Annotated in this window: 86 protein-coding genes and 4 tRNA genes (2 of these 90 only partly in view); 63 read left to right on the top strand and 27 right to left on the bottom strand. The window is 68.2% G+C overall.

Annotated elements, in window-relative coordinates:
• Positions 1-1,803 carry the 5' portion of a phosphoenolpyruvate carboxylase gene (gene ppc, locus M0L44_RS06725; RefSeq protein ID WP_435526391.1) on the bottom strand. The gene continues 1,119 nt to the left of window position 1, outside the view, so only the first 1,803 of its 2,922 coding nucleotides appear in the window; it begins with the start codon at positions 1,801-1,803; the stop codon falls past the left edge of the window.
• On the opposite strand from ppc, the gene hemC reads away from it, so the two are divergent.
• The 15 genes from hemC to M0L44_RS06650 all read left to right on the top strand — a co-directional run bounded on the left by hemC (position 1,784) and on the right by M0L44_RS06650 (position 29,428).
• A complete protein-coding gene (hemC, locus tag M0L44_RS06720) occupies positions 1,784-2,740 on the top strand; it encodes a hydroxymethylbilane synthase (RefSeq protein WP_252768873.1) in 957 nt (318 codons plus the stop codon). The two genes, ppc and hemC, sit on opposite strands and share 20 nt — an antisense overlap.
• A gap of 9 nt (positions 2,741-2,749) precedes the next feature.
• A complete protein-coding gene (locus M0L44_RS06715; RefSeq protein ID WP_252768872.1) occupies positions 2,750-3,502 on the top strand; it encodes a uroporphyrinogen-III synthase in 753 nt (250 codons plus the stop codon).
• Positions 3,503-3,620: 118 nt separating this feature from the next.
• Positions 3,621-4,781 (top strand): uroporphyrinogen-III C-methyltransferase, encoded by a 1,161-nt coding sequence (locus M0L44_RS06710; protein ID WP_252768871.1) that lies wholly within the window; start codon positions 3,621-3,623, stop codon positions 4,779-4,781.
• Between the two features lie 18 nt (positions 4,782-4,799).
• Positions 4,800-6,035: a heme biosynthesis HemY N-terminal domain-containing protein gene (locus tag M0L44_RS06705; protein WP_252768870.1), complete on the top strand. Its 1,236-nt coding sequence runs from the start codon at positions 4,800-4,802 to the stop codon at positions 6,033-6,035.
• Between the two features lie 68 nt (positions 6,036-6,103).
• Positions 6,104-6,180 (top strand) — tRNA-Arg (locus M0L44_RS06700).
• 52 nt (positions 6,181-6,232) lie between these two features.
• Positions 6,233-6,309 (top strand) — tRNA-Arg (locus M0L44_RS06695).
• Positions 6,310-6,767: 458 nt separating this feature from the next.
• Positions 6,768-7,676: a sulfotransferase family protein gene (locus M0L44_RS06690; protein WP_256490095.1), complete on the top strand. Its 909-nt coding sequence runs from the start codon at positions 6,768-6,770 to the stop codon at positions 7,674-7,676.
• Between the two features lie 30 nt (positions 7,677-7,706).
• Entirely contained in the window at positions 7,707-8,135 is a 429-nt protein-coding gene (locus M0L44_RS06685; protein WP_252768868.1) for a hypothetical protein, read from the top strand.
• Positions 8,136-8,173: 38 nt separating this feature from the next.
• Entirely contained in the window at positions 8,174-9,631 is a 1,458-nt protein-coding gene (locus M0L44_RS06680) for an efflux transporter outer membrane subunit (RefSeq protein WP_252768867.1), read from the top strand.
• Positions 9,632-9,649: 18 nt separating this feature from the next.
• Positions 9,650-12,115, top strand: coding sequence for an HlyD family secretion protein (locus M0L44_RS06675; RefSeq protein ID WP_252768866.1), 2,466 nt, complete (start codon positions 9,650-9,652; stop codon positions 12,113-12,115).
• Between the two features lie 459 nt (positions 12,116-12,574).
• The gene (locus M0L44_RS06670) at positions 12,575-20,860 is read left to right on the top strand and encodes a type I polyketide synthase (protein WP_252768865.1); all 8,286 of its coding nucleotides are present in this window, start codon (positions 12,575-12,577) and stop codon (positions 20,858-20,860) included.
• Between the two features lie 37 nt (positions 20,861-20,897).
• A complete protein-coding gene (locus M0L44_RS06665) occupies positions 20,898-25,721 on the top strand; it encodes a type I polyketide synthase (protein ID WP_252768864.1) in 4,824 nt (1,607 codons plus the stop codon).
• A 154-nt stretch (positions 25,722-25,875) separates the two neighbouring features.
• Entirely contained in the window at positions 25,876-26,958 is a 1,083-nt protein-coding gene (locus tag M0L44_RS06660) for an alpha/beta fold hydrolase (protein WP_252768863.1), read from the top strand.
• A gap of 94 nt (positions 26,959-27,052) precedes the next feature.
• On the top strand, positions 27,053-28,399 hold the full coding sequence (locus M0L44_RS06655) for a hypothetical protein (RefSeq protein WP_252768862.1): 1,347 nt from the start codon (positions 27,053-27,055) through the stop codon (positions 28,397-28,399).
• Positions 28,400-28,528: 129 nt separating this feature from the next.
• Positions 28,529-29,428, top strand: coding sequence for an alpha/beta hydrolase (locus M0L44_RS06650; RefSeq protein ID WP_252768861.1), 900 nt, complete (start codon positions 28,529-28,531; stop codon positions 29,426-29,428).
• Here the strand turns inward: M0L44_RS06650 and M0L44_RS06645 are convergent.
• Positions 29,380-30,495 (bottom strand): hypothetical protein, encoded by a 1,116-nt coding sequence (locus M0L44_RS06645; protein ID WP_252768860.1) that lies wholly within the window; start codon positions 30,493-30,495, stop codon positions 29,380-29,382. The two genes, M0L44_RS06650 and M0L44_RS06645, sit on opposite strands and share 49 nt — an antisense overlap.
• Positions 30,496-30,689: 194 nt before the next feature.
• Here M0L44_RS06645 and M0L44_RS06640 point away from each other — a divergent pair, with 194 nt between their 5' ends.
• Genes M0L44_RS06640 through greB form a run of 3 tightly spaced genes read left to right on the top strand, consistent with a single transcriptional unit; the run spans position 30,690 to position 33,207 of the window.
• Complete coding sequence (locus M0L44_RS06640) at positions 30,690-31,682, top strand: helix-turn-helix transcriptional regulator (protein ID WP_252768859.1); 993 nt, start codon at positions 30,690-30,692, stop codon at positions 31,680-31,682.
• On the top strand, positions 31,679-32,605 hold the full coding sequence (locus M0L44_RS06635; protein WP_252768858.1) for a bestrophin family protein: 927 nt from the start codon (positions 31,679-31,681) through the stop codon (positions 32,603-32,605). The genes M0L44_RS06640 and M0L44_RS06635 overlap by 4 nt, the downstream gene beginning before the upstream one ends.
• A gap of 35 nt (positions 32,606-32,640) precedes the next feature.
• On the top strand, positions 32,641-33,207 hold the full coding sequence (greB, locus tag M0L44_RS06630; protein ID WP_252768857.1) for a transcription elongation factor GreB: 567 nt from the start codon (positions 32,641-32,643) through the stop codon (positions 33,205-33,207).
• Between the two features lie 30 nt (positions 33,208-33,237).
• Here greB and M0L44_RS06625 read toward each other — a convergent pair whose 3' ends face one another.
• The 4 genes from M0L44_RS06625 to M0L44_RS06610 all read right to left on the bottom strand — a co-directional run bounded on the left by M0L44_RS06625 (position 33,238) and on the right by M0L44_RS06610 (position 37,451).
• Positions 33,238-35,529, bottom strand: a complete 2,292-nt coding sequence (locus M0L44_RS06625; RefSeq protein ID WP_435526390.1) for a RelA/SpoT family protein — start codon at positions 35,527-35,529, stop codon at positions 33,238-33,240.
• Between the two features lie 125 nt (positions 35,530-35,654).
• On the bottom strand, positions 35,655-35,858 hold the full coding sequence (gene rpoZ, locus M0L44_RS06620; RefSeq protein WP_252768855.1) for a DNA-directed RNA polymerase subunit omega: 204 nt from the start codon (positions 35,856-35,858) through the stop codon (positions 35,655-35,657).
• A gap of 46 nt (positions 35,859-35,904) precedes the next feature.
• Positions 35,905-36,525, bottom strand: a complete 621-nt coding sequence (gmk, locus tag M0L44_RS06615; protein ID WP_252768918.1) for a guanylate kinase — start codon at positions 36,523-36,525, stop codon at positions 35,905-35,907.
• Between the two features lie 11 nt (positions 36,526-36,536).
• Complete coding sequence (locus M0L44_RS06610) at positions 36,537-37,451, bottom strand: YicC/YloC family endoribonuclease (RefSeq protein WP_252768854.1); 915 nt, start codon at positions 37,449-37,451, stop codon at positions 36,537-36,539.
• Between the two features lie 30 nt (positions 37,452-37,481).
• On the opposite strand from M0L44_RS06610, the gene M0L44_RS06605 reads away from it, so the two are divergent.
• From M0L44_RS06605 to M0L44_RS06575, 7 genes are all read left to right on the top strand, one after another.
• Entirely contained in the window at positions 37,482-38,450 is a 969-nt protein-coding gene (locus tag M0L44_RS06605) for a serine/threonine protein kinase (RefSeq protein WP_151124021.1), read from the top strand.
• Positions 38,451-38,481: 31 nt separating this feature from the next.
• Positions 38,482-39,396, top strand: a complete 915-nt coding sequence (locus tag M0L44_RS06600) for a PP2C family protein-serine/threonine phosphatase (RefSeq protein WP_252768853.1) — start codon at positions 38,482-38,484, stop codon at positions 39,394-39,396.
• A 72-nt stretch (positions 39,397-39,468) separates the two neighbouring features.
• Positions 39,469-40,212, top strand: coding sequence for a ribonuclease PH (rph, locus tag M0L44_RS06595; RefSeq protein ID WP_252768852.1), 744 nt, complete (start codon positions 39,469-39,471; stop codon positions 40,210-40,212).
• 10 nt (positions 40,213-40,222) lie between these two features.
• Positions 40,223-40,867 carry a non-canonical purine NTP pyrophosphatase gene (locus M0L44_RS06590; protein WP_252768851.1) on the top strand — a complete coding sequence of 215 codons (645 nt, stop codon included), beginning with the start codon at positions 40,223-40,225 and terminating at the stop codon, positions 40,865-40,867.
• Between the two features lie 14 nt (positions 40,868-40,881).
• Entirely contained in the window at positions 40,882-42,120 is a 1,239-nt protein-coding gene (gene hemW, locus M0L44_RS06585; protein WP_252768850.1) for a radical SAM family heme chaperone HemW, read from the top strand.
• 20 nt (positions 42,121-42,140) lie between these two features.
• Positions 42,141-43,487, top strand: coding sequence for a glutamine synthetase family protein (locus M0L44_RS06580; RefSeq protein ID WP_252768849.1), 1,347 nt, complete (start codon positions 42,141-42,143; stop codon positions 43,485-43,487).
• Between the two features lie 69 nt (positions 43,488-43,556).
• The gene (locus tag M0L44_RS06575; protein ID WP_252768848.1) at positions 43,557-44,324 is read left to right on the top strand and encodes a hypothetical protein; all 768 of its coding nucleotides are present in this window, start codon (positions 43,557-43,559) and stop codon (positions 44,322-44,324) included.
• 26 nt (positions 44,325-44,350) lie between these two features.
• Here the strand turns inward: M0L44_RS06575 and M0L44_RS06570 are convergent, their stop codons facing one another.
• From M0L44_RS06570 to M0L44_RS06560, 3 genes are read right to left on the bottom strand one after another with little or no spacing between them, the layout of a single operon-like run.
• Complete coding sequence (locus tag M0L44_RS06570) at positions 44,351-45,490, bottom strand: protein-glutamate methylesterase/protein-glutamine glutaminase (protein WP_252768847.1); 1,140 nt, start codon at positions 45,488-45,490, stop codon at positions 44,351-44,353.
• 35 nt (positions 45,491-45,525) lie between these two features.
• Entirely contained in the window at positions 45,526-46,212 is a 687-nt protein-coding gene (gene cheD, locus M0L44_RS06565) for a chemoreceptor glutamine deamidase CheD (RefSeq protein WP_435526389.1), read from the bottom strand.
• An 11-nt stretch (positions 46,213-46,223) separates the two neighbouring features.
• Complete coding sequence (locus M0L44_RS06560; protein WP_252768846.1) at positions 46,224-47,096, bottom strand: CheR family methyltransferase; 873 nt, start codon at positions 47,094-47,096, stop codon at positions 46,224-46,226.
• 302 nt (positions 47,097-47,398) lie between these two features.
• On the opposite strand from M0L44_RS06560, the gene M0L44_RS06555 reads away from it, so the two are divergent.
• From M0L44_RS06555 to M0L44_RS06545, 3 genes are read left to right on the top strand one after another with little or no spacing between them, the layout of a single operon-like run.
• Positions 47,399-48,067 (top strand): GGDEF domain-containing protein, encoded by a 669-nt coding sequence (locus M0L44_RS06555; protein WP_252768916.1) that lies wholly within the window; start codon positions 47,399-47,401, stop codon positions 48,065-48,067.
• Positions 48,064-48,864, top strand: coding sequence for a MinD/ParA family protein (locus M0L44_RS06550; protein WP_252768845.1), 801 nt, complete (start codon positions 48,064-48,066; stop codon positions 48,862-48,864). The genes M0L44_RS06555 and M0L44_RS06550 overlap by 4 nt, the downstream gene beginning before the upstream one ends.
• The gene (locus M0L44_RS06545; protein WP_252768844.1) at positions 48,864-49,283 is read left to right on the top strand and encodes a group II truncated hemoglobin; all 420 of its coding nucleotides are present in this window, start codon (positions 48,864-48,866) and stop codon (positions 49,281-49,283) included. The genes M0L44_RS06550 and M0L44_RS06545 overlap by 1 nt, the downstream gene beginning before the upstream one ends.
• A gap of 3 nt (positions 49,284-49,286) precedes the next feature.
• Here the strand turns inward: M0L44_RS06545 and M0L44_RS06540 are convergent, their stop codons facing one another.
• Together M0L44_RS06540 and radC are read right to left on the bottom strand one after the other, a co-directional pair.
• The gene (locus M0L44_RS06540; protein ID WP_252768843.1) at positions 49,287-49,952 is read right to left on the bottom strand and encodes a Smr/MutS family protein; all 666 of its coding nucleotides are present in this window, start codon (positions 49,950-49,952) and stop codon (positions 49,287-49,289) included.
• A gap of 75 nt (positions 49,953-50,027) precedes the next feature.
• Positions 50,028-50,702 (bottom strand): RadC family protein, encoded by a 675-nt coding sequence (gene radC / locus M0L44_RS06535; RefSeq protein WP_151124031.1) that lies wholly within the window; start codon positions 50,700-50,702, stop codon positions 50,028-50,030.
• 102 nt (positions 50,703-50,804) lie between these two features.
• Between radC and M0L44_RS06530 the strand changes: the two genes are divergently transcribed.
• From M0L44_RS06530 to M0L44_RS06510, 5 genes are all read left to right on the top strand, one after another.
• Positions 50,805-51,248 carry an FKBP-type peptidyl-prolyl cis-trans isomerase gene (locus tag M0L44_RS06530; protein ID WP_252768842.1) on the top strand — a complete coding sequence of 148 codons (444 nt, stop codon included), beginning with the start codon at positions 50,805-50,807 and terminating at the stop codon, positions 51,246-51,248.
• 1 nt (position 51,249) lies between these two features.
• The gene (gene ispH, locus M0L44_RS06525) at positions 51,250-52,227 is read left to right on the top strand and encodes a 4-hydroxy-3-methylbut-2-enyl diphosphate reductase (RefSeq protein WP_252768841.1); all 978 of its coding nucleotides are present in this window, start codon (positions 51,250-51,252) and stop codon (positions 52,225-52,227) included.
• A gap of 90 nt (positions 52,228-52,317) precedes the next feature.
• The gene (gene serS / locus M0L44_RS06520; protein WP_252768840.1) at positions 52,318-53,637 is read left to right on the top strand and encodes a serine--tRNA ligase; all 1,320 of its coding nucleotides are present in this window, start codon (positions 52,318-52,320) and stop codon (positions 53,635-53,637) included.
• 28 nt (positions 53,638-53,665) lie between these two features.
• On the top strand, positions 53,666-57,949 hold the full coding sequence (locus M0L44_RS22170; protein ID WP_252768839.1) for an SNF2-related protein: 4,284 nt from the start codon (positions 53,666-53,668) through the stop codon (positions 57,947-57,949).
• Positions 57,950-58,093: 144 nt separating this feature from the next.
• Positions 58,094-58,184: transfer RNA gene (locus tag M0L44_RS06510), tRNA-Ser, on the top strand.
• A 63-nt stretch (positions 58,185-58,247) separates the two neighbouring features.
• On the opposite strand, the gene M0L44_RS06505 is transcribed toward M0L44_RS06510, so the two are convergent.
• Positions 58,248-60,797: a PAS domain S-box protein gene (locus tag M0L44_RS06505; protein ID WP_252768838.1), complete on the bottom strand. Its 2,550-nt coding sequence runs from the start codon at positions 60,795-60,797 to the stop codon at positions 58,248-58,250.
• Between the two features lie 305 nt (positions 60,798-61,102).
• Here M0L44_RS06505 and M0L44_RS06500 point away from each other — a divergent pair, with 305 nt between their 5' ends.
• From M0L44_RS06500 to M0L44_RS06485, 4 genes are all read left to right on the top strand, one after another.
• Positions 61,103-61,693, top strand: a complete 591-nt coding sequence (locus M0L44_RS06500; protein ID WP_252768837.1) for a TetR/AcrR family transcriptional regulator — start codon at positions 61,103-61,105, stop codon at positions 61,691-61,693.
• A 95-nt stretch (positions 61,694-61,788) separates the two neighbouring features.
• Positions 61,789-62,358, top strand: a complete 570-nt coding sequence (locus M0L44_RS06495; RefSeq protein WP_252768836.1) for a Spy/CpxP family protein refolding chaperone — start codon at positions 61,789-61,791, stop codon at positions 62,356-62,358.
• An 84-nt stretch (positions 62,359-62,442) separates the two neighbouring features.
• Positions 62,443-63,150, top strand: a complete 708-nt coding sequence (locus M0L44_RS06490) for a response regulator (protein ID WP_252768915.1) — start codon at positions 62,443-62,445, stop codon at positions 63,148-63,150.
• Positions 63,147-64,607, top strand: coding sequence for a sensor histidine kinase (locus M0L44_RS06485; RefSeq protein WP_252768835.1), 1,461 nt, complete (start codon positions 63,147-63,149; stop codon positions 64,605-64,607). Before M0L44_RS06490 ends, M0L44_RS06485 begins: the two co-directional genes overlap by 4 nt.
• On the opposite strand, the gene M0L44_RS06480 is transcribed toward M0L44_RS06485, so the two are convergent.
• From M0L44_RS06480 to M0L44_RS06465, 4 genes are all read right to left on the bottom strand, one after another.
• The gene (locus M0L44_RS06480; protein ID WP_252768834.1) at positions 64,589-65,971 is read right to left on the bottom strand and encodes an MATE family efflux transporter; all 1,383 of its coding nucleotides are present in this window, start codon (positions 65,969-65,971) and stop codon (positions 64,589-64,591) included. The two genes, M0L44_RS06485 and M0L44_RS06480, sit on opposite strands and share 19 nt — an antisense overlap.
• A complete protein-coding gene (locus M0L44_RS06475) occupies positions 65,968-66,393 on the bottom strand; it encodes a DUF3717 domain-containing protein (protein WP_252768833.1) in 426 nt (141 codons plus the stop codon). Before M0L44_RS06475 ends, M0L44_RS06480 begins: the two co-directional genes overlap by 4 nt.
• A gap of 340 nt (positions 66,394-66,733) precedes the next feature.
• Positions 66,734-69,478 (bottom strand): bifunctional acetate--CoA ligase family protein/GNAT family N-acetyltransferase, encoded by a 2,745-nt coding sequence (locus tag M0L44_RS06470; protein WP_252768832.1) that lies wholly within the window; start codon positions 69,476-69,478, stop codon positions 66,734-66,736.
• A 151-nt stretch (positions 69,479-69,629) separates the two neighbouring features.
• Entirely contained in the window at positions 69,630-70,751 is a 1,122-nt protein-coding gene (locus tag M0L44_RS06465) for an aromatic ring-hydroxylating oxygenase subunit alpha (protein ID WP_252768831.1), read from the bottom strand.
• Positions 70,752-71,023: 272 nt separating this feature from the next.
• Here M0L44_RS06465 and xseB point away from each other — a divergent pair, with 272 nt between their 5' ends.
• The 4 genes from xseB to folE2 all read left to right on the top strand — a co-directional run bounded on the left by xseB (position 71,024) and on the right by folE2 (position 75,012).
• The gene (gene xseB, locus M0L44_RS06460) at positions 71,024-71,263 is read left to right on the top strand and encodes an exodeoxyribonuclease VII small subunit (protein WP_252768830.1); all 240 of its coding nucleotides are present in this window, start codon (positions 71,024-71,026) and stop codon (positions 71,261-71,263) included.
• Complete coding sequence (locus tag M0L44_RS06455; protein WP_252768829.1) at positions 71,260-72,144, top strand: polyprenyl synthetase family protein; 885 nt, start codon at positions 71,260-71,262, stop codon at positions 72,142-72,144. Before xseB ends, M0L44_RS06455 begins: the two co-directional genes overlap by 4 nt.
• A 52-nt stretch (positions 72,145-72,196) precedes the next feature.
• Positions 72,197-74,092 (top strand): 1-deoxy-D-xylulose-5-phosphate synthase, encoded by a 1,896-nt coding sequence (gene dxs, locus M0L44_RS06450; protein WP_252768828.1) that lies wholly within the window; start codon positions 72,197-72,199, stop codon positions 74,090-74,092.
• A 119-nt stretch (positions 74,093-74,211) separates the two neighbouring features.
• Complete coding sequence (gene folE2, locus M0L44_RS06445) at positions 74,212-75,012, top strand: GTP cyclohydrolase FolE2 (protein ID WP_252768827.1); 801 nt, start codon at positions 74,212-74,214, stop codon at positions 75,010-75,012.
• 18 nt (positions 75,013-75,030) lie between these two features.
• Here folE2 and M0L44_RS06440 read toward each other — a convergent pair whose 3' ends face one another.
• The 4 genes from M0L44_RS06440 to M0L44_RS06425 are packed head-to-tail and all read right to left on the bottom strand — an operon-like array spanning position 75,031 to position 79,451.
• Positions 75,031-75,966 carry a glutaminase gene (locus M0L44_RS06440; protein WP_252768826.1) on the bottom strand — a complete coding sequence of 312 codons (936 nt, stop codon included), beginning with the start codon at positions 75,964-75,966 and terminating at the stop codon, positions 75,031-75,033.
• Between the two features lie 13 nt (positions 75,967-75,979).
• On the bottom strand, positions 75,980-76,675 hold the full coding sequence (locus tag M0L44_RS06435; RefSeq protein WP_252768825.1) for a GntR family transcriptional regulator: 696 nt from the start codon (positions 76,673-76,675) through the stop codon (positions 75,980-75,982).
• Between the two features lie 36 nt (positions 76,676-76,711).
• Complete coding sequence (locus tag M0L44_RS06430) at positions 76,712-78,088, bottom strand: aspartate aminotransferase family protein (RefSeq protein ID WP_252768824.1); 1,377 nt, start codon at positions 78,086-78,088, stop codon at positions 76,712-76,714.
• 28 nt (positions 78,089-78,116) lie between these two features.
• Positions 78,117-79,451 (bottom strand): glutamine synthetase family protein, encoded by a 1,335-nt coding sequence (locus tag M0L44_RS06425; RefSeq protein ID WP_252768823.1) that lies wholly within the window; start codon positions 79,449-79,451, stop codon positions 78,117-78,119.
• A gap of 192 nt (positions 79,452-79,643) precedes the next feature.
• On the opposite strand from M0L44_RS06425, the gene aroQ reads away from it, so the two are divergent.
• The 8 genes from aroQ (at position 79,644) to M0L44_RS06385 (ending at position 90,516) form a co-directional block, all read left to right on the top strand.
• A complete protein-coding gene (gene aroQ / locus M0L44_RS06420; protein ID WP_252768822.1) occupies positions 79,644-80,099 on the top strand; it encodes a type II 3-dehydroquinate dehydratase in 456 nt (151 codons plus the stop codon).
• A 102-nt stretch (positions 80,100-80,201) separates the two neighbouring features.
• A complete protein-coding gene (gene nosR / locus M0L44_RS06415) occupies positions 80,202-81,605 on the top strand; it encodes a response regulator c-di-GMP phosphodiesterase, NosR family (protein ID WP_252768821.1) in 1,404 nt (467 codons plus the stop codon).
• Complete coding sequence (locus M0L44_RS06410) at positions 81,598-83,775, top strand: ATP-binding protein (RefSeq protein WP_252768820.1); 2,178 nt, start codon at positions 81,598-81,600, stop codon at positions 83,773-83,775. The genes nosR and M0L44_RS06410 overlap by 8 nt, the downstream gene beginning before the upstream one ends.
• Complete coding sequence (locus tag M0L44_RS06405) at positions 83,772-86,726, top strand: EAL domain-containing protein (RefSeq protein WP_252768819.1); 2,955 nt, start codon at positions 83,772-83,774, stop codon at positions 86,724-86,726. The genes M0L44_RS06410 and M0L44_RS06405 overlap by 4 nt, the downstream gene beginning before the upstream one ends.
• The gene (locus M0L44_RS06400) at positions 86,713-86,892 is read left to right on the top strand and encodes a hypothetical protein (protein ID WP_252768818.1); all 180 of its coding nucleotides are present in this window, start codon (positions 86,713-86,715) and stop codon (positions 86,890-86,892) included. Before M0L44_RS06405 ends, M0L44_RS06400 begins: the two co-directional genes overlap by 14 nt.
• A complete protein-coding gene (locus M0L44_RS06395; RefSeq protein WP_252768817.1) occupies positions 86,889-87,746 on the top strand; it encodes an HDOD domain-containing protein in 858 nt (285 codons plus the stop codon). The genes M0L44_RS06400 and M0L44_RS06395 overlap by 4 nt, the downstream gene beginning before the upstream one ends.
• Positions 87,747-87,783: 37 nt before the next feature.
• Positions 87,784-88,341, top strand: a complete 558-nt coding sequence (locus M0L44_RS06390; RefSeq protein ID WP_252768816.1) for a response regulator — start codon at positions 87,784-87,786, stop codon at positions 88,339-88,341.
• A gap of 201 nt (positions 88,342-88,542) precedes the next feature.
• Entirely contained in the window at positions 88,543-90,516 is a 1,974-nt protein-coding gene (locus M0L44_RS06385) for a GGDEF domain-containing protein (protein WP_252768815.1), read from the top strand.
• Between the two features lie 42 nt (positions 90,517-90,558).
• Here M0L44_RS06385 and M0L44_RS06380 read toward each other — a convergent pair whose 3' ends face one another.
• The 3 genes from M0L44_RS06380 to M0L44_RS06370 are packed head-to-tail and all read right to left on the bottom strand — an operon-like array spanning position 90,559 to position 92,979.
• Complete coding sequence (locus M0L44_RS06380) at positions 90,559-91,293, bottom strand: sulfite exporter TauE/SafE family protein (protein WP_252768814.1); 735 nt, start codon at positions 91,291-91,293, stop codon at positions 90,559-90,561.
• Positions 91,294-91,327: 34 nt separating this feature from the next.
• Positions 91,328-91,660 (bottom strand): high-potential iron-sulfur protein, encoded by a 333-nt coding sequence (locus M0L44_RS06375; protein WP_252768813.1) that lies wholly within the window; start codon positions 91,658-91,660, stop codon positions 91,328-91,330.
• A gap of 32 nt (positions 91,661-91,692) precedes the next feature.
• The gene (locus M0L44_RS06370; RefSeq protein WP_252768812.1) at positions 91,693-92,979 is read right to left on the bottom strand and encodes an MFS transporter; all 1,287 of its coding nucleotides are present in this window, start codon (positions 92,977-92,979) and stop codon (positions 91,693-91,695) included.
• A 138-nt stretch (positions 92,980-93,117) separates the two neighbouring features.
• Here M0L44_RS06370 and M0L44_RS06365 point away from each other — a divergent pair, with 138 nt between their 5' ends.
• The 4 genes from M0L44_RS06365 to M0L44_RS06350 are packed head-to-tail and all read left to right on the top strand — an operon-like array spanning position 93,118 to position 97,600.
• Entirely contained in the window at positions 93,118-93,891 is a 774-nt protein-coding gene (locus M0L44_RS06365; RefSeq protein ID WP_252768811.1) for a DUF3348 family protein, read from the top strand.
• Between the two features lie 19 nt (positions 93,892-93,910).
• Positions 93,911-96,214 carry a DUF802 domain-containing protein gene (locus M0L44_RS06360; RefSeq protein WP_252768810.1) on the top strand — a complete coding sequence of 768 codons (2,304 nt, stop codon included), beginning with the start codon at positions 93,911-93,913 and terminating at the stop codon, positions 96,212-96,214.
• Complete coding sequence (locus M0L44_RS06355; RefSeq protein WP_252768809.1) at positions 96,211-96,975, top strand: OmpA family protein; 765 nt, start codon at positions 96,211-96,213, stop codon at positions 96,973-96,975. Before M0L44_RS06360 ends, M0L44_RS06355 begins: the two co-directional genes overlap by 4 nt.
• Complete coding sequence (locus M0L44_RS06350; protein ID WP_252768808.1) at positions 96,968-97,600, top strand: DUF2894 domain-containing protein; 633 nt, start codon at positions 96,968-96,970, stop codon at positions 97,598-97,600. The genes M0L44_RS06355 and M0L44_RS06350 overlap by 8 nt, the downstream gene beginning before the upstream one ends.
• A 19-nt stretch (positions 97,601-97,619) precedes the next feature.
• Here M0L44_RS06350 and M0L44_RS06345 read toward each other — a convergent pair whose 3' ends face one another.
• Positions 97,620-98,177, bottom strand: coding sequence for a PH domain-containing protein (locus tag M0L44_RS06345; RefSeq protein ID WP_252768807.1), 558 nt, complete (start codon positions 98,175-98,177; stop codon positions 97,620-97,622).
• A 126-nt stretch (positions 98,178-98,303) separates the two neighbouring features.
• On the opposite strand from M0L44_RS06345, the gene M0L44_RS06340 reads away from it, so the two are divergent.
• Positions 98,304-98,558: a hypothetical protein gene (locus tag M0L44_RS06340; protein WP_252768806.1), complete on the top strand. Its 255-nt coding sequence runs from the start codon at positions 98,304-98,306 to the stop codon at positions 98,556-98,558.
• A 34-nt stretch (positions 98,559-98,592) separates the two neighbouring features.
• On the opposite strand, the gene M0L44_RS06335 is transcribed toward M0L44_RS06340, so the two are convergent.
• Entirely contained in the window at positions 98,593-99,411 is an 819-nt protein-coding gene (locus tag M0L44_RS06335) for an alpha/beta fold hydrolase (RefSeq protein WP_252768805.1), read from the bottom strand.
• Positions 99,412-99,488: 77 nt separating this feature from the next.
• Complete coding sequence (locus M0L44_RS06330; RefSeq protein WP_252768804.1) at positions 99,489-101,513, bottom strand: ATP-binding protein; 2,025 nt, start codon at positions 101,511-101,513, stop codon at positions 99,489-99,491.
• A 331-nt stretch (positions 101,514-101,844) separates the two neighbouring features.
• Here M0L44_RS06330 and M0L44_RS06325 point away from each other — a divergent pair, with 331 nt between their 5' ends.
• The 7 genes from M0L44_RS06325 (at position 101,845) to M0L44_RS06295 (ending at position 113,217) form a co-directional block, all read left to right on the top strand.
• Entirely contained in the window at positions 101,845-103,149 is a 1,305-nt protein-coding gene (locus M0L44_RS06325; protein ID WP_252768803.1) for a tyrosine-type recombinase/integrase, read from the top strand.
• 181 nt (positions 103,150-103,330) lie between these two features.
• Complete coding sequence (locus M0L44_RS06320; RefSeq protein ID WP_252768802.1) at positions 103,331-104,554, top strand: hypothetical protein; 1,224 nt, start codon at positions 103,331-103,333, stop codon at positions 104,552-104,554.
• 16 nt (positions 104,555-104,570) lie between these two features.
• The gene (locus M0L44_RS06315; RefSeq protein ID WP_252768801.1) at positions 104,571-104,780 is read left to right on the top strand and encodes a helix-turn-helix domain-containing protein; all 210 of its coding nucleotides are present in this window, start codon (positions 104,571-104,573) and stop codon (positions 104,778-104,780) included.
• Between the two features lies 1 nt (position 104,781).
• Positions 104,782-105,270, top strand: coding sequence for a hypothetical protein (locus tag M0L44_RS06310; protein ID WP_252768800.1), 489 nt, complete (start codon positions 104,782-104,784; stop codon positions 105,268-105,270).
• A gap of 833 nt (positions 105,271-106,103) precedes the next feature.
• Positions 106,104-107,726, top strand: coding sequence for an AAA family ATPase (locus tag M0L44_RS06305; protein ID WP_252768799.1), 1,623 nt, complete (start codon positions 106,104-106,106; stop codon positions 107,724-107,726).
• 116 nt (positions 107,727-107,842) lie between these two features.
• The gene (locus M0L44_RS06300) at positions 107,843-108,016 is read left to right on the top strand and encodes a hypothetical protein (RefSeq protein WP_252768798.1); all 174 of its coding nucleotides are present in this window, start codon (positions 107,843-107,845) and stop codon (positions 108,014-108,016) included.
• A 431-nt stretch (positions 108,017-108,447) separates the two neighbouring features.
• Positions 108,448-113,217 carry a DUF3320 domain-containing protein gene (locus tag M0L44_RS06295; RefSeq protein ID WP_252768797.1) on the top strand — a complete coding sequence of 1,590 codons (4,770 nt, stop codon included), beginning with the start codon at positions 108,448-108,450 and terminating at the stop codon, positions 113,215-113,217.
• A gap of 628 nt (positions 113,218-113,845) precedes the next feature.
• On the opposite strand, the gene M0L44_RS06290 is transcribed toward M0L44_RS06295, so the two are convergent.
• Positions 113,846-113,921, bottom strand: a tRNA-Thr gene (locus M0L44_RS06290).
• 143 nt (positions 113,922-114,064) lie between these two features.
• Between M0L44_RS06290 and M0L44_RS06285 the strand changes: the two genes are divergently transcribed.
• Positions 114,065-115,159, top strand: coding sequence for a CaiB/BaiF CoA transferase family protein (locus tag M0L44_RS06285; protein WP_252768796.1), 1,095 nt, complete (start codon positions 114,065-114,067; stop codon positions 115,157-115,159).
• A 130-nt stretch (positions 115,160-115,289) separates the two neighbouring features.
• Positions 115,290-115,343, top strand: partial view of an SIS domain-containing protein gene (locus tag M0L44_RS06280; RefSeq protein ID WP_252768795.1) — the beginning only. 540 nt of this gene lie beyond the right edge of the window; the window shows 54 of its 594 coding nt (coding positions 1-54); the start codon lies at positions 115,290-115,292; its stop codon lies off the right edge, out of view.

The raw sequence follows: 115,343 nt of genomic DNA, 5'->3' as shown, positions 1-115,343 counted from the left end.
GGGCAGGGCGTAGAACTCGTCCATGATGCGCACGGCATGGCGCAGGTCGGCGATGGTCTCGAACAAGGGCGAGACGATCAGGTCGATCGAGGCGTCTTCCTGCAGCAGGCCGTGCAGCAGCCCGGCCTCCTTCTGCAGCACCAGCACCTCCAGCAGGTCGGAGACATCTTCGGTGTGCGAGATGATGTAGTGGCGGATGGCGTCCCGGCCGTAGCGGCGGCGGCCCTCGGCGGCGGCATCGAAGATGGCCAGCTCCGAGACGGTGCGCTCCGAGTAGTCGGCCCCGCGCACCCGCAGGTTGCGGGCGTCGTTGAGCACCGTCATCAGCAGGGCACGGCGGGCTGGTTCATCCAGCGCGCTGTAGTCGGGCTCGATGCGGGCTGAGCGCAGCAGCTCGGCCACCACGGCTTCGTGCTGGTCGGAGCTCTGGCGCAGGTCCACCGTGGCCAGGTGGAAGCCGAAGACCTGGACCGCGCGCATCAGCGGCGCCAGGCGGGGCTCGGCCAGCACCTCGGCATGGTGGTGGTGCAAGGAGTCGGCGATCACCTGCAGGTCGGCCAGGAAATCTTCGGCCTTCTCGTAGGGTTGCTGCGGTGCCACGGCGTGGCGCAGCGCCTCGGTGCCGGTCAGTTCCTCCAGCGTGGCGGCCAGGCGGGCGTACATGCCGGTCAGGGCGCGGCGGTAAGGCTCGTCTTCACGGTGGGGGTTGTGGTCGGGCGAGCGGTCGGCCAGCGCCTGCATCTGCGGTGAGACCGGGGCCAGCATCTGCGACATCGACAGCTCGCTGCCCAGCGCATGCACCTCGGTCAGGTAGTGGCGCAGGGCGGTCTCGCACTGGCGTGACAGGGCCAGCTGCAGGGTCGGGGCGGTGACGTTGGGGTTGCCGTCGCGGTCGCCGCCAATCCAGTTGCCCATGCGGAAGAAGGTGCCCACGGCATGGCCGGACAGCGCCTGCTCGACCTCCTGGTACAGGCGCGGCACCTCCCGCAGGAAGGTGGCCTGGTAGTAACTGAGCGCGTTCTCGATCTCGTCGGCCACGGTCAGCTTGGTGTAGCGCAGCATGCGGGTCTGCCAGAGCTGGGTCACCCGGGCACGGATCTGGCGCTCGTTGGCGTCGCGGTCGGCGGTGGTGCGCAGGTGGTCGCGCGCACCGATGAGCTCCGCAATGGCGCGCTCGGCGTCCAGGATGCTCTTGCGCTGCACCTCGGTGGGGTGGGCGGTCAGCACCGGCGAGATGTAAGCCTGGGAGAGCGCAGCGGCGATGTCGGCGGCCCGGTGGTCGGCCTGGGCCAGCTTGTCGAAACAGTGCGCCAGCGAACCGGCCTGGTGCTCGCCCAGGGCCTCGTGGTGCTCGCGGCGGCGCAGGTGATGGCGGTCCTCGGCCAGGTTGGCCAGGTGAGAAAAGTAGCTGAACGCACGGATCACGCTGACCGTCTGGTCGGCGGTGAGGTTCTTCAGCAGCCGGTCCAGCGCGCGGCCGGCCTGGGCATCGTTCTTCAGCCGGTAGGCCACCGAGAGCTGGCGCACCCGCTCGACCAGTTCGTAGGCGCCGGTGCCGTCCTGCTCGCGGATCACGTCGCCCAGAATGCGGCCCAGCAGCCGGATGTCCTCCACCAGCGGGCGGTCCTTGTCCGGATCTTCGGCGGGGCGGTTCACCCGCGTCGACCGGGAATTCGGGCGAGCAGGGCGGCGGGCGGGCTGAGCAGCGGGCATGAAAAGTCCTTCCAGGGCGTCCGTGGGCGGACGCGATGCTAGCAGTGCGGCACGGCCATAATCCCGGGCCATGCAATCCAACGCTTCCATCGTCACCCCCGTCGTCATCGCCACCCGGGAGAGCCGCCTGGCGCTGTGGCAGGCCGAGCATGTGCGCGACCGGCTTCAGCAAGAGCTGGGCCTGCCCACCGAGCTGCTGGGCATGACCACCCGGGGCGACCAGATCCTGGACCGCAGCCTGTCCAAGGTTGGCGGCAAGGGTCTGTTCGTCAAGGAACTGGAAGTGGCCATGGAGGCCGGTCAGGCCCAGATGGCGGTGCATTCGCTCAAGGATGTGCCGATGGAGCTGCCCGAAGGCTTTGTCCTGGTGGCCATCCTCGAGCGCGAGGATCCGCGCGATGCCTTCGTCTCGAACCGCTACGCCAGTCTGGCCGAGCTGCCTCAGGGCGCCTGCGTGGGCACTTCCAGCCTGCGCCGCGTGGTGCAGCTCAAGGCCCTGCGGCCGGACCTGCGCATCGAGCCGCTGCGCGGCAATCTGGACACGCGGCTGCGCAAGCTCGACGAAGGCGGCTACGACGCCATCGTGCTGGCGGCCGCGGGCCTCAAGCGCCTGGGCCTGGGGGCGCGCATTCGCGCCACCTTCGACGCCGAGGCCATGATCCCGGCCGCGGGTCAGGGGGCCCTGGGCTTGGAGATCCGGGCTGACGCGCAGACACTGGGCCAGGTGGTGGCCACCCTGTCTCACCAACCCACCTGGCTGGCCACACATGCCGAACGCGCGGTGTCCCGCGCATTGGGTGGCAGCTGCAGCGTGCCGCTGGCAGCCCATGCCGTGTGGCTGGCGGACGGCCGGATGCAACTGGACGTGGCCCTGGGCCATGCGGCGCAGCCGGAGCAGCCGCTGCTCAAGGCGCGCCTGTCGGCCGCCGTGACCACCACCGAGGCGGCCGAGGCGCTGGGGCGTGAGGCGGCCGAACGGCTGGTGGCCGCGGGCGGTGCCGCCTACCTCGCGGCACAGCCGGCCTGAGCCGTGACCATGCCGGCGCGCGTGCTGGTGACCCGGCCGCAGCCGCAGGCCGATGCCTGGGTGCAACAGCTGCGCTCCGCTGGCCTGCCGGCGATGGCCCTGCCCTTGATCGAGATCGGCCCCGCGCCGGATCCGGAGGCGGTTCGCGCCATGGCCGCTGGCCTGCAGCCTGGCATGCTGGTGATGTTCGTCAGCCCGAACGCGGTGAGTCAGTTCGCGGCCTGCCTGCCTCCAGACTGGGCCTGGCCGGACGGCGTGCAGGCTGCCTGCACCGGGCCCGGCACCATGGCCGCCCTGCACGCCCTGGGTGCGCCGCCGGCCGCGGTGGTGGCGCCGGCCCCCGGCGCGGTGCTGGAGTCGGAGTCCCTCTGGGCGCGTTTGCGCGGCGAGGACTGGCGTGGTCGCCGGGTGTGGATCGTTCGGGGTGAGGGCGGGCGGGACTGGCTGGCCTCTACCCTGCGGGAGGCCGGGGCAGATGTGGCTTTCCTGCAGGCCTATCAGCGGCGGGCACCGGCCTGGACGCCCGCGCAGCAGGCGCTGGCCGCCGCGGCGCTGACCGACCCGGCGGGCACTTGCTGGCTGCTGAGCAGCTCAGAAGCCATTGACCATCTGGCGACCTTGCTGCCGCAGGCGCGTTGGGAACTGGCCTGGGCCCTGGCTTCCCATGAACGCATCGCCGCCCGGGCCCGCCAGGCCGGCTTTGGGCGGGTGGAAGACGTGGCGGCCGGTGCCGAGGGTGTCGTCCAGGCGCTGAAGCGCTGACAGACTGAGTGAGGCGCGCGATGGCGCCGCCATTCTGGGGGGATTCGCCGCCAGGGTGTGGCGGGGGCGCCGCAGCGCTGCAGGCGCGAAGGTCCGGTCGATACAATCGACAGCCAACGTGAGCACCACCGACAACACCCCATCCGCAGCCGCTCCGGCCGCTGCCGAGTCCTCCGTGGCGCCGGTTCCGGCCATGGGGCCTTCCCCCGTGCCGCCCGGCCAGGCGCGCAGCAACTGGGTGCCCTGGGCTTTGGGCGGCATGGCCCTCCTGAGCGCGGGTGCCCTGGGCCTGGCCTGGTCCACTCACGCGCGCCTGCAGTCGCTGGAGTCGGAGCTGGTGCGTCGCCAGCAGCTGAGCCAGGACGAATCGGCGGAGGCGCGCATGCTGTCGCGCCAGGCCCACGACGTGGCCACGCAGTCCGAGGCCAAGCTGGCCCTGCTGGAGGCCAAGGTGGCCGAGACGGCGCTGCAGCGCTCGCAGGTGGAGGATCTGATTTCATCGCTCTCCCGCTCGCGGGATGAGAATGTGCTCGCGGATGTCGAGGCCGGTCTTCGGGTGGCCCAGCAGCAGGCCGCGATCACGGGCAGCGTCGAGCCCATGATGGCGGTGCTCAAGCAGACCGACGAACGTCTGGCGCGCTACAACCAGCCGCGCCTGGAGCGTGTGCGGCGTGCGGTCGCCCGCGACATGGATCGCCTGCGCGGCGTGGCCGTGGCCGACGTGCCTGCCTTGTCCATTCGTCTGGATGAGGTGGCGCGTCAGGTGGATGACCTGCCGCTGATGTCCTCGCCGAAACGCAGGGAGGGGGGCACCCAGGCGGCGGCCCGCGTCACGATGCCGGCCTCGGCTGGTTCTGCGGCGGTGGGCGAGGAGTCGGGCAGCCTGCCGGAGATGGCTTGGTGGGCCGTGCTGAGAGATCAGTGGAAGGTGTTTGCCGGCCAGGCCTGGGCGGAGATCCGCGCCCTGGTCCGCGTGACCGCGATCGACCATCCGGAAGCCGCATTGGTGTCGCCCGAGCAGGCCTTCTTCCTGCGGGAGAACCTGAAGCTCCACCTGCTCAACGCCCGTCTGGCACTGCTGTCGCGGCAGTTCGACCAGGCTCAGGGTGACATTGCCCAGGCCGAGCAACTGCTGGGGCGCTACTTTGATGTCAGCTCCCAGCGCGTGAAGGCCGTGCAGGAGCAGCTCAAGCAGGTGTCGGGGCAGAGCCGTCAGGCCACGTTGCCGCGACCGGACGACACCCTGGCGGCGCTGACCGCCGCGGCCGCTGGCCACTGAAGCCAGGAAGCGGACGTCATGCGGTCGGTCATCTGGTTGATTCTTCTCTTCGTTGCGGCGGTGGTCGCGGCTTCCGTGTTCGGGCAGAACGACGCGCTGGTGTCGTTGTTCTACGGGCACTGGCGGCTGGACATGTCGCTCAACCTGTTCCTGCTGGCGCTGCTTGCGTTGGTCATGGTGCTGTTCGGCACCCTGCAGGCGGCGCAGGCCCTGCTGAGCCTGCCCACCCGGGCCAGGGAATGGCGTCAGCTCAAGCGCGAGCGGGCCGCTCAGGCACTGCTGCGCGAAGGCTTTGGCGAGTTTCTTGCGGCCCGGTACGCCCGGGCCCGGCGGGCTGCGCAGAAGGCCCTGGACCTCCAGGCCGAGGCGCTGGAACTGACCCAGGACCGCAACTTCACCGTCCAGGCGCACCTCATCGCTGCTTCGGCCCTGCACCGTCTGCAGGACCGGGGTGCGCGCGACGAGCAGCTGGGGCTGGCTCAGGCCTGCAACGGCAGTGGCAGCACCTCGGAAGGCATTCTGCTGCTGTCGGCCCAGTGGGCGATGGAAGACCGGGATGCCGGACGCTGCATGGCCCTTCTGTCGGAGCTGCCGCCGGGCGTGGCACGGCGGACCCAGGCTTTGCGTCTGAAATTGCAGGCGGCCCGGCAGCTGGGCCGTCCCATGGAGGCGCTGCAGACCGCACGGCTGCTGGCCAAGCACCAGGGCTTCTCGGTGGGTGCTGCGCAGTCCCTGCTGCGCTCCCTGGCCGTCGATGCGCTGGAGCAGGCGCTGGATGAGAGCCAGCTGCTGCGCGTTTGGCAGGGGCTGGACGAGGCCGACCGCCGCGACGCCTGGGTTCTGGCCGGTGCCGCACGGCGTGCCGCGCAATTGGGGCTGTCCCAGCAGGGGCAGGCGTGGCTGTGGCCGGCCTGGGAGCAGTTGCAGCGCCTGGACGGCGAAGGTCGGGAGCAACTGGCGCTGGCCCTCGTGGCCTGCGTCGATGCGGTGGACACCCGGTGGCTGCCCGTGATGGAAGAAGCGCTGTCCCGCTACGGGCGCGAGCCGGCCATTGTGGCGGCGGCGGGGGCGGTCTTTGCCCACCGTCAGCTGTGGGGCAAGGCCCGCCGCCTGCTGGAGCAGACGGCCAGCGCGGAAGGTCTGCCCAGCCGGGTGCGCCGTCAGGCCTTGCGCGTCCTGGCGCGCATTGCGCGGCAGGAGGATGACGAGGCCCAGGCCAGCCATTTCGACCAGCGCGCTGCCGCATTGGATTGATGCTGGCGTTCAAGAAAAAAGCGCTTGCGTTGAAAGCGAATTTCGCTCTATACTGCTAGCTTCCGCATGCGGCTGTAGCTCAGTTGGATAGAGTACTTGGCTACGAACCAAGGGGTCGTGGGTTCGAATCCTGCCAGCCGCACCAAACAAGGAAAGCCAGCACCACTCTGCTGGCTTTTTCACCTGCGGACAAGTCAGCGGCTGTAGCTCAGTTGGATAGAGTACTTGGCTACGAACCAAGGGGTCGTGGGTTCGAATCCTGCCAGCCGCACCAGACAGAAAAGCCAGCACGTGCAAACGTGCTGGCTTTTTTCATTTCTGCCGGGGCGACCTGCTGTGCCGGTGTCGCGCAAGCAGGGGACATGGTCTCTGGATCAGGCTCGGATCGAGCGAGATTGCCTGCAGCTGTCCACAGCCTGTCGGGCGGACGTTCTAGGGGTTGTGTTGTCAGGGGTCGCTGAATCGATGCTGCCGGCCCCGGGAAGGGCGGCATACTGCCCGCCGTCAAGCTCTCGTCATCCCCTACGTTCACAGGGGGCGCCATGCAAGTTCGGGATTGTGCGGAGTCCATCTGGGCGCGACAGTCCGGGAACCGAGATACGGTGCCCCTGAGGGAAACTCGAATCTTGGTCACGTGGTCGCCCGATCACGGTGCTGCACTCCGTCGTGCGGCGCCAAAGCCGGGGGGCTGTTCAATCGTTCTGGCGAATTTACCTGTCCACAGCAGTTCCGATGGCCGCACCGTTGTTTCTTCTGGCGCCACCGAGGTCCTATACATCGCTGATGAACGCGATGATCGGGCAGCACCCGCAAACCTTTGGTTTACCGGAGCTGTGCCTGTTCAATGTGGACCGGCTGATGGATCTCTGGGTACGGCGCAGCGACGAGATCGAAAACTTTTCCAAGACCCGCCAGGGGCTGCTGCGCGCCGTGGCGGAGATCTACGGCGGTGAGCAGACCACGGCCACGGTCCAGATGGCCAATCACTGGTGCGCAGCGCGCCAGAGCCGCAGCACGGCCGAGATCTACCAGGAACTGGTGGGCGACATCGACCCGCTGATCGCGGTCGAAAAAAGCCCGTCCTACACCATCTCCATCAAGCGGATGCAGGCCATGTACCGGGCCTTTCCCGATGCGCGCTTCCTGCACCTGACCCGCCATCCGGTGGCGACCTGCAAGTCCATCATGGCGATGAACGACGGTGCCTTCGCGCTGTACGTGAATTCGATCGATTTTCTGGAGGATCGGGCCTTCGTCGATCCTCAGTTCGCCTGGCACGATCTGAACGCCAACATCCTGAACTTCCTGGATCAGGTGCCGCGCGAGCAGCAGATGCGCGTGCGCGGCGAGGACATCATGCACGACCCGACCCAGTTCCTGGGCGATGTGTGCCGCTGGCTGGGCATCCGTGACGATGCGCAGGCCATCGACGCCATGATGCATCCCGAGCGTTCACCGTTTGCCTGCTTCGGGCCCATCACCGCTTTGTTCGGCAACGACCCCAACTTCCTGCGCGGCCCGGAGTTCCGTCCACACAAGGTGAAGGTGCCCCCGCTGGACAAGCCGCTGGCCTGGCGCCCGGATGGCAAAGGGCTGTACCCGCAGGTGCTGGAACTGGCCGCGGAACTGGGCTACACCTGACAACTGGACCGGCACCCAAAGAGCATTGGCATGACAGACAACCCAGAGAGCAAGCCGGGCACCCGCCCCCGACTCGGTCCCATTGATGGCGACCCGGTGACCAGTCATCCGAACCTCAGCAAGCTGTCCAAGCAACAGCAGGCGCTGCGGCTGGCGGTCATCCAGGAATTCAAGGCCAAGAAGGTCAAGAAGTACGTCGAGAAGCAGGTCCAGTACATCAACGCGAACAGCCGGATTGCCGAAGGCATCAAGTTCCTGTTCGACGAGGAAGGCCGGCCGCCGCCCAACATGCCGATGGAAGACATCGTGGCAGAGCGGCAGCACATCGAGTACGAAATCAAGTGGTTCGAGGCCATCCTCGACGAGTTGCGCAACCGCCTGGTGCGGGTCAAGGAGATCGAGGAACACGCCCTCGATCTGTTGGCTGAGCGCTTTGCACGGGAGCACAAGGACGAATGACGCACTGCCATCCCACGCGCGCCAGGAGCCGGCCTCCCATGCGCCTTCTTTCCCTTCTGGCCCTGTTGACCGGCGCCCTGGCTGGCTGTGCCATGGGCCCCGATTACCAGCGGCCCGAGGTCGTCACGCCGACGACCTGGCGCACGCCCGAGCCGGGTGCGGCGCCGGTGGCCGATCTGGCCAACCTGGCCTGGTGGGAGTCCTTTGGCGACGCTCAGCTGGACGGCCTGGTCAAGCAGGCGCTGCAGAACAACCTGGACATCCGCATCGCGGCCGGCCGGGTCCGCCAGTATGCGGCGCGGGCCGATCTGGCCAAGGCGCAGGAACTGCCCGAGGTGGCCATCCGGGGCAGTTCAACCCGGGACAAGCTCAGCGAGGAGCGGCAGGTGCCGCTGTCGTCCCGCACGCCGGTCAACAGTGCGGCCTACGAGCTTCAGGCTCAGGTCAGCTGGGAGCTGGACCTTTGGGGGCGGGTGCAGCGCACCAATGAGGCCTACCTGGCCGATCTGACGGCGACGGACGAGGATCGGCGCGCGATCACGCTCACCGTCGTGGCCAATGTGGTCAGCGGCTATGTGCAGCTGCTGGCGCTGGACCGGGAGCTGGCCCTGCTCAAGCAGGACGTGGCCAACCGGCAGGAGGTCATCCGTCTGGCGGAGGCTCGCCAGCAAGGGGGCGCCGGGACGATGCTGCAGGTGATGCAGGCGCGCGCGGCGCTGGAGGAGACGGCTGCGGCCGTGCCGCCCAAGGAGCGGGAGATCGCCGCTGCCGAGAACGGCCTGGCCATCCTGCTGGGCACCGATCCCGCAGCCATTCCTCGATCGACCGGGCTGGATGTGCTGAAGCCGCCGCCGGTTCCGCAGGGTCTGCCTTCTTCGGTGTTGGAGCAGCGGCCGGATGTGCGCATGGCCGAGGCGAACCTGCGCGCGGCCAACGCCCGCATCGGCGTGGCCAAGGCAGAGTTTTTTCCGACGATCTCCCTGACGGGCCTGTTCGGCTACGCCAGCACCGACCTGTCGCGTTTCATCACCGAGAAGGCCTTGTTCGGCAGCGTCGGGACGCAGCTGGTGGCCAAGGTGTTCGATGGGGGGCGCAACGATGCGTCGGTGCGGGAGGCTGAGGCGGTGCAAGCCCTGCATGTGGATGCCTACCGGCGTGCAGTGCGAAACGCCTTCATGGAGACCGAGGATGCGCTGGTCTACCACCAGAAGACCTTGCAGCGCGTGGATGTGCTGGGTCGGCAGATGAAGGCCGTGAAATCGGTGGCTGAGCTGGCGCAGAAGCGCTACCAGGGCGGGCAGGGCACCCTGTTCGAGGTGCTGGATGCCGAGCGTCAGGTCACCGCCGCCCAGCGCCTGCAGCTGGATGCGCTGCGCGATGAGCACCTGTCGCTGGTTCTGATTTACAAGGCCCTGGGAGGCGGCTGGAAGGTGGCAGCACCGGACATGCTGCAGAGCGCCGCCGCGGATGACGCCGCATCCAGCCCGAAGAATTAACAGCAGAAAGATCTGGTCATGACTGAGCAAACCAAGAAGGTGGCGCTGCCCGCCTATTTGCCCAAGCGCCTGGAGGCATTCAAGATCGTCAAGAACGATCAGCCCAGCTATCTGCTGCGCGACAAGCTGCTGAACAAGGTCCACGACATGGAGCCTTGGCAGTTCTTCCTGCTGGAGGTATTGCCGGGTTGTGAGAACTATCCCAAGCTGCAGTCGGTGTTCGAGGACCGCTTCGGCCGTCCGATCTCGCAAAAGGAGATCGAGCTGTTCTTCGCCAGTCTGGCCGACCGCCAACTGCTGGACATGGAGAACCCGACCCATGCGCTGCTGGACCCCTTCCGCACCAAGACCTATGAGGTGAAGGACGGTCAGGCTGTGGTCAAGACCCACACGGCCCAGGTCAATGAAGCGGCAGCAGCGGCGCCGGCGGCGGCGCCCGCCAGTGCCGCGGCTGCCAAGCCGGCCGCCGCGGCCGGCCCGGAAGGTGATCTGCCGGCCGGCATGAACGACGCAGTGGGCTTCGATCCACGGGCGACCCGCTGGATGCTCAAGTTGTTCGACCCGCGGCCGGCACTGAAGCTGCTGAGCCCGGTGGTCGCTCCCCTGCACTACATCGTCTATGTCCTGCCCTTGCTGGTGGTGGCGGCGCTGATGCTGTGCTTCGAATACAGCTACCTGATCGTGCAGGACATGGAGAACCTGCACAGCATGACCAGCTTGCTGGAGCATGTGATCTTCAGCATGTTCACGGTGAACCTGGTGGTCACGCTGACCACGGCATTCATTGCCTATGCCTTCCGCTGCACGGTCAGTGCCTTCGGGGCATCGGTGTTCATGGCCTTCCTGCCGCGCTTCGTGGTGACCGTCAGCCATGTTGAGCAACTGTCCCGTCGCGAACGCATGTGGCTGCAGGGCGGGCCGCTGCTGGCCCGTCTGGTGCTGTTCAGCTTGGGTGTGCTCGTCTGGTACAACACCCGTGACGGCGGGAGCCTGGCGCCCAAGATCGGCATGGCCCTGTTCTTCATCGCCGGCATCGATCTGCTGTTTGTCTCGGGCAATCCGCTGGTCAAGGGCAGCGGCTATCACCTGCTTTCGGCCTTTGCCAATGAGCCTCATCTGCGGGGCAAGGCCTACAAGACGCTGCTCAACCGCATGAATGGCCGGGCCTACAAGGATGCCGATGGCAGCCTGCTGTCCGCCTATGCGCTGCTGACCACGGTCTACGCCTTCGTGCTCGTCATCGTGGCCTGCCTGATGGTGGGGGCCTACCTGCAATCGGTCATGCTGGGCGGCACGGCCATCGTGCTGGCCATCGTCATGGGGGTGTACCTGCTCAAGCGGACCTTCAAGCGTCTGCAGATGATCCAGGCCGCCTATGACCGCTCGGTGCAATTCGACCGCTGGCGCAAGCGCACGCTGCCGGATTCGGTGGGCGAGGCCGAGGACGAGCTCAAGCCGCCCAGCAACTGGTCGCGCTACCTCAAGGTGGCTGGCGCCCTGACGGCCCTGCTGATCCTGGTGATGCCTTATCCCTACGAGACGGGCGGGCGCTTCAGCACCTACCCGAACCAGCGTCAGGTGATCACCACCGACTTTGGTGGTGTGGTGCAAACCGTCAACTACGACGGTGGAGAATCGCTCAAGAAGGGGGCGCTGATCGCCACACTGGCCACGCCCGACTACCAGGCCCAGGTCAGCGTCTATGACGCCAAGGTGGCCGAGCAGGCAGCCGTGGTGGCGGACCTGAAGTCCAAGCCGAAGCCCGAGTATGTGGCCCTGGCCCAGCGCGAGCTGGAAGTGGCGATGGAGCACGAGACCTTCACCAAGGCGCGCGTGCCCCGCATGGAGCGCATGTACAAGGACGGCGTTGTCTCCTTTGAGGAGTTCGATGCCGCTCGACGCGAGTATCAGGTCGACGCGATGCAGTCCGCCGAGAAGCGGGCCGCGCTGGCCCTGGCCAAGACCGGTCCGACCAAGGACGAGATTGCGGCGGCAGAGGCCAAGCTGAAGTCTTTGCAGGACGAGCGGGACCTCTATGCCTCCAAGGTGGGGCGCGCTTCGCTGGCCATGCCCTTTGACGGCAATCTGCTGACGCTGCATCTGAAGGACCGGCTGAACAGCTACATCGAGAAGGGGCAGACGTTTGCCACGGTCGAGGACACCTCCAAGGTCTCGGTGGAGATCCAGGTCCCGGAAACCGACATCTCCTTCGTCAAGGTGGGCGCGCCGGTGCGGGTGCGACCCGTGGCCTTCAGTGACCGCATCTACCAAGGCAAGGTCACCGTCATCGATCGCAATGTGACGAGCGAATCGATGGGAACGGTGGTGAAGGTGATTGCCGAAGTTCCCAACCCCCAGCAGGAGTTGCGTACGGGCATGACGGGCTACACCAAGATTGAGGGCACCTCGATGCCCGTCTGGAAGGCCTTCACGCTGGCCATGCAGCGCTTCCTCACGGTCCAGGTGTGGTCTTGGATTCCCTGACGAGCTGAAGCTTCATCGACCCAGCCCCCTGCTTCTGCGGGGGGCTTTTTTTTGTCGTTTGAGGGATGTTGTGGCGTGAAGCGTGAAGGATGTCCCTCTTTTGAGTCTGGCGCTGCACACCAGACTGGTGCCCATAATGTCGTGTCACGATTTGTCGCGATGTGAGGGGAAGTTGTGTGCAAGCGCGAGGATCTTTCGGGCAAGTGCGGGCAATGGCCAGCCATGGGCGGCTTTTCCGTGTGATTTCCCCCACGTCAGCCATCCCTTGGTGTTCCGCGATAGAGGTTAGGGATAGTCGCTAGCCTGATCGGCGGGGGACATTAGAGGCACATCAAGTAATCGGCTACATGATTCGCGCCGGAAACAGGGTTGGTGAAAACCCGTCCGAGCGAGTCGCTGGCCCCCGACCTCCGGCGCGATTGGCCGACGCGACCGTCAGCAGAACTGGCCCGAAGGCATATGTCCAAGCACCTGTTCACCACGTTTGTCTTCACCCCTGCGGGGTCGCCCGATGCAGCCCTGGCCATCGCCGCCTGTCGCGCCGGTGCAGTGGGGGTGGTCAACGCCGAGTTCCAGTCGGACAGCCAGAGCGTGCTGGCCATGCTGGCCTCGGTCGCCCGTTTCTCCGGTCAGGGCTATGGTCTGAAGCTCGACCGCGTGGATCTCACCCTCGAGACGGCCCTGCGCTCGCCGGCCCTGTCGGGGCTGTCCTGGCTGATCGTCGAGCCCACGGTGGTGGCCACCGGCTGGGACTTGTTGGTCCAGCTGCGTGAGCGCGGCGTGCGCATCCTGGTCGAGGTCTGCGCGCCGGTGGTCCCGGCCCTGCCGTCCGAAGGGGTGGTGGAGGGCTGGCTGCTCAAGGGCAACGAGGCCGGTGGCTTCGTCGGTGAGGACGCCAGCTTCATCCTGATCCAGAAGTGGCTCAAGCTCAGCGCGCTGCCGCTGTACCTGCGTGGCGGCGTCACGCCGCACGTTGCCGCCGCCTGCCATGCCATCGGCATGGCCGGTGTGGTGCTGGATTCCCAGGTCCTGCTGCTGGAGGACGCTGGTGCTCCCGACGCTTTGGTGGCCCTGCTGGGCAACCTGTCGGGCAATGAGGCCCAGGCCATCGGCGATGGCGAGCATGGCGAGTACATCCGCGTGTTGGTGCGCCCCGGCCACAACGCCGCGCGCCAGTTGGCCGTGGAAGGCGAGGGCGCCGGCTTTGAGCGCCTGAAGGGGCTGGTGCAGGGCAAGATCGACTGGGTGAATCTCCGCGCCGGCCTGTTGCCGCTGGGGCAGGATGTCTGCTTCGCCGGTATCTGGCGCAAGCAGTACCGCCGCCTGGGTGAAGTGCTCAAGGCCATCGACGCAGCCGTGGCGGACCATCTGCCGGCCGCCGTGGGTTCGCAGGCGCTGGCCAAGAGTTCTCCGTTGGCTGAGGCGCTGGGCATTCCCTATCCCCTGGTGCAAGGGCCCATGACCCGCGTGTCCGACAGCGCCGCCTTCGCCCAGGCCGTGGCCGAAGGCGGGGCGCTGCCGATGCTGGCCTTCGCGCTGCTCAAGGGCGACGCCCTGCGCAAGCTGCTGGAGGAGTCCACCCAGCGTCTGGGCGACAAGCCCTGGGGCATCGGTCTGCTGGGCTTTGCGCCCCAGGCCTTGCTGGACGAGCAGCTGGCCATGGCGGCCGAGCACAAGCCGGCCTACGCCATCATCGCCGGCGGCCGTCCTGACCAGGCCGTCACGCTCGAGAAGGCCGGCATCGCCACCTTCCTGCACGTTCCCTCGGCCAACCTGATCCCGATGTTCGTCGGGGAGGGCGCGCGGCGCTTCATCTTCGAAGGCCGCGAGTGCGGTGGTCACATCGGCCCCTTGAGCAGCTTCGTGCTCTGGAGCACGATGGTCGACAAGTTGCTCGAGGAGCTGGGCAAGGGCAAGGTGCCTCCGAGCGAACTCCAGGTGCTGTTCGCCGGCGGCATCCACGATGCCGTGTCCTCCGCCTTCGTGCAGACCCTGGTGGCTCCGCTGATGGCCAAGGGCGTCAAGGTCGGCATCCTGATGGGCAGTGCCTATCTGTTCACGAAGGAGATCGTCGAGAGCGGCGCCATCGTCGAGCAGTTCCAGAAGGAAGTGATCGAGTGCGACCACACCGTGGCGCTCGAATCGGGCCCCGGCCACGCCAGTCGCTGCGCCTACACCGCCTTCGCCCAGGACTTCTTCCGCCAGCGGGACCAGATGCGCGAGGCCAAGGTGCCGGTGGACGAGGCTCGCAAGGTGCTGGACGACCTGGTGATGGGCCGTTTGCGCATCGCTTCCAAGGGCACCAACCGCAGCGGCCTCAACGGCGCGCTGGAGACCCTCACCCCTGAGCGCCAAAGCGCCGAAGGCATGTACATGCTGGGCCAGGTTGCCACGCTGCGTGCCGAGGTGACCGACATTGCCACCTTGCACCGCCAGGTGACCGATGATGCCGCCGCGCTGCTGAGCGATCGGCTGGCAGGCAGCCAACCCGAGGCACCGTCTGCCGCCACCGTGCCGCCGGCGGACGTCGCCATCGTGGGCATCGCCACCCTGCTGCCCAAGGCTGCCGAGGTGCGTGAGTACTGGGAAAACATCCTGAAGAAGGTCGACGGCATCAGCGAGATTCCGTCGCACCGCTGGGACTGGCGCCTGTACTTCGACAGCGACCGCCACGCCAAGGACAAGATCTACTCCAAGTGGGGTGGCTTCCTTGATGATGTGGCCTTTGATCCGATGAAGTTCGGCATGCCGCCGAAGTCGCTGGAGGCCATCGACCCCATGCAGCTGATGGCGCTGGAGGTGGCCCATCGAGCGCTGACCGACGCCGGCTACGTCGACCGCCCCTTCGACCGCGAACGGGCCTCGGTCATCCTGGGTGCCAGCGGCGGTACCGGTGATGTGGGCACGCAGTACGGCCTGCGTGCCGAGCTGCCGCGCTTTGCCGGCCAGTTGCCCGACGACGTGGCCGACCGCCTGCCGGAGTGGACGGAGGATTCCTTCGCCGGCATCCTGGTCAACGTGATCGCCGGGCGCATTGCCAACCGTTTGAACTTCGGCGGTGCCAACTTCACCACCGACGCAGCCTGCGGCTCCTCGCTGGCAGCGGTCTACCAAGGGGTGAGCGAGCTGACCGCCGGGCGCAGCGACTTCGTGCTGGCCGGGGGCGTGGACACCGTGCAGGGTCCCTTCGGCTTCCTGTGCTTCAGCAAGACCCAGGCGCTGTCGCCGCGCGGGCGCTGCGCCAGCTTCGACCAGGAGGGCGATGGCATCGCCATCTCCGAAGGCATTGCGATGATCGCTCTCAAGCGTCTGGCCGATGCCGAACGGGATGGCGACCGCATTTATGCGGTCATCAAGGGCGTCGGTGCCAGCAGCGATGGCAATGCCAAGGGCATGACCGCACCGTTGCCGGCGGGCCAACTGCGCGCCATGCGCCGTGCCTATGTGCAGGCCGGCTTCGGTCCGGCCGAAGTGGGGCTGTTTGAAGCCCACGGCACCGGCACGGTGGCGGGGGACACAGCTGAACTGGAGAGCACCAGCCTGCTGATGCGCGAGCAGGGCGTGGTGCCGCACGCTGCAGTTGTGGGTTCGGTCAAGACCATGATCGGTCACACCAAGGCCACTGCTGGCGTTGCGGGCCTGATCAAGGCGGCCCTGGCGCTGCAGCACAAGGTGCTGCCACCGCACCTGCACGTCACGAAGCCCAACAAGATCCTGCTGAACGAGGATGCGCCGCTGCACGTGTTGCTGGACGCCCAGCCCTGGCTCACCAGCGATGCCACCCCGCGCCGCGCGGGGGCCAGCGCCTTCGGCTTCGGGGGGACGAACTTCCATGTGGTGATGGAGGAGTACACCCGCGAATACCGCCCCTGGTTGCGCACGGCGCCGATGAACCAGTGGTCGGCCGAGCTGGTGCTGCTGGCCGCCGACGACAAGGCCCAACTCGTGGCCAAGGCGGTTGCACTGGCCGAGGAACTGCCTGCGTTGGGGGCACTGGCTCTGCGCGACCTGGCCGCCACCCTGGCGGCCCAGTGGCAGCCGGGCATGGAGACCCTGGCCGTGGTCGCCAAGGATTTGGCGGACCTGACCGACAAGCTGGGCAAGGCTGCGGCGTTCCTGAATGGCCAGGTGCCGATGCTGCCGCCGGGCGTGCATCATGGTGCGGCCGGCGCCGAGCCGGGCAAGGTGGCCGTCCTGTTCTCCGGCCAGGGCTCGCAATACCCGATGATGGGTCGCGAACTGGCGGTGGCCTTCCCGCAGGTGTCCGACGCCCTGTCCGAGGCCAACGCCGCGCTGAAGGCGCCGTTCGAGACGCGCTTCGGCCGCGGCAGCACGCTGGGTCGCTTCATTTTCCCGCCGGCGGTCTACGACGAAGAGGCGCTGGACGCTGCCCGCAAGGCGCTCACCAGCACCGATGTGGCCCAGCCCGCGCTGGGGGCCCTTGAGGTGGCCTTGCTGCGCCTGCTCCAGGGCATGGGTCTGGCGCCCGACATGGCGGCCGGCCACAGCTATGGCGAGTTCGTCGCCCACCACGCCGCGGGCGCCTATGGCCTGGACACGCTGATGCAGCTGTCGGCGGCGCGTGGCCGCTTCATCGTCGATGCCGCCAAGGCCGATGGCGCCGAGCTGGGCACCATGGCAGCGGTGCAGGCCCCGCGGGCCGATGTGGACCGCCTGCTGGCCGATGTGGCCGACATCGTCGTGGCCAACCACAACGCGCCTCTGCAGACCATCATCTCCGGCACCCGTGCCGGGGTCGAGGCCGCCATGGCCAAGATGACCGCGGCCGGTTTCGATGTCACGCCCATCCCGGTGGCCGCGGCCTTCCATTCCAAGCTGGTGGCGCCGGCCCAGTCCGCGCTGGCCGAGATGATCGAGGCCACCGACTGGCAGCCCGGCCAGATCCCGGTGTATTCCAACGCCACCGGTCGCCCCCACGCGGAAGACGTCGCCACGGTCAAGCGCAGCATGGCTGAGCACCTGGTGCAGTCGGTCGAGTTCGTGGCCGAGATCGAGGCCATGTACGCCGACGGTGCGCGTACCTTCATTGAGGTGGGCCCGAAGTCTGTGCTGACCAAGCTGACGGCCAAGATCCTGGCCGGCCAGCCGCACAAGGCCATCGCCCTGGACGATGGCTCCGGCCTTGGCGGTTTCCTCAATGGTGTCGCGCAGATGCTGTGCGCCGGCCTGGACCTGGATTTGTCGCCCCTGTTCGGTCGCGACTGCCGCGTCGGCGACCCGGCTCAGTTGGGCGCCCTGCAACGCATCGTCAGCGTGCCCAAGCACGCCTGGATGATCAACGGCAGCGGCGTGCGCCGGCTGTCCGACCCGGTGCGCCAGATCGGTGTCACGCTGGAGCAGGCCCAGACCCTGAACCTGGCCGTGGCGCCCGTGGCCAGTGCTGCATCCGCTGCCCTGACGGCCACTCCGGCATCCGCCCACCTTTCCATGCCGGCGGCGGCCACGCCCTCGGTCCCGCAGCCCGCAACCCCCCCTTCACGTTGGAGAAGAGAGCCCCGTATGGATGAACGACGTCCCCTGCCACCGGCAGGATCTTCCGGCGTCATGTCGGAATACTTCGAGACCATGCGCCAGTTCCTGGAAACCCAGGAACGGGTGATGGCCATGTTCGTAGGCGAAGGCGTGGCCACTCCGGCCCGCCCGGCCCGTCTGGCGCGCCCTGCCCAGCCGGTGGCCCTGGCCCGTGTGGCCGAGGTGCCGCCTGCTGCGCCGGCCGTCGTCGTGCCGCCCGCAGTGGTGCCCGCCGCTGTCGCGCCGGTGGCTCCCCCGGTGGTGGTGCCTGCGCCGGTGATGCCGGCTCCGGTGCCCGCCCCCGTGGCAGCCAAGCCTGCCCCTGTGGCAGCTCCGGTGGCCGCCGCCGCACCCGCGGCTGGCGCGGCGCTGAGCCGCGAGCAGATGATTGACATGCTGCTGTCCATCGTCGAGGAGAAGACCGGCTACCCGCGCGACATGGTGGGTCTGGACCAGAACCTCGAGTCGGACCTCGGCATTGATTCGATCAAGCGCATCGAAGTCGTCGGCGCCATGCTGCAGAAGCTGCCCGAAGGCCTGCGCGCTGCGCTGACCGAGAGCCGCAGCAAGCTCAACACCCAGCCCACGCTGAACGGCATGCTGGACATCATGGGTTCGGCCAAGAGCGGGAGCGCTGTCGCCAGCCCTTTTGATGTTGCCGAGACGGGATCAAAGGTTGCTGCCTCCGCCAGCAGCAGCCACCCGCCTCGGCATGTTGTCGTGCCCGTGCACGAAGCCCTGGAAGCCGATGCACTGAAGCAGCTCAAGGCCGGCCTGTTTGTCATCACCGATGACCTGACAGGTCAGGCCAAGGCCCTGGCAGGGGCCCTGCGCGAGCAGGGTCGCGAGTCCGTCCTGGTGGGACGCGACGTGCTGGGCAGTGAATCGGCCCTGATCGAATGGGCGGCCAAGCTGCGCGAAGGCGCGCAGCCCTTGGCCGGCCTGGTTCACCTGGCCGAGCTGGGCAGCGAGATGCTGCCCCCGCAAGGCTCGGTGGCCGAATGGCGCCAGCAACTGCTGGTGAACGAGAAATCGTTGTTCCTGCTGCTGCGCGAACTGTCGACCAGCCTGGGCGAGGGTGCCCATGTGATGTCGGTCAGCGCGCTGGGCGGCTACTTCAACCGTGCCGGTGCCCATGTGCCGGCCGGCCTGACCCTGCAGTCCGGCGCTGCCGGCATGCTCAAGTCCTTCCACGAGGAACGTCCTGAGCTGCGGGTCAAGATTGTGGACCTGGATCCCGGCCAGTCGCCGGCGGCCCAGATCCAGACCGTGATGACCGAGCTGGAGGTCGTGGGTGGCCGCCAGGAGGTGGGCTATCCCGACGGACAGCGCACGGTCTTCAAGACCGAGGCCATGGTGGCGCCGGTGGACCCGGCCCGCATGGCCCGGCTGCAGGGCATCGTGGTGCTGGCCACCGGTGGCGCCCGCGGCATCACCGCCGAGGTGTTGCGCGAACTGGCGCTGCCCGGCAACACCCTGGTGCTGACAGGGCGCGGTGCCTGGCCCGAGGCCGAGCCTGCCGAGCAGGCCGCGCTGGCCACGCCGGAGGCCCTGCGCCAGCACTTCATCGCCGAAGTGCGCGCGGGCAAGAGTTCGCTCAAGCCGGCCGAGATCCAGAAGAAGGTGGCGGCCGTGATGGCCGCCCGCGAAATGCTGGGCAACCGCGCCGACTTCGAGCAGCGCGGGGCCAAGGTCGAGTACCGCTCGGTCGACGTGGGTGACGACGCTGGCATGAAGGGCCTCATCGAGGACCTCTACGCCCAGTTCGGTGCCATCCACGGCGTGCTGCACGGTGCCGGCGTGATCGAGGACAAGTTCCTGGTGGACAAGGCCTCGGACAGCTGGGACCGTGTGGTCAACACCAAGGTCATCGGCTTGCTGCTGCTGCAGAAGTACCTGCGCGCCGAGTCGCTGCGTTTCCTGACCGTGTTCAGCTCGGTGGCCGGCCGGTACGGCAACAGTGGCCAGTCCGACTACGCCACGGCCAACGAGCTGATGAACCGCCTGTGCTGCCAGCTCTACCGTCGCTGGGGTGGCCAGGTCAACGTCAACGCCCTGTGCTGGGGACCGTGGGGGCCGACGATGTTCGGTGCCGGCATGGTCACCGCCGAGACCGAGGCCAAGTTCGCCGAGAAGGGCGTCTACCTGGTGACGGCTGCGGCCGGCCGGCAGCTGCTCAAGGATGAGCTGCTGCGCACGGACGACACCTACATCGAGATCATCTGTGGCGAAGGCCCCTGGGAGCAGCGTGAGGCCGACTTGGGCCAGGTGCAGCTGCAGGCCCCGGCGGCCCCCGGCAAGGTGCTGGGTGCGCTGCTCGGTGCCGCCGAGATGATGACCCTGCCGATGGGCGGCCAGGTGGTGAGCTTCGCCATCGACGCCAACCATGCCTACCTGCAGGAACACCGCATCGATGCGACCCCGGTGCTGCCGGCGGCCGTGGCGCTGGAACTGCTGTCCCAGGCGGGCCACGCGCTGTGGCCGGGCTGGCGTGTGGTGGAGGTCAAGGACTTCCGTCTGATGAAGGGCGTGGAGCTCAAGGAGGCCGTGCGCCGCTTCGACATCGTGATCAACCCGCCGCCCTATGGCAGCGCGGAAGGTTTCGAGGTGGTGGCCACGCTGCAGAGCGAGCAGCAGGGCGGCAAGACGGTCGTGCACTACAAGGCCGTGCTGCGGCTGGAGCAGCGCCTGCCCGAAGGCTTCAGCCACCCGGTGCGCGCGCGCTTCGAGAAGAAGCTGCCGGTGGCCCAGGCCTATGACCAGTTCCTGTTCCACGGCCCTCGCTTCCGGGTGATGACGGCGCTCAAGGGCCTGTCGTCCGATGCTGCCGCCGCCGCCGTGGTGCCCAGCGCGCCCCATGGCTGGCTGCGCGGTGTGCCGGCCGAGCATGACCACTGGGTGTTCGACCCCGCGATCATCGACGCCGGTCCGCAGCTGGCCATCGTCTGGGCACGCGAGTTCCGCAACGAGACCTGCCTGCCGACTCGCTTCGGCCGGGTGGTCCGCTACGTGGACCAACTGCCCGAGCAGATGACGATGGAGCTGGAGGTGGTGCCGCTGGACGATGCCGGTTTGGTGGGTGCCAACGTCTACTACACCAACGCCGCCGGCGAGGTGGTGATGATGATCGAGGACATGCAGTGCATCGCCAGCCAGGCCCTAAACCGGCTGGGCGGCACCGCCGGTCAGCAGCCCAGCAAGTCGTCGGTGTGAGTTTGTTGCAATGACCGATCTTTCCCAAGGAGTCCCCGTGAGCGGGAACGCATCCACCCCGGCGCCTGTCGCCATCATCGGCATGGCCTGCATGTACCCGCAGGCCCCCAATCTGCAGGCGTTCTGGCGCAACATCATCGGCGGGGTGGATGCCATCTCCGAACCGGTGGACTCCTGGGATGCCCAGCGCTATCTGGACAGCGGTCGCATCAAGACGCCCTATGGGGGCTATCTGCGGGACCTGTACCGCTTCGATCCGCGCGAATTCGGCATCATGCCGAGCTCGCTGGACGGTGGCGAGCCCGACCAATTCCTGGCCCTGAAGGTGGCGGCCGAGGCCCTGAAGGACGCGGGCTACCTCGACCTAGCCTACGACCACCGCGACACCGGCATCGTGCTGGGCCACAGCACCTACCTGCACCGCGGGCAGGGCACGCTGATCCAGAACCACATCGTGGTGGACCAGACGGTGGAGATCCTGCAGGCGGCCTGCCCCCACCTGGGGCCGGAACAGCTGGAATCGGTGCGCGCGTTGCTGGCCAAGAAGCTTCCGGCGGCCACGCCGGACATCGCTCCGGGCCTGGTGCCCAACGTGATGACCGGCCGCATCGCCAACCGGCTGAACCTCAAGGGCCCCAACTACCTGGTGGATGCGGCCTGCTCGTCCTCGCTGCTGGCGGTCAACGCGGCCATGGACGAACTGCGCCTGGGGCGCAGCAAACTGATGATCGCGGGTGGCGTGAACGCCTCCCTGCCGGCCGAAGTGGCGGTGATCTTCACCCAGCTCGGGGCCCTCAGCGGCCGCGGCAAGGTGCGGCCCTTCGAGAAGGGCAGCGACGGCACCCTGCTGGGCGAGGGCCTGGGCATGGTGGTGCTGAAGCTGCTGGACGAGGCGTTGGCCGATGGCGACCGGGTCTATGCCGTGCTGCGTGGCGTGGGCCAGTCCAGTGACGGTCGGGGCACCGGTCTGCTGGCTCCCAGCATGGAAGGCGAATCGCTGGCCGTGCAACGGGCCTATGCCGAAAGCCGCGTAGACCCGTCCACGGTGGGGCTGGTGGAAGCCCACGGTACGGGCATCCCGCTGGGTGACAAGACCGAGATCGCCTCGCTCAAGTCGGTGTTCGGCACCCGCACGGCGGCGCAGGGCAGCATTGCCTTGGGTTCGGTCAAGTCCATGATCAGCCACACCATCCCGGCGGCGGGCATGGCGGGGCTGATCAAGGCATCGCTGGCCCTGCACCACAAGGTGCTGCCGCCGATGCTGTGCGGCGAGGTGAACCCCGAGCTGGGCATTGACGACACGACGCTCTACGTCAACAACGAAACCCGCCCGTGGATCACGCCGCAGGGTGCCCCGCGCCGTGCGGGGGTGAATTCCTTCGGCTTCGGCGGCATCAACACCCACGCAGTGCTGGAAGAGGCCCCGGTGGCCGCGGCCAAGCCGGCGCGCTGCCTGCCCTGGCCGTCCGAGCTGTGCGTGCTCGCGGCTGAGAGCACCGAGGCCCTGGTCGAGCGCATCACGCAGGTCCAGGCCTGGCTGACCGCGCGCACCGACCTGTCGATGGGCGACATCGCCGCCTCGCTGGCCGGCCAGGTGGGCGAGGGGGCCTGCCGCCTGGCGGTCGTCGCCAGCGATGCCGTCGGGCTGAACAAGCAGCTGCAGCAGGCGCTCAAGAAGCTGGGCAGCGGTGGCGCCACGTCCTGGGCCACCCGCGGCGGCATGTTCTACAGCGCTCAGCCGCTGGAGGGCAAGCTGGCCTTCATTTTCCCGGGCGAAGGCTCGCAGTACAGCGCCATGCTGTCGGACATGGCCCAGTGCTTTGACGACGTGCGCGACTGGCTGGATTTCTGGTGCGGTCTGTACCCGGACGTGCCGGGCGAGCGTCGCACCGACATCGCCTTCCCGCCGCCCACGGGGCTGAGCGAGGAGCGCCGTGCCGAGCTCGAGCGGCGCATGCACGACATGGACGTCGGCTCCGAGGCCGTGTTCGTGGGCGCGCAGGCGCTCAACGCCCTGCTGGGCACGATGGGCGTGCAGCCTGACGTCATGTTGGGCCACAGCTCGGGTGAGTCATCGGCCCTGGCGGCCTCCGGCGCCATTCCGGCGGCCTCGTCGCAAGAGCTGGCCGAGTTCATCCGCGAGCTCAACCGTGTCTACCGTGAAGAGCTGGCCAATGGCTCGATCCCGACCGGCGCACTGCTGGCTGTCGGTGCCATGGACCGTCCCAGCCTGGACCAGCATCTGGCCGAGAGCGGCCCGGGCGTGGTCGTGGCCATGGACAACTGCGCCAACCAGGTGATCCTCTACGGGGCCGTCGATGTGATGGCCACGCTGCAGCAGCGCCTGACCCAGGCCGGTGCCATCTGCATGCCGCTGCCCTTTGACCGCGGTTACCACACGCCGGCCTTCGACACCGTCACCAAGGCCTTCCTGAAGTACTACAAGGCCATCAAGCTGGGTTCGCCCCGCGTGCCGCTGTATTCCTGTGCCACCACTGGTCTGTTCCCGGACGGTGCCGCGGCCATCCGCCAGACGGCTGCGTCACAGTGGTCCACCACGGTGCGCTTCCGCGAGACGATCCAGAAGATGCACGACGAGGGCGTCCGCTGGTTCATCGAGGTGGGACCGTCCGCCAACCTGACGGCCTTTGTGAACGACATCCTGGCCGGGCGCGAGTACGTGGCCGTGGCCACCAACCAGCGCAAGCGCCCGGGCGTGGACCAGTTCCTGATGGTGCTGGGCCAGCTCTGGGTCAACCGCAAGCCGGTGGCGTTGGGCAAGCTGTTCGAGCAACGTGCGCTCACACAGGTGTCGCTGGGCGACCTGTCCGTGCCCAAGGCCAAGGGCATTCTGCTGGACAACACCATGCCGCAGATGCACCTGACCGAGGCGGAGCGCGCCCAGTTGGGGACGCTGGCCGCGCCCATGGTGGTGCAGGCGGTGTCTGCGCCGGTTCCGCCGGCCCAGGCCACCGCGTCGGTTTCCCAGCTCCCCCCCGTGGCAGCCCCGGCCACCTCGACGGCGCCGGTGCAGGTCACCGAGGACGCCGAGCTGGTGTTGCGCCAGCAGGTGATGGGCGAGTATTTCGACATGATGCGTGGCTTCCTCGCTCAGCAGCAGTCGGTGATGGATCGTCTGCAGCCTGATGCCATGGAGGCCGAAGGCGTCGTGACACTGGATCCGGTGGCCGCAGCCACCGGCTTCCTGGACGAGATCGTCGAGCAGGATGCCGAGCACCTGGTGGCGCGCAGCACCTTGAGCCTGGCCCGGGACAACTTCCTGCGTGACCATGTGCTGTCTGGGCGGGTGGATCCCCAGGACGGAGTTCTGGGTCTGTCCTGCGTGCCGATGATGGTCAGCCTGGAGATCATGGCCCAGGCCTGTGCGGCCTTGGCTGGCAATGTCAACGTGACCGTGGTCGAGCATGTCCGCGCCTTTGACTGGATCGCACTCGACGCGGGTGAGGTGACTCTCACCGTTGAGGCTCGTCTGGTCGATGCGGCCCAGCAGCGCTACGCGGCGGTGCTGTCCGGCCCGTCGGGCAAGCTGGTCAGCGGCGAGTTCCTGTTCCAGCCCGTCTGGCAGTTGCCCGGGCTGGCCTCGCTGGGTGAATGGCGCAGCTCCCTGTGGAACGACGAGGAGCTCTACACCTGCGGCATGTTCCATGGCCCGGTGTTCCAGAGCATCACCCACATCGATGGCTGGGACGATGCCGGCATCGACTGCCAGCTCTCGCCGGTGAGCCTGAACGACTTCTTCGTGTCGGGGCAGCCGACAAAGCTGGTGCTGAACCCGGTGCTGCTGGATGCCATGGGGCAGCTGGCCGCCTACTGGATTGCCCAGTTCGCCGGCACCGACTTCAACTGCTTCCCGTCGACCATCGATCGCATCGAGCTCTACAGCCCTTGCCCGGCCGATCTGTCGCAGCTGCGCCTGCAGGCCCGCCAGCACTCGCTGGATCCGTCGAGCAATGCGGTGTCGGCACCGCGTGCCTGGCAGTTCGAATGCCTGGACGCCCAGGGCCAGCCGCTGGTGCGGGTGCGCAATCTGGTGAACGTGTTCTTCCCGGTGCCCAATCGCTTCTACCAGGTGCGGCGCGATCCGCTCCAAGGCTGGCTGGGGCAGCCCATGGCGGCCGGTGCCGAACGCGGCACGCTGGTCTGGGCGCTGGAGCATCTGCCAGAAGACTTCTGCAGCCAGTCTGCCAACATCTTCCTGCGCATCCTGGCCCACATCTACCTCAGCGCTGGTGAGCGTGAGGATTGGGCCGCGCTGACCGGCAATGCGCGCCACAAGCGCCAATGGCTGCTCGGCCGAGCCTGCATCAAGGAGGCGGTGCGCTATTGGGTCGCTCAGCAGACGGGCGAGTGGCTTTATTCGTCCGAGATCGAGGTGCGCCACGACGCGCTCGGCGCCCCTTGGGTGGATGGCTGGTGGCGTGACCAGTTGATCGCAGCGCCCGAGATCTCGCTGACCCACAACGATTGGGGCAGTGTGGTGGCGGTCAACCCACCGCAGGTGCCGGTGGGGGTGGATGCAGAGCAATGGGGGCGCATTCGCAGTCCAGAGCTGTTTGCCGCATCGTTGAGCGAACAGGAGCGTTCAGCCCTTGGCGCGATTCCTGCTGGTCAGCAGAGCGAACACCTGCTGGCCCTCTGGTGTGCCAAGGAAGCTGCGGCGAAGTGTCTCGGCACCGGACTGCAGGGCCAGCCGGAGAGGTTCGAGGTTCGATTCCTGGATGCGGCAGGGCAAAACGCCCAGGTGGTGCACGACGACATGCAGATGGAGGTCTCCCTGTACCGGGATGCCCAGACCGTGATTGCCCTGGCCGTCGAGCAGGGCGGTGCCGAGGTGTCCTGAGGTGACCTTGACGCTTGCGCAGTGCCCCGAAGTCGTGAAATACGGCAGGGAGCGTGCCCCTTGGGTGTGCCAGGGCGGCGCTACCATGTCCATGGAATCAGAGGATGAGATGCCTGCTCGGTCGAGGACGCCGGGCCACCTGGAGTAAGCCGTCATGCCCGTCGCACAAGTCAATGGTGTCCGTCTGAACTATGTTCAGATGGAACCGCAGAATGCAGAGGGCGAGGTCGAAGACCTCGTGATGGTGCATGGTCTGGCCACCAACCTGGCGTTTTGGTACTTTCACTACGCGCCGGTGTTCTCCCAACGTTTCCGGGTCACGCTGTACGACCTGCGTGGGCATGGCCGTTCGGAGATGACGCCAGGCGGCTACACCCCGCCCCAGCAGGCGCGTGACCTGTTGGGCTTGATGGACCACCTGGGCATTGCCAAGGCTCACTTTCTGTCGCACAGCTACGGTGGCGTGATCACCCTGAATGCAGCGTGCATGGCGCCCGAGCGCTTTCGCAGTCTGGTCCTGGCGGACACGCACATCTCTGCAGCCCGCCACCAGCGCCAATGGGAGGCCGGACAGTTTGGCGAGGAGATGCAGGCGATCCTGCACGCCCACCACATCCACCTGGACACCCGCGACCCGTACTTCGGCTACAAGCTGTTGACCGAGGTGGCGCATCTGCAGTTGCGCAGCGAGGAGGTGCCGCCCGCGCTGGCGGAACTGGTGAGTCCCTTCATCGGCAAGTACGGCAACCGCACGGCCAGCCAGTGGATCCGGTTGATGGATCAGACCGAGGCCGGCAAGGAACTGATGGGCAGCGATGACGGCCTGCGCCTGGAAGAACTGCGCAAGCTGACCTTCCCGATCATGGCGATGTATGGCGACCATTCCCAGGCCCGTCTGACGGGCCGCGAATTGCTCAACGTGTGGAGTCACGCCGTGTTTCGGCGGGTGCCTGACGGTGGACACTTCTTCCCATCCTCGCGTCCCAAGGAGCTGATCCATGGCTGCGAGCGCTTCTGGGGGGGCGAATTCCATGCGCGACATCGCCAGCGTGCGGGCGAGGCGAAGAAGAACTTTTTCCGCAGCGACCGGATCATCCAATCCGGCGATGCGTGGTACTTCATGACACGTGAACAGGCCCGGGTTGGGCCGGCTGCCAGTCGTGAGGAGGCGGAGCAACTGCTGGCCTCCTTCATGGCGGCCATGGCAACGGAAGAACAGAGTGCGGCGGCCGTCTAACAAGCTGGGGACATATCCGGGTTTCAGTCAGCGCGATTTCCGCCTGATCGCACATGGGGGCTTTGGAGATGGTCTGAATGCCTATGCGCATTCGATGGCCTACTACAAGGACCATCTCTATGTCGCCACCACCCGGGGCAACTTCCCGTTCATGAAGGCCCGCCTGCCCATCGGCATGGACGTGTGGCCCGTCGAGTGTCCGGAAAGCCCGTTCGATCTCGACATGCATGCCGAGATCTGGCGCTACACCCCGGCTGAGAACAGCTGGGAGAAGGTCTTCAAGGCGCCGACCATCATCGGCAGCCACGGCAAGCCCATCCCCCGGGAACTGGGCTTTCGCGGCATGGTGGTGTACCAGCCGACGCCTTCGTCCGAGCCGGAGCTGTTTGTCAGCACCTGGTCGCCAGCCCGGGGGCCGGGGCCGAACATCCTGCGCTCCACCGATGGTCACCACTTCGAGCCCACCTGCGAACCGGGTCTGGGTGGACTGCCGGTGACCACCATCCGCACCATGGTGCCGTTCAAGGGCCGCATGTTCACCACCCCGGCGGGCTCGCGCGGGGGCAACCCGAACGTCTCAGCCCACTCGGTCGTGTACGAGAGCACCGATCCCGGCAGCGGGGAATGGGAGCCGGTGTCCGACTTCGGTTTCGGTGACGCAGGCAACAAGACCATCTTCGAGATGGCTGGCTTCGGCGACCACCTCTACGTGGGCACCTTCAATCTGGAAGGCTTCCAGATCTGGCGCAGCACGGTCGAAGGCCCCAAGCCCTACGTCTGGGAGCGGGTGGTCGAGAAGGGGGCCTACCGCGGGCCGCTGAACCAGTGCGTGCTGAGTCTGTACCCGTTCAAGGGCCACCTCTATGTCGGTGGCGGCATCCAGGGTGGCGGTGTGGACACGCAGAACCGCATCGGCCCGGCGCCACCGGAGATGATCCGTATCGCGCCCGACGGTCACTGGGATCTGCTGGTGGGCGAAAGCCGTGACACGCCCATCGGTCGCAAGGAAGCGCTGTCGGGTTGGTTGCCCGGCTTCGACAACTTCTTCAACGGCTACTTCTGGCGCATGTGTGCCCACGAGGGCTGGCTTTACATGGGCACTTTCGAGTGGAGTTCGGTGCTGGGCTACGCCAACCGGCGCCGCTGGCCGCCTGCCTTCACCAACATCGTCAACAAGCTCACCCCCGAATTCCTGCTGGAGCATTCCTGCGGCTTTGACCTCTACCGCAGCTATGACGGCGTGAACTGGGTGCCGGTGACCACCAACGGCATGGGCAACCCGTACAACATGGGGTTGCGTACGCTGGTCTCCACGCCGCACGGCATGTTCATCGGCACGGCCAACCCCTTCGGGCCGAAGATCATGCCGCTGGGCGGGGACCGCTATGTGCCCAACCCGCGGGGCGGCTGCGAGGTCTTCCTGGCCTCTTCGGATGCCTGAGGAACCCGGCGTGTCAACCGCCAGGGGCCCCATCAGCGTTGGACGGTGCACGTGTTGTGCCGTCACAAAGGACCATTCATGCACGATCGAAGCAAGCGTTGGGCATTGGCCGCTCTGGGGGGCCTTCTCGTGACCCCTGTTTTTGGTGGCCCCCTGCGCGATGCGCTCGTCGATCGTGTGCTGTCGCGCCGCATCGAGTCGGCCCAGGAGAGCGGCGAGTTCGGGGAGGGCAAGTCCGAGCCGCTGACCCTGCCGTCCTACGTGAAAGCCCAACTGGACGTGAGCTACGGCGCTGACCCGGCTCAGCGCCTGGACGTCTACATGCCCACGGCCCGCAGCGGCAACGCGCCGATGCCCGTCATCTTCATGGTGCACGGCGGAGCCTGGATGATCGGCGACAAGTCCACGGCCAACGTGGTGATGAACAAGATCACCCGCTGGATCCCGAAGGGCTATGTGGTGGTCTGCCCGAACTACCGCATGTTGCCCAAGACGGATGTGCAGGGCGAAGTGGACGACGTGGCCAAGGCGCTGGCCTACGCCCAGGCCCATGCCGCCGACTGGGGGGGCGACTCCAACCGCTTTGTGCTGATGGGCCACTCGGCCGGGGCCCATCTGGTGTCCCTGATTGCCGCAGCGCCGGAACTGGCGTTGAACCAGGGGGCACGTTCCTGGCTGGGCACCGTGTCGCTGGACAGCGCATCGATGGACGTGGTGCGCACCATGCGGGAGAAGCACTACAGCTTCTACGACAAGGTCTTTGGTTCGGACCAGGGCTTCTGGCAGCAGGTTTCGCCGTATAGCCGGCTGCGCAAGGCACCCGCACCGATGATGCTGGTCTGCTCCTCCAAGCGCGAAGACTCCTGTCCGCAGGCCCGCAGTTTCGCCGACAAGGTGAACTCGCTGGGCGGGCGGGCCACCGTGCTTCCGGTGGATCTCACCCACGCCGACGTGAACAAGAAGCTGGGTGAATCCAGCGCCTACACCGACGCGGTCGAGGGCTTTCTGCGCAGCATCGGCCTGAACTGAACCCGCGCGCGGACGCGCGGCTCGGTCCGTCCCCCCGACTCCAGCGCCCAGCCATCGGTGGCCCCCGCGGCGGCATGCTGCTGCATTCGCCGCCCACTGACACCCAGCGACAGGGCGTTGCAGAGCAGTCGTTCGGTCTGGGCGGCGCTCAGTTGCAGCGCGAAATGCTGCCAGCGGCGCAGCACCCGCGCGTCAGCCCAGGCGTCTTCCAGGCGCTGCTTGAGCGTTTCCGCGTCGACAGGACGGCCGCTTTGCCAGACTCTGGGCAAGAAGCCGCCCACGAAGACCCGGAAGGCCAGGCGGCTGGCTTCGGGGAGCCGCTCGGCCAGGCGATTCAGGCGCTGGCTCCATCCATCGAGCTCCATCTGCAGCGTCAGCCAGACTTGCAACCCCTGGATGGGGTTGAGCACCCGGACCCGGTTGGGTGGCAGGGCCCGCAGGGGCAGTTGAGCAGCGTCCTCGTGCGGCAGCGGCGTGGCCAGCCAGACCAGCCCGGCCAGGCGTGCCCACTCCTCGCTGCTCAACTGACGGAACAGACCGTCTTCAGAGGTGCTTGCCTGCCGGGCGGCCGCCAAGGCGGACGGGCCCGTGATGCCCGGCAACGCCTTGGCCACCCGGTCACAGACCCCGGCCAGATTCCCGGCTGCATAGCCGGCAGCCTGGTTCAGCCGAACGACGTGGGCCTGGCCGTTCAGTGGTTCGCGGCTGACCGGGCAATGGGTCGCGCCGAGCTGCTTCAGGAAGTGCGGTGTCACCAGCAGGTCTTCGAAGACCAGCCCCTGCTCCCAGGCTTCGATGCGCAGTTGCAACCAGGTCTGCACTTCGGCATGGGCAGGCCGGGTGCGTCCGGCAAAGGCGCGGCGGCCAGCCTGCCAGCCTTGGCGCAGGGGGTTGCCAGGCAGCAGATGGCGCTGGGGCGGGAGCAGACCGTGGCGGGCATGGTCCCAGCCAATGCCGTAGCCGGTCTGGAAGTCGGTATCGACCACCCAGTGCCCTGTCGGTGCCCGACAGGGGCTGGCGGGCAGGGGGGCGGACAGATCGTCGAAGGCGAAAGAGGTCTGTGCCATGGTGAAGCGCTCCTCGGTTACGTCGAGTCGGCGGCTGGCCCGCCGGGCAGCTGATGGACCTTTTCCTTCAGCATGGGGTGCAGTTTGGCGGTCGGAAAGCTCATGGCGTGAGCCTGGCGACTTGTCCAGCCGTGGGGTGTTCACGCCTCTGTGACCATGCGTTAAGCTGCAGGCTCATTCCCTGAGCTGTGAACATGAACCGCACCGAACGCTTCTACCGCATCGAACTGCTGATCAAGAGCCGTGGCGGGGTCAATTTCGAGACCCTGATGGACGAACTGGAGGTCTCCCGGGCCACCCTCAAGCGCGACCTGCAGTACCTGCGCGACCGCATGGATGCTCCCATCGTCTATGACCGCTTTGACAACCTGTACAAGTTCGAAGGCGGGGCGAGCGGTACAGCGCCAGCTCACCAACTGCCCGGTGTCTGGTTCAGCGAATCCGAGATCCATGCGTTGCTGACCATGCACCAGCTGATCGACGGACTGGATGCCGGCGGCGTGCTGGGGCGCCATCTGCAACCGCTGCTGGACAAGCTCAACGGCATGCTGGGCACGACCAGCTCCGAATCCCGTGAGCTGATGAAGCGGGTCAAGATCGTCAACCCGGCCCGCCGCCCTGTGCCCAGCCGCTGGTTCGAGGCCGTCGGCAGCGCGCTGCTCAAGCGCAAGCGCCTGGACATCGTCTACTTCACCCGTGCCAAGCAGACCGAGTCGCAGCGCGAGGTCTCGCCCCAGCGCCTCATCCATTACCGGAACACCTGGTACCTCGATGCCTGGTGCCACCAGAGTGACGGGCTGCGCCGCTTTGCGTTGGATGCCGTGCGTTCGGCCAAGGCCCTGGAGAGCCGGGCCAAGGACGTGGCGCTCAAGAACGTCGAGGCCGAGCTTGATGGCGGCTATGGCATCTTCAGCGGCAAGGCCATCCAGTGGGCGACGCTGGTGTTCTCACCGGAAGCCGCCCAATGGGTGGCCCTGGAGGAATGGCATCCCCGCCAGACGCTCAAGACGCTGACCGACGGTAGCCTGGAGATGCGCCTGCCCTACGCGGACGCCACCGAACTGGCGATGGACATCCTGCGCCACGGCCCGCAGGTGCGAGTGGCGTCGCCGGTGGCGCTGGCCCGCCAGGTGGCCCAGCGCCTGCGCGAGGCAGCCGCCCAGTACCCGGAGGGCGGCGGCCGATGATCGTCCGCGACCGTCCCCACGGGCTGGCGCTGTTCTTCGTGATGCGCGGTTCGGTGCTGCCCAGCATCCTGCCCGCGCTGGCGGTGAACGTGCTGTTCGCGGTGGTGGTCACGGTGCTGCACGGTGTGTTCCTGGACCACAAGATCGAGGTCACCACGGCGCCGTTCTCCCTGATTGGCTTGGCCTTGGCCATCTTCCTGGGTTTTCGCAACTCGGCGGCTTACGACCGCTACTGGGAAGGGCGCAAGCTCTGGGGCGAGATGGTGCACGCCAGCCGCAGCTGGGCCCGCGGGGTGATGTGCTACCTGCATTCCGGGGACGCTCCTGATGGGCCGAGGCGCCGGCCGATGGTGATGGCGGTGGCAGCCATGGCCCATGCCTTGCGTCATCAGTTGCGAGGGACCGATGCCCGGGAGGATCTGGTGCGCTGCCTCGGCGAGGAGACGGTTGCGCGCGTGATGGAGCGACGCAATGTGCCGGCGGCGCTGCTGCAGCAGGCCGGGCAGGGGCTCGGCGACTGGCTGCGCTCCGGACGGCTGGACCCTCAGCTGGTGACAACGATGGAGGCGCGTCTGGCCGAACTCACCGCCTGCGCAGCCGGTTGCGAGCGCATTGCCAGCACGCCCATCCCGTTTGCCTATACGCTGTTGCTGCACCGCACCGCCTACATCTACTGCTTTCTGCTGCCCTTCGGGCTGGTGGACACGCTGCACGGCCTGACGCCGCTGGTGGTGGGCCTCGTGGCCTACACCTTCTTCGGTCTCGATGCGCTGGGCGACGAGATCGAGGATCCCTTCGGGACACAGCTGAACCACCTGCCGCTGGACGCGCTGTGCGTCACCATCGAGACCAGCCTGCGCGAGGCGCTGGGCGAGACCGATCTGCCGGCGCCACCCCAGCCCGAGCGCTACGTCCTGACCTGAGCTTTCTGAACACGATTTGCCGGACACGACCCGAGATGAGCAAGGCCTTCACCAAGGAAAGCGATGGTGCCGACGATGACGACGACAGCGGGGGCCTGCCACCGCTGCCTGCCGGCACCAAGAACTACATCACCCCAGCTGGCTACGCCCGCCTGCGGGCCGAACTGCTGGCGTTGATCGATGTCGAGCGCCCCAAGGTGGTGGAGGTGGTGCACTGGGCTGCCCTGAACGGCGACCGCTCAGAAAACGGGGACTATCTCTACGGCAAAAAGCGGTTGCGCGAGATCGACCGCCGCATCCGCTTCCTGACCAAACGCCTGGACATCGCCGAGGTGGCCGACCCCTCGGCCCACCATGGCCATGACCAGATCTTCTTCGGCGCCACGGTGACTTACGCCACCGGCAAGGGCGAGGAGCGCACCATCACGATCAAGGGCGTGGACGAGGTGGATCACCTGGCTGGGGAGGTGAGCTGGGTGTCTCCGATTGCGCGGGCGCTGCTCAAGGCCCGCGAGGGCGATGAAGTCACGCTCAGCACGCCCGGCGGCGTGGAGACGCTGGAGGTGCTGGAGGTGCGCTACCCGTCCCCCGTGGCAGATTGAGGCGCCGCGCTGTCGCGCAAGCCAGGCTTTTCAGCTGGGCTTGACGCGCTGCACCTTCAGCACGGCCGCGCTGCGCTTGAGGGTGCGCAGCACATCGGCCAGGTGCTGGCGGTCGCGCACGCTGACCAGGATGCGCATTTCGGCCGTGGTGCCCACGGCCTCGTCGCCCATGTCGATGTGGGTGATGTCCGCCTCGGCGCTGCTGATGGCCTGAGCCACCTGGGCCAGCGCCCCTTTGCCATTGCGCATGACGACGCTGACGGCGGTCTCGAAGGCGCGGATCGGCTCCTCCGACCATTCGACCTGCATCCAGCGCTCACGGTCGCGCTCGAACAGGCGCTTGCCGACCGAGCAGTCGGCGGTGTGCACCACCAGCCCTTCGCCCCGGCCCAGGTAACCGACGATGGCATCGCCCGGAATGGGGCGACAGCAGGGCGCCAGCGTGATGGAGCCGCCCTCGGAGCCATCGATGACCACCAGGCCCTGGCTCGGGGCGTTGTCATCGTGGCTGTAGCGGCCCAGACTCAGCGTCACGGCATCGGGCACTTGGCCCTGTTCGCGCAGCAATTGGGCGATGCGCTTGGCCACGATGGTGGCAATCTTCTTGCCGGTGCCCACGTCGGTCAGCAGATCGGCCGGGGTGCGGTTGCCGCTCCAGCGCAGCAGCACCGGCCAGATCGACGGGCGCCCCTCCGTCGCTTCCTGTGGGGGCAGGGGCAGCCCCTCGGCACGCAGAGCCTGGGCCAGCATCTTCTGCCCCAGGGCCTGGGTTTCCTCGTTTTCCAGGGTCTTGAGGTAGTGCCGGATCTTGGAGCGGGCGCGGCCGGTCCGCACGAAATTCAGCCAGGCTGGGTTGGGCCGGGCGCCGGGGGCGGTGACCACTTCCACCACGTCGCCGGAGTTCAGCGTGGCCCGCAGCGTGGCCGGTTCGCCGTTGATCTTGGCGGCCACGCAGTGGTCGCCCACGTCGGAGTGGATGGCGTAGGCGAAGTCCACCGGCGTGGCTCCCTTGGGCAGGGCCAGGATCTTGCTCTTGGGCGTGAAGACGTAGACCGCGTCCGGGACCAGGTCGATCTTGACGTGCTCCAGGAACTCGCCAGCGTCGCGGGTCTCGTCCTGGATGTCCAGCAGCGACTTCAGCCACAACGCACCCAGGCGCTGGGCCACATCGCCGGGGTTGGCTTCCTGGCCGACCTTGTAGAGCCAGTGCGCGGCGATGCCTGCCTCCGCCACCGCGTGCATCTCCTCGGTGCGGATCTGGAACTCCACCGAGGTACCCAGCGGGCTCACCAGGGTGGTGTGCAGCGACTTGTAGCCGTTGGGCTTGGGGATGGCGATGTAGTCCTTGAAACGGCCCGGCACCGGCTTGTAGAGCTGGTGCAGCACGCCCAGGGCCAGATAGCACTCCGGCATCGTCTGAACGATGATGCGAAAGCCGAAGATGTCATTGACCTGGGCGAAGCCGGCGTGCTTCTCTTCCATCTTGCGGTAGATGGAGTAGACCGTCTTCTCGCGGCCGCTGACCTCGACCTTCATCTTCGCCTCGTTGAAGGCGGCCACCACGTCGTCGTGCACACGCGAGACGATGTCGCGCCGGTAGCCGCGCGCGCGCAGCACCGCTTTCTGCAGCGCGCCGAAGCGCCAGGGGTGGATGAAGGAGAAGGACAGCTCCTGCAGCTCGCGGTAGGTCTGGTTCAGGCCCAGCCGGTGCGCGATGGGGGCGTAGATGTCCAGCGTCTCGCGGGCGATGCGGGCCCGCTTGTGCGGGGCCATCGCCTCCATCGTGCGCATGTTGTGCAGGCGGTCGCAGAGCTTGATCAGGATGACGCGCACATCGCGCGACATCGCCAGCAGCATCTTGCGGAAGGACTCGGCCTGGCTTTCCTCGCGGGTCGAGAACTGCAGCTTGTCCAGTTTGGTGAGGCCGTCCACCAACTCGGCGGTGGGGGCGCCGAAGCGCTCGATCAGTTCGACCTTGGTGACGCCGCAGTCCTCCATGGCGTCGTGCATCAGCGCGGCCATGATGGCCTGGGCGTCCAGCTTCCAGTCGGCCACCAGACCGGCCACCGCGATGGGGTGGGTGATGTAGGGTTGCCCGCTGGCGCGGAACTGGCCCAGGTGGGCTTCGTCAGCGAACTTGTAGGCGTCGCGCACCTTCTTGAGATCGGCCTTGCCCAGGTAGCCCAGCTTGTCTGCCAGCTCCGCAAAAGAGGCGACCTCGGTCGGTGCGGTGCCCACGGCAGGGGCCATGGCCGGCAGTTGGCGGGGCCGTCCCTGCAAGGCAGCAGGCAGCAAATCGGCGGCGAAGGAACGAATACCCATGGGCTGAATTTAGCCCATAACCCGCACCCACGGCGGTCTGGGTCTACTTGGAAGAGGCGCCTGAAATGGAAACGGGCGCCCTCAGGCGCCCGTTGACTCCGGGTTTCCCCGTGCGATGCCTGCGATCAGGTCGGCACCTTGCGCAGCATCTCCACGCCGACGTCGCCCGAGGCGATTTCGCGCAGCGCGGTGACGCCCGGCTTGTTCTTCGAGTCGATCTTCGGCGCATGGCCTTGGCTCAGCATGCGGGCCCGGTAGGTCGCGGCCAGCACCAGCTGGAAGCGGTTCGGGATCTTCTTCAGGCAGTCTTCAACGGTGATGCGGGCCATGGCGTGAATTCCTGACGGGTGAATTCTTCAAGAGAAATTGCGGCAATCAGGCCAGATCCAAAGCGGTGAAGACGGTGGATTTGGCGCGCCGCTGCGTCACATACTTGAGACGCTGCGAATGGACGACGGTTTTCAGATCGAAAAGCGCTGTCTCGAACAAGCCGTTGATTATAACGTAGTCGAAATGGCGGGCCTGGGCCACCTCGTGGCGGGCATTGCCCATGCGCTGGGCAATCACGTCCGCATGGTCTTCGCCCCGTCGGCGCAGGCGCTGTTCCAACTCCTGCCAACTCGGCGGCAGGATGAAAATCAGGACCGCGTGCGCGAACAACTGCTTGATCTGCAGTGCGCCCTGGTAGTCGATCTCCAACACCACGTCATCACCGGCCATCAGCCGCTGCTCGATGCCCACGCGAGAGGTGCCGTAGCGGTTGCCATGCACCTCGGCCCATTCGAAGAACTCGCCGCGGTGGACCATGGCCTGGAATTCATCTGGGCTGACGAACCAGTATTCACGGCCATGCTGCTCCTGCCCACGCGGGGCCCGCGTGGTGTGCGAGACGGAGACCTGCAGGTGCGAGTCGAGCTCCAGCAGGGCCTTGACCAAGCTGGACTTGCCGGCCCCGCTGGGGGCGGCCACGACGAAGAGATTGCCGGGGGTTTCCATCGGGGGCGTGCTCATTCGATGTTCTGGACCTGTTCGCGCATCTGCTCGATCAAGACCTTCATGTCCACGGAAATGCCGGTCAGCTCCAAGGCCGCCGACTTGGAGCCCAGGGTGTTGGCTTCCCGGTGCAGTTCCTGGATCAGGAAGTCCAGGCGCTTGCCCAACTCGCCGCCGGCCTTGAGCAGGCGCTCGATCTCGTCGAGGTGGGCGCTCAGGCGGGTCAGTTCCTCGGCCACGTCGATGCGGATGGCGAAGGCCGCCGCCTCGCCCAGCGCACGGTCGCGGGCGGCCTCGGCGGAGACGCCGTTGCCGCTGTCGCCGGCGCTGGCCAGGGCCTCCTGCCAGCGTTCCAGGAAGCGCTGCTGCTGCTTCTGGACCACGGCCGGCACCAGGGGCTCGGCCTGAGCCGCCAGCGTGCGCAGCGTCCCGATGCGGTCCAGCAGCATGGCCGCCAGGCGCTTGCCCTCGCGGGCGCGGGCCTGCTTCAGGCTGTCGATGGCGGCTTTGGCGGCCTGGTGCACCAGCTCATCCAGGGCTGCGGGCACCGCGCCGGCGCTGCCACCTCGGCACCATTGCAGCGCCTCGTGCACCGACAAGGGCGGGGCCTTGGGCAACCAGCCCTGAACCGTGCTCTCCAGCCGGGACAGCCGGTTGAGCTGTTCGGGCGTGGGCTGGGGCAGGGCGTCATCGGCAGCGCGCCCCACCGCGGCGCGCAACTCCACCTTGCCGCGGCGCAGGGCGCCGGTCAGCAGCTCGCGCAATGCGGGCTCGGCCTGGCGCAATTCGTCGGGCAGACGGAAGGCGATGTCGAGGAAACGGCTGTTGACCGTGCGGACTTCCACAGTCACGCCAGGCGCGGTGGTGTCGGAGTCTGTAACCGGTGCCGCGCTGGCGCTGGCGAAGCCGGTCATGCTGTAAACTGGCATGAAGCTTTTGCAGGAAGCAAAACCCCAATTATGTCAAAGCCGAAACCCGCCCCGTTGCCCGCGGGCACCGTGGTCGGTGGCTACCAGATCGTCAAGAAACTGGCCGCCGGCGGTTTTGGCGTGGTCTACCTCGCCGAGGACGAGAGCCGCCACCTCGTGGCGCTCAAGGAATACCTCCCGGCTTCGCTGGCTGAACGAGCCCCCGGCGAACTGATCCCCCGCGTCAAGCCAGAGAAGCAGCCGCTGTACCGGCTGGGCCTCAAGAGCTTCTTCGAGGAGGGCCGCTCGCTGGCGCAGATCAGCCACCCCAGCGTCGTCTCGGTGCTGAACTTCTTCCGCGAGAACGAGACCGTCTACATGGTGATGAACTACCTGCAGGGCGACACCCTGCAGGACTTCATCGTCACTGCCCGCGACCTCAAGCGCGACAAGGTTTTCCGCGAATCGACCATCCGTTCGCTGTTCGATGAGATCTTGCGCGGGCTGCGCATCGTCCACCAGCACAAGATGCTGCACTTGGACATCAAGCCGGCCAACATCTTCATCACCAACGACAACAAGGCGGTGCTGCTGGATTTCGGCGCGGCGCGCGAGGTGCTGAGCAAGGAAGGCAACTTCATCCGGCCGATGTACACGCCGGGCTTTGCCGCGCCCGAGATGTACCGGCGTGACGGCTCGCTGGGGCCCTGGACCGACATCTACGCCATCGGCGCCTGCATCTATGCCTGCATGCAGGGCTACCCGCCCAATGACGCGCCACAGCGCATCGAGAAGGACCGCCTGCAACTGTCGCTTTCGCGCATGCGCAACGTCTATTCCGACAACCTGATCGAGGTCACCGAATGGTGCATGTCGCTTGATCCGCTGTCCCGTCCGCAAAGTGTGTTCGCGCTGCAGAAGGAGCTTTCGCGCGAGACCGAGCGGCGCTACACCTCGCTGGGCTTCACCGAACGGTTGAAGCTGCAGATCGAGAACCTCAAGTCCGGCAGCCGCGCCTGAGCGCTGCCATCTTCAGAGCACAGGTCCCGTGATGAGGTTTTCCGTCTACCAGATCAGCCGCAAGGGCGGCCGCGAGAAGAACGAGGACCGGATGGGCTACTGCTACACGCGGGAGTCCGGCCTGTTCGCCCTGGCCGATGGCATGGGCGGTCACCCCGAAGGCGAGGTGGCCTCGCAGCTCGCGCTGCAGACCCTGGCGGCCGCCTTCCAGCGCGAGGCCAAGCCCGCGCTGAAGAATCCGATCCGCTTTCTTCAGGACGCCATCCTGGCCGGCCACCATCAGCTGCTCCGCTACGCGACCGAACGGGCCCTGGTGGACACGCCGCGCACCACCGTCGTGGCCTGCGTGCTGCAGGGCAAGTCGGCCTACTGGGCGCACTGCGGCGATTCGCGCCTGTACCTGGTGCGCAAGGGGCAGCTGCATGCCCGCACACGGGACCACTCCTACATCGAGCTGCAGGAGAGTCTGGCCCATGTCGTGCCCATCGACGCGCGCTTCAACCGCTCGGTGCTCTTCACCTGCATGGGCAGCCCCGGCAAGCCGGTGATTGACACGGTCGGCCCGGTGCCTCTGCTGCCGGGCGATCGCCTCGTCGTCTGCTCCGACGGCCTGTGGAGCAGCGTGTCCGACGAGGTCATCGTCGAGATGCTCAGCGACCGGCCACTGCAGGACGCGGTGCCCGATCTGGTCGAGGAAGCGCTGCGCAACGGCGGTCCGCATTCTGACAACGTGACGCTGCTGGGCGTCGAGTGGGAGGCGGTCGAAGATGCCGACTCCACCGTGGGCATCTCCACCCGTACCCTGGGTGAAGACGTCTTCGCCTCGACCATCCAGGCCTCGATGAGCGACAGCGGGGCGGCTGATCTGGACGAGGCCGAGATCGAACGCTCGATCCGCGAGATCAACGAGGCCATCCGCCGTTCACCGCGCAAGCCTGGCAACTGACCGGCCCTCCCGATTCCTTCACGGCCGCCTCGCCCGCAGGCGGCCGTTGTTCTTGAAAGCAATGCACCTCCGATGAGCTACGAACGAACCCAGGGCCGTGCGGCCCATGCCCTGCGCCCGGTGCGCATCACCCGCGGCTTCACCCGCCACGCAGAGGGCTCGGTGCTGATCGAATTCGGCCAGACCCGTGTGCTGTGCACCGCCTCGGTCGAGGAGAAGGTGCCGCCCCACAAGAAGGGCAGCGGTGAGGGCTGGGTGACGGCCGAGTACGGCATGCTGCCGCGTGCCACCCACACCCGCAGCGCCCGCGAGGCCGCCAAGGGCAAGCAGACGGGCCGCACCCAGGAGATCCAGCGCCTGATCGGCCGCTCGCTGCGCGCGGTGTTCGACCTGGCCGCGCTGGGCGAGCGCACCATCACGCTGGACTGCGATGTACTGCAGGCCGATGGTGGCACCCGCACGGCGGCCATCACCGGCGCCTTCGTGGCGGCGCAGGATGCGGTGCAACGGCTGCTGGACCAGGGCCTGCTGAAGGCTTCGCCCATCCGTGACCATGTGGCAGCCATCTCGGTCGGCATCGTCGAAGGCACGCCGCTGCTGGACCTGGAGTATGTCGAGGACTCGGCCTGCGACACCGACATGAACGTGGTGATGACCGGTGCCGGTGGCTTCGTCGAGATCCAGGGCACCGCCGAAGGCGTGCCCTTCACCCGAGGCGAAATGGACCAACTCATGGCCCTGGCGACCGCCGGCATCACCGAGCTGGTGGGCCTGCAGCAGGTGGCGCTGGCCCAGCCGCTGTCCCAGGCGGATTGAGGGGGTAGGCATGAGCGCGCCGCTGCGTCTGGTGCTGGCCTCCAACAACGCCAAGAAGCTCAAGGAGCTGGGCGCCCTGTTCGGCCCCCTGCCCATCGAACTGGTGACCCAGGGCTCGCTGGGCGTGAGCGAGGCCGAGGAGCCGCACATCACGTTCATCGAGAACGCGCTGGCCAAGGCGCGGCATGCGGCTCAGGCCACGGGTCTCCCGGCGATCGCCGACGATTCCGGTCTGTGCGTGGACGCACTGGGCGGTGCGCCGGGCGTGCAGAGCGCCGTGTTCGCCCCCGTTGAGGCCAACCCCAGTCTGGATCGTGAAGCCTTGCGTCGATGGCAGGACCAGGCCAACAACACCTTGCTGCTGCAGCGTCTGCACAGTGTCAGCGACCGCCGTGCCGCCTTTGTCTGCACGCTGGTGGCGGTGCGTTCGGCGGCCGATCCCGAGCCGCTGATCGCCTTCGGTCGCTGGGGCGGCGAGATCCTCGCGGCCCCGCAAGGGCAGGGCGGCTTTGGCTACGACCCGCTGATGTTCATTCCCGCCTTCGGCTGCACGGTGGCCGAGCTGCCCGCCGAGACCAAGAACGCCCACAGCCACCGCGCCTTGGCCGCGGCGCAGATGGTCGAGCGCCTGCGTGGCGACTGGCACCTGGCCTGATGGTCTCTGGCTGCATGACGGACACCCCGCCCCCCGGCACCCTCGCGGAACGCAGCGTGTTGGCGCTGCCTGACCGCTATTTGCGCCCAGGCACCCTGCAGCTGGGCGCACCGCCCCCCCTGTCGGTCTATGTGCATCTGCCCTGGTGTCTGCAGAAGTGCCCTTACTGCGACTTCAACTCGCATGCGGTCACCCCCGGCGAACTGCCCGAGGCCCGCTACCTGGACGCGCTGCGCGCCGATCTGGAGGCCAGTCTGCCGCTGGTCTGGGGGCGCGGCGTGCACAGCGTGTTCCTGGGCGGCGGCACGCCCAGCCTGTTCTCGCCGGAGGGCATTGCCCGTCTGCTGAGCGAGCTGCGCACCCTGCTGCCGCTGCAACCGGGCTGCGAGGTGACGCTGGAGGCGAATCCGGGCACCTTCGAGGCGGCCCGGTTCCGGGCCTTCCGCGAGGCTGGCGTGACCCGCCTGTCGATCGGCGTGCAAAGCTTCGACGATGCCAAGCTCAAGGCCCTGGGGCGTGTGCACGACCGGCGGCAGGCCCTGGCCGCGGCCGAACTGGCCGCCGAGGTGTTCGACACCTTCAACCTGGACCTGATGTACGCCCTGCCGGGGCAGGACATGGCGGGTCTGGAGACCGACCTGCGGACCGCGCTGTCCTTCGCGCCGCCCCACCTGTCGCTTTACCACCTGACGCTGGAGCCCAACACTGCGTTTGCGCTCAAGCCCCCGGTGCTGCCCGACGAGGACATCAGCGCGGAGATGCTGGACCGTCTGGTCGAACTCACTGCGGCGGCTGGACTGGAGCGCTACGAAGTCTCCGCCTATGCGCGGCCGGGCCACCGTTGCACCCACAACCTGAATTACTGGCAGTTCGGCGACTACCTGGGCCTGGGGGCCGGGGCGCATGGCAAGCTGAGCTTCCCGCACCGGGTGCTGCGTCAGGTGAAGTGGCGCGAGCCGGCGGCCTACATGCGCGAGGCCCTGGCCGGGCAGGCCGTGTCCAATGAGCAGGAGGTGGCCCGCAAGGCGCTGCCCTTCGAGTTCATGCTCAACGCCCTGCGCCTGCGCGAGGGCTTCGAACTCGGTCTGTTCGGTGAGCGGACAGGCCTGCCCCCCTCGGCGCTGACCGCGCCTGTCGATCAGGCTGTGGCACGTGGGCTGCTTGAGCGTCTGGAGACGCCGCAGGGCCCCGTGCTGCGGCCCACCGCCCGGGGCTTCGATTTCCTGAGCGATCTGCAAGAACTCTTTCTCTGAGGCCCGAGCCGGTCATGACGATGAGCCACCTCCCCACCGCCGCCGATCTTCTGCAACGCTTTAGCCAGGAGGGTGTGCGGGACGTGGAGTGCCTGTTTCCCGATGTCTCGGGTTATCCGCGCGGCAAGCTGATGCCGGCGGCGTCCTTTGCTCGGGGACAGGAGCTGCGCATGGCCCAGGCCATCCCGATGCAGTGCGTCACGGGGGAGTACTCCTACGATCCGATCTTCCCGGACGAGGACCCGGACGTGCGCCTGGTGCCCGATCTGGCCACGCTGCGGCGCTCACCTTGGGCCAGCGTGCCGCGCTATCTGGCCGTGCACGACTGCGTGGAACTCGATGGCGAGCTCTGCGCCTTCGCCCCGCGTTCGGTGCTGAAGAACGTGCTGGCGCGCTACGCCGCCCTGGGCCTGTCTCCGGTCGTGGCGCCGGAGATCGAGTTCTATCTGACCGAGGTCTGCACCGATCCTGCCCAGGCCCTGCGGCCACCCAAGGGGCGTGCCGGGCAGGGGGAGGTGGGGCAGTCGGCCTTCAGCATGAACCTGCTCAACGCCCTGGCACCCTTCTGGGACGAATTCCAGGCCGCGCTGGACACGCTGGGCATTGCCGCCGACACCTGGATCCACGAGGTCGGCTGCAGCCAGTACGAGATCAACCTGCTGCACGGCGACGCGTTGCAGCTGGCGGACCAGGCCTTTCTCTTCAAGTACGCGGCCAAGGAGATTGCGCTGCGCCATGGCATGAACGCGGTGTTCATGGCCAAGCCCATCGCGGGCGAGGCGGGCAGCAGCATGCATCTGCACCAGAGCGTGGTGGACGCCCATGGGCGCAACATCTTCAGCGACGAAGCGGGCCAGGCCACGCCGGCCTTTGCGCACTACATCGGCGGACTCCAGACCTATCTGCCCGATCTGGTGCTGGTGTTCGCACCCTTCGTCAATTCCTACCGGCGCTATGTCACCGGCAGCCAGGCGCCCATCAATCTGCAATGGGGCGAGGACAATCGCACCGCCGGCCTGCGTGTACCCCTCAGCGCCCCAGCGGCCCGACGGGTGGAGAACCGCCTGGCCGGAGCGGATGCCAACCCTTATCTGGCCATTGCTGCCTCGCTGGCAGCCGGTCTGGCGGGAATGCAGACGCAGTGCGCGCCGACCGCCGCCCTGGTCGGCGATGGTTACCAGCAGACTCATGAACTGCCCCAGACGTTCATGGCCGCGCACGAACGTCTGGCGGGGAGCCTCCACGCGCAGGAGCTGCTGGGGCCGGATTTCATCCGCGCCTACCTTGCCGTCAAACAGCTTGAGCACGATCACTACCAAGCCGAAATCACCGCCTGGGAGCGTCGTTATCTCGTGGGACAGGCCTGAGGCCATCCCGCTTGTGTAAGCTCAGGTGGTGACAGACCATCACAAATTGACTCAGTTTTGCGAGGCACCATGACTTCGGCAGTAACCGCCCCGGCTCCCAATGCCCCCCTGATCATCTGGACGCTGCAACGCACCGGTGGCACCAACCTCACGGCCCATCTGGTGCAGCGCTCGGGTCTTCCTTCGGTGCCGCATGAGCCTTTCAACGGTGACCGGAACTGGGGCTATGTGGCGCAGAACTGGCAGCGGGACCGTGACGAGGCCGCTCTGGCCACGTCCCTGCGCGAGATCTGTGCCCGGCCGACAGTCATCAAGCACTGTGTGGAAAACGTGCCTTCGGCCGTGAACCTGGCCCTGGCGCGGGCCAGCGTGCAGGCCGGCTTCAAACACTTCTTCCTGTACCGCCGTGATCCGCTGGATCGCCTGCTGTCGCTGCATTTCGCCAAGGTGACCGGGGTCTGGGGGCCGGGGAAGCAGCCTTCGGATGCGGCATTGCAGGCGTCGGTGTTGCCGGTTGACAGCCTAGTGGCGCACGAACGCCGCTGCGCCAGCGAACTCGGCAGCGTCTGGCACCTTCTGAGGGAACTGGGGGCCTCGTCGCAGGCCCTGGCTTTCGAGGACCTGTACCAGGCGCCAAGCCTGGCCGTGGCTGCGGAGCGATTGACGGCGCTGTTTGCCTACCTGGGCTGGCAAGGCGGCGTCGGGGACGCGATGGCCCTGGCCCAGGACGTGGTGGGCAAGGGCAACCAGGGCACGCGGCACAAGTACCAGGAGTTCGCCGGCCGGGCCGAACTGGCCCGGGCCCTGGAAGCTGTGCCCCGCTTCACGCCAGACTGAGTTCCAGGGGGCACCGCCCCCTGGGCTCACACCCGGTGCAGCAGGGCGCCGTGGGTCTGGCGCAGCTTGTCCATCAGGTGCGGGGCGATCTGGGTGAGCGGCAGTACCTCATGGGCCGCACCGGCTTCGATGGCTTCGCGCGGCATGCCGAACACCACACAGCTGGCCTCGTCCTGGCAGTAGTTGTAGGCCCCGGCATCGCGCATCATCCGCATGGCCTTGGCGCCATCCGCACCCATGCCGGTCAGCATGATGCCGAAGGCGTTGGGGCCCGCCACCCGCGCGGCAGATTCGAACAGCACCTCCACTGAAGGCTTGTGTCGGTTCACCGGTTCGCCGTCGCGCACGCGGGCGATGTAGTTGGCCCCCGAGCGTTCCACGCTCAGGTGCAGGCCACCCGGAGCGATGTAGGCATGGCCCGGCAGGATCCGTTCGCCGTCCACGGCCTCCTTGACCCGGATGCGGCACAGGCCATCCAGCCGGGCGGCGTAGCTGCGGGTGAAGCCCGGCGGCATGTGCTGGGTGATGACCACGGCCGGCGCATCGGGTGGCAGGCCCAGCAGCACTTCCTTGGTCGCTTCGGTGCCGCCGGTGGAGGCCCCGATGAAGATGATCTTCTCGGTGGAGATCCGTCCCAGTCCAGAGCTGGGTGCCGGGCGTGCTGCGCCACCTGCCACGGCAGGAGATGCGACCGCCGAGACCGCCGCCACGGCACCGCCTGGCGCGGCGGGCCGGGCAGGTGCCGGCTGGGCCAGTCGCTTGATGTGGGCCTTGGCCGCGATGCGGACCTTGTCGGTGATCTCCTCGCCGAGCTGCTTGAGCCCGTCGGCGATGCCGATCTTGGGCTTGGCCACAAAGTCGATGGCGCCCAGCTCCAGGGCCTTGAGCGTGACTTCGGCGCCCCGCTCGGTCAGGGTGGAGACCATCACCACCGGCATCGGGCGCAGGCGCATCAGCTTGGACAGGAAGTCGATGCCGTCCATGCGCGGCATCTCCACGTCCAGCGTGATCACGTCGGGATTGAGGTTGCGGATCATCTCCCGCGCGGCGAAGGGATCTGCCGCCGCGCCGATGCACTCCATGTCCGGCTGGTGGTTGATGATTTCGCTCAGCAGGCTGCGCACCAGAGCGGAATCGTCCACCACCACCACGCGTGTCTTGGCCATCTTGTCGGTCCTCCGGAGTCTTGTCGGTGTGGGGTTCAGAACAGGTCGATCGAGCCGCCGCCGGTGGTGGCGGGAGCGGCGCGTTGGGCCGCCAGGCGGTCCTGGGCGACCAAGGCGTCGGCGCTGGCGGGGGCCAGGCGCTTGACCATGGCCTTGCCACTGGCTGGCAGGAAGCAGACCTTGCGGGGGTAGATGTCCAGCACATCCTTGGACACGATGGGAATGCGCTCCGTGGCCAGGAAGTCGGTGACGAACTTGGTGTTGCGCTCGCCCACGTTGATCGTGTTCATGCCGCTGATCACGGCGCCGCCGCCGAAGATCTTGGCTTCCATCGTCATCCGCGAGGCCCCGCGCTTCATCATCTCGTTGATCAGCAGTTCCATCGCATAGCTGCCGTAGCGGCCCGAGTCGCCCGTTCCCTCCGGCAGCATGAAGTGGTTCATGCCGCCGACGCGGGCATTGCGGTCCCACAGGCAGGCGGCGATGCAGGAGCCCAGCGTGGTCATGACGAGGATGTCCTCGTTGTCCACGTAGTACTCGCCGGGCAGCACCTTCACCGCCTCATTCTTGAAGTGCGCGTCGTAGAAGAAAAAGGACGCCTCGCCCGGTTTGCGGGGCTGGGCCTTCAGGCGTTCCAGACGGGCCGTGCGGTTGGGCAGCGCCGCCGGGTTGGGCATGGGGGGGGCTGCCGTTCGCAGGGAGGGGGTGGGCAGGGTGGCCATGGGGGCTCCGTTCAGACGCGCTGGTAGATGGTCTTGCCGCGCAGGACAAACCAGTCCCGGGCATCGGTGAAGTTCTCGGAGTGGCCGACGAAGAGCAGGCCACCCGGACGCATCACCCCGTGGATGCGATGCAGCACGGAGCGCTGGGTGTCGTGATCGAAATAGATCATCACGTTGCGACAGAACACCATGTCGAAGGGCTCGCCCATCGACCAGTGGGGGGTCATCAGGTTGAAGGGACGGAAGTCCACCATCTTGGCCAGTTCCGGCTTGATGCGGATGAAGCCGGCATTGGCCCCGGTGCCGCGCAGGAAGTGGCGCTTGAGACGCTCGGGCGACAAACCCCGTGCATCGGTGGAATACACCCCGCGGCGGGCGGTGGACAGCACCTTGGTGTCAATGTCGCTGGCCACCAGCCGGGCGCCGCAATGCTCGCCCAGCACTTCTGCCAGCACCATGGCGATGGAGTAGGGCTCTTCGCCCGTCGAGGACGCAGCGCACCAGATGCGTGGCGGCTTGCCCTTGAAGCCCTTGAGCGCCTCGGCCAGCGCCTGGAAATGGTGTTCCTCGCGGAAGAAGGAGGTCAGGTTGGTGGTGAGGCTGTTGACGAACTGCTGCCATTCCTGCTCGCCGGCCGGGCCGCTGACCCCTTCGAGCCACTGCAGGTAGTCCTTGAAGCTGCGGTGGCCGGTCTCGCGCAGTCGGCGCGACAGCCGGCTGTAGACCATGGCCCGCTTGCCGTCATGCAGGCTGATGCCGGCACGCTGGTAGATGAGCTTGCGCACCCGTTCAAAATCGGCCGGGCCGAAGCTGAACTCATGGTCGATCGCGTCGTCGTCGGAGACCGGGGCAAGTGCGCGCGTGGCGTCAAGGGATGCAGTCATGAGGGAATCAGGGCTGGCGGACGGGCCGACGTGGAGGACGCAGAGCGAGCAGGCTGGCGGCAAGCGCCCCGGTCTGCCCGGGTTTTCGGTGTTTGCAATGTTGCGAAGTCCACGTCGTCATGAGGGGAGAAGTTGAAGGGCGTTCACCACGCTATTTCGGCATCTGGTCGCCAGTTCTTCACTGCTAGACTGCTTCGAACCTGCACAGATATCCGTCTTTTCACACACTCTGTGAATCTGTGAACACCATCACCAATCACCGCGCGCTGGCCGATCCAGGCACTCTGCGGCTGGACCATGCGATGCAGTTGCTGCAGCAGTCCGGCCAGGACGAACTCTGTGGCGCGCCGGGCAGCGTGGCCTGGCTGCAAGGGCTGATCGACGCCCTGTGCGATCTCTCCAGTCGGGATGCCTTGTCCGGCCTGGCCAACCGCCGAGCCTTCGAGGCCGCCCTGCTGCGCGAGATCGACCGGGTGGCGCGCTCCGGTGAACCCGCCTTGTTGCTCATCCTGGACATCGACCACTTCAAACGGGTCAACGACAGCTACGGCCATCGGGTGGGGGATCTGGTGATCACGGCCGTGGCCGAAACGCTGCAGGAATGCGTGCGGCCGATGGACCTGCCGGCCCGCATCGGCGGCGAGGAGTTCGCCGTCATCCTGCCCAACTGCGCGCCCGCCTTTGCCCAGACCGTGGCAGAGCGTCTGCGCACCCGAATCGAGAACCGCATCATCGAGATCAGCCCCTCTCAAGCCTTGGGTGTCACGGTCAGCATCGGGGGCGCCTTCGCACCCCAGTGGGTGCGCTCGACCGCTTCCCTGTGGATCGAACGTGCCGACCTGCAGCTCTACCGGGCCAAGTCCGAGGGCCGCAACCGCACCTGTCTGGAACCCACGCCCGTCTCCACGGTCAGCGCCGAGGAAAAGGGCCTGCTCTTCGGCGGTGTCGTGCCGGAGGACAACGACGCATGACCTCTCTTCCGAATCTGTCCGTGCCTCCGGCGGGCTCCACGCGGCAGGCCCGCATCACCGCCATCACCAGCGGCAAGGGCGGGGTGGGCAAGACCTTCTCCTCGGCCAACCTCGCTGCCGCCCTGGCGCGCCAGGGCCTGCGCGTCCTGGTGCTGGATGCCGACCTGGGGCTGGCCAACCTGGATGTGGTGCTCAACCTCTATCCCAAGATCACGCTGCACGACGTCTTCACCGGCAAGCATTCCCTTGATGAAGCGGTGATGCCGGCGCCCGGCGGCTTCTCGGTGCTGCTGGCCGGCTCCGGCATGGTGGAATATTCCCGCCTCACGCCCGACGTGCGCGAGAAGCTGCTGGATGTCATCCGCCAGATGCGTCCCCACTTCGACCGCATCCTGTTGGACACCGGTGCGGGTATTTCCGATGTGGTGCTCTACACCGTGTCGCTGGCCGACGAGGTGCTGATCGTCAGCACGCCCGAGCCGACCTCGCTGACCGACGCCTACGCCACGATCAAGGTGCTGGCCACCAGCCACGGCCGGCGCGACCTGCGCCTGCTGATCAACCAGGTCAATCGGCCTGGCGAGGGGCGAACCATCCGTGGCCAGCTGCAGCAGGTGGTGGACCGCTATGTCACACCCGGCCTGGATGCGCCGGTCAAGCTGGAGTTCCTGGGTGAGATTCCCTCCGACCCGGCTGTCCGGGAGGCCGTGACTCGCCGACAATTGCTGCTGGAATGCTACCCCGGCAGCCCGGCCGCACAGGCGATGGTGGCTGCTGCCACCCGCCTGAGCGCCTGATGAGCACCGACGACCCCGAGAACGAGACCCCCACCCCCGGTCCCACGCCCTTTGAACAGCTGGGTGGCGAGTCCGCCATCCGGGCTCTGGTGGACCGTTTCTACGACCTGATGGATCTGGAGCCGCGCTACGCGCTGCTGCGTTCGGTGCACGGCAGCACGCTGGACGACGCGCGGGACAAGCTGTTCTGGTTCCTCTGCGGCTGGCTGGGTGGGCCCAACCATTTCATCGACCGCTTTGGCCATCCGCGGCTGCGGGCGCGGCATCTGCCGTTTTCCATCGGCGTGGAGGAGCGCAACCAGTGGCTGGCTTGCATGTTCCAGTCCATGGATGAGCAGGGCATCGAGCCGGCGCTGCGCACCCGGCTGGAACACTCGCTGTTCGAGACCGCCGACTGGATGCGCAACCGGCCGAGCTGAGCCTCAGCCGCCAGGCGATGCCGGCGCGCCGTGGCGCCGGCTACCCAGCAGCACGATCAGCGCGCCCGCGCCGCCTTGGGGACCCGAGGCCTGCGCGAAGGCGATCACCTCCTGGCGCTGAGCCAGCCAGCGCTGCACCTTGGCTTTGAGCACCGGCTCGCGCCCGGGCGAGCCCAGGCCCTTGCCGTGCACCACCCGCAGGCAGCGGCGGCTGTGCTGGTGGGCCTGGCGGATGAAGCCGGCCAGGGCCTCGCGGGCTTCGTCGCGCCGCAGGCCGTGCAGGTCCAGTTCGCCCTGGATGCTCCAGTGGCCGCGGCGCAGCTTGCTCACCACATCCGGGCCGATGTCCGGCCGACGAAAGCTCAGGCCATCGTCGGTCAGCAGCAGGGATTCGACGTCCACCTCGTCCGAGAGCGCGGCCTTCAGCGCCGCCTGCTCGTCCAGCTCACGCTGCCGGGGAATCGGCTCGGGCAGCGGTCGGCTGGCCACCGCGCGGTCGGCTCGCTTCAAGGCTTGCACCGCGCCCACGGCCCGGCTGAACAGATGGCGTTCCGCCTCGGCCCGGGCCTGCTCGGCAGCCTGGCGGGCCTGCTCGGCCTGCGCTTCAGCCTGGGCACGGCGCAGCTCGGCGCGCAAGCGGCCCAGGTCCTGCAGTCCGTGTCCCTTCATCGCTGGTCTTCCTCTGGCAAGCCGCTAGCCTACAACAGGCGAGGGACATGACCTGCGCGCAGGGCCTCGCCAGATTCAGAGCAGCCCGCGCTCCGCGAAGCTCACCACCTCGCCTGCTCCCACCACCAGGTGGTCCAGCACCCGCACGTCCACCATCTGCAGCGCCGTCTTGAGGGACTGGGTCAGGAACTCGTCGGCCTTGGACGGCTCGGCCAGGCCCGAAGGGTGGTTGTGGGCCAGGATCACCGCGCCGGCGTTCAGGTCCATGGCTTGGCGCAGCACTTCTCGGGGGTAAACGCTGGTCTGGGTGAGGGTGCCAGTGAACAGCTCGCGCCATTCGATCAGGCGGTGCTGGCTGTCCAGGAACAGCACGCCGAAGACTTCCTTCTCGCGCCGGGCCAGGTGCAGGCTGACGTAGTCCTTCACGGTGCGGGGCGAATCGAACACCGGGCCGCGCTCCAGCGGCTGGCGCAGGGCGCGGCGGGCCATTTCCATCACCGCGGCCAGCTCAGCCCGCTTGGCCGGCCCCAGGCCCTTGATGCGGCGGAAGTCTTCCGCCTGGGCCTGCAGCAGGCCGCCAAAGCCGGCAAAGTGGCCCAGCAGTTCGTCGGCCAGCATCAGCACGCCCTTGCCCTTCAGGCCGGTGCGCAGCAGCAGGGCCAGCAACTCTGCATCCGCCAGTGCCGCCGGCCCCTGGGCCAGCAGCTTTTCCCGCGGGCGCAGGGCCGCAGGCAGATCCTTCAATGACATCCATGGCTCCCTGGACTTGGAAAGACCGTGTGCCCGGTGTGCCCCAGGCGCCACGGGCTGCCCCGTAAAATCGGGCCAGACTATCAGCGCGAGCGACACCCTGTGAATACCATCCAGCCGGGATCCTTCCTCACCTTGCACTACCGTCTCGCCGGGCCAGACGGTGCGGATGTGGTCACCACCTTCAACGACCAGCCAGCCACCCTGACACTGGGCGCCGGCCAACTGGCCCCCGCCTTCGAGGCCAAACTGCTGGGGCTGGAGGAGGGCGCGCGCGCCAGCTTCACCTTGGCGCCGGGCGAGGCCTTCGGCGAGCGCAACCCCGAGATGGTCCAGCGCGTCAGCCTGGCTCTCCTGCGCGAGCACGGCGACCCGGAGGCCGAGTACAACGTCGGCGACGTGGTCGAGTTCCCCACGCCGGACGGCCAGGGCCGTTTTGCCGGCGTGCTGCGCGAGCTGGCCGGCGACAGCGCGGTGTTCGACTTCAACCACCCCCTGGCGGGCCAGGCCGTGACCTTCGAGGTCCAGGTCATCGGGGTGCTCTGAGATGACAGCGACGGCACAACCCGGTGACATCCTCCTGGCTGAGCCGCGCGGCTTCTGCGCCGGCGTGGACCGGGCCATCGAGATCGTCGAGCGCGCCCTCAAGATCCACGGTGCGCCCATCTATGTGCGCCACGAGATCGTGCACAACACCTATGTGGTCAACGACCTCAAGGCCAAGGGCGCCATCTTTATCGAGGATCTGGCCGATGTGCCGGCCGGCGCAACCCTGGTGTTCTCGGCCCACGGCGTGCCCAAGGCCGTGGAGACCGAGGCGGCGGCGCGAGGCTTCCGTGTCTTTGACGCCACCTGCCCGCTGGTCACCAAGGTGCATGTGGAAGTGGCCAAGCTCTCCAAGGAAGGCTACCAGTTCATCATGATCGGCCACAAGGGCCACCCCGAGGTGGAAGGCACCATGGGCCAGCTGCACGAGGGCATCTTCCTGGTGGAAGATGCCGAGGACGTGGCCACCGTGCCGGTGACCCGCCCCGACAAGCTGGCCGTGGTCACCCAAACCACGCTGAGTGTGGACGACGCAGCCGAGATTCTGGCCGCGGTGAAGGAGCGCTTCCCCCTGGTGCGCGAGCCCAAGAAGCAGGACATCTGCTACGCCACCCAGAACCGCCAGGACGCGGTCAAGGTGCTGGCGCCGGCGGTGGACGTGGTCATCGTGGTGGGCAGCCCCACCAGCTCCAACAGCAACCGCCTGCGCGAGCTGGCCGAGCGCCTGGGCACGCCGGCCTACATGGTCGATTCGGCCGAGGACCTGAAGGCGCAGTGGCTGGCCGACCGGCCCCGCGTGGGCCTGACCGCTGGCGCCTCCGCGCCCGACGTGCTGGTGCAGGCCGTGATCGCGAGGCTCAAGGCACTGGGCTCGGTGTCGGTGCGGCACATGCCCGGTGTCAAGGAGACGACCGAGTTCCCGCTGCCCAAGGGGCTGGGCGACAAGTCCATGGCCGAGTTCGCCGCCTCGCGATCCTGAGCCCGGAATCCCGTTGATTCCACAGGAGGGGCTGACGCTGCGGTGCGCCCCTCTGCCTACAATTTCCAGAATTCCCCGAAAGAACACACCATGCTCGACATCAGCCTGCTGCGGCGCGACCTGGACGCCGTCGTGGCCCGCCTCCAGACCCGCAAGAACCCCCAGCCCTTCCTGGACGTCGACCGCTTCAAGACCCTGGAGGCCGAGCGCAAGCAGCTGCAGGTCCGCACCGAAGAGTTGCAGGCCAAGCGCAACAGCCTGTCCAAGCAGATCGGCATGCTCAAGGGCAAGGCCGCCAAGGGCGAGGACACCGCAGCCCAGGTGGCTACGCTGATGGCCGAGGTGGCCGCCATTGCCGACGAGATGACCTCCGGCACGGCCCGTCTGGAGGCTTTGCAGGCCGAGATGGCCGACATGCTGCTGGGCGTGCCCAACCTGCCCCAGGCCGACGTGCCTGTGGGGGCCGACGAGACCGCCAATGTGGAAGTGCGCCGCTGGGGCACTCCCCGCAGCTTCGACTTCCCGGTCAAGGACCATGTGGACCTGGGCGCGCCCCTGGGCCTGGACTTCGAGACCGGCGCCAAGCTCAGCGGTTCGCGCTTCAGCGTGATGCGCGGCCCCATCGCCCGGCTGCACCGTGCGCTCGCCCAGTTCATGCTGGACCTGCACACCACCCGCCACGGCTACACCGAGTGCTACACGCCCTACATCGTGCATGGCAAGACCATGCAGGGCACCGGCCAGCTGCCCAAGTTCGAGCAGGACCTCTTCCACGTCACCTCCGGCGCGGCCGAGGCGGCCAGCAGCAAGTGGTACCTGATCCCCACCGCCGAGGTCACGCTGACCAACACGGTGGCCGACAGCATCCTGGCGGCCGATGAGCTGCCCATCAAGCTGACTGCCCACAGCCCCTGCTTCCGTTCGGAAGCCGGCTCGGCCGGCCGCGACACCCGCGGCCTGATTCGCCAGCACCAGTTCGACAAGGTCGAGATGGTGCAGATCGTCGCGCCCGAGCACAGCAACGCCGCGCTGGAGGAGATGACCGGTCACGCCGAGGCCGTGCTGCAGGCCCTGGGCTTGCCCTACCGCGCCGTGCTGCTGTGCAGCGGCGACATGGGTTTTGGTTCGACCAAGACCTATGACCTGGACGTGTGGGTGCCGGCGCAGAACACCTACCGCGAGATCAGCTCGTGTTCCAACATGGGTGACTTCCAGGCCCGCCGCATGCAGGCCCGCTTCAAGAACGCCCAGGGCAAGACCGAGTTGGTCCACACCCTCAACGGCTCCGGCCTGGCGGTGGGCCGCACGCTGGTGGCCGTGCTGGAGAACTACCAGCAGGCCGACGGCAGCGTCGCCGTGCCCGAGGCGCTGCAGCCCTACCTGGGCGGTCTGACCGTCCTGACGGCCTGAGCCTGGCGGGCGTTTCATCCTGACCGGTGTGACGACCCCGACCCACGCCGCGCTGCCGCCCCTGGCGCGCGCGGTACTGGGCGCGTTGGCGCTGGGCGCGGTGGCGCGTCCGCGCAGCTGGGTCTTCGAGGCCCTGGCCGAGCCGGCGCTGCGCGAGACCGGCGAGCGCCGCCCCACACAGGAGCACGTCCGCGAAGCCCTGCATGGGCTGTCGCAGGGAGGCTGGGTGGTGCAAGACCTGCGCCGCACCGGCTTCTGGTCGCTCCAGCCGGCCGCGGTGGCACCGGCCTGGCAGGGCCTGCTGGACACCGCTTCCGCCGAAACCCTGCGCGACACCCTGGCGCGTTGCGACGGCTACCCGCTGCTGGCGTTCAGCCGCCACGGCGACATTCGCCTGCCCTCGGTGGATGCCGCCGTGGCACGCATCCGGCTGGAAGCCCTGACCGGTGCCTCGCTGCTCGACTTGAAGGGCCTGGAGCCACGCCTGCCCTGGGGCTGCGACCGCCTGGACCAAGTGCTGCCGCTGGCCATCGGCCCGGTGCTGGGCGACGACACCCTGCCCTGGCTGGCGCCCGAAGTCGCCGCCATCACCCTGCAGGACGCGGTGGCCGGCTGCCTGAATCTGCTGCCTGCACCCGAGGGGCTGGACCTGAACGCTGCCGTCACCGGCCTGCTGGCCCGCGGCGGCCCGGGTGAACCCGCCGAACTGGGCCTGCTGCGCTGGACCCAGGCCGAATGGTTGTGCGCCCAAGGCCGGGGTGATGGGCTGGAAGCCTGCGTGGCCCCGTCCCTGCAGGCTGGCGGCACGCCCGACGATGCCGCCCTGCCAGGGCGAATGGCCTTGCACGGCGCCATGCTGTCTGTTCTCGACGCTCAGGCCGGGCGTTGGGAGGCCTGCATCGCCCGGGCCGAGCAGGCCCTGGCCGATCTGCGCAAGCTCACCGGCCGGCGCACGCGGCTGCTCCCCCAGCAGGCCGGCACCGCCTATGTACTGGCCCTGCTGGCCCGCGGCACGGCGGCCGACCTGGCCACGGCGCTCAAGTTCTGCCTGGGCGAGGGCGGCAAGCGCGAGCCGGTGCTGGACAGCCCCTTCGGCTTCATGGCGCTCGCCATCCAGATGCGGCAGGGTGAGGCCCGGCGCGAGCTGGGCAGCTTCCGGCCCTACACGCTGGGCGGGCGGGTGCAGGTCTCGCCGCTGGACCTGTGGCGCTGGCTGATGCGGGCCTGGCTCAAGGAAGGGGCCGTGCCGGAGGCCCTGTCCCTGCCGGAACTGGAGGCGGCCGGGCAGCTGCGGCAGCGTCTGCTCGCGTCCGGTCAGACCGTGGCGGCGAAGCAGCTGGATGCCGCGCTGTGCGTTCTGCAGGGCGAAGTCCCTCCGCCAGGCTTCTTCATCGCTGGGCCGCGCGAGCAGTGGCAACAGGCGCTTGAGGCTTTGCGCGGCATCGTGGCCCCGACGCCAGCTGAGCCGGTGGCTGCCATCGAGACCCGGCTGCGCTGGGTGCTGGAGCTGGACGCCCGCGGCGCGGTGCTGGACCTGCAGGCCCTGGAGCAACGCCAGGGCGTGCGGGGCTGGGGCAAGCTCAAGGAGGTGCCGCTGTCGCGCCTGCAGCGCGGGGCCGAGGCCCTGCCGCCGGCCGATGCCGCGGTGGCCCGCACCCTGCAGCAGGAGCGCTACGGCCGCGATGTGCGTTTCGATCTGCCCGCGGCTGTGGTGGCCCTGGTGGGGCACCCGTCCGTCGCCCTGTCCGAAGACCCGGATCAGCCCATCGAACTGCAGGAGGCCAGTGCCGAACTGGAGGTGCTGCGCGAGGGCGAGCGCCTGCGGGTGCGCCTGTGGCCACCCATGCAGGTGGCCGCCGACGAGGCCCAGGCCCGCTGGGGCGGCAGCCCGGCCGAGCAGAAGCAGCTGGAGGCGCTGCGCCTGATCTGCGTGGTGCGCGATAGCCCGCGGCGGGCTCGGCTGGTGCGCCTCACCCCGGCCCAGAAGCGGGTGGCTCAGCTGCTGGGCCCCGAGGGGCTGGACATCCCGCCCCAGGGCGCGGGGCAATTGCAGCAGGTGCTGACTGGCCTGGGCGCCCATTTCCGCATCCACAGCGACGACGCCCAGACCGCCCAGGCCGAGCGCGAGCTGCCGGCCGATGCCCGGCTGCGCGCCGAGCTGGTGCCGGTGGGCGAGGGGCTGCAGCTGCGCCTGGTGGCCGCGCCTTTCGGGCCGGACTTTGCGACCGAGGGCCCCCGCCTGGTGCCCGGCAATGGCCGCGCCCGCCTGGTGGCCACGCTGGGTGGTGAATCGCTGGGCGTGCAGCGCGACCTGGCGGCCGAGCGCGCCCATCTGGACGCGGTGCTGCAGGCCTGCCCCTGGCTGGCCGACGCACCCGAAGGCGCGCCCTGCGAATGGTCGCTGGACGAGCCCGAACAGGCCCTGGCCGTGGTGGAGCGCCTGGGGCCGCTCAACGCCCTGCAGGCCCTGGACTGGCCCCAGGGCCAGGCCCTGCGGGTGGACAGCCGCGGCACCGCCGCGCTGACCCTGCGCGTGCACACCCGCCAGGAATGGCTGGCGCTGGAGGGCGAGCTGGCGGTGGACGAAGCGCTGGTGCTGGGCCTGCAGCAGCTGGTGGCCCTGCAGCAAGGCCGCAAGAGCCGTTTCGTGCCGCTGGGCGAAGGCCGCTACCTGGCCCTGACCCAGGAGCTCAAGGAGCGGCTGGACGCCCTGGCCACGGTGGCCGGGCTGCGGGCGGGCAAGGACGACCTGGCCACGCTGCGCATTCCCAAGCTGGCCGCGCCCTGGCTGCAACAGCTGACCGAAGACCTGAACGTGCAGGTGGACGAGGCGTTTGCCCGGCAACTCGCCCGCCTGGACGAGGCGCGGGCCTGGGTGCCGGTTCTGCCCAAAACCCTGCAGGCCACGCTGCGGCCTTACCAGGAAGAAGGCTTCGAATGGGCCATGCGTCTGGCCCATGCCGGCCTGGGCGCCTGCCTGGCCGACGACATGGGCCTGGGCAAGACGCTGCAAGCCCTGGCCGTGTTGCTGGCCCGTGCCGCCCAGGGACCGGCCCTGGTGGTGGCGCCCACTTCATTGGTCGGTAACTGGCGGGCCGAGGCCCGGCGCTTTGCGCCCTCGCTGGATGTGCAGATCTATGGTGAACCTGGCGCCGACCGGGCCGCTCAGCGCGCGCTTGACCGGCCGGGCCAGATCCTGCTGGTGTCCTACGCCCTGCTGCAGCCCGAGGCCGAGGCTTTTGCCGAGCGCCCCTGGACCACGCTGGTGCTGGACGAGGCCCAGGCCATCAAGAACGCGGCGGCCAAGCGCACCCAGGCGGTGTTCGGCCTGCAGGCGGGCTTCCGCCTGGCGCTGTCGGGCACGCCCATCGAGAACCGGCTGGGCGAGCTCTGGTCGGTCATGCAGGCCTGCAACCCCGGGCTGCTGGGTACGCTGACCCGCTTCAACGAGCGCTTTGCCGGCCCCATCGAGCGCCAGCGCGACAAGGCTGCGCGCCGGCAACTCAGCCGCCTGATCGCGCCCTTCATCCTGCGCCGCACCAAGGCCCAGGTGCTGGACGACCTGCCGCCGCGGACCGAGCTGGTGCTCAAGGTGCAGCCCGACGCCGCCGAGCAGGCCCACTACGAGGCCCTGCGGCGCGACGCCCTGGTGGCCGCCGAGCGCAGTCTGACGGGCGATGCGCCGGGCCAGGCCCAGTTCAACATCCTGGCGGGCCTGACCCGGCTGCGCCGCGCCGCCTGTGACCCGCGCCTGGTCACGCCCTCGCTGAGCCTGGTGGGTGCCAAGGTGCAGGCCTTTGGCGAGCTGGCCGCCGAGCTGGTGGCCAACGGCCACAAGGCCCTGGTCTTCAGCCAGTTCGTTGACTTCCTGTCCCTGCTGAAGGCGCCGCTGGACGCGGCCGGCATCGCCTACCAGTACCTGGATGGCAGCACGCCGGCGGCCGAGCGCATGCAGCGCGTCGATGCCTTCCAGGCCGGCGTGGGCGACCTGTTCCTGATCAGCCTGAAGGCCGGCGGTTTCGGCCTGAACCTGACGGTGGCCGACTACGTGGTGATTGCCGACCCCTGGTGGAACCCGGCGGTGGAGGACCAGGCCAGCGGCCGGGCCCACCGCATCGGCCAGCAGCGGCCGGTGACGGTCTACCGCCTGGTCACCGAAGGCACGTTGGAAGAGAAGATCCTGACCCTGCACCGCGACAAGCGCGAACTGGCGGACCTGCTGTTGGCGGGCGAGGAGGGGGGAGGGCTGCCGTCGGGCGAGGAGCTCATCGCGCTGATGCGAGAGCAGGCCTGGCCCGATGACCAGCAATGAACAGGGCGGGTGAGATTCCCACGCGAGCCGCTTGCTGAACTTTGAAAGCCTGCGCTAGAATGCACAGCTTCACTTGGTGGTGACCACCCCAGGGTGAAAGTTTTCAGGAACGCCTTTGAAGGCGCCCCGAAAACGCCGCTTTCAGGAGAGGTGGCAGAGTGGTCGATTGTACCTGACTCGAAATCAGGCGTACGTGAATAACGTACCGAGGGTTCGAATCCCTCCCTCTCCGCCAAAACAGCATAAGGCCCCGCCAGTCGGGGCTTTTTTGCGTCCGGACAGGGGCCGCTGCGCGGCCTCAATCCGGGCAGGGGGGCGGCGGCAAATCGATCCAGAATTCACAGCCTTGGCCGGGCGGCGTGTCCGTCAGGCCGATCTGTCCTTGCATGGCTTCCACCAGCCGCTGGGACACGGCCAGCCCCATGCCATGGCCTTCGACGGTCTGCTTTTCCAGGCGCAGGCGCGAGAAGGGTTGGAAGAGGCGGGCCCGGTACTCGGGAGGGATCCCGGGGCCCGTGTCGCTGACGGTGACGTGTACTCGTGCCGAGGCGGTCTGGACTGTCACCCACACCTGGCCAGCGTCCCGGTTGTACTTCACGGCGTTGGACATCAGGTTCAGCAGCACCTGTTTGAGCCGGATGCGGTCTGCCAGCACCATCACGGCGGGATCAACCCTCGTGCTCAGCCTGATCTCTCGGGCGTCGGCCAGCGGTTTCATCAGGCTGGCGCACTCGCTCAGCAGTTCGTCCATGGCCAGTGGCCGACAGTCCACGGCAACCCGGCCCGACTCGATGGCCGACAGGTCGAGCACGTCGTTGATCAGGGTCAGCAGGTGTCTTCCCGCCCTGAGGATCTCGTGGACGTAGCTGGCGTGCCGGGTGTCGGCGGGCCGGTCCAGTTCCATCAGCTGGGCGAAGCCGAGGATGGCATTCAGAGGCGTGCGCAGTTCATGGCTCATGCGGGAGAGAAAGGCCGTCTTGGCTTCGTTGGCGCGCTCGGCGCTGAGCTTGGCCTCCAGGAGCTCCTCGTGGTGGCGCAGATCCTTCGCGCAGTCCTGGAACAGGTGGTAGAAGTACCGCGCATGCCCCGGCCGGCCGATGATCACACCCGTTTCGTGGCGCACGCTCAGCAAGCGGCCATCGGCAAGCTCCAGGCGCAGCAGTCCGCTCCATCGACCGCCCTGTCGGCTCAGCTGCTGAATCTGCCAAAGGGCTTCCTCCCGATCCGAGGGCAGGACGAGGTCGTGCAGGCGCTGCTCTGAATGGCGGGTGGCGCTCAGTCCCAGTAACTGGCGGGCCGCCCGGTTGGCATGCCGCAGGCGGCCATCGGTTTCGGTGATGCAGATGCACTGGTCGGTGTGATCGAACACCTGTGTGAGCTTCTGCGCGCGCTCTTCCGCCTGTCGGAGCCTGCTGACATCCTGCACTGTGCCGATCCAGCGCCGGGGCTGGCCGGGCAGGCTTTCCAGGGTCCCCGTGATCGCCAGATGGCGGATCCCGCGCTGCGGGTGCTGGAACTGGACGCTGAGCTGGGTGCTGGCGCTGCGTCTGAGCGTTGCCAGCGCACGCAGCACGGCCACCCGGTCCTCGGGCACGACATTGCCGAAGAGCACCGGCAGTGCTGCGCGGCTCCGTGCGCGATCTTCAACACCGAGCAGGTCATTCAGCAGGTCACTGCCCGTGAGCTGCTGGCAGTGGGCGTCATACACCCAGTGCGCCAGTTGGGCTGTGTGCTGGGCCTGCAGCAGGCGGGCCTGGGCCTGCGCCAGCGCCTGGCTCTGGCGCTCGGCCACGGTGACGTCCTCCATCAGCACCAGCCCGTGGGTGTGGATGCCTTCGCTGTCATGGATCGGCGAGCAGCGCAGTTCGATGACCTGGTCGGGCCGGATGCGAATGTGCACCGGACCCTCGCTGGCTTCATGGGTTCCGATGTGCGCGCACAGGGTCCCGAGTTCGGGGTCGTCCTGGGGGACGCCGGCCTGGCAGGGGGTGCCCAGCAACTGCGTCGGCGGCACGCCGGCGAGCCGGGCGGCCGCATGATTCGCCCACACCACCGGCATGTCGGGATGGCACCGGTCGACGATCAGGATGCCGGTGCGGCTGCCGTGGGTCGCTCTCTCCAGCAGACGCAGGCGCTCTTCGATTTCCTTGAGCGCTGTGATGTCGGTGCGGATGGACACGAACTCCGTGATCTCGCCCTGATCCCCTCGGATGGGCACGATGGTCGACTGCACCCAGTAGTAGTTGCCGTCCTTGCTGCGGTTGCACAGGACGCCCTGCCAGACCGTTCCCCGGGTGATCGTGCCCCACATCTCTCGATACACGCTGTCGGGATGCCGGCCGGAGCGCAGCAGGCCATGGGTGCTGCCGATCAGTTCCTCGCGCCGGTAGCCGCTGATCAGGCAGAAGCGCTCGTTGACGTCGGTGATCACCCCCTGGCGATCGGTCACGCTGAGGATCGCATGCTCGTCCAGGGCCAGCCGCTCTGCCTGCGCAGGGACGGCCGCCAGCCGCTTCCGTTCGTCCGCGGGGTGATTGGGCGGGGCATCGGGTTCCTGCAGCCGCCGCCGCCATTGGCCGAGTTCGTCCAGCAGTACCGAACGCACGGCTTGGCTCTCGCCTTCAAGCAAACCCGGGGAGCGTGATGCCAGGGTCCGTCCAGCCTGTTCCCAGGCGGCCCCCCCATGCTGGGCCAGCCAGTGCCCCAGGCTCTGCAGATGTTTCACCAGGCTGGGAATGCGCTGGGGCGACAGTTCGCTCAGTGCCAGCAGGCTGATGGCACTGTCCAGGGCATCGACAAGCGCTTGGGTGGGGAAGCCGGCATCGGAGTCTCGGTGGTCGTGCGTCATGAAAAGGCGCGTGCATCTCCGTGCGGTGCATCGGTGGATGCCTGGTGATGGGGGGCGGTGGTCGTCGCGTTGTGAGAGCGTACGCGTACGGTGTTACTTTTGTCACACCATGGAACTCCCTAGTTCATGGGGTGCAAAGGCCCTGTGGGATCTGGGCCCTCCTGTCCGGCTGATCCGGGCATCTGCCGGCCTCGGGAAGAATCCGCCCATCTCTTCCCGATGTCCGAGACCTTCTGATGGCTCGTCCTTTCCGTCCGTCAGTTACTGTGCGCGTTTGCCGGCGCAGCAAAGCTGCGAGGGAGGCCATGCGGGCGCAAATCGTGGAAGCCTCGATGGCCCTGTTCCACCAGGGCGGGGAGCGTGCCGTGTCGATGCGGGCGCTGGCCAGGCAGCTGGGCATCTCCACGATGGCGCTGTACACCTACTTCCCCACGAAGGCCCATCTGATGCACCACATCTGGGCCGACATGCTGCGCCTGGCTTGTGCTCAGGGAGAGCTCGCAGGGGCGGAGTCGCCCTGCGATTGGAGCCGTCTGGACGCTTGCCTGCAGGGCTTTCTCTCCTATTGGATGGACCATCCCGACCATCTGCGCGAGATCCTGGCGGCCTGGCAGGCCGAGACGGACGGACGGGGGTATCCGCCCTGGTTCGGGGCCCAGCGCGTCCAACTGGATCTGTTGCTGCGACCCTTATCGGGACAGGCTGGTCAGGAGGAGGCCCTGCTGGATGTCTGCCGGGACCAGGTGCTCAGCCAGATCCTGGGCACGCAGATGTTGCTCCTGGCGCGAGCCAACGAGTCCCGCGCTGCACAGCAGGGTCTCATCGAATGCGCCACCCAGGCCGCACTCGCATCGCTGCGCCATCGTCTGGGGTGCCAGGCGGCCATCGCCGGCTGACGGATTTACCCATCTTTACGGGGCGGCCAACGCGGGCTAACGCGTGCCGGTCAGCATCCTGCCATTGCCCGAACGGACAGGAAAAGGATGCCGCGATGAAGCGTTCGACGTGGGGAGGATCTCAGGCTCGCATCGCCTGCGCAGGGTTGCTGCTCGTGCTGTTGGGCGGGTTGGGCATGGTCGCCCTGGCTTCGGCGCAGGGGCTGCCGCCCCCGGGCCCTCGCGCAATGCCCATGCCCGGGCCTGGCGCGCCGGTCCTGGGGGGGCTGTTGCACTGTGATCGCCTGCCGCCGGAGCTGGCGCTCACCGCTGCCCAGCAGGGGCAGTTGCAGGCCATCGCCGAAGGCCTGCATGCGGACCAGGTGCAGCAGCGCGAGGCCGACCGGGCGTTGGCGGACCGGTGGGCCACCTTGCTGGCTGCACAGACGGTCGACGCGCAGGCCGCGGAGGCCTTGCGTGCCCAGATGGAACAGGCCCACGACAAGATGAGCCGCCGGCTGCTCAAGGCCACGCTGGACGCGGCCGAGGTGTTGACACCCGCCCAGCGCGCTCAGCTGGTTTTGCTGTCGAAGGCGCCCGCGGCTGATGGGGGGCACGGCGACCTTGGGGAGGGCCCCTGGCCGGACCCTCCCAGCATGCCGCCGCCCCCGCATCTTGTCCCGTGATCATTCAAAGGAGAGGGAGTTACCATGCTGACGTTCCAGTCTTCCCAGCGGGCGCCGCTGTTGGCGTCCGACCCGAAGGTCGAGATGACGGCTGCCAAGATCCTGCTGATTGACGACGATTCCCGCCTGACCGCGATGGTGGGCGACTACCTGCGCGGTCACGGCTACGACGTAGAGAGCGCCGGTTCGCTGGGCGAGGGGCGTTCCCGCCTGCAGGTGGGGGCGTATGACGCCCTGGTGTTGGACCTGATGCTGCCTGACGGTGATGGTCTCGACCTGACCCGCGAGTTGCGCAACGATGCCCGCCTCAAGCGCCTGCCCTTGCTGATGCTGACGGCGCGCGGCGAGCCCATGGACCGCATCGTCGGCCTGGAACTGGGGGCGGACGATTACCTGCCCAAGCCCTTCGAGCCGCGCGAACTGCTGGCGCGGATCAAGGCCCTGCTGCGCCGGGCCACGCCGGAGCCGGAGGTCGACGATGTGCTCGAATTCGGCCGTCTGGAGGTGGACCTGGGTGCCCGCGAGGCCCGCCTGGACGGCAAGCGTTGCGATCTGACCAGCCACCAGTTCGATCTGCTTGCCGTGCTGGCCCAGAGCCCGGGCCGGGTGCTCAGCCGCGACCAGATCATGGACGCCCTCAAGGGGCATCCGCTCGAGGCCTTTGACCGATCGATCGATGTGCATGTCTCGCGCATCCGGGCGGTGATCGAGGACGATCCGAAGAATCCCAAGCGGGTGCTGACCGTGCGGGGAACGGGCTACGTGTTCGCGCGGCGCCAGGACGCGGATTGAGATCCCTCTACATCCGGATCTGGCTGACCGTCATTGCGGCGCTGGCGCTGTTCGCGCTGGCCTCGGGATGGCTGCTGGAACGGCATCTGTCCCAGGAACGGGCGCGGGCCGATGCCCTGTTGTCGGAGCGCCTGGCCAGCTGGGGGCCGCTGATCCAGAGTTCTTTGCCGCCCAGCACGGCCACGCTGGCCGCTCAGTCCAACGCGCTGGAGGACTGGGCGCATCGCATGCACACGCCCTTGGCCCTGCTGGATGCCAAGGGGCAGCGCATCGCAGCGTCACGGCGCTATCTGGACCTCGAGGCGGAGGGCCATGGGCGGCCGCTGACTGTGCCGCTGGAAGACGGGCGTCAGCTTCTGATCATGCGGCCGGATCTGCGGATGTTGCCGCTGCGACGTCTGCCTCCGGAGGTCGAGGCGTCGGGTCCTCAGCGTGGTGAACCAATGGCCTTCCCCGAGGACCGCCTGCCACCGGGACTGCCGGGGGCGGATCGCGGGCCTGGTGGCCCCGGCGGGGATCGACCACAGCTGCCTCCCCCGGGCTTCCTGCTCGGGCCCGGGGGCGAGTGGCCGGCCAGCCTGGGCCTGGTCGTGCTGCTGGCCATGTTGTTCATGGCCGTGGCGGCCGGTGCCTATCCGGTGGTGCGCAGCATCACCGGCCGCCTGGAGCGGCTCAAGCATGGCGTCGAAGCTTTCGGGGCCGGCGCCCTGGCCCAGCGGGTGCAGGAAGAAGGCAAGGACGAGGTGGCCACCCTGGCGGCGAGCTTCAACCGCGCCGCGCAGCGCATCCAGTCCCTGGTGCAGTCCAACCAGAGTCTGCTCGCCAACGCCAGCCATGAACTGCGCTCGCCCCTGGCGCGACTGAAGATGGCCTTGTCCATGATCGACGACGCTGCGCCGGCGCAGCGGGCTGCTCTGCGCAAGGAGATCGAGGTCAACATCCGCGAGCTGGATGCCCTGGTCGAAGAAGTGCTGCTCTCCAGCCGGCTGGAGGCCGGTGTGGCCGTGGATCTGGATGATCCGGTGGATGCCCTGGCCGTGATGGCCGAGGAGGCCAGCCGGGTGGATGCCCAGGTCGAGGGACCGCCGCTGATGCTGCGGGGCAGCGAGCGCTTGCTGCGCCGTGCCGTGCGCAACCTGCTGGAGAACGCCCGTCGCTATGGCGGGCAGGATGTCCAGGCCGAACTGGCGCTGCAGCCCTCTGGCGAGGTCCAACTGCGGGTTTGCGACCGCGGCCCGGGTGTGCCCGAGGCTGAACGTGAACGCATCTTCGAGCCTTTCTACCGCATGGCCGGGCATGCCGAGCGCGAGGGCGGCGTGGGCCTGGGGCTGGCGCTGGTCCGCCAGATCGCCCTGCGCCACCAAGGCCGGGTGCACTGCGAACTCCGGGAGGGGGGCGGCAGCTGCTTCGTGCTGACCCTGCCGGCGGCTCGTCTGCTTCAGCCGCCGGGGGCCTGAGCGCGCCGTCGCAGCACCCAGCCCTGCAGGGCGGTGAGTCCGGTGCCGGCGGCCAGCAAGCCCAAGGTGGCGGCGGTCCAGAAGCCCGGGGCGCCCTGCAGCGTCTGGGGCACTGTGCCGGTCACATTGAAGGCCAGCAGGTAGCCACCGCCCAGGCCCACGCCCCAGAGCGAGACCGCGTACACCACCATCGGGGCCGTGGCGATGCGCCAGGCCCGCAGCGTGAAGGCCACCACTGTCTGCACCGCATCGGCCACGTGGAAGACGGCCAGCCAGGCCAGCAGGGGCAGGGTGGCGGCCACCACCGCCGCATCGCGGGTGTAGAGCTCCAGCACCGGTGTGCGGGCCAGGTAGACGCTGCTGCCGACCAGGGCCGCCAATCCGGTCCCCAGCCACAGTCCATGCCAGCCCAGCCGGCGCGCGTCGCCCAGGGCGTGGGCGCCGATGCGCTGGGCCACCAGCGTGCTGGTGGCATTGCCCACCGACATGGGCAGCATGAACATCAGCGAGATCAGGTTCATCGCGATCTGGTGGCCGGCCACGGGCGTGGTGCCCAGGCGGGCGATGAACAGGGCCATGAAGCTGAAGCCGGTCACCTCGATCAAAAACCCGGCGCCCATGGGCACGCCCAGGCGCAGCAGGTCCCACAGCGCCGGGGCGTGGGGGCGGCGCAGGCCGCGCTCGAAGAGCAGGAAGCGCGCGTAGAACGCATCCCGGTTCAGCCACAGCCAGGCCCCGGCGGTCTGGGTCCACAGCACGACGACCGTGGCCCAGGCGCAGCCGGCCACGCCCAGCGACGGCAGGCCGATGGCCGGCCAGCCGTTGACCAGGGCGATGGTCAGCGGGATCTTGAGCGAGAGCCCACCCAACTGCAGCAGCATCACCGGCTTGGGCCGTGACACGGCGGTGGTGAAAGAGCGGAACACCGTGAACAGCAGGGCCGCTGGCAGGGCCAGGGTCAGGGCACGCAGGTAGCTGCGGGTGCGCTGCGCCACCTCCGGGCCCGCCTTGGCCATCCACAGGAAGGGCTCGGGCCACCACAGGAACAGCGCACCCAGGGCGGACAGCCCGAGGGCCAGCCACAGGCCCTGATGGAATTGATCGCCTGCGGCTTCGTGTCGCCCGGCGCCATGCAATTGGCCGACCACGGGCGAGAGAGCCAGCACCACCCCCATGAAGCCGATGATGATGGTGATGTAGGCCGCCGTGCCCACGGCAAACGCCGCCAGGTCCAGCGGCGAGTGGCGGGCCACCACCACGGTGTCCACGGTGTTGAAGGCGAGCACCGCCAGCTGGCCGATGTAGACCGGCCAGGCCAGGTGGGCGATGCGGCGCGCGCTGGCCAGCCAGCTCCGGTCGCTCATCGGGCCGTTCCCTGGTCCGTGGCGCCAGCGCGCTCGGCGTAGCGGTTGAAGCGCCAGGCTGTGCCTTCCAGTGTGATGCGGTGCCAGACCTGGCGCTTCTCGGCCGGGCTCAGCATGGGCCAGTTCTGGACCTCGTCCTCGGTGCGGCCACAACCTTTGCAAGTGGGGTCGCCCTGGGCGGTGGAACAGATGGCGATGCAGGGCGCATCGGGGGTGCTGTCGTACCAGGCCAGCCAGGCCGCCAGGGCGGCGGGACTGAGGGCGGCCTCATCCATTTCGCTGGCCTGCCGGTAGACCAGCAGCGCGTAGGGTTCGCCCAGAGCCACCACCTCGGGGCAGGCGGTCACCCCGTCGGCCGAGGGTGAGCGTTCGCGCCACCAGTTGATGGCGGATTCAAGATCGGAAATGTGGATGCCAGCCATGGCCTCGTCATGCATGCAGAAAGGCCACCGTCCAGGTGGCGTCCGATGCAGACAGGCCGGCTGGCGGGGCTCAGGGGGTGTTCGTGGCGCGGGCGGTTGTCCAGCCGGGGCCGGGGGGCGGTGCGGAACTGGCCGCACGTGCCGCATGTTCTGCCCGCCACTGGCGGACCCACAGGCCGCCCGCGACACCCGCCAGGACCAGCATCAGGACGATGCAAGCCGCCCAGATCCCCATTCTTGAGCCTACTTCCAGGTCTTCGAGCATGGTGACCTCCGCATTGGTGGCGGGTGAGCGGCCATTGTAGAAGACCGGCAGCCGCAACCAGTCAGAGCTTCGACCTTACAGGAGGTAGGTGCACAGGCGGAAGTCGGGGTCTTCCGGATAGGGTTTGACCTCGAAATGCAGGCTGCGCATCAGGCGAAGCATGCTGTCGTTGTGGGTCAGCACCAAGCCCTGGATCTCGCTCAGGCCCTTGGCGCGGGCCACGTCGATGATGGACAGCATCAGCCGCGAGCCCAGTCCCTGGCCGGACACGCTGTCGGACACCACCAGCGAAAACTCGCAGGTGGTCTGGTCCGGGTTGGTGATGTAGCGCGAGACGCCGATGATCTCCTCGCGGTCGCTGAAGCTGCCGTCCTCGTTCGCCTGGCGGTGGTGCCGCACGGCCACCAGGGCCATCTCGCGGTCGTAGTCGATCAGCGTGTAACGCGCCAGCATGCGGGCCGGCATTTCCTGCATCGCACTGACGAAGCGGAAGTAGCGGCTTTCTGGCGACAGGCCGCGCACCAGGGCCTGCAGCATGTCGGCGTCGTCGGGCTGGATGGGCCGGATGGTGCACAGCCCGCCACCCTTGAGCGGCCATTCGCGCGCCAGGCCGGCGGGGTAGGGCAGGATGGCCAGGTGCTGGTAGGGCAGGCTCGATGATGAGCCGGACGGCTCCACCACGATACGGGCATCCACCGCCACCGCACCGGTCTCGTCCAGGATGATGGGGTTGATGTCCATCTCCCGCAGCTGGGGCAGTGCGCAGACCATTTCCGAGACCCGCAGCAGCACCTGTTCCAGCGCGTCCACATCCACCGGTGGGGCGCCGCGCCAGCTGCCCAGGGTTTCGGCCACGCGGGCGCGCTCGATCAGGCGGTGGGCCAGGAACTGGTTGAGTGGCGGCAGCTCCATCGCCCGGTCGGCGATCAGCTCGATCATCGTGCCGCCCGCACCAAAGGTGATCACCGGACCGAAGGGGTCGTCGGTGGTCATGCCAATGTAGAGCTCCCGCCCGCGCGGCTTGCCACTCATGGGCTGGATGGTGACGCCGTTGATGCGGGCCTGGGGCAGCACCTTGGCCACCGCGGCCAGCATGTCGTTGTAGGTGTCGCGCACCTGGGTGGCGGTCATCACATTGAGTGCCACGCCACGGACATCGCTCTTGTGGCTGATGTCGGGCGAATCGATCTTCAGCGCCACCGGGTAACCCAGCTGGCTGGCGATCAGCATGGCCTCGCTGGCGCTGCGGGCCAGCATGGTGCGCGTGACCGGAATGTGGAAGGCCGCCAGCAGGGCCTTGGACTCCATCTCGGTCAGCACATGGCGTCGTTCGGCCAACACGCTTTCGATCAGCAGGCGCGCGCCCTCGGCATCCGGGCTGTCCAGCGCGGTCATCGGCGGCGGGGTCTGCTGCAGCAGCTGCTGGTTCTGGTAGAAGCTGGCCAGGTTGCCGAAGGCCTCCACGGCCGCCTCCGGCGTGCGGAAGTTCGCCACCGCATGCTGGGCCAGCAGGCTGCGGGAGCCCCGCACCGTCTCGTCGCCCATCCAGCAGGCCACCACCGGCTTGCCCTGCAGATGGGCCACCTCGGTCACCGCGGTGGCCACGGTGTCGGGCTCGGTGCCCGGCAGGCCGCCCGGCTTGGGCGAGTAGATCACCAGAGCGCCATCCACCCCGGCGTCGGCGCTGGCCACCTTCAAGGCGGCCGCGTACTGGGCGCCGGTGGCTTCCTCCCCCAGGTCGATCACCTGGCCCAGCGAGGCCTGACTGCCCAGCAGGGGGGCCAGGCCGACGCGGCTGGCGTCGCCCAGTCGCGCCACTTCCAGACCCAGGTCGTTGGCCCAGTCAGCGGCCAGCACGGCCGGCCCACCGCCATTGGTGATGATGGCCAGGCGGTTGCCCACCGGCCGGTAGCGCGAGGCCAGGCACTTGGCCGCGGAGAACAACTGCGTGAAGGCGCGCACGCGCACCACGCCAGCGCGGCGCAGGGCGGCTTCAAACACGTCGTCCGAGCCGACGATGGCGGCCGAGTGGGTCAGCGCGGCATGGGAGCCGGCCGGCTTGCGCCCGGCCTTCATCACCACCACCGGCTTGATCGAGGCGGCCGCCCGCAGCGCGCTCATGAAGCGCCGCGCGTTGCGGATGCCTTCCATGTAGATCAGGATGCTGTGGGTGGCGCTGTCATTGGCCAGATAGTCGAGCACTTCCGCCAGGCCCAGCGAGCTGTTGGCCCCCAGCGACACCACGGTGGAGAAGCCCACGCCGTTGTGGCGTGCCCAGTCGAGGATGGAGGTGGTCAGCGCACCCGACTGCGACACCAGGGCCAGCGGGCCCTGGTGGGCGAGCGGGCCGGTGGCGCCCGCGTTCAGGTGGGCCGAGGGGCGCTGGAAGCCCAGGCTGTTGGGCCCCAGCAGCGGCATGTGGTGGCGCCGGGCCACCGCGTGCAGCGCGGCGCAGGTGGTCTGGGGCAGTCCGGAGGACAGCACCATGGCCGCACGGCAGCGGATGCGTCCGGCGATCTCCAGGGCCGCCTCGATTTGGTCGTCCGGCAGCGCGATGATGGCCAGGTCGGCCCGGGTCTGGGCCAGCTCGGACAGCTTGGCGGTGATTTCGCCCTCGATGTCCAGGCGTGTGACCGGGCCGGGGAAGCCGCCTTCTTCCAGCGACTGCAGCAGCACCCGCCCCAGGGGCGTGGCGGAATCCGGCTGAGCCGGGTTGCCCGCGAAGACCACCAGGGACCGCGGGGTGAACAGGGAGGTCAGAAAGTGCTTGTCCACGGGCAGGGTCCGCGTGCGCGGCAGGTTCTGGGATGGCCGCAGCATACGATGCGCCACCCGTTTGAGGGCGGAGAAAGAAGGGCAGGATTGCCCTTGATCAAGTGGCCCGGCAGGGATCACCCGAAACGCATCGGGCGACCCGAAGGTCGCCCGATGCGGTGGCCGGCGGGGCGGCCGACCGAGGCAAGCCGGCGGCTTACCAGGAGGCGCGGCCCATGCCCATGACGTGGCGGTACCACTCGTGGAAGTGCTGCATGCCGTCCTCCATCGGGCTCTGGTAGGGCCCCACCTCGTCGTCGCCGCGCTCGAACAGGGCCTTGCGGCCCAGGTCCATGCGCTCGCCGATTTCGTCGTCCTCGATGCAGGTCTCCATGTAGGCGGCCCGCTGGGCCTGGCAGAACTCCGGCTCGAAGGCGACGATCTCCTCGGGGTAGTAGAACTCCACCACGTTGAGCGTCTTCTGTGTGCTGACCGGGTACAGCGTCGAGACCGTCAGCACCTTCGGGTACCACTCGATCATGATGTTCGGGTAGTAGGTCAGCCAGATGGCGCCTTGTTTGGGCGGTTGGCCGTCGTGGGCCTTCAGCACCTGGTCGCGCCAGTTCTGGTAGACCGGCGAGCCCACCTTGCGCAGCCCGTCCAGCACGCCCACCGTCTGCACCGAGTGGTGCTTGCCGAACTCCCAGCGCAGGTCGTCGCAGGTGACGAAGTTGCCCAGGCCGGGGTGGAAGGGGCCGACGTGGTAATCCTCCAGGTAGACCTCGATGAAGGTCTTCCAGTTGTAGTGGCACTCGTGCATCTCGACGTGGTCGAGCACGTAGCCGGAGAAATCCAGGTCGGCACGCGGGCCCAGGCCGGCCAGGTCGGCGGCAATGTCCCGGCCGTTGTCCTCGAACACCATGCCGTTCCAGGTGCGCACCTTGTAGTTGTTCAGGTGCAGGCAGGGGTCGTGGTCGAAGTGCGGGGCGCCCACCAATTGGCCACCCAGCTCGTAGGTCCAGCGGTGCAGCGGGCAGACGATGTTCGACCGCGTGTTGCCGCGCCCGCGCAGCATGACGGCCTGGCGGTGGCGGCAGACGTTGGAGACGAGTTCCACGCCCTTGCTGGTGCGAACCAGCGCGCGACCTTCGCCTTCCTGCGGCAGGGCGTAGTAATCGCCCACCTGCGGGACGGACAATTCATGCGCCAGATAGCGCGGTCCGTGTTGAAAGATGAGTTCCTGCTCGCGGCGAAACAGGTCCTCGTCGAAATAAGTGCTGACGGAGAGTTGAGAGCGCGTGCGCTCCAGAGCTTCCAGCGTGATGCTCAGGTTCGACATGATCCCCAGGATCTCCAAAAAACATGTCTTGAAACCCCCCACCCGGTGGCCCCGCGGGTGGGAATGAAAAAACCCCCACCGGCAGGGTGAGGGCAGATCACATTCTAACCAATTCAAACCAGATGGACTTGAATTCGGGTTTGATGGGTGTCAAGGTGATGGAATCACGTTGGCGTGTCTTTTTTGCCGACGCCCCTTCGGTCGCATCAGGGCTTGCCCGAGGGGCAGGGGGCGGGCTGACTACAATTGGGAAACAACACCGCGTCATTGCAATGCCACGTTCCGTCCCCGCCAAAGCCACCAGCGAGCCCGCCAGTTATGAGGAGGCGCTCGCCGAACTGGATCAGTTGCTGCAGGCCATGGAAGGTGGGCAGCTGCCCCTGGATCGGCTCCTGGAGAGCTACCAGCGGGGCAGTCAGTTGCTGACGTTTTGCCGTGGCCGCCTGAAGGCTGTGGAGGACCAGATCCAGGTCCTCGAAGAAGGGCAGCTCAAGCCCTGGACAAGTGAATGACAGTGAACCAATGGGAGAGTTGGGTTCAGAAGCGCCTCTCGGAAGTTGAAGAGGCCCTGGACCGTTTCGTGCCTGCCGACGCCCCTGCGGGCCTGGGCGATGCCATGCGCTACGCGGTGCTGGGCGGCGGCAAGCGTCTGCGCCCGGTGCTCGTGCTGGCCGCCTGCGAGGCGGTGCAGGGGCATCGCGAGGCGGCCCTGCGGGCTGCGGTCGCGGTCGAATTGATCCACGCCTATTCGCTGGTGCACGATGACATGCCCTGCATGGACAACGACATGCTCCGGCGTGGCAAGCCCACGGTGCATGTGCAGTTCGGCGAGGCCCAGGCCATGCTGGCCGGCGATGCGATGCAGGCCCTGGCCTTCGAGGTGCTGACGCCAGAGACCGGCGTGCCTCCCGAGCTGCAGGCGCGTCTCGTGCGTCTGCTGGCCCGCGCCGCGGGGCAGGAAGGCATGGCCGGCGGCCAGGCCATCGACCTGGCCAGCGTGGGCAAGCCCCTGACCGAGACTGCGCTGCGCGACATGCACCGCCGCAAGACCGGTGCGCTGCTGCAATGCAGCGTGCTGATGGGCGCCGCCTGCGGCGATGCCGGGGAGGTCGGCTGGCAGGCCCTGAGCGATTACGGCGCCGCCATCGGCCTGGCGTTCCAGGTGGTGGACGACATCCTGGACTGCACCCAGGAGTCCGCCGTGCTGGGCAAGACCGCTGGCAAGGACGAAGACGCCAACAAGCCGACCTATGTCTCCGCACTGGGCCTGGAAGCCGCCAACCAGTACGCCCAGCGCCTCTACACCGAAGCCATGCAGGCCCTGGACCGTTCAGGCTTGTCCGTGGGCTGCCTGGCCTGGCTGGCCGGGCGTGTGGTGGACCGACAATACTGAACGCGGCACCATGGATGGTCGATCCCTTGTGCCGGTTCCGGAGCAACCCCTGATGAGCAAGCCCTCCTTGCTGGAGAACATCCACAGTCCGGAAGATCTGCGCAAGCTCTCCCGGCCTCAGCTCAAGCAGCTGGCCGATGAACTGCGGCAGTTCCTCCTGCAGTCGGTCAGCAGCACGGGCGGACACCTGTCGTCCAACCTGGGCACGGTGGAACTGACGATCGCCCTGCATGCGGTCTACAACACGCCGCAGGACCGGCTGGTCTGGGACGTGGGCCACCAGTCCTACCCGCACAAGATCCTGACGGGCCGGCGCGAGGCCATGGCCACGCTCAAGCAGTTGGGCGGCATCAGCGGCTTTCCGCGCCGGGCCGAGAGCGAATACGACACCTTCGGGACCGGGCACTCGTCCACCTCCATCTCGGCGGCGCTGGGCATGGCCCATGCCGCCCGCCTGAAGGGTGAGAGCCGCAAGGCGGTGGCCATCATCGGCGACGGCGCGCTGACCGGCGGCATGGCCTTCGAGGCCCTGAACCACGGCGGCTTCCAGAGCGCGGCGGGCCTGCCCGACATGCTGGTGATCCTGAACGACAACGACATGTCGATCTCGCCGCCGGTGGGGGCGCTCAACCGCTACCTGGCCCGGCTGATGAGCGGCCGCTTCTACTCGGCGGCCCGCGAGGGCGCCAAGTCGGTGCTGAAGAACACGCCGCTGTATGGGCTGGCCAAGCGCTTCGAGGAGCACACCAAGGCCATGGTGGTGCCCGAGGGCACGATCTTCGAGGAGTTCGGCTTCAACTACGTCGGTCCGATCGATGGCCACGACCTCGACGCCCTCATCCCCACGCTGGAGAATCTGCGCCAGGCCAAGGGCCCGCAGTTCCTGCATGTGGTCACCCGCAAGGGCTGTGGCTACAGCCCGGCCGAGGAAGACCCGGTCAAGTACCACGGCCCGGGCAAGTTCGACCCGTCCATCGGGCTGGTCAAGCCGGCCACCCCGTCGGCCCAGACCTTCACCCAGGTCTTTGGCCAATGGCTGTGCGACATGGCCGCGGCCGACGACCGCCTGGTGGGCATCACGCCGGCCATGCGAGAGGGCTCGGGCATGGTCGAGTTCGAGCGGCGCTTCCCGACCCGCTACCACGACGTGGGCATCGCCGAGCAGCATGCCGTGACCTTTGCCGGCGGGCTGGCCTGCGAAGGGCTCAAGCCGGTCGTGGCCATCTACAGCACCTTCCTGCAGCGCGCCTACGATCAGCTGATCCACGACGTGGCATTGCAGAACCTGCCGGTGGTCTTCGCGCTGGACCGGGCGGGCCTGGTCGGTGCCGACGGCGCCACGCACGCCGGGGCCTACGACATCGCCTTCCTGCGCTGCATTCCGAACATGAGCGTGCTGACGCCGGCCGACGAGGCCGAGTGCCGGCGCGCCCTGACCACGGCCTACCGCCAGGACCATCCGGTGGCGGTGCGCTACCCGCGCGGCGCCGGGGCCGGCACCGTGCCGGCCGCTGAGCTGGACGAACTGCCCTGGGGCCAGGGCGAGATCCGCCGCGAAGGGCGGGGCGTGGCCATTCTGGCCTTCGGCACACTGCTCTACCCGGCCCTGCAGGCCGGCGAGAAGCTGGACGCCACCGTGGCAAACATGCGCTTTGCCAAGCCGCTGGACAAGGCTCTGGTGCTGGACCTGGCCCGTCGCCACGAAGGTCTGGTGACGATCGAGGAAGGCTGCATTGCTGGCGGGGCCGGCAGTGCGGTGATGGAGGCGCTGGCCGAGGCCGGCGTCACCGTGCCGGTGCTGCAGCTGGGCCTGCCCGACGAGTTCATCGAGCATGGCGACCACGGCAAGCTGCTGGCGCTGTGCGGGCTGGATGCCGCCGGCATCGAGGCCGCGGTGCGCCGCCGTTTCGGGGCCCCGCTGGCCCTGGTGAAGCCGGCCGCGGCCTGAGCGGCCACCGACGGACTTTTCGCACTCATAGCACAATCGAGGGTGGCCGGCATCAACCCTGCGTCAGCGGGGTTGCCGGTTCGCTGTCACATTGACAGCCTGAATCCCTTGACGTTCCCATGAATACCCTGACCGACGCCCTGCACATCCCCGACACCCAGAGCGAGCGCGACGAGCGCCACCTCGCGATCCAGCGCGTCGGGGTCAAGGACGTGCGCTATCCGCTGAACCTGCGGGTGGCCGGTGTGGTTCAGTCCACTGCGGCGCTGTGGAACCTGGACGTGGCCCTGCCGGCCGAGAAGAAGGGCACCCACATGTCCCGCTTCGTCGCCTGGCTGGACGCCCAGAGCGAGCCGCTGGACGCGGCCGGCCTGGCACGTGAACTGGATGTGATGCTGGACAAGCTGGGCGCCAGCGATGGCCGCATCGAGGCGCGCTTCTCCTTCTTCATCCGCAAGAAGGCACCGGTCTCGGGCCTGCAGAGCCTGCTGGACTACGCCGGGGCCTTCATCGCCGAGCGCAAGAATGGCCAGACCGCCATCTGGGCCGAGGTGGGCGTGCCGGTCAAGAGCCTGTGCCCCTGCTCCAAGGAGATCTCCGACTACGGTGCGCACAACCAGCGCTCGCTGGTGACCATCCGCGTCGAGCTGAAGGACCCGGTGGCCGGTGCCATCGAGTGGAAGGAGCTGGTGCGCTTTGCCGAAGAGTCCGCCTCCAGCGAGATCTGGCCCATGCTCAAGCGGGCCGACGAGAAGTGGGTGACCGAGCGCGCCTACGAGAACCCCAAGTTCGTCGAGGACCTGGTGCGCGACGTGGCCCTGCGCCTGAACGCCGATGCCCGCATCGGCCACTACCGGGTGGATGTCGAGAACTTCGAGTCCATCCACAACCACTCGGCCTGGGCGCGCATCGAGCGCTGAACCCACCTGGCAGTCGGCTCAGAACAGCGACTGCCCCGTCAGGGTGGTGAAGCGCTCCAGCGCGTAGCTGCCGGCCAGCGAGTTGCCCGAGGGCTCCAGCTCGGGCGACCAGACGCACACCCCCAGCTGGCCCGGGATGTGGCCCACGATGCCGCCGCCCACGCCGCTCTTGGCCGGAATGCCCACGCGGAAGGCGAAGTCCCCGGCCGCGTCGTAGGTGCCGCAGGTCAGCATCAGGGCCGAGAGCCGCTTGGCGGTGCTGGCGCTGACCACCCGCTCACCGTTCCAGGGGTTCACCCCGCCGTGGGCCAGGAAGGCCACCGCCCGCGCCAGGTCCACCGCGTCCATGCGGATGGCGCAGTGCCGGCAGTAGGCGGCGATCACCTCGTCCACCGGGTTGTGCAGGTTGCCAAAGCTGCGCATGAAGTGACCCATGGCGCGGTTGCGTTCGGCCGTGGCCATCTCGCTGCGGGCCACCCGGTCGTCGTACTGCAGCGTGGCGTGGCCCGACAGCCGCCGCACGAACTCCACCAGCGCCGTTTCCGGGTTGACGAAGCGGGTGCACAGCACATCGGTCACCACCAGCGCGCCGGCGTTGATGAAGGGGTTGCGCGGCTTGCCCTGCTCGGATTCGAGCTGCACCAGCGAGTTGAAGGGGTTGCCCGAAGGCTCCCGGCCGACCCGCTGCCACAGCGCGTCGCCCACGCACTGGTAGGCCAGGGTCAGCGCGAACAGCTTGGAGACCGACTGGATCGAGAAGGGCACCCGGGCGTCGCCGCAGGTGCAGACCTCGCCATCCAGGGTCACCACGGCCATGCCGAACTGGTCGCCCCGCACCTTGGCCAGCTCGGGGATGTAGCTGGCCACCCGGCCCTGGCCCAGCAGGGGCTGGATCTCGGTGCGAATCTGGGCGAGGACGGTCGGGTAGTCGTGGTCGGGGGCGCTCTGGCTCATGGTGCGCCCCAGTCTAGCGCCGCGCCTTGCCGGGCGCGCCCAGCGTGCGGCGCAGAAACTGCCCGGCCACGAAGATGTCCTTCTCCACCGCGCGCCGCGCCCCCGCGCTGTCGCCGCGCGCCAGGGCCTTCACCAGGTCTTCATGGGCGTCATTGAGCACGGCGCCGGCCTCGGGCGTGTCGAAGAGCCGGTTGGAGATGGGGCCGGCCTTGAGCCACAGCGTGTCGATCAGACCGAACAGCGTGGGCGAGCCGGTGGCCTTGTAGAGCAGCACATGGAAGTCCTCGTTGGCGGCCAGGTAGTCGTCGCCATTGCCACGGGCCAGGGCCTGCGCCATGCGTTGGCTCAGCGCCTGCAGCCGGGCCTGTCCCTCGGCGTCCAACCGCAGCGCGCCGCGCTCGGCGGCCTCGCCTTCGAGCAGCATGCGCATCTGCAGCAGGTCGTCGAACTCGGGCACCGAGAGCCGGGGCACCGCCACCCCGGCGTTGGGTACGTTGACCACCGCGCCCTCGGCGGCCAGGCGTTGCAGGGCGGCGCGCACCGGCATCTGGCCCACGCCCAGCTGGGCCGCCACGGTGCGGATCTTCAGCCGCTCGCCAGGCAGGAAGCGGCCCACGGTGACCCACTGCCGCAGCGTGGCGTAGATCGCGTCCTGGTGGGTGGCGGCCGCCGGCGGGGCGGGGGTGTCGTTGTCGGCGGCGGTGGGCATGTCAGCGGGGCAGGGCGGGGACGCGCAGTGTAGGGCTCAGCCCGGCCGGGTCTCGCCGACGAAGGCGTCGAAGGTGGCCACCAGGCGGTCCACATCGGCCGCCGTGGTGTCGGGGCAGACCAGCATCATGTTGTGGAAGGGCGTGATCAGCAGCCCGCGGTTGAGCAGGTACAGGTGCACGATCTGCTCCAGGGCGGGGTCGAGGATGGCATCGGCCTGGCTGCCGTTGCGCGGCGGGGTGGGCGTGAACTGGAACTCGGTGCGGGCGCCGATCTGGGTCACGCACCAGGGCAGGCCATGGCGGGCGATGACCGCGCGCAGGCCGTCGGCCAGGCGTTCGGCCAGCGTGAACATCCGCGCATAGGCGACCTCGGTCATCACCTCGGCCAGGTTGGCGCGCATCGCGGCCAGGGCCAGCAGATTGGCCGTCAGCGTGGTGCCGATGCCGCTGTGGCCCGGCGGGGCCTCGCGCTTGGCCTGTTCGGCGCGGCGGGCCGCCTCGGCCGAGAAGCCGTAAACCGCGCAGGGCACGCCGCCGGCCACCGGTTTGCCCAGCACCAGCAGGTCCGGCTGCAGGCCGTGGGCCCGGGTGTAGCCGCCGGGGCCGGTGCTGATGGTGTGGGTCTCGTCGATCAGCAGCAGGGTGCCGTGGCGCCGGCACAGGGCCTGGGCGGCCTCCCAGAAACCGGGCTCGGGCAGCACCATGCCGATGTTGGTCATGGCCGGCTCGGCCAGCAGGCAGGCCACCTGGCCGTCGGCCAGCGCGGCCTCCAGCGCGGCCAGGTCGTTGAACTCGACGCTGCGGGTGGTGCGGGTGATGTCCACCACCTGGCCCAGCAGGCTGTCGCGGGTGCGGGGCTGGCCGTCCACCAGGTCGACGAACACATCGTCCACGGTGCCGTGGTAGCAGCCGTTGAAGATCAGCACCTGGTCGCGGCCCGTGAGGGCACGGGCCCAGCGGATGGCGAAGCGGTTGGCGTCCGAGGCGCTGAGCGCGAACTGCCAGACCGGCAGGCCGAAGCGCCGGGCCAGTTCCTCGCCCACCCAGACCGCATCCTCGCCGGGCAGCATGGCGGTGATGCCCTGGGCCGCCTGACGCGCCAGGGCGGCGGCCACCGGCGCCGGGCTGTGGCCGAACATGGCGCCGGTGTCGCCCAGGCAGAAGTCGGTGTAGGCGTGGCCGTCCACGTCCTGCAGCCGCGCGCCCTGGGCGCTGGCCACATGCAGCGGGAAGGGGGTGGACCAGTCGTTCATCCAGTGCAGCGGCACGCCGAACATCAGGTGTCGGGCGGCGCGTTGGGCCAGGGCCTGGCTGCGGGGGCGGGCGGCGGCATAGGCGGCGCGCTCGCGCTGCTGCAGGGCGGACAGGCGGGCCGGGTCCAGGCCGGCGCGCAGGGTCGGGGCAGTGTTCATGTCGATGGGTGTCAGGGTGTCTCGGGCCTCAGACCAGCAGCAGCAGGTGCTCGCGCTCCCAGGAGCTGATCACCCGGTTGTAGGTGGCGTACTCCAGCTCCTTCACGGCGCAGAAGGCGTCGACGAAGCTGTCGCCCAGCACCTCGCGCATGGGGGTGCAGGCGCGCATGCGCTCGATCGCGTCCTCCAGGTGACGGGGCAGTTCGTGGGCCACGTTCCAGGCGCTGTCGGTGGTGGGCTCCGAAGGGCTGAGCTGCTCGACCATGCCCAGGTAGCCGCAGGCCAGGGTGGCGGCCATGGCCAGGTAGGGGTTCACGTCCACGCCGGGCACGCGGTTCTCCACCCGGCGCGCGGCCGGGCCGGACTTGGGCACCCGGATGCCGCAGGTGCGGTTGTCGTAGCCCCAGCGCACGTTGATCGGCGCCGACATGAAGGGCGCCAGCCGCCGGTACGAGTTCACGTAGGGCGCGAACATGGGCATCAGCTGCGGGATGTAGGTCTGCAGCCCGGCGATGTAGTGGGCGAACAGCGGGCTGGCGCTGCCGTCGGGCAGGCTGAAGATGTTGTGTTCCTGCTCGTCGTGGATGCTCTGGTGGATGTGCATCGCACTGCCGGGCTCGGCCTCCATCGGCTTGGCCATGAAGGTGGCGAAGATGCCGTGGCGCAGCGCCGTCTCGCGCACGGTGCGCTTGAACAGGAAGACCCGGTCGGCCAGCTCCAGCGGCTCGCCGTGGCTGAAGTTGATCTCCATCTGGCCCGGGCCGGCCTCGTGGATCAAGGTTTCGACGCCCAGCTGGTGCAGCTCGCAGAAGTTGGAAAGCTCCATGAAGAAGGGGTCGAAGTCGTTGACCGCGTCGATGGAGTAGCTCTGGCGCCCGGCCTCGGGCTTGCCGGTGCGGCCCAGCGGCGGCTGCAGCGGCTCGTGCGGGTTCTGCTGGCGGGCCACCAGGTAGAACTCCATCTCCGGCGCGACGATGGGCTTCCAGCCGCGGTCGGCATACAGCTTCAACACCCGGCGCAGCACGCCGCGCGGCGACAGCGCCACCGGCGAGCCGTCCCACTCCTGGCAGTCGTGGATGACCACTGCCACCGGCTCGGCGGCCCAGGGCACCAGGCGCACGGTGGCGGCGTCGGGCACGCAGACCATGTCCGGGTCGGTGTCGCCGACGAAGGGGCCGTTGTCCGGCTGTTGGCCGTTGACCGTGTTCAGCAGCACGCTCTTGGGCAGGCGCATCTCACCGGCGGCCTGGAACAGGTCGCGCGGCAGGATCTTGCCGCGGGCGATGCCGGTCATGTCGGGGATCACGCACTCCACCTCGTGGATGCGGTGCTGGGCGAGGAAGCTGTCGAGCAGGGAGGCCATGGGCAGGGCGGGAGTCGCGATGGATCGCATCCTAGCAGGATCCACTGTTTGTGATCACAAACTGCTGTTGAAATGGCATCCAAGGCGAAATTCATGATCCATGTGATCTGAAGTGTGGGCTCCAGCCGGGGTTCCCCCATCCTGGGCCGGCAGGTGACAATCGGGCACTCCGCATCACCCTGCCTTGCTGCCATGTCCATCCTCGTGCTCAACGGCCCCAACCTGAACCTGCTCGGCACCCGTGAGCCTGAGATCTACGGGGCCGAGACCCTGGCCGATGTGGAGTCCCGACTGGTGCAGGAGGCGCAGGCCCTGGGTCTGCCGCTGCAGTGCTTCCAGAGCAACCACGAGGGCGCGCTGATCGACCGCATCCATGCCGCCCGGCTGGATGGCACGCGCGCTTTCATCGTCAACCCGGGCGGCCTGACCCACACCAGCGTGGCCCTGCGCGACGCCTTTGCCGGCGTGGCCCTGCCAGTGGTGGAGGTGCATATCAGCAACGTGCACCGGCGTGAGGAATTCCGCCACCACTCGTTCATTTCCGGCATCGCCGAGGGCGTGATCGCCGGCCTGGGCACCGAGGGCTACAGCGCGGCCCTGCGCTTTCTGGCGCGGCGCCTGGCCGCGCTGTCTGCTGCGTCACACTGAAGCGGGTTTACCCCGATTCACTCGGGGAAGTCTGGGACGAAATGTCAGGAAAGGATGACGTTTGCGCGTCATCCCGACCCGAGCTTCGATTGGCTTCCCAAGATGACGAGCGACACGACCGCCCCCGCCCTGGCGTCCCGCGCCCCTTTTGAAGGGGCGACCTTGCTGCTCGTGGACGACGAATCGGGCGTGCTCAACGCCCTGCGCCGCCTGTTCCGCGGCCAGGGCTACACGGTGCTGCTGGCGTCCAGCGGTGCCGAAGGGTTGCAGATCCTGGCCCAGCAGCCGGTCGATCTGGTGCTGTCGGACATGCGCATGCCCGAGATGGACGGCGCCCAGTTCCTGGCCCAGGTGCGCCAGCGCCATCCGCAGGCCGTGCGCCTGCTGCTCACCGGCTACGCGGACATCGGCTCCACCATTGCGGCCATCAACCAGGGTGAGATCCACCGCTACATCGCCAAGCCCTGGAACGACCCCGACCTGCTGCTGACCGTGCAGGAGGCGCTGCGCCGGCGCCAGCTGGAGCTGGAGAACCAGCAGCTGCTGGCCCAGGTGCAGGCCCAGAACCAGGCGCTGGCCGAGCTCAACCAGGGGCTGGAGCAGCGGGTCAAGGCCCGCACGGCCGAGATCGAGCAGATCAACGACATGCTCGAGAAGGCCTACGAGGAGCTCAACGAGAACTTCATGGTGGCCGTCACCGTGTTCTCCGGCCTGTTGGAGATGCGCGAAGGCGCCGTGGCCGGCCATGCGCGCCGGGTGGCGGCCCTGGTCAAGCGCATGGCGCCGCACCTCCAGCTCGACGAGCGCGCGCAGCAGGAGGTCTACCTGGGCGCGCTGCTGCATGACATCGGCACCATCGGCTTCCCGGACCGCATGCTGGGCCGGCCGTTGTCGGTGCTGGTGCCGGAAGACCTGGCCCGCTACCGCCACCACCCCAAGGATGGCGAGGCCGCGCTGATGCCGCTGGCCCGGCTGCATGGCGTGGGGCGCATCGTGCGGCAGCACCACGAGCGGGTGGATGGCAAGGGCTTTCCGGACGGTCTGGAGGGCGAGGCCATTGCCCTGGGCGCCCGCATCGTCGCGGTGGCCAGCGACTACGACGACCTGACCCACGGGGCCATGTCGGAGCAGCCCCATTCCCGCCACCAGGCCCTGCAGGCGATCCGCGGCGGCGTGGGCACCCATTACGACGGTCGCATGGTGGCGGCATTGGAAGCGGTGCTGGCCGAGCCGGATCCCGAGGCCCAGGACGATCTTTGCATCGAGGCCACCCAGCTGCGGCCCGGCATGGTGCTGGCGCGGGACCTGCTGTCCTCCAAGGGGGCGCTGCTGCTGGCCGCCGGCTATGTGTTCGAGGAACGGGTGATCCGCCAGATCCGCGAGTTCGTGGCCGGAGAAGGGCTGAGGCTGACGTTGCATGTGCGGCGCCCGCAAATGGAGGCGCCCCGCCTGACCCCCCCGCCGCTGCCACAGACGGCACTTTCCGGCGAGCATCACCATGCCTGATGGCGGCGCTTCCCCTGTGCAGCGGCCAGCGGCCGATCTGGCCGTCTATGACGCCATCGCCGTTCCCGTGCTGCTGCACCGAGGCGAACAGATCTTGCACGCCAACCCGGCCATGCTGTGTCTGCTGGCCTGCGGGCTCGACGAGGTGGGCGAGCTGGCCTTCGATGCCGTGGTGGCCGAAGAAGACCGCGCCGGCCTGCAGACCAATGCCCGCGCCTGCCTGAGCCCCGGCGCTGGCGACCCTCCGGCACAAACCGTCACCCTGTGCTCCCGCCACGGTGTGCAGCGGCGGGTGGAGTGGATGTCGCGCCGCTGTGCCATCGACGGGCGGGACACCGTGGTCGTGACCTGCCAGGACCTCAGCGACATGCAGTTCGTGCAGGACAGCCTGCAGCAGCTCAGCCAGATGCTGCATCAGATCGTCGAAGGGGGGCCGGTGGCCACCTTCGTCATCGGGGTGGATCACCGGGTGATCCACTGGAACCGGGCTTGCGAACGCCTCACGGGGCGCAGCGCTGGCGAGATGCGGGGCAGCACTGACGCCTGGCGGGCCTTCTTCGCTGCGGAGCGGCCCGTGCTGGCGGATCTGATCGTCGATGGCGCCTCCGAAGAGACCCTTCGCGCGGCCTATCGGGGCCTGGGGCAGCCGGCCGCCGATGCGGGGGAGGGCGCCTGGGAGGTCGAGGACTTCTATCCGCGGCTGGGCAGCGAAGGCCGCTGGTTGTACTTCACCGCGGTGCCGCTGCGGGATGCCAATGGCCGCATCGTCGGCGCCATCGAGACCCTGCAGGACGTGACCCAGCGGCGTCAGGCCGAAGAGGAGTTGCGGCGGCATCGCAACGAGCTCGAACAGCTCGTGCAGGAGCGCTCGGCCGAGCTGCGCGGCACCTTGCATCAGCTCGAAGCCTTCATGCAGAACGCCCCGGTGGGGGTGGCGCGCACCCGCGGCGCGCGCATCGAGCACCACAACCGCAAGATGGCGGAGATCCTCGGCTGGACCGATGGGCGCCCGCCGCAGGACACCGGCGAACTCTTCTGCGCTCCAGAGGACTTCGCGTGGGTGCGCGAGTGCTCCACACCGGTGCTGCGGACTGGCCAGGCCTGGCGGCACGAGATGTGGCTGCGGCACCGCGATGGCCGCCAACTCTGGGTGCAGCTCATCGCCTACCCGGCCGATGTCGAACACATTGAGAGCGGGGCCTGGTGGCTGCTGGAGGACCACACCGAGGTCCGGCTGGCGCAGGACGAGCTCCGGTCGAATTACGACCAGCTCAAGCAGACCCTGCGCAAGCTCGAGGATGCGCAGAACCAGCTGCTGCAGTCCGAGAAGATGGCCTCCATCGGCCAGTTGGCCGCGGGCGTGGCGCACGAGATCAACAACCCCATCGGCTTCGTCAGTTCCAACCTGCACACGCTCAAGGGCTATGTCGAGCAGCTGCTGGCGCTGATCCTGGCCTACGAGGCGGCGGACGCCCAGCCCGGTCCAGACAGCCGGGCCGCCGTGGCCCGGGCCCGCACGGAGGCCGAGATCGACTACCTGCGCGAGGACCTGCCGGCCCTGATGAGCGAGAGCGAGGACGGACTGGCCCGGGTCAAGAAGATCGTGCAGGACCTCAAGGACTTCTCGCGCCTGGATCAATCGGAGTGGCAGGAGGCCGACCTCAACGCCGGGCTGGAGTCCACCCTCAACGTCGTGCGCCACGAAGTGAAATACAAGGCCGAGGTGCGCAAGCAGCTGAGCCCTCTGCCGCTGGTGCGCTGCCTGGCCGCCCAGCTCAACCAGGTCTTCATGAATCTCATCGTCAATGCCTCCCACGCCATCCATGGCCATGGCGTCATCACGCTGGCCAGCGGCCACCAGGATGGCTGGGTCTGGATCGAGGTCGCCGACACGGGCTGCGGCATGAGCGCCGAGGTGCAGCGTCGCATCTTCGAGCCCTTCTTCACCACCAAGCCGGTGGGCAGCGGCACCGGGCTGGGCCTGTCGCTGTCCTTCTCCATCGTGCAGAAGCACGGGGGTGTCATCCGCGTGCATTCGGTGCCGGGGCAGGGCAGCGTCTTTCGCGTCTGGGTGCCAGTGGCCGGGCCGGCGCTGGAGGACAAGCCGAGCACGCCGCCCGAGCTGCCCTGGGTGGACCGGTCGGCTGCGGCCGTGCAGGGGGCGGCATGAGCGCGGAACATGCCCCCTTGGAGCGGCCGGCAGACCGGCCCGTGGATGTGACGGCGCTGCTGGCGCCGCCGGGCGTTCACAGCCAGTGGATCACCGCTGTGCTGGAACTCACCGAGGTGGCGCTGGTGCTGGTTCAGGCCCAGGGCGTGCGTTATGCCAACCCGGCGGCGCGCCGCCTGCTGGCCTGGGGCGACACGCCGCTGGTGAACCACCAGCTCACGGACTGGGTGGCGCCCGAGGACCGGCCGCTGATTGCCGAGCAACTGCGGCGTCGCCTGGCCGGCGAGCCCGGCCAGTTCTGGGAAGTGCAGGGGCTGCGCCGCGACGGGAGCCGTTTCGATGTGAGGCTGTACGGCCAGCCGGTCCTGGTAGACGGTCACCCGGCCGATCTGGTGACGCTGTTCGACGTCAGCGAGACCCGCGAGGCGTTGCGCCAGGCCCAGTGGAATGCCGACCTGCTGGACCACAGCGAGCATCTGTCCCGTTCGGGCTCCTATGTACTCGGCTGGCCCGAGGGCCGGCTGCGACCCTCGGCCGGGCTGAGGCAGTTGGTGGGCACGCTGGCCGATGCCGGTGCCGCCGATCCGGAGGCGGCCTGGGCCTGGGTGGCCCCGGAGGACCGCGCTCGGGTGATGCAGGCCTGGCGGGAGGCCCGGCCGGACGAGCCGTTCCAGCTGCAGCACCGGGCCCTGGGGGCCCAGGGCCAGTGGCTGCAGGTGGTGCACCGCGGCATGCTGCAGAAGGTGTCGCAGGCCGACGCGCTGCAGGGCATCGGCCTGGTGCAGGACATCAGCCGCCAGCACGAGGCCGAGCAGAGGGTGCAGACCCTGGCCCAGTACGACGTCCTCACCGGCCTGCCCAACCGGGCCCATTTCATCCAGCAGCTGGCATCGCGCATGCAGATTGCCCGGTGGGACCGCAGCGCCTTCCTGCTGATGGTGGTGGAGCTGCCGCAGCTGCAGGAGCTGCGGGTCACCTTGGGCCACGAGGCGGCCCAGACGGTGCTGCGCACGCTGGCATCTCGCCTGCAGCAGCAGGCCCGCGAACAGGAATTGGTCGCCCGGGTCAGTGGCCAGGATCTGGCCCTGATGGGCCGGGCAGAGGTCGAATTGCTGCCCGATGCCGTGCACGAGCAGGCCCGGCAGCTTCGCCGCGTCCTGCAGGCCCCGATGCTGGTCGGCGCGGCCGAGGTGCTGCCGCGCTGCCGCATCGGCCTGGCGATGTTTCCGGGCGATGGGCAGGACGGCGAGACGCTGCTGGAAGCGGCGGAGAAGGCCTGCGCCCTGGCCGACGAGGCCGGCGGCGTGGCCTTTGCCCGTGCCGAGGCGCACGCGCATGCCCTGCGCGAGATGCAGGTGGCCAGCGCGCTGCGCCACGCGCTGGAACGCCAGGAGCTGCGGCTGGTCTACCAGCCCCAGGTGTCGCTGACCTCCGGCGCCATCGTCGGCGTGGAAGCGCTGGCGCGTTGGAATTCGCCGCGCTGGGGCGAAGTTCCCCCCACCGAGTTCATCGCTGTGGCCGAGCGGACCGGCATGATCGGCGAACTGGGCCACTGGGTGCTGGAGACCGCCTGCCGCCAATGGGTGGCCTGGCGCACCGCCGGGCTGAGCGTTCCCCGCGTCGCGGTGAACGTGTCGCCCCATCAGTTGCGCCGGGGCGATCTGGCCCTGAAGGTTCAGCGCGTGCTGCTGGACACCGGCATGGACCCCCGCGGCCTGGGCATCGAGCTGACCGAGAGCGCCGTGATGGACGACCCGGCGCGGGCGGGCCAGGCGCTCAGCGAGCTCCGCGCCCTGGGCGTCGAGGTGGCGCTGGACGACTTCGGCACCGGCTATTCCAGCCTGGCCTGCCTGCGCAGCCTGCCCATCGATGTGGTCAAGCTCGACCGCAGCTTTGTGAGCGATGTGGACACGGCCCCCGAGAGCATGGCCCTGACCCGCGCCATCCTGACCATGGCCCATGGCCTGGGCATGCAGGTGCTGGCCGAGGGCGTGGAGCGCGAGGACCAGCTCAACCTGCTGAGGGCCAAGGGATGCGATCTGATCCAGGGTTACTGGTTCAGCCCGCCGGTGGCGCCCCAGGCCCTGTCCGAACGGTTGTCCGAGGGTTGGCGTCTGGCCGCCCAGCACCTCTCGCGTGACAACAGCCAGCGCACCTTGCTGCTGGTGGATGACGAGGACAACATCCTGGCTGCGCTGCGGCGCCTGCTGCGCCGCGATGGCTACGAGATCCTGACCGCCCGCAACGGTGACGAGGCCCTGCGTTGCCTGGCGGAGCATCCGGTGGACGTGATTTTGAGCGACCAGCGCATGCCCGGCATGACCGGGGTGGAGTTCCTGCACCGCGCCGCCGCCCTGTATCCCGACACCGTGCGCATGACCCTGTCGGGCTTCACGGATCTGCAGTCGATCATCGACGCCGTCAACGAGGGCGCGGTCTACAAGTTCCTCACCAAACCCTGGGACGACGACCGGCTGCGTGCCCATGTGGCCGAAGCCTTCCGGCGCAAGGGCATGGCCGACGAGAACCGGCGCCTGAGCGCCGAGGTTGAGACCACCAATGCCCTGCTGGCCCATGTGAACAGCCAGCTCAGTGCGGCCCTGGAGCGCCAGCGCGAGCAGGGCCTGCTGCTGCAGGCCAGCGTGGGCGGCGTGCGGGAGATCCTCGACAGCCTGCCCCTGGCCGTGATCGGGGTGGATCCCGACGGCCTGCTCGTCTATGCCAACGAGGCGGCCCACCGGCTGTTCCCGCCCGAGGCCTTGGCGCTGGGCGTGCCCACCCAGGCCGGGGTGGACGGTCTGGCACCGGCGGACGGTGAGGCGCGCTGCCTGGTGCAGGGTTGCCACTGTCGCGTCTGGCGCTACCGGCTTGGCGCCGGCTCCGGCCCCTGGCGGGGTGATGTGCTGATCTGTCTTCCGCTGTCGCAGGAGGTCTGTCATGAATCCGCTTGAAGAGGCGCCCTTGGCGCCCCCGGGCGAGTCGACCTCGGCCGCGTCCGCGCGCACGCCGGCCGATGAGCGCCTGGCCCATCTGTTTCGCCACAGCCTGCGCGAAGGGCGGCTCCACCCGCTCTATCCGCTGTTGCGCCGGTACCGGCAGGAGGATCGTCTCCCATGACCGGCTCCCCCCTTTCGCTGGAGCGCATCCAGTCCTGCGTCGAGACCCTGCCGGCCCTGCCGCAGGCCGTGCGCGAGGTCATGCAGGCGCTGCAGCGCGATGACGTCTCCGTCGAGCGCAGCGTCCATCTGATCGAGCAGGACCAGGCCCTGGCCGCGCGCACGCTGAGGGTGGCCAACTCGGCCTTCTACGGCATGTCCGGCCGGGTGGGCCGCATCGGCGATGCGGTCACCCTGCTGGGTCTGCGGGCCGTGTCCGGTGTGCTGCTGGCCGTGTCCTACAGCAATGGCCTGGACACCTCGCGCTGCGCCGGCTTCAACTTTCGCGGCTACTGGCGGCACAGCATGGCCGCGGCCATGGCCGCCCGCCTGCTGGCGCCACGGCTGCGCCTGGATCCCGACGAGGGTTTCGTGGCTGGCCTGCTGCATGACATCGGCAAGCTGGTGCTTGCGGCGCACTTCCCGGCCGAGGGGGCCCAGGCCCTGGCCCTGGCGCGCAGCGCCGATGTTCCGGACGTGGAGGCCGAACGGGCCACCCTGGGGCTGACGCATGCCCAGATCGGCGCCGTGCTGGTCCGCCACTGGCGCTTTCCGGCCCGGGTGGTGCAGGCGGTGGAGTACCACGCACAGCCCTGGGAGGGCGGCGACCCGGCTGCGCGCAGCCTCGCCGAGTTGCTGCAGGTGGCCAATGCCATCGCCCATGCGTTGGACCTGGCCGATGAGGCGCAGGAGGTGGTGCCGTCGCTGGATCCGGCCCTCTGGCTGCGGCTGGACCTGAGCGACAGTGCAGCCTTGACCCTGCTGGCCGAAGTGGAGCGCGGCGTCGAGGACATGTGCAGCGCGCTTGCCCTGTGACGCATCCCGTCATGACCGATTGACTCTGGAGACGACCATGCCCCGACTGCTGCTGGTGGACGACGAGCCCTCCCAACTCAAGGCCCTGCAGCGCACCCTGCGCGGTCTGTGCCCCGACCTGCACATGGACCTGGCGCTGGGCGGCGAGGAGGCGCTGACCCATCTGCGTGCGCGTGCCCACGACGCCATCCTCGCTGACCTGCGCATGCCCGGGATGGACGGGCTGACCTTGCTCGGCCAGGCCGCCCGTTGGCAACCCCTGGCTGTGCCCATGCTGCTGACCGGAGTGGCCGATTTCGCCACCGCGCAGCGTGCCTTGAATGAGACCGGCATCTTCCGCTACCTCACCAAGCCCTGGGAGCCCGAGCTGCTGCGCGCCCATGTCTGTGCGGCCCTGGCCGAGTTCCAGCACCGCGTCACCCAGCAGACCCAGGCGGCCGCCTGGCAGGCTGAACAGGGTGTGCTGAGCCCGCAGGAACTCGAGCGCCTGCGGCTTGAGCGTGAGGAGCCCGGCCTGACCCATGTGGAATGGGCCGACGACGGGGCCGTGCTGATGCCGGCGCTGGATGCCCATCTGCCCTCGATGCCTCGATAACACCTCGGATGGGGCCGCACATCCGGGTCAAGTCGGGGGCGGCGGTGCCGATATGTCGAACAGCGGCTGAAGACGATGCGTTGATCTGCCGCGTCCCTGCCCATGCCTTTCTCGCTCTCGCCATCCTCCCTGTCTGCCCCACCCTGGTGGCGTGGCTGGATGCCTGCGCGCTGGCGGGGGTCTCTGCTGTTGCGAATCACCGTGGGCGCGCTGCTCGCCGGGGTTCTGGCCACGGCCTTGATCTCGGGCCTGCTGGTCCGCGACGCCGAGCGAGAGACCGAAGCCCGTGCGCGCCAGGTCGTGCTGCAGGACGCCGTGCACAGTGCGGCCGCCCTGTCGCGGCGCCTGATGGAGCGGCAGCGGAGCTTGTGGGTTGCCGCGCAGACCCTGCCCGAACCGGCCCGCTGGGACGCTTCCAGCGGTGCCCACCCGGGCCTTGCCGTCCTGTTTGACGAGGTCGTCGTGGCCGACCCGCAGGGGCAGCTGTTCAGTGCCCGGGCCGAGGACCGGCCTCTCCAGGCCCTGTTGCCTCGGCAGCCCGGCTTCCTGACCACGGTTCAGGCGTCCCGGCCCATGGTCTGGGTGCTCCCGCGGGATACCACCTCGGTCCCGAGGTCCGGGGCCGCAACCGCCCCTTTGGCGACGGTCTTCACGCAGCCGGTGCTGCGCGATGGCCGTGTCCAGGCCGTGCTGGTCGGCATCATCTGGTTGCGCCGGACGGGGCTGATGAGCGATGTGGTCGAGCCAGGCCCCGACTTTGGGGAGGGAGCCATCTCCCAGCTGCTGGCCATCACCGACAACCAGGGCCGCCGCCTCGTGGATGGGGCGTTGGCGACCGGTACCACGCAAGCGGCCCCTTCCGTCTGGCTGTCCGTGGCCATGCGCCAGTGGCGGGACCAGGGCAGCCCGGTGGAGTCCGATGGACTGGTCTGGTCGGATGGCGATCAGATCGTCGTGGCCGCGGGCATTCCGGGGCCGGACTGGGTGATCTGGCGGGCCTATTCCCGCGCCGCCATGATGGCGCCGCTGGACGCGCTGCGCGTGCGTTCGCTGCGCTGGGCGCTGGGCACCTGGGCGGGCCTGTCCCTGGTGCTCCTGCTCTACCTGGGCTGGCAGCTCAGCCCGCTGGCCCAGCTGGAACGGCGCGTGGTGGCGTTGCTCGACGGGGATCAGGCCCCGCAGGACGGCTGGCCCGTGGCGCGCGGCGAGATCGGCGCGCTCAGCGCCACCTTGCACAGCGTAGCACTGGCCCTGGCACACAAGGACCACGAGAACCACCAGCTGCTGGAGCGGCTGGAAAGCGTGATGGCTGCCGCGCCGCTGGGCCTGGCCTTCCTGCGCGAGGACCGGCTGACGCTGGTCAACGCCGAGCTGGCCCGCCTGTTGGGCTATGCCCCGAGCGAACTGCGCGGTCTGCCGGCCCGCCTGCTGCTGGCAGACGTCGGCGATGCCGACCGGATGCTCGGGGCCATCCAGGCCGCCTTGCGCGAAGGGCGGGCCTATGTCGGCGAGCACAGCTTCCTGCGCCAGCAGGGCAACACCTTCTGGGGGCAGTTGCACGCCAGCGAGGTGCGGCCGGGGCAGCCCGAAGCCGGCATGGTCTGGACGCTCAGCGACATCACCGCCCAGGTGCAGTCGCGCCACCAGCTGGAGTGGTCCGCCACCCACGATGCGCTGACCGGCCTGCTCAACCGCCGCGGCTTCCAGGAGCGGATGGAGCGCTTCATTGAGGGCCGCTTGCGCCGCCCGACGGCCCTGTTGGTCATCGACCTGGACCACTTCAAGCCGATCAACGACAGCGAAGGCCACCAGGCCGGTGACGCCATGCTGCAGGCCGTGGCGGGGGCGCTGAATGACGGCGTGCGCGTCAGCGATGCCGTGGGGCGGCTGGGTGGCGACGAATTTGCGGTGCTGCTGGAAGGTTGCCCCCCTCAGTGGGCCCAGCGCCTGGCGCACAAGCTGCTGGAGAGGGTCCAGGCCGTCCAGGTACCCTGGAACGGTCGGCAGCTGCAGGTCAGCGCCAGCATCGGCCTGGCGATGTGGGAAGACCGCCTGGGCAGCGTCGCGTCCTGGACCCACCAGGCCGACCTGGCCTGCTACGAGGCCAAGCGCGCCGGCCGGGCCAATGTGCAGGCCAGCGCTGCCGAGCCGGTCGGCGAGGCCCTGCCGGGCTGAGCGGCCCGCGGATTGCGTTCAGGCCGCCGTCAGGCCTTCCCTTCAGGCCTTCAGGAACAGCCCGATCGTCAGGGCGATGCCCAGGGCCACAATGGCCATGCGCAGCACCCGCTCGTTGACCCGGTGCAGGGCCCAGGCCCCCGCCAGGCCGCCCACCAGCGCGCCTGCCCCCAGCACCAGGGCCTGCAGCCAGTGCACCTGGGGCGACAGCACGAACAGCGCCACCGCCGAGGCGTTCATCACGCCCGCCAGGGCGTTCTTGGTGGCACCGGCGTTGCGGGTGGCCATGCCGGCCATGGTCAGCGCCGCCAGCATCAGAAAGCCGATGCCGCCGCCGAAGTAGCCACCGTAGATCGCGATCAGGAATTGCGCCACGCCCGCGCCCACCGGGCCCAGATGGGCTCCGTCGGCCCCGGGCTTGCGGAAGAAGCTGCCCCAGGCGAACACCGTGGTGGCGAACAGCACCAGCCAGGGCACCAGCCGGGCAAAGATCGAGGACGGTGTGTTCAGCAGCAGCAGGCCGCCCAGCGCGCCGCCGGCCAGGCTCAGGATGAACAGGGCCTTGAAGGGCAGGGGGCCGCAGCCGCTGACCATCTTGCGCCCGGCCAGGCCGGAGCTGACCTGGCCCGGGAACAGGGCCACGGTAGAGGTGATGTTGGCCGCCAGCGGCGACATGCCGGTCAGCATCAGGGCCGGCAGGGTGACGAAGGAGCCGCCGCCCGCGAGGGCGTTTTGAAGGCCGGCCCACAGGCCGGCGGCCAGGACGATCAACAGCATCGAAGATTCCGAAAAGGGGATGGATGGGAGAGGGTCAGGGCGCCTTGGGCTTCCAGGCCGAGCACCAGCCCGCGGCCTTCACCTCGACCCCGTAGAACAGCTGGCAGCCGCCCTGGCTGTCGGCAGCCTCGCCGCCGTACAGGTCGCAGTTGCGGCAGGTCTGGCCGGCGGCGTACTGGGCAAAGCGTGTGCGGTCCACCCGCTGGGCGTCGGCCACATAGCCCAGTTGCCGGGCCGCCGGGTTGTCCTCCTGCAGCAGAGGCAGGGACTGCGCCCGGGCGGACGGCGGCATCAGGCCGGCCGTGGGCAGGCAGACGGCGGGCAGGGCGCGCAGCAGTGCGCGGCGGGTGGGAAAGGGGGAACTCATGGGCGGTCCTGGCGGTTGGGGCGTGCCGGCCCTCAGGCCGCGGTCGCACCCAGGGCCTTGGCTTGGCTGCGCGAGCGTACGACAAGCAGCGCCAGGCCGAAGACCAGCAGGCCCAAGACCCCGATGCCCGCTTCCACATTCAGCATGGTGGCCATGCCCCAGCGGTCGTAGGCCTGGCCGTCGATCCATGTCACGTAGCCGATGGGCACGTTCGACAGCGAGGCCATGATGTTGTACTTGGTGGCTGCCGCGCCGCGGCCGATGACCTCCAGCACCAGGGCCGAGAAGCCGGCATAGGCCATGCCCACCGCCACGTTGTAGGCGCTGGCCAGCACGATGAAGCTCATCTCGCTCTTGGGCGCCAGGGCCATCACCACGGCCAGCACCACCTGCAGCAGGCCGAACAGGCAGTAGGCCGTCTTGCGCTCCAGCCGGTCGCAGACCCAGCCGCCCAGCAGGCAGCCCGCGGCCGAGGCCAGCCCGCCCAGACCGCCGTTGACCAGGGCCACCGTGTTGGCGCTGGCATGCCAGTCGCCCGCCATCACCGACCACAGGTTGGACACCGCGCCGCTGCCGATGGGCAGGAAACAGACGATCAAGGCCAGCAGGCCCGAGCGCGAGGCGATGACCGACCACAGATCGCCCCACAGCCCCCAGAGCACGCCCTTGAGGCGGGCCAGCACGCTGGCGTGGGCCGCGCGGGATTCATGCGGCGTCTTGGCCGGCTCCGGCAGAAACAGCAGCGGCACGCAGCTCAGCACGCACAGCGCGGCCATCACCCAGCCCGAGGCCAGCACCGAGACCTGCCAGTCCTGCACCAGCCACAGGGCCAGGCCACCGCCCAGCGCCCCGCCGCCCAGGTTGCCGGCCTGGAACCAGCCGGCCGCCCGGCCCTTTTCCTCGTCGGCGGTGCTGTGGGCCATCAGGCTGTCCACCGACATGCCGGAGACGGTGCTGGTGACATTGGTGATCAGCATCACCACCGTCAGCGCGCCCCAGTGCAGCGCATCGCGCGAGAACCAGGCCATGGCCACCATGCCCAGACCGGTCACCAGGGTGGAGGCCAGGTACCAGTGCCGCCGCGTCCAGCTCAGGTCCACCAGCGGGGCCCACAGGAACTTCCAGGTGTTGGGCACATAGCTCAGCGCGATCAGGCCGGCGATGGCGGCGGCCGAGATGCCGGCCTGCTTGAGCTCATAGGCCAGGGCCACGCCCAGGAAGCCGCCCACCAGCCCGAAGGGCACGATCAGCACCATGAAGATCCAGGGCGGGGCCGAGGTGCTGGCGTGCGGGGGCTGGGCGGTGGTGTCGGGGACCATGGTGCATCCAGGGACAGCTGTGAAGGCGCGGATGGTAGCCGGCGGCCGGACGGATGGCCTTCCCCAGTTCCCCAGGGGCACCACCGGCTCCCGCCAGCGCGGCCCCGTAAAATCGTCGGTTTTTTCCGTCTGCTTTCCGTGAACACCCCGACGGCGCGTTCTGCGCGCCCCGCGTCCTCCTCCGTCGCCACCGCGACCAGTGCCCTGGCCGGCTCGGACTTCCTGCGCCTGCTGGCCGCCTGGGGCCTGGCAGCGCCCGCCGGCGGGGCGGGGGCGGCCGCTGCCTTCGGCCAGCGCCTGTCCGAGTGGTTCAGCTGGACGGACGCCATCGCCCTGTCCGGCGCCCTGGGCGGCCCGGCCGAGCCGGTGCCCGCCGGCCTGCTGACGGCGGCCGAGCGCCTGGCGGTGGAAACGCGGGAGCTGACCCGGGTGCGTCAGCAGCTGCTGGGCCACATCCGCGGCGAGCCGGCCGGTGCCCGTAGCCGCCCGGCCGCGCGGGTGGCGGTGTCGCCCCGCGTCCAGGCCCGGCTGGCAGCCGAACAGCTGGGCGACGAGGGCTTCGCCCCCCACCGCCAGCGTTGCCTGGCCGTGCACAAGGCCATGGACAACGCCATCGGCGCGCTGCGCCAGCGGGTGCGTGACGCGGTGGCCGCGGCCACGCCCGCGCTGGCCCACCTGGCCACGCTGGACGTGGTGATGGAGGACGTGGTGGGCGGCCGCGAGCGGGCCCTGCTGGCCCAGCTGCCCGGCCTGCTGGCCCTGCGCTACGAGCGCCTGCAGGCCGAGGACGCCGAGCACCTGAACCCGCGCTTCCAGCGCGAGCTGCAACAACTGCTGGAAGCCGAGCTGGACTTCCGCCTGCATCCCGTGGAGGGCCTGCTGGACGCCTTGCGCCAGGCCGCCACGCACTGATCTGATCGACAAGGAACCGATGAACCGCACGCTGCAACTGCTTGTCTTCCTCGCCGGCCTGGCGGGCATCGCCTGGGTGGGCGCCGGCTACCTGGGCACCAATGTCCTGGCCCTGGCGGTGACGGCGCTGATCGCCGCGCTCTACGCCACCGGCGCGCTGGAGCTGCGCCGCTTCGCCCGCGACACCGCCGCGCTGGACCAGGCCGTGGCGGCCCTGGACAGCACGCCGGCCACCCTGGCCCCCTGGCTGGACGGCCTGCCCGCCAGCCTGCGCAGCGCGGTGCGCCGCCGGGTGGAAGGCGTGCCCGCGGCCCTGCCGGGCCCGGCACTGGCACCCTCGCTGGCGGGCCTCTTGGTGCTGCTGGGGATGCTGGGCACTTTCCTGGGCATGGTGCTGACCCTGCGCGGCACCGGCGCCCTGCTGGAGCTGTCCACCGACCTGAGCGCGGTGCGCGACGCCCTGGTCACCCCGGTCAAGGGCCTGGGCCTGGCCTTCGGCACCTCCATCGCTGGCGTGGCCGGCTCGGCCGCGCTGGGCCTGCTTTCGGCCCTGTTGCGACGCGAGCGTCTGACGGCGGTGCAGCGGCTGGACGCCGCCATCGTCGGCCCGCTGCACGGCTTCTCGGCGGCGGCCCAGCGCGAGACCTCGCTGCAGCTGATGCAGCAGCAGACCGCGCTGATGCCGGCCCTGGTGGAGCGCCTGCAGGCCCTGGTGGAGGGGCTGGACCGCCGCAGCCAGGAACAGCAGACCCAGCTGCAGGCCGGCCAGGCCGAATTCCACGCCCGGGCCGAGGCCGCCTACACCGGCCTGGCACGCTCCGTCGAACAATCCCTGCAGCAGAGCCTGGACCGCGCGCTGGCCGAAAGCGCCCGCGCCACCAGCGCCACCCTGGCCCCGGTGGTGGAGAGCACCCTGGGCGGCATCGCCCGCGAGGCCCAGGCCCTGCAGCAGACGCTGGCGGGTGCCGTGCAGACCCAGCTGGCCCAGCTGGGCCAGGGCTTCGAGGCCAGCCAGGCCCGGGTGACCGAGGGCTGGCAGGCCGCGCTGGCCGAGCAGGCCCGCGCCCACCAGGCCCAGGCCGAGACCCTGGGTCAGACCCTGCAAGGCTTCAGCCAGCAGTTCGAGGCCCGGGCCGAGGCCCTGGTCAGCACCTTGGCCGCGCAGCAGCAGCAGGGCCAGGCCGGCCAACTGGCCCAGTGGCAGGCCCAGATGGACCAGGCCCGCGAGGCCCAGCAGGCCGCGGCCCAGCGCTTCGAGCAGCAGGCCGCCGCGCTGGTGGAGCGCCTGGCCCAGGCCCAGGCCACGCTGGCCGACGAGGCCCGCCAGCGCGACGCCGCCCAGCTGGCCGAGGTGCAGCGCAGCCTGCAAACCCTGAGCGAGCGCCTGCACAGCACCTGGACCGAAGCCGGCCAGCAGGCTCTGGCCCAGCAGCAGCAGGTGGGCCAGGCACTGGAAGGCGCCTCCACCCGTTTCGAGGCGCACGCCGCCACCCTGGTGGCCGGCATCCAGCAGGCCCAGGCCGCGCTGGAGACGGCCGCCGGCGAGCGCGACGCCGCCCGCCTGGCCGCCATCACCCAGGCGCTGGACGGCGTGTCCGTGCAGTTGCGGCAGCACTGGACCGAGGCCGGTGCGCAGAACCTGGCCCAGCAGCAGCAGATCTGCGAGACCCTGGCCCGCACCGCCCAGGAGATCAGCGCCCAGGCCGAGGCCCATGCCCGCAGCACGGTGGGCGAGGTGGCCCGCCTGGTGGACACCGCGGCCCAGGCCCCGCGCGCCGCCGCCGAGGTGATCGCCGAGCTGCGCCAGCAGCTCTCGGCCAGCATGGCGCGCGACAACGCCCAGCTCGACGAGCGGGCCCGCCTGCTGCAAACCCTGGACACCCTGCTGGGCGCCGTGACCCAGGCCGCGCAGGAACAGCGTGGCGCCATCGACGCCCTGGTGGCCTCGTCGGCCCAGACGCTGGAAACCGCCATCACCCGCTTCAGCGAGACCCTGGCCGCCCAGGCCCATCCGCTGGGCGAGGTGGCCGCCCAGCTGAGCACTGGCGCGGTGGAAGTGGCCAGCCTGGGCGAGGCCTTTGGCCAGTCGGTGCAGCTCTTCACCCAGTCCAGCGGGCAGCTCGCCGGGCAGCTGGAGCGCATCGAGGCCGCCCTGGGCCAGTCCCTGGCGCGCAGCGACGAGCAGCTGGCCTATTACGTGGCCCAGGCGCGCGAGGTCATCGACCTCAGCATCCTGTCGCAGAAGCAGATCCTGGATGACCTGCAGCGCATCGCCGAGCGCTCCACCCAGGCCGCCGAGCGGGTGGAAGGGGCCGCCGCATGATGGGCGAGGCCCAGCACGGCGACGTCGCCGAGGCCGATCTGGAGGCCACCGCGCCGGTCTGGCCGGTGTTCGCCGACCTGATGTCCGGCCTGGTGGGCGCGCTGGTGCTCATCCTGCTGTGCGTGCTGGGCGCCCAGTACGAGCTGAGCAGCCGGCTGGACCGTGAGGTGCAGCAGCGTCAGCTCGAAGCCCAGCGCCGCCAGGCCCTGGAGCAGGCCCTGGCCGGCCCGCTGGCCGCCGGGCGGGTGACGCTGGACCACGGCCGCATCGGCATCGCCGGCAGCGTGCTGTTCGCCTTCAACTCGGCCGATCTGCAGCCCGAGGGGCGCCAGCTGCTCAAGAGCCTGGCCGCGCCGCTGGGCGCCTACCTGAAGGCCCGCGACGAGGTGCTGATGGTCAGCGGCTTCACCGACGACCGCACGGTGCGTGCCGGCGCCAAGCCTGCGGCCAAGGGGGCCGCCAAAGGCGCCGCGGAGCCGCGGCCCTTTGCCGACAACTGGGAGCTGTCCGCCCAGCGGGCGCTCACCGTCACGCGGGCGCTGATCGAGGAGGGCGTGCCGGCAGCCAATGTCTTTGCCGCCGCCTTTGGCGCGCAGCAGCCGGTGGCCTCCAACGCCGATGCCGAGGGCCGGGCCCGCAACCGCCGGGTGGAGATGGCGCCGATGGCGCGACCGGCCCGCGGCAACACGGCCGCCGCCTCCGCGCCGCCCGCCGCCTCCGCGCCGCCCGCCGCGCCCGAGGCTGCCGCCAGCCATGGCTGAGCCCTGGTCGCCCGAGGCCGAGCTGGCGGCGCTGCGGGCCGAGGGCCTGGACCGTGCCGACCCCGTGCGCTTTGCCTACCTGCAGGCCCTGGCCCGGCGCCTGCCCGCCCAACCCGCGCGGGCCCAGGCCCTGCTGGCCGAGCGGCTGCAACAGGCCGCCGCCGCGCTGCGCGCCGCCTGCGCCCAGCGCGCGGCCGAGGCGCCGGTGCCCGCACCCGCCCAGGCCGGTGCACTGGCGGGCCTGCTGGCCCGGTTGAGTCCCCTGTCCGCCGCGGACGCTGCCGCCACAGCGGCCCCGGTCGTCCCGGGCCGGTCGCAGGCTGCGACCCTTTCCGTGTCCGCCCCGGCGGCTCCTGCCGAGCTGAAATCCGTGCGCCACTTCCGCCAGGCCTGGAAGCGGCTGAATGCCGAGCAGCGTCTGGCCCAGTCGCGTGCGGCTCTGCCGCAGAACGCCGGGCCGCTGAACTCCCAGCACCTGCTGCACAAGGCGCTGCAGCAGATGCGCCAGCTCTCGCCGGCCTACTTCGAGCGCTTTGTCGCCCAGGTGGATGGACTGATGTGGCTGGAGCAGGCCCTGGGCGAGGCCGCGCCGCGCGAGCCGGCCAGCGGACGCCCCCGGCGCTGAGCGGCTCGGGCCGCTCGACTCAGTCCTGCCGGGGCGGGCGCAGGCTGGCGGCGATCTCGTCCAGCCGGGCCAGCATGGCCCGCATCAGGGCCAGCTGTTCGTCCTGCGGCGCGGCGCTGCCGGTGCCGACCTGGGCGTGGCGCTGACGCAGCGCGTCCCGCTGGGCCAGGATGCGCTGGCGCAGCTGCGCGGCGTCGATCACCCCCACCAGCTTCATCTCGTTGCCTTGGTTGGCGCTCTGGCCGGCCGTCTCGAAGCGCAGCACGCTCAGGTTGAAACGGCGCAGCAGCGGGCCTTCGATGAAGGTCACGTCCTGGATGTTCTCCAGCGGAATGGTCTTCTCGACCTGCACCAGGATGCCCTTGCGAAAGCGCAGCGCGGTCTCGCCCAGCTCGCACTCCAGCCGGTCGAAGTAATGGCGTGCCCACCAGGCGCCCACACCGCACAGCCAGATCAAGGCCAGCGGGATGCCGACGACGGTGATGGCCAGCAGGCCGGCCCCATAGACCACGAAGTAGGGCCGCAGAAGTGGGTTGAAGGCGGCGCGGCAGGGCAGACCGGGGGTGGGCGAGGACATGGTGCTTGCAGGGTAACCCAGGCCGGGCAGAGGCCACGGTTGCGGCCGCCAATACCGTCCTTGTCTTGATCCGAAGCAGGGACGGGCCCACCCGTGCGCTGTCTACTGTGCCGTGGGAGGTTCGAGATGAACGGTATTGCGCAGTTGCACCTGCTCCCTGAACACCTGCACCAGGCCCTGGACGGCTACCCGGTGGAGGAACTCTTTCACATGGGGCTGGACCCCTCGTCCGCCCGCCGGGCGGTGCGCGCCTGGATCGACACGCTGGACCATGACCTGGCCGTGTTTCCGCCGGCCTCTACCGATGTGCTGGTGAACATCAAGAGCCAGATGGAGATGGCCCGCGAGGGACTGGTCGAGGTGATCGACACCTGCTGGTGACCCTGCCGTGCCGCCCCTCCGTGGCGGCCGTGGGTCATTGCAGGAAGGGGTGCAGAGCATCGGCCACCTGGGCCGGCGAGGTCAGGTGGGGCAGGTGCCCTTGCGCGTCCAGCAGCCGCAGTTCGGCCTGGGGCAGGTGGTCGGCCATGTACTGGGCCACGGCCAGGGGCACGAAGCTGTCGCGCTGGGTCTGCAGCAGCAGCACGGGGTGGTTCAGCTTGGGCAGCGCCTGGCGGTGGTCGGACTGCAGGATCGCGCACAGGATGGTCAAGGCCCGCTCAGGCGGGATGGCTTTCAAGGAGCGGGCGAAGTGCTCGGCCAGGTCGGGCCCGTTGGCGTCACCCACGGCCACCGGCGCAAAGGTGTCGGCCCAGCCGCTGTAGTTGGCCATGGCCACCCGGTAGACCTGCTCGATGTCCTCTTCCTGGAAGCCGCCGCGGTAGTCGCCGTCGTCCAGGTAGCGCGGCGACGCGCCGATGAGGGCCAGGCGGCTGAAGCAATCCGGCACTTCCAGCGCGGCCAGCACGCCCACCATGGCCCCGAAGGAGTGGCCGACCAGGATCGCATCGCGCAGATCCAGGTCCCGCGCCAGGGCGGCCAGATCGTGCGCAAAGCCGTGCAGGTTGAGGTAGCGGTGCTGCACGAAGAGCGACGGATCACACTGGCCGCAGCCTGCCTGGTCGTAGGTGATGACGCGCAACGCCGGGTCGAGCCGCGGCAGCAGGTCGTTCCACACGGTCTGGTCGGTGCCAAAACCATGGACCAGCAGCAGCGTGCGGGCGGCGTCCGCCGGGCCGTGGACGGTGACGCGGTGCCGTGCCGCCGGCGAGGACGTGGGGTCGGGAAGGGGCATGTGCAGATGCTATTCGGACACAGCGCCTCGCCGGCTCGGGGCATGCCCCGACGTTCATCGCCTCTGGGGATGCGCCCTCAGGCGCCGCTGCTGGCACGGTCCAACTGCTCGCACAGCACGCTGTACAGGCGGGCGGGGTCCACGGGTTTGGTGAGGTAGGCGTCCATGCCCGCGGCCAGGCAGCGTCGCTGGTCGTCCTCGAAGGCATTGGCCGTCAGCGCCACGATGGGCGCATCCCGGCACGCGCCAGCCGCGCGGATCTGTTGCGTGGCCTCCAGCCCCCCCATGCGGGGCATCTGCATGTCCATCAGCAGCAGGTCGTAGGTCTGCCAGGCGGCCATGTCCCAGGCCACCTGGCCATCCGTCGCCAGCTCGGGCTGCAGGCCGGCCTGTCTGAGCAGCGCGCAGCAGACCTCGGCGCTGACCGGGTCGTCCTCGGCCACCAGCACCCGGCGCCCAGCGTGGCGGGCCCGCAAGACCTGCAGGCTCGCCGGGGCCGTGTCGGTCGCCTCTACACGGGCGGCCGCAGAGGCTCCGGAGGCCACCGGCAGGCGCAGGGTGAACCAGACCCGGGTGCCCTGTGCCGGTGCGCTCTCCAGGCCGATGTCGCCGCCCATCATCCGCACCAGCTGGCGCGAGATGGTCAGGCCCAGGCCCGTGCCGCCGTGGCGCCGGCTGGTCGACCCATCGGCCTGTTCGAAGGGCTGGAACAACCGGGGGTGAAGCTCTGGGCTGACCCCGATGCCGCTGTCCCGCACCTCGCCGAGCAGCCACAGGCTCCCGTCTTCTGCAGCGTGGCCTTGCGTCAGGGTCACGGTCACCTGCCCCTGCGGCGTGAACTTGATCGCGTTGTCGACCAGGTTGAGCAGCACCTGCTTGAGGCGCAAGGCATCGCCGACGACCGGCTGGCGGGCGAGCGTGGGGTCGATGTCGACCTGCAGCGCCAGGCCCTTGGCGTGGGCACGGTGGGCCGACAGGTGGTAGACGCTGTCGATCACGCTGCCCAGCACGAAGGGCTCGGCCTCGAGCACCATCCGTTCGGCCTCGATCTTCGACAGATCCAGGATGTCGTTGATCAGCGAGAGCAGGTGCTGCGAGGCCTGTTCGATCTTGCCCAGCTGGTCGCGCAGGCCGGGCGGCTGGGCCGCCTGCAGGGCCAGACCGGCCAGGCCGATCACGCCGGCCAGCGGCGTGCGCAGCTCATGGCTCATGTTGGCCAGGAAGCGGCTCTTGGCCTGGCTGGCGGCCTCGGCCGCCGCCTTGGCCTCCGACAGTGCGGCCGTGCGCTCCTGCACCAGCTCTTCCAGGTGTTCGCGGTGCCGGCGCAGTTCCTCCTGGGCATCGTGCCGGGCCGTGACGTCCTGCACCATGCCCACCACCCGTGTGGGCGCACCTTGGTCGTCGCGTTCGCACACGCGCCCCCGGTCTTCCACCCATAGGTGGTCGCCGTTGCGGCAGCGCAGCCGGTACACAGCCTCATAACGCTGGCGGCGGCCGGCCAGATGATCCTGCAGCCGGGCCATCACCTGCGGTGCATCGTCGGGGTGCACATTGCGCGTCCAGGTCTCCAGCGAGGGCGGCATCTCGTCCGGGCCATAGCCCAGCATGCGTTTGAGCTGCGGGCTGAAGAACACCTCGCCGGCCGGGATGTTCCAGTCCCACAGGCCGTCGGTGGCCTCGTTGAGGGCGAACCACAGCTGCTTCTCGCGCTGGTTCAGCTCGGCCTCCAGGGCCAGACGCCGCGAGATGTCCCGCGCCACCGACAGAAAGTACTCCTGCCCCCCCTCGACAAAGCAGGTGGTGCTGACCTCCACCGGCACCTCGTGCCCCTGCGCGTGCCGGTGCCGCCCCACGAAGGTGTAGGGCGCCGCACGCCGGATGACCGCGGCGATCTCGCTCCACTGCGGCAGACCGGTGACGTCCATCTGCAGGCTCAGTACGCTGTGGTTGAGCACCTCGTCCGCCGTCAGCCCCAGGCTCTCCCAGGCTGCCCGGTTGCCCCACAGCACCTTGGACGTTGCCGGGTCCAGCAGGTACACGGCATCGGACATCTGCTCGAACAGCGTGGCCAGGGCAGGGCGGTGGTCGGCGGGGGGCTTCATAGGTGGCATGGTATGCCGAGCCTGTGGCGGGCGATTCCGCCCCTTTGATCAAGGAAGGGCGACGGTGTCGGGGACCGGAAAAGCACAGGGCCCGCACATGGCGGGCCCTGGAAAAGACTGGTGCCGGTGAAAGGAGTCGAACCCTCGACCTTCGCATTACGAATGCGCGAATGGGTTTGATTGCCTGTGTTCGCCTCTGTTGATAACATCAATATAAATCAACAGGTTAGGTTGTCTTTCTCGCGGATTGATCCACTTCTTCTGTTGATCTTGGCATCGGTTTATTGCGCCAATTTGCCTACAGATTGCCTACAGATTTTGGATCGACATCATGAAGCAGTCAGTGGCGCGTGTGCGCCTGACCGCAGGGCGGATCGAATCCTTCGCTTGCCCGCCGGGGAAGTCCCAGGCCTTTCTCTGGGATACGGATGCGCCTGCGCTCGCACTCCGGGTGACCCCCACCGGGCGCCGTACCTTCGTTTTTGAGGCGAGGTTGGCGGGTGAGTCGATGCGCATCGCCATCGGCACGGTGACCGACTGGCCTTTGGGGGAGGCACGCAAGCGCGCGCAGGAACTCAAGCGTCTGGTCGATGCCGGCATTGATCCTCGGGAAGAGGAGCGCAAGCGCCAGCAGCAGCGGGCAGCAGAAGCAGCCCGAGAGGCGGCTGAAGAGCTCACCGTCCGCAGTGCTTGGCTCCGCTACATGGAGGAAGGGAAACCCAAGCGCCGGGATGCCTGGAAGCCCCGCTATCTGGCCGACATGCAGCGCATGACCGCCCCGGGTGGTGAGCCGAAGAAGCGGGGCAGCGGGCTGACTTTGCCGGGGCACATCACGCCTTTGCTGTCCCTGCGTCTGTCTCAGATCGATGAGGACCGGCTGACGGCCTGGTTCCTGGCGGAGAGTCGGCGCAGCAAGCACCAAGCGACTCGGGCGTTGATGATGTTCCGGGGCTTCTTGCGATGGTGCTCGATCCAGCCGGAGTACCGTCGTCTCGTGAGCACCGAGGTGGCCAAGGGTGCGGCCATCATGGACAACCTGCCCGAGACCAAGCGGCGCACCGACGCCTTGGAGGCAGCCCAGGTCTCGGGCTGGTGGGCAGCCGTCGCGCAACTGCCCAACCAGGTGGCTTCGGCCTACCTCAGAGCGCTGCTGCTCACCGGGGCCCGCCGCGAGGAGATGGCAGCGCTCAAGTGGGCTGATGTGGACTTCCGCTGGCAGAAGATCACCATCGCCGACAAGGTTGGTGATACCCGGACGTTCCCGCTGACAAGCTACTTGTCCAAGCTGTTGCAGGGTTTGCCGAGAGCGAAGGGTTCCGATGGCGAAGCCTCACCCTTTGTGTTCGCCAGCGCCAGCAAGACGGGTCGGATCGCGGACCCCCGCTCCAGTCACGAAAGGGCCCTGGCAACTGCGGGCATCGATGGGCTGACGCTACACGGTCTGCGCCGCTCGTTTTCGCTGCTGGGGGAAGCTGCAGGCGCACCCGCCGGCGCCATCGCGCAGGTGATGGGGCACCGCCCCAGCGCAACGGCGGAGGGCTACCGGCCTCGCAGCGTCGATGCTCTGCGGCCGTATTTGCAGAGGATCGAGGATCACATCCTGGCCCTCGCGATGGGGACATCCTCTGATCACTGAAGGGGCCTTCCGGAGCGGGGGCTCGTTGCCTGGGGATTGGCATCGCAGGCCCCAAGCGAACTGGGGATTTTTGAAGAAGTGTGCGAACAACCGGACGTTGAATGGCGTACCGATCCGTGGAAGGCGATGGACCCACCATCGCCATAAGCGGCCATCCATTCAACCCAGCCAGGTACCTGCAGTGAGCGCGCTTCCCAAGCCTTATGACCGCTTGACCTTTCTGGCCCTGTGCCGGGCATTTGATCGCCGTGTCGTTGACGGTGAGCTTGTCCTTCCGCCAGAGGGCACACGCTATCTGGACATGGCGGGCATCGCAGAGGTGAACTGCCACGCGGACACTTCGAGCATTGCCGGCTTGGCATCGCAGGCATGCTACTGGTTGGACGGCAAAGGAATTTGGTACCGACCTCGCCAAAGCTGGGAGGGAGACATGCCGCTGCACGCGCTCAGCATGATCCACCGCGCTCCTGGTGTGATCGAGCCGTTGTTGCCATTTCAGTTCGATGCCTTCGACCTTGCGATGTACTGCGCCAGCGGGCCTGGCTGGATGCTCATGGACTACATCGCATGCCATCTGCAGGGGGACGGGGTGGATGTCGGTGAGGGAGTTGCCCAGGCGGTGGAGGCGCTACCGCCAGGCCGCCTTCGGGACGAGGTGGCGACCCTCATCGCAGAGACGTGGCGCGCGTGGCAAGCTGGGATGCGCTCCGAGGGGCAGAAGGCTGCCCGCTCGTTGTCTGCCCCCAATGCGGCCGAGCGAGAGGCCGGTGGGATCGATGGGGATTTTGTTGGCCCCGTAGATGGGGTTGAGGCGCAATCCTTGGTGAAGACGCTTGCCGAACTGCAGCAGCGTGGGGACCGCTCGACCTCTCCATCTGCAGTTTCTTCAGACGTCTGGGGGGCGTGCGCCTCACCCGTCGAGTCCTGGACTGCACCAGACCTCAGTCTCGCGGCGACGCGGTCTCAGCTGATCAGCGTCTTCGGGGGCATGTCGGGCATGAACCGATCGTGGTTCGCCAACCTCAAGGACAAGCCAGCGCTCGACAAAGCCTGTGTGCTGCGTGGTCAGCCAGGGCGACATCACACCGAACCGATGTTCGACCCCTACGCGGTTCTTCTGTGGTTGATGGACAGGAGGCGGAAGATCGGTAGGCGTGCTCCTGTCGCAGCCCTTTGGGCCGCGTTTCGGAAGCATTTCCCGGATAGCTTTGAACGCTACAAGGATGAAGCTCCGATCAACGTTGCAGGGTCAACAGGCGTCGAATCAAGCGGCCAGCGGTGGGAGGGGATCGACAGCCTGATTCAGGGGATCACGAACCCCGGCGCCGGGGTTGCTGCAGGGCGAGCGACGGGGCAAACAGGGCGATCCCGCACCCCGTCATCGCAATCGCATCATGTTGAATGAAGCCAGGAGCTTTTACATGATGAAGGACCCCAATCAACTCACTCCGCTGGTGGAGGAAAAACGGTCGGCTCTGCCTACAGCAGAAGCGGCGCGGCATCTCAACCGGGCGCCGCAGACCCTGCGCTTGTGGGCCTGCTATGAGAGTGGACCGATCCGCCCGGTTCGCATCAACGGCCGCCTCGCCTGGCCGGTCCAGGAAATTCGTCGCGTGCTGGAGGGGAACTGACATGGCAAATGGACGTCAGTACGGCCGCCGTGGTCCGGGAAGCGGCCGGGATGCCGGTGGCTTCATCGCACTTCCGTGGTCAGTCGTGGACTCGGATGCTTATCGAGGACTGAGTCACACAGCACGGTCCCTGCTCCTGGAGGTGGCGAGACAGTTCGCGTCGGATAACAACGGCCGTTTGCTCCTCTCCTTCCGATACATGAAAACACGCGGCTGGAAGAGCGCTGACACGCTGAACCGGGCCAAGGCCGAACTGTTGGCTGCCCAGTTGATTTTCGAGACTGCCAAAGGCGGATTTCCCAATAACGCCAGTTGGTACGCCGTCACTTGGCAGGCGCTCGACCGCCTCGATGGCTATGACCACGGGGCGCAGCAGGCGTTTCCTCGGGGAGGCTATCGAAATCGGCCCAAGTTGGTCGCCAGCGGCGGCGCCAAGCGTTCCCCAAACAGCGCGCTTGGTCCGCGGGACAGACATCTGGCCGCTGCATAAGTCCGCCGGGCGGATGAAGGTGAGTGTCAGCAGGTCCGGCCTACAGAGCTGTGGGCGGCCTGAATGGCGCTCTTCTTATTCCGTCTGACGGACACCATCTAGAGTAGCCATCTGTCGGGTGGATAGGAAGGCAGGAAAGGTGGGCACAATACCGGCCAGGCGTGTGGCGCAGCCTTCCTTGCCATGCCCAGTCTCTGCCCCCCCCGGGGCATCCTGGCCGCAGGGTTTCGGGTTTCCCGTCCCGGAGCGCCACCACCTCCTCGTCCGGCTGCGTGCTCGCCCAAGCGTTTTTCTTGTCTAAAGCTGGCCGAGGTACGCAGAAGCGAAATTCGGTACGCAGCAAAGGCCCCCCTTTCAAGGGCCAGGCGTGTGTCCATGCTTCCGACCGATCGCGTGTTTCGCACTGGAGCCCACGGGAGCCGACCGAGGAGAGGCGGTCCATCGCCTGGTCCAGGAGATCACCCCCGAAAGACGTCAGTGCAAAGCCGCGTATTCTGCACACGCGATGTCCTGCGGCATCTCAAAGGGCACCCTTTGCAGGACCCGCCCCTTTGCTGTTAACCGATCTGGTAACCATCCAAGGCACGCATCCGGTAACCGGTGGGCAGTTGCCGCCGGCTCACCATGTCGCCGGGCTACTGACCGCAGAGTTTTTGTGACTTCCTCACACTGGGCCCTTCTACCAGGGCCTGGCCCGGGCTCAGCGTCAAAGTCACCTGCATCCCGGTGCAGAATCACCCGCACAGTAACAAACAGAACACAGTCACGGGAGGCTGGCCGCCGGGCGCTGGATGCATGCCTTGGCGGTCGGTCGTGACACAGAGCAGCTGTCCATGGCCATCGTCACGCCGCCGCTGGAGTCCATCCGGCCCGCCACACCGGGTCAGCACGTCGAACTGGAAGTGCTCCGCCAACTGGCCACCGGCCTGTCCGACGACTTCCGGCTTTTCCACAGCGTGGACTGGACCCGTGCCCAACCCCAGGGCGACCAACATGGCGAGCTGGACATCGTGGTGGTCAATGCCGCCGGGGATGCGGCGGTGCTGGAGGTCAAGGCCGGGGCAGTGGACACCCAGGACGGTGGGCTGACCAAGCACTACCGGGGCCTGGCCAAGGACATCGCCCAGCAAGTCCAGTGGCAGTTCGGTTCCATCCTTCACCGTCTGAAGCAGGAAGGGCTGGACGTTCGCCTGCTGCACCTGCTGGTGCTGCCCCATCAGCGGGTTGGCGAGCAGGGCACCATCCGCTACCCGCGGGAACGCATTGCCGATGCCGAGGAATGCCAGGATCTGCCGGGGCTGATCCTGCGCCGCCTGGGGCGAGGGGTGCCATCGCCCCAGCAGGCGCGCGTCACAGCCTTTTTTGCCAACCGGCTGAACACGGTGGAAGACCTGTCGCTGGTGGCCAGCCAGCTGCACCGCACCGTGCAGCGCATGGCCGGTGGCTTGGCCGAGTGGGTGCCCCGCATCCACAGCCCCAGCGGCGTCGTTCGTGTGGTGGGCACTGCCGGTTCCGGCAAGACCCAGCTGGCCCTGGCCCTGCTGCGCGAGGCCGCTTCCCTCGGTCAAGCAGCGGCCTACGTCTGCTTCAACCGCCCCTTGGCCGACCAGATGCGCGACGTGGCGCCGGCCGCCGCGCAGGTGGGCAGCTTCCACCAGCTGGCCTGGGCTGCTGCCGGCCGATCCGCTGGCGTGCCGGACTTCGCCCAGCTCGGTGAGGCCTATGCCCAGACCCTGGCCGCTGCCGAACCCGATCTGGACCTGCTGGTGGTGGACGAATTGCAGGACTTCCAGCTGCCCTGGGTGGTGGCGCTGCTGCAGCGCGCCCGGCCCCAGGCGCGGGTGCTGCTGCTGGATGACCCGAACCAGCAGCTCTACCTCGACCGGGAAGAACTGGACATTCCCCAGGCTGTGCGCATCACCACCTGGGACAACTACCGCAGCCCCCGGCAGGTGGTGCAGGCCATCAATGCCTTTCGGCTCAGCCCCCGGCCCATCCGGGCCTGTGGGCCCTGGCACGGGCAGACGCCCAGCTTCCACCGCTACCAGCCCAGTGCCGGCAACCTGCGCCGCACCACAGAAGCCGCCGTGCGCGAACTGCTGAGCGCCGGCCACGCACCCGAAGAGATCGCGGTCATCACCTGGCGTGGGCGGGAGAGCTCCCAACTGCTGGCGCTGGACACCCTGGCCGAGCTGCCGCTGCGCAAGTTCACCGGTCGCTACGACGAAGCCGGCCAACCCCTTTGGACTGATGGCCGCCTGCAGCTGGACAGCCTGCGCCGCACCAAGGGCCAGGCCGCGCCGGCCGTCGTGCTGACCGAGGTGGACTTCGACACGCTGGGCGAGCTGGAGCGTCATCTGCTGTTCGTGGGCATGACCCGGGCGCGCATGAGCCTGGCCGTGGTGCTTACCGAACAGGCCGAACAGGCCCTGGCGGCCCAGCTGGGTGGCGCATGAGCCGGCGTCTGGATGTGCATCCAGTTCGCGTGGTGAGCCTGTGGCGCACCAAGATGATCCCGTGATGGAACCGGCCATGACTTGGCGGAAGCCGCCATCGAGCCTTTCTGGACACCATGCCCTACAACGATCGCCTCTACCAACTGCTGAACGACCTGGACGACTCCGAACTGGAGGATCTCTGGGTGTACGGGTTGCAGTGCAAGCCGGATGACCCTCTGTTACCCCGGACGGGAGACAACGCAGCGGCCCTCGTTTCAATTCAAGAGTGCCCTGGCTGCGATCAATGAGCCACACCTTGCCCTGGATTGGCTGGCTTTGGATGGTGCATCTCAAGGCTCTTGGATGGCGAACCAGGCGCGGCAGGCTGCAGGCATCGTGCAGAGGGCACTGGGGCTGTAAGCTCCCCCGCTGAGAGCTACCAAATAGTTGTGCAGGCTGCCTTCCTGACCTGCTCCCCAAGCCAGGCAACTGCCACCGGGCGTCGTAAGCTGGGTTGAGCAGGTCACTGCGTCGAATCAAACAGGCGACCCGCGGCGACAGTGGCTTTGGCGCCCTTCAAGTCCGTTTCTACAACCATTCGAGACAACATTCGGCGCTGGGCTATCTCAGCCCCACGCAGTTCGAGTAACGCTGGCTGGCGGCGCAGCACCAATCTGCCGCCTGATCATCGGGTTATGCACTCCGATTTCCAGGGGCAACCTCACCCTTCTTCATCCAGATGACCTCAGACATCGCCACCAAGTTGCATGCCAGTCGCAAGGAGTTGCTGGACATTGGGCTGCGCAACAACCTGATCAGCTTCAGAAAGACGGCCAAGAGTCTGGCGCTGCTTGATAGCGATGCCGGCGAAGTATTCGATGCCTTGTATGTTGGCGAGAAGGCACTGGCCTTCGTGGCGTCCGACAAGCCCAAGCGCGCGGCGGCGGCGGGCGCTGGCCGATCCGCCGATTCCGACGAAGAGCTTGCCTCCAGCGAGCTGGAGTTGCTGGGTGAGCGGAGCCACGCCGATGCCCAGCGTGTGGCCCCCGACGGGGCCGACGAGAGTGCCACCATGGGCCGCAGGGCGGCCAAGGTGCGTCTGCAGACAGGGCTGGATGAGGAGCGGCTGTTCCTGCAGCTGCTCAAGATCCGGGCTGAGGCGCAGGGCTTCATCGAGGAGCAGGGCGTCAACGTGCTCTACCTGGCGCTGGGTTTTCTGCACTGGTTTGAGAGCGACAGCTCGGAGGAGGCGCGCCGTGCGCCGCTGGTGATGGTGCCGGTGCGGCTGGTGCGGGCCAGCGCACAGGAGGCGTTCAAGCTGGAATACACCGGCGACGACCTGGTGTTGAATCTGTCCTTGGCGGCCAAGTTGAAGACCGACTTCTCCATCAGCCTGCCGGACTTTGATCTGGATGCCGGGGTGTCGGCAGTCGAGCTTCAAGGCTATTTCAGGTCGGTGGGTGAAGCGGTGCGGCTGCAAAAACGCTGGCGCGTGCAGGCCGATGAGCTGGTGTTGGGGTTCTTCTCCTTCGGCAAGTTCCTGATGTTCAAGGACCTGGACCCGCAGAGCTGGCCCGAGGAGAAGTCCCCGGCCAATCATGCGGTAATGGGGCGCCTGCTGCGCGGCGGCTTTGGTGATTCGAAGCCGGCGTTCGGCGATGACGTCAATGTGGACAGCGTGTGCGAGCCGGGCGATGTGCATTTCGTCAAGGACGCGGACAGCAGCCAGACCCAGGCCATCCTGGAGGTTCGCGCCGGTTCCAACCTGGTCATCCAAGGGCCTCCGGGCACCGGCAAGTCGCAGACCATCACCAACCTCATTGCCGAGCTGATCAGCCAGGGCAAGACAGTGCTGTTCGTGGCCGAGAAGATGGCCGCGCTGGAGGTGGTGAAGCGACGCCTGGACGAGAGTCATCTGGGCGACGCTGTGCTGGAGCTGCACAGCCAGCGGGCCACCAAGAAGTCGGTGCTGGATGAGTTGCAGCGTTCGCTCGACCAGGGCCGGCCGCTGACCGACCAGGGCCAGCAGGACATCGCGAACCTGAAGGAGGTGCAGCAGGATCTCAATCACTACTGCCAGGTGGTGAGCAGCATGGTCGGCCACAGCGGGCTGCCGTTCCTGGAAGTCTTGGGCCGCTATATGCGCTGCAAGCGGGAGTGGCCCGCGTTGGTGCCGCTGAGTTTTGGCTCGATGGTTGGCTGGAATGAGGGTACGTTCCTTAAGCGCAAGGACCGCGTGCGTGAGTTGCAGGTCCACCTGATGGAGATGGGGCGACCTGATCGCAACCCGTTCTGGGGCTCGGTGAAGACCTTCTTCACGCCGGTGGACGAGAACACTGCGGCGGACGCGCTGCAGCAGTCCTTGCAGCATGTGTCGCAGTTGCAGGCCAGGTCTGGCGAGTTGTCGCAGCGACTGATGCTGAGCCAGCCAGTGACGGTTCAGGACATTGACGTGGTGTGCCGTGCCGCTCGACGGGCAGCACAAGCGCCGAGGCTGCAAGGAGTGCAGCTTTCGACCCAGGACTGGCAGTTGCGCCGTGACGCCCTGCGGGCGCTGATCGATGCGGGCCAGGCCATGTCGGCGCTGCGGCAGCAGTTCGGCACAGTGCTGATCGATGTGGCCTGGGAGCAGGATTTGCTGCAGGTGCGCCAAGTGCTACTCAGTCATGGGAGCAAATGGTGGCGCTTTCTGTCGAGCGACTTCAAGCGAGCGAAGGGTAGGCTGCAGTCGCTGGCTCGCAGCGAGCTGCCGAAGGCGGCCAGTGAGATGCTGAAGATGGTCGATGGCGTCATGGCCTACCAGCAGCGCGAAAAGGTGTTTGTGCAGCAGGAAACCCTGGGGCAAGCCCTGTTCGGCGCGCAGTGGCAGGGGCGCCAGTCGGATTGGGCCGTCCTGGATCGCTTGATGACCTGGGTGGTGAATCTGCATGACGATCTGGGCAAAGGCACGATTCCAGCCGGCATCGTTGACTTCCTGGCAGGGCATTCGGATGCCAGCGGCCTGGGCGATGTGGCGCAGGCGATCGAGACCTTGATGGCCGACACGAAAGTGAACCTGGCGCGGGTGTCGGATGTGCTCGGTATTGCGCAGCAGTCCGGTGCGCAAGATCTGCAGACTACGCCGCTGGACCAACTGGCCGGGCGATTGGAGCAATGGCGTGCTGGCTTGGGCAGCCTGCGTCACATGGGGCGCTTCAACGCCCTTGCCGAGCAGATGCGCAATGAGGAGCTGACCCAGTTCGTGACCGTGGCGGCTTGCTGCGAGCAGCCGGAGCAACTGGGCGCTGCCCTGGAGCTGACCTGGACCTCCGGCCTGCTGCAAAGCGTCTATGCGGAGAACCCGACGCTGCAGCACTTTGACCGCATCCAGCATGAGCATCGGATCGCTCGGTTCCGGGAATTGGACCTCGCATCGCTTCGGCATGCGCAGACGAAACTGGCCGCCAAAGTCTGGACTGCCAAGCCGAATCTCAACCAGCCCGGCGAGATGAGCGTGCTTCGGACGGAGCTCAACAAGAAGAAGCGGCATCTGCCAATTCGGCAGTTGATCCTCAAGGCGGGGCGAGCGATCCAGCAGATCAAGCCGGTGTTCATGATGAGCCCGATGTCGATCGCCAATTTCCTGCCGCCTGGGGTCATCGAGTTCGACGTGGTGATCTTCGACGAGGCCTCTCAGGTCAAGGCGGTGGATGCTTTTGGTGCGATCTTGCGCGGCCGGCAGGTCGTGGTGGTAGGCGACACGCGACAGATGCCGCCCACCGACTTTTTCGGCCGAGACGTAGAGATCGATGATGAGGACAACACCACCGGCGACATCGAGAGCATCCTGAGCATGTTCAAGGCGGCCGGATGCGCGGAGCGCTATCTGCGCTGGCATTACCGCAGCCGCCACGAGTCCCTGATCGCAGTGTCGAACGCTGAGTTCTACGACAACAAGCTGGTCATCTTCCCGTCTTCCGGAACTGACCCCTCTGTGACCGGCATCAGCTTTGAGCACTTGCCAGCTGCGCTGTATGACCGAGGCCGCACCCGGACGAATATGGGGGAAGCGAAGGCAGTGGCGCAGGCCGTGATCGCCCATGCCCTGGAGCGGCCGCAGTTGTCGCTGGGCGTTGCTGCCTTCAGCGCGGCGCAGCGCGACCTGATTGATGTGGAGGTGGAGCTGCTGCGCAGGCAAACCCCCCAGGCCGAGCCCTTCTTCAGCCAGCATCCCAGTGAGCCCTTCTTCGTGAAGAACCTGGAGAACATTCAGGGGGATGAGCGCGATGCCATCTTCATCAGCATCGGCTACGGGCGCAATGAAACCGGCAAGATCGCCCGAGAGTTTGGCCCCTTGAACAAAGAGGGCGGCCATCGGCGCCTGAATGTGTTGATCACCCGGGCGAAGATGATCATGCGCGTGTTCTGCAACTTCAAGGCGGAGGACATGGATCTGGACGCCTCGGCCAAGCATGGGGTGCGCGCCCTCAAGAACTTCCTGAAGTATGCGGAATCGGGACTGCTTGAGGTGAGCTACGAGACCGGCAAGGCGGCCGATTCGCCCTTCGAGACCGAAGTGATTCAGGCCTTGCGGGACCTCAACTACGAGGTGGAGCCCCAGGTCGGCACGGCCGGCTACTTCATCGACATGGCGGTCAGAGATCCGAACAAACCTGGGCGCTATCTCTTGGCCATCGAGTGCGACGGCGCCGCCTATCACAGCTCGCGCTCAGCCCGTGACCGGGATCGGCTGCGGCAGGGGGTTCTGGAGGGGCTGGGCTGGAGTTTCCATCGCATCTGGAGCACCGACTGGTTCCGCAATCGCCAGCAGGAAATCAGCCGCGTAGTGGCAGCCATCGAGGCTGCCAAGGCACGGGCGGAGCGCGCTGCCACCGAGACGGCCAAGCCCGCGATGCCTACTCCCCATGTAATTGAACGAGGCGAGGCGGCCAGCGAGGTCGAGGCAGACTTTGCCCGACCCTACGTGAAGGTCACCCTACCGCCGGTCAACGGCGTGGAACTCCACCTGGCACCCGTGCATGACCTAGGTCATATGGTCACCAGCGTGGTCGCTGTCGAGGCACCGATCCACCTCAGTGAGTTGACCAGACGCTTGATGGATGCGTTCAACGTCAGCCGGGCTGGCGCGCGCATCGCGTCCCGGGTCCGCGAGGCAGTTGATCACTGCGCCCGGCGTGGCGCGGTCACGTTCAGGGGCGAATTTGTCTACGGTGCCGGAAGCGATCAGATTACCCCCCGTGACCGTTCTTCGTTCAGCCCTGCCGACAAGAAAATCGAGCTGGTCGCCCCAGAGGAGATCGACGCGGCATTGCTGGAAAGTGTTCGGCTCGGCTATTCTCTGGACGCAGAGAGCGCCATCTCATCGGCCATCGGGCTGCTCGGCTTTGGCCGCGCCACGCAGAAGATCGCAGCAGCAGTAGATGAACGAATCAACGCGTTGATTCAGTCTGGTGCGCTGGAACGAACGGCAGGTGTCATCACCTTGTCGAACAGCCCGACGTGCGTCTGATGCCCATTCGAGCGCGCCGTGAGAATGCTGCGCAAGCAGGAGCGGCTGCGCCGAGTCGGGCGCGACACCTCAGTTTGGGGCTCGTAGGTGTCTACCGGATTGGGAGACTTAACTACGCTTCAGCACCTGCGGCCACCGGCTGAGTGGGCTGCATTGTGACGGTCGTTCGCTGTGAAACGAACACGAACCACATCTACCTATACAGCGTGGACACAAGAAGTATCTGCTGGAGCCCCAAGTTTCCGGTGCTGATGCCCAGGGGGCAGAGCAGCCTTCCGGCAAGTTGACTCCAGCAGACATCGGCAGTCTATTGAACCGGTTCCTTAGCGTCAAACTGAACCGACAAGGTGAGGATCCCCTGTCGTCTCGCAACGCGCCGGCAATAGCCGAGTCTCTGCTGCCATTACAGGGGCAACCAATGGAGCAGGCGGTCTTGGTCGAGGCGTGTCTGACGCAGGCCAGACACAAGGCCTGCTTGGAGAAGGTCACTGCCGGGCTGGGCCAGCTGCGTCGGTTGTGCTGGGCGCCGTGAAGCAAATCTGCCTACAGATTGCCTACAGATTGCCTACAGGTGGCCCAGAAGCAACAAAGCCCAACCTTGCGAGCTGGGCTAAGTGCTTGATTTCATTGGTGCCGGTGAAAGGAGTCGAACCCTCGACCTTCGCATTACGAATGCGCTGCTCTACCAACTGAGCTACACCGGCGTCGCAGGCCCGGGGCAAAGCCCCTTGGCGGATGCGAGCCCGCGATGATAGCGGGAAATTCCGTGTGTGGGAAGGCGGGCGCGAGCCAGTGGGGCTCGGGACAATCCGGCCGGGCGCCCCGGACGCTCGCACGAAAGAAACCCATGCACGAAGACGCAAACGCTGCCCTGCCATCATCGATGGCCCCCCATCTCTCCCGGCCACTGCAAGGCCTGCGGGTGCTGGAGTTCGAGGGCCTGGGCCCCGGGCCGTTGGCCGGGCGGATGCTGGCCGACCTGGGGGCCGAGGTGACGGTGCTGGTGCGTCCGGGCGATGGCGGCGTGGCGGCCCGGTTGGGCGGTGGCAGCCAGCCGCTGCGGCGTGGCAAGCGGGTGCAGGTGCTTGACCTGAAGACCGAGGCGGGGCGGGCGGCTGCGCTGGGCGCTGTGGGTCAGGCCGAGGCCCTGATCGAGGGGTTTCGCCCCGGCGTGATGGAGCGCCTGGGCCTGGGGCCGGCCGATTGCGCGGCCTGCAATCCGGCCCTGGTCTACGGGCGCATGACGGGCTGGGGCCAGGACGGCCCCTTGGCCCAGGCGGCGGGGCACGACCTGAACTACGTGGCCCTGACCGGCCTGCTGGGCCTGGGCGCGCGGCCCGAAGAGCCGCCCCGGGTGCCGCCCACGGTGCTGGGCGATGCGGGCGGCGCGCTCGCGCTGGCTTTCGGCATCGTCAGCGCAGTGCTGGCTGCGCGGGCCACAGGGCAGGGGCGGGTGGTGGATGCGGCCATCGTGGATGCGGTGGCCATGCTGGGCGGGCTGGCGCAGTGGATCAGCGGCAGCGGTCAGCTGGGCGGGCCGGCGCCCAGCCTCTTCCATGATTCCCCGTTCTACGACAGCTACCGTTGTGCCGATGGCCACGACATCACGGTCGGGGCGCTGGAGCCGGCCTTCTATGCCGAGTTGCTGCGGCGCCTGGGGTTGGACGATGTGGACCCGGCGCAGCAGCACGACACGGCAACCTGGCCGACCTTGAAGCAGCGGCTGACGGCCCTGTTCGCCAGCCAGCCCCGCGCGCACTGGGTGGAGCGGCTGGAGGGCACGGATGTCTGTTTCGCGCCGGTGCTGGCGCTGGACGAAGCGGCCATGCACCCGCACCTGGCGGCACGCGCCGTCTATCAGCGCGATGCCCAGGGCGCCTGGCAGGCCGCTCCGGCACCGCGCTTTCTGCCTTTGGTGGGCGAGGGTGCTGTCAAGGCTTGAGGCCGCGAACTGGGAGGCAGCGGTGGCGCTGTTCGGTCCATGGAGATTTCAGCAAGCTGACACCATGCCGATATCGTGAAATATGCCCGCCGGATGGTCCGGCGGCTGAACACCCGCCCAGGAACCGGCCATGGCCTTGCTGACCGAACCCCTGCAGTTTCTCGTCCCCGCCTCGCATGGGTTG

The sequence above is a fragment of the Ideonella oryzae genome (genome assembly GCF_024055665.1).
In the GTDB taxonomy this organism is placed as follows: Bacteria; Pseudomonadota; Gammaproteobacteria; order Burkholderiales; family Burkholderiaceae_C; genus Ideonella; species Ideonella oryzae.
Note: the sequence above shows the minus strand (reverse complement) of the source record. Positions and strands in the feature narration are given on the sequence as shown.

Coding starts and splice junctions, on each gene's coding strand:
- hemC (WP_252768873.1), top strand. CDS start 1,784: ATGCAATCCAACGCTTCCATCGTCACCCCCGTCGTCATCGCCACCCGG.
- M0L44_RS06715 (WP_252768872.1), top strand. CDS start 2,750: ATGCCGGCGCGCGTGCTGGTGACCCGGCCGCAGCCGCAGGCCGATGCC.
- M0L44_RS06705 (WP_252768870.1), top strand. CDS start 4,800: ATGCGGTCGGTCATCTGGTTGATTCTTCTCTTCGTTGCGGCGGTGGTC.
- M0L44_RS06690 (WP_256490095.1), top strand. CDS start 6,768: ATGGCCGCACCGTTGTTTCTTCTGGCGCCACCGAGGTCCTATACATCG.
- M0L44_RS06685 (WP_252768868.1), top strand. CDS start 7,707: ATGACAGACAACCCAGAGAGCAAGCCGGGCACCCGCCCCCGACTCGGT.
- M0L44_RS06680 (WP_252768867.1), top strand. CDS start 8,174: ATGCGCCTTCTTTCCCTTCTGGCCCTGTTGACCGGCGCCCTGGCTGGC.
- M0L44_RS06675 (WP_252768866.1), top strand. CDS start 9,650: ATGACTGAGCAAACCAAGAAGGTGGCGCTGCCCGCCTATTTGCCCAAG.
- M0L44_RS06670 (WP_252768865.1), top strand. CDS start 12,575: ATGTCCAAGCACCTGTTCACCACGTTTGTCTTCACCCCTGCGGGGTCG.
- M0L44_RS06660 (WP_252768863.1), top strand. CDS start 25,876: ATGCCCGTCGCACAAGTCAATGGTGTCCGTCTGAACTATGTTCAGATG.
- M0L44_RS06655 (WP_252768862.1), top strand. CDS start 27,053: ATGGCCTACTACAAGGACCATCTCTATGTCGCCACCACCCGGGGCAAC.
- M0L44_RS06645 (WP_252768860.1), bottom strand. CDS start 30,495: ATGGCACAGACCTCTTTCGCCTTCGACGATCTGTCCGCCCCCCTGCCC.
- M0L44_RS06640 (WP_252768859.1), top strand. CDS start 30,690: ATGAACCGCACCGAACGCTTCTACCGCATCGAACTGCTGATCAAGAGC.
- M0L44_RS06635 (WP_252768858.1), top strand. CDS start 31,679: ATGATCGTCCGCGACCGTCCCCACGGGCTGGCGCTGTTCTTCGTGATG.
- greB (WP_252768857.1), top strand. CDS start 32,641: ATGAGCAAGGCCTTCACCAAGGAAAGCGATGGTGCCGACGATGACGAC.
- M0L44_RS06625 (WP_435526390.1), bottom strand. CDS start 35,529: ATGGGTATTCGTTCCTTCGCCGCCGATTTGCTGCCTGCTGCCTTGCAG.
- rpoZ (WP_252768855.1), bottom strand. CDS start 35,858: ATGGCCCGCATCACCGTTGAAGACTGCCTGAAGAAGATCCCGAACCGC.
- gmk (WP_252768918.1), bottom strand. CDS start 36,525: ATGGAAACCCCCGGCAATCTCTTCGTCGTGGCCGCCCCCAGCGGGGCC.
- M0L44_RS06610 (WP_252768854.1), bottom strand. CDS start 37,451: ATGCCAGTTTACAGCATGACCGGCTTCGCCAGCGCCAGCGCGGCACCG.
- M0L44_RS06605 (WP_151124021.1), top strand. CDS start 37,482: ATGTCAAAGCCGAAACCCGCCCCGTTGCCCGCGGGCACCGTGGTCGGT.
- M0L44_RS06600 (WP_252768853.1), top strand. CDS start 38,482: ATGAGGTTTTCCGTCTACCAGATCAGCCGCAAGGGCGGCCGCGAGAAG.
- rph (WP_252768852.1), top strand. CDS start 39,469: ATGAGCTACGAACGAACCCAGGGCCGTGCGGCCCATGCCCTGCGCCCG.
- M0L44_RS06590 (WP_252768851.1), top strand. CDS start 40,223: ATGAGCGCGCCGCTGCGTCTGGTGCTGGCCTCCAACAACGCCAAGAAG.
- hemW (WP_252768850.1), top strand. CDS start 40,882: ATGACGGACACCCCGCCCCCCGGCACCCTCGCGGAACGCAGCGTGTTG.
- M0L44_RS06580 (WP_252768849.1), top strand. CDS start 42,141: ATGAGCCACCTCCCCACCGCCGCCGATCTTCTGCAACGCTTTAGCCAG.
- M0L44_RS06575 (WP_252768848.1), top strand. CDS start 43,557: ATGACTTCGGCAGTAACCGCCCCGGCTCCCAATGCCCCCCTGATCATC.
- M0L44_RS06570 (WP_252768847.1), bottom strand. CDS start 45,490: ATGGCCAAGACACGCGTGGTGGTGGTGGACGATTCCGCTCTGGTGCGC.
- cheD (WP_435526389.1), bottom strand. CDS start 46,212: ATGGCCACCCTGCCCACCCCCTCCCTGCGAACGGCAGCCCCCCCCATG.
- M0L44_RS06560 (WP_252768846.1), bottom strand. CDS start 47,096: ATGACTGCATCCCTTGACGCCACGCGCGCACTTGCCCCGGTCTCCGAC.
- M0L44_RS06555 (WP_252768916.1), top strand. CDS start 47,399: ATGCAGTTGCTGCAGCAGTCCGGCCAGGACGAACTCTGTGGCGCGCCG.
- M0L44_RS06550 (WP_252768845.1), top strand. CDS start 48,064: ATGACCTCTCTTCCGAATCTGTCCGTGCCTCCGGCGGGCTCCACGCGG.
- M0L44_RS06545 (WP_252768844.1), top strand. CDS start 48,864: ATGAGCACCGACGACCCCGAGAACGAGACCCCCACCCCCGGTCCCACG.
- M0L44_RS06540 (WP_252768843.1), bottom strand. CDS start 49,952: ATGAAGGGACACGGACTGCAGGACCTGGGCCGCTTGCGCGCCGAGCTG.
- radC (WP_151124031.1), bottom strand. CDS start 50,702: ATGTCATTGAAGGATCTGCCTGCGGCCCTGCGCCCGCGGGAAAAGCTG.
- ispH (WP_252768841.1), top strand. CDS start 51,250: ATGACAGCGACGGCACAACCCGGTGACATCCTCCTGGCTGAGCCGCGC.
- serS (WP_252768840.1), top strand. CDS start 52,318: ATGCTCGACATCAGCCTGCTGCGGCGCGACCTGGACGCCGTCGTGGCC.
- M0L44_RS06505 (WP_252768838.1), bottom strand. CDS start 60,797: ATGACGCACGACCACCGAGACTCCGATGCCGGCTTCCCCACCCAAGCG.
- M0L44_RS06500 (WP_252768837.1), top strand. CDS start 61,103: ATGCGGGCGCAAATCGTGGAAGCCTCGATGGCCCTGTTCCACCAGGGC.
- M0L44_RS06495 (WP_252768836.1), top strand. CDS start 61,789: ATGAAGCGTTCGACGTGGGGAGGATCTCAGGCTCGCATCGCCTGCGCA.
- M0L44_RS06490 (WP_252768915.1), top strand. CDS start 62,443: ATGACGGCTGCCAAGATCCTGCTGATTGACGACGATTCCCGCCTGACC.
- M0L44_RS06480 (WP_252768834.1), bottom strand. CDS start 65,971: ATGAGCGACCGGAGCTGGCTGGCCAGCGCGCGCCGCATCGCCCACCTG.
- M0L44_RS06475 (WP_252768833.1), bottom strand. CDS start 66,393: ATGGCTGGCATCCACATTTCCGATCTTGAATCCGCCATCAACTGGTGG.
- M0L44_RS06470 (WP_252768832.1), bottom strand. CDS start 69,478: ATGCTGCGGCCATCCCAGAACCTGCCGCGCACGCGGACCCTGCCCGTG.
- M0L44_RS06465 (WP_252768831.1), bottom strand. CDS start 70,751: ATGTCGAACCTGAGCATCACGCTGGAAGCTCTGGAGCGCACGCGCTCT.
- xseB (WP_252768830.1), top strand. CDS start 71,024: ATGCCACGTTCCGTCCCCGCCAAAGCCACCAGCGAGCCCGCCAGTTAT.
- M0L44_RS06455 (WP_252768829.1), top strand. CDS start 71,260: ATGACAGTGAACCAATGGGAGAGTTGGGTTCAGAAGCGCCTCTCGGAA.
- dxs (WP_252768828.1), top strand. CDS start 72,197: ATGAGCAAGCCCTCCTTGCTGGAGAACATCCACAGTCCGGAAGATCTG.
- folE2 (WP_252768827.1), top strand. CDS start 74,212: ATGAATACCCTGACCGACGCCCTGCACATCCCCGACACCCAGAGCGAG.
- M0L44_RS06440 (WP_252768826.1), bottom strand. CDS start 75,966: ATGAGCCAGAGCGCCCCCGACCACGACTACCCGACCGTCCTCGCCCAG.
- M0L44_RS06435 (WP_252768825.1), bottom strand. CDS start 76,675: ATGCCCACCGCCGCCGACAACGACACCCCCGCCCCGCCGGCGGCCGCC.
- M0L44_RS06430 (WP_252768824.1), bottom strand. CDS start 78,088: ATGAACACTGCCCCGACCCTGCGCGCCGGCCTGGACCCGGCCCGCCTG.
- M0L44_RS06425 (WP_252768823.1), bottom strand. CDS start 79,451: ATGGCCTCCCTGCTCGACAGCTTCCTCGCCCAGCACCGCATCCACGAG.
- aroQ (WP_252768822.1), top strand. CDS start 79,644: ATGTCCATCCTCGTGCTCAACGGCCCCAACCTGAACCTGCTCGGCACC.
- nosR (WP_252768821.1), top strand. CDS start 80,202: ATGACGAGCGACACGACCGCCCCCGCCCTGGCGTCCCGCGCCCCTTTT.
- M0L44_RS06410 (WP_252768820.1), top strand. CDS start 81,598: ATGCCTGATGGCGGCGCTTCCCCTGTGCAGCGGCCAGCGGCCGATCTG.
- M0L44_RS06405 (WP_252768819.1), top strand. CDS start 83,772: ATGAGCGCGGAACATGCCCCCTTGGAGCGGCCGGCAGACCGGCCCGTG.
- M0L44_RS06400 (WP_252768818.1), top strand. CDS start 86,713: ATGAATCCGCTTGAAGAGGCGCCCTTGGCGCCCCCGGGCGAGTCGACC.
- M0L44_RS06395 (WP_252768817.1), top strand. CDS start 86,889: ATGACCGGCTCCCCCCTTTCGCTGGAGCGCATCCAGTCCTGCGTCGAG.
- M0L44_RS06390 (WP_252768816.1), top strand. CDS start 87,784: ATGCCCCGACTGCTGCTGGTGGACGACGAGCCCTCCCAACTCAAGGCC.
- M0L44_RS06380 (WP_252768814.1), bottom strand. CDS start 91,293: ATGCTGTTGATCGTCCTGGCCGCCGGCCTGTGGGCCGGCCTTCAAAAC.
- M0L44_RS06375 (WP_252768813.1), bottom strand. CDS start 91,660: ATGAGTTCCCCCTTTCCCACCCGCCGCGCACTGCTGCGCGCCCTGCCC.
- M0L44_RS06370 (WP_252768812.1), bottom strand. CDS start 92,979: ATGGTCCCCGACACCACCGCCCAGCCCCCGCACGCCAGCACCTCGGCC.
- M0L44_RS06360 (WP_252768810.1), top strand. CDS start 93,911: ATGAACCGCACGCTGCAACTGCTTGTCTTCCTCGCCGGCCTGGCGGGC.
- M0L44_RS06355 (WP_252768809.1), top strand. CDS start 96,211: ATGATGGGCGAGGCCCAGCACGGCGACGTCGCCGAGGCCGATCTGGAG.
- M0L44_RS06350 (WP_252768808.1), top strand. CDS start 96,968: ATGGCTGAGCCCTGGTCGCCCGAGGCCGAGCTGGCGGCGCTGCGGGCC.
- M0L44_RS06345 (WP_252768807.1), bottom strand. CDS start 98,177: ATGTCCTCGCCCACCCCCGGTCTGCCCTGCCGCGCCGCCTTCAACCCA.
- M0L44_RS06340 (WP_252768806.1), top strand. CDS start 98,304: ATGAACGGTATTGCGCAGTTGCACCTGCTCCCTGAACACCTGCACCAG.
- M0L44_RS06335 (WP_252768805.1), bottom strand. CDS start 99,411: ATGCCCCTTCCCGACCCCACGTCCTCGCCGGCGGCACGGCACCGCGTC.
- M0L44_RS06330 (WP_252768804.1), bottom strand. CDS start 101,513: ATGAAGCCCCCCGCCGACCACCGCCCTGCCCTGGCCACGCTGTTCGAG.
- M0L44_RS06325 (WP_252768803.1), top strand. CDS start 101,845: ATGAAGCAGTCAGTGGCGCGTGTGCGCCTGACCGCAGGGCGGATCGAA.
- M0L44_RS06315 (WP_252768801.1), top strand. CDS start 104,571: ATGATGAAGGACCCCAATCAACTCACTCCGCTGGTGGAGGAAAAACGG.
- M0L44_RS06310 (WP_252768800.1), top strand. CDS start 104,782: ATGGCAAATGGACGTCAGTACGGCCGCCGTGGTCCGGGAAGCGGCCGG.
- M0L44_RS06305 (WP_252768799.1), top strand. CDS start 106,104: ATGGCCATCGTCACGCCGCCGCTGGAGTCCATCCGGCCCGCCACACCG.
- M0L44_RS06300 (WP_252768798.1), top strand. CDS start 107,843: ATGCCCTACAACGATCGCCTCTACCAACTGCTGAACGACCTGGACGAC.
- M0L44_RS06295 (WP_252768797.1), top strand. CDS start 108,448: ATGACCTCAGACATCGCCACCAAGTTGCATGCCAGTCGCAAGGAGTTG.
- M0L44_RS06285 (WP_252768796.1), top strand. CDS start 114,065: ATGCACGAAGACGCAAACGCTGCCCTGCCATCATCGATGGCCCCCCAT.